The 111,560-nt window shown below is 71.5% G+C and carries 103 protein-coding genes, 2 tRNA genes and 1 pseudogene (2 of these 106 cut by a window edge); 37 read left to right on the forward strand and 69 right to left on the reverse strand.

The window, feature by feature from the left end; translation table 11 throughout:
• The 13 genes from BLW43_RS05710 to BLW43_RS05775 form a co-directional block, all read right to left on the reverse strand.
• Positions 1–1,158: the 5' portion of an HlyD family efflux transporter periplasmic adaptor subunit gene (locus BLW43_RS05710; RefSeq protein ID WP_175478776.1), read on the reverse strand. Its footprint begins 75 nt before the window's first position; the window shows 1,158 of its 1,233 coding nt (coding positions 1–1,158); the start codon lies at positions 1,156–1,158; the stop codon falls past the left edge of the window.
• Positions 1,159–1,369: 211 nt separating this feature from the next.
• On the reverse strand, positions 1,370–1,750 hold the full coding sequence (locus BLW43_RS05720) for a rhodanese-like domain-containing protein (RefSeq protein ID WP_093250176.1): 381 nt from the start codon (positions 1,748–1,750) through the stop codon (positions 1,370–1,372).
• A 12-nt stretch (positions 1,751–1,762) separates the two neighbouring features.
• Positions 1,763–2,356 carry a rhodanese-like domain-containing protein gene (locus BLW43_RS05725; protein WP_093250180.1) on the reverse strand — a complete coding sequence of 198 codons (594 nt, stop codon included), beginning with the start codon at positions 2,354–2,356 and terminating at the stop codon, positions 1,763–1,765.
• Between the two features lie 14 nt (positions 2,357–2,370).
• Positions 2,371–2,799: a DsrE family protein gene (locus BLW43_RS05730; protein WP_093250182.1), complete on the reverse strand. Its 429-nt coding sequence runs from the start codon at positions 2,797–2,799 to the stop codon at positions 2,371–2,373.
• A gap of 77 nt (positions 2,800–2,876) precedes the next feature.
• Positions 2,877–3,296, reverse strand: a complete 420-nt coding sequence (locus tag BLW43_RS05735; RefSeq protein ID WP_093250185.1) for a hypothetical protein — start codon at positions 3,294–3,296, stop codon at positions 2,877–2,879.
• A gap of 56 nt (positions 3,297–3,352) precedes the next feature.
• Positions 3,353–4,354 carry an SLAC1 anion channel family protein gene (locus tag BLW43_RS05740; protein WP_093250188.1) on the reverse strand — a complete coding sequence of 334 codons (1,002 nt, stop codon included), beginning with the start codon at positions 4,352–4,354 and terminating at the stop codon, positions 3,353–3,355.
• Positions 4,355–4,366: 12 nt separating this feature from the next.
• On the reverse strand, positions 4,367–4,723 hold the full coding sequence (locus BLW43_RS05745; RefSeq protein WP_093250190.1) for a DUF5368 domain-containing protein: 357 nt from the start codon (positions 4,721–4,723) through the stop codon (positions 4,367–4,369).
• A gap of 12 nt (positions 4,724–4,735) precedes the next feature.
• On the reverse strand, positions 4,736–6,049 hold the full coding sequence (locus tag BLW43_RS05750; RefSeq protein ID WP_093250193.1) for an NAD(P)/FAD-dependent oxidoreductase: 1,314 nt from the start codon (positions 6,047–6,049) through the stop codon (positions 4,736–4,738).
• Positions 6,036–6,176: a cytochrome bd-I oxidase subunit CydX gene (gene cydX, locus BLW43_RS05755; protein WP_093250196.1), complete on the reverse strand. Its 141-nt coding sequence runs from the start codon at positions 6,174–6,176 to the stop codon at positions 6,036–6,038. Before cydX ends, BLW43_RS05750 begins: the two co-directional genes overlap by 14 nt.
• 15 nt (positions 6,177–6,191) lie before the next feature.
• A complete protein-coding gene (gene cydB / locus BLW43_RS05760; protein WP_093250198.1) occupies positions 6,192–7,358 on the reverse strand; it encodes a cytochrome d ubiquinol oxidase subunit II in 1,167 nt (388 codons plus the stop codon).
• Between the two features lie 5 nt (positions 7,359–7,363).
• Positions 7,364–8,962: a cytochrome ubiquinol oxidase subunit I gene (locus BLW43_RS05765; protein WP_093250201.1), complete on the reverse strand. Its 1,599-nt coding sequence runs from the start codon at positions 8,960–8,962 to the stop codon at positions 7,364–7,366.
• Between the two features lie 125 nt (positions 8,963–9,087).
• Positions 9,088–10,740 carry an amino acid ABC transporter ATP-binding/permease protein gene (locus BLW43_RS05770; RefSeq protein ID WP_093250204.1) on the reverse strand — a complete coding sequence of 551 codons (1,653 nt, stop codon included), beginning with the start codon at positions 10,738–10,740 and terminating at the stop codon, positions 9,088–9,090.
• Entirely contained in the window at positions 10,740–12,446 is a 1,707-nt protein-coding gene (locus BLW43_RS05775) for an ATP-binding cassette domain-containing protein (RefSeq protein ID WP_093251529.1), read from the reverse strand. Before BLW43_RS05775 ends, BLW43_RS05770 begins: the two co-directional genes overlap by 1 nt.
• A 172-nt stretch (positions 12,447–12,618) precedes the next feature.
• Here BLW43_RS05775 and BLW43_RS05780 point away from each other — a divergent pair, with 172 nt between their 5' ends.
• The gene (locus BLW43_RS05780; protein ID WP_093250206.1) at positions 12,619–13,092 is read left to right on the forward strand and encodes an RrF2 family transcriptional regulator; all 474 of its coding nucleotides are present in this window, start codon (positions 12,619–12,621) and stop codon (positions 13,090–13,092) included.
• A complete protein-coding gene (locus BLW43_RS05785) occupies positions 13,089–13,712 on the forward strand; it encodes a class I SAM-dependent DNA methyltransferase (protein WP_093250209.1) in 624 nt (207 codons plus the stop codon). The genes BLW43_RS05780 and BLW43_RS05785 overlap by 4 nt, the downstream gene beginning before the upstream one ends.
• A 7-nt stretch (positions 13,713–13,719) precedes the next feature.
• Here the strand turns inward: BLW43_RS05785 and BLW43_RS05790 are convergent, their stop codons facing one another.
• A complete protein-coding gene (locus BLW43_RS05790) occupies positions 13,720–14,601 on the reverse strand; it encodes an MBL fold metallo-hydrolase (RefSeq protein ID WP_093250212.1) in 882 nt (293 codons plus the stop codon).
• A 74-nt stretch (positions 14,602–14,675) separates the two neighbouring features.
• A complete protein-coding gene (locus BLW43_RS05795; RefSeq protein ID WP_093250215.1) occupies positions 14,676–15,314 on the reverse strand; it encodes a peroxiredoxin in 639 nt (212 codons plus the stop codon).
• Positions 15,315–15,413: 99 nt separating this feature from the next.
• Between BLW43_RS05795 and BLW43_RS05800 the strand changes: the two genes are divergently transcribed.
• Together BLW43_RS05800 and BLW43_RS24255 are read left to right on the forward strand one after the other, a co-directional pair.
• The gene (locus tag BLW43_RS05800) at positions 15,414–16,325 is read left to right on the forward strand and encodes a hydrogen peroxide-inducible genes activator (protein WP_093250224.1); all 912 of its coding nucleotides are present in this window, start codon (positions 15,414–15,416) and stop codon (positions 16,323–16,325) included.
• A gap of 1,195 nt (positions 16,326–17,520) precedes the next feature.
• Entirely contained in the window at positions 17,521–18,828 is a 1,308-nt protein-coding gene (locus BLW43_RS24255) for a 2-dehydropantoate 2-reductase (protein ID WP_093250227.1), read from the forward strand.
• 17 nt (positions 18,829–18,845) lie between these two features.
• On the opposite strand, the pseudogene BLW43_RS24655 reads toward BLW43_RS24255, so the two are convergent.
• The 5 genes and pseudogenes from BLW43_RS24655 to BLW43_RS05830 form a co-directional block, all read right to left on the reverse strand.
• Positions 18,846–20,177: pseudogene (locus tag BLW43_RS24655) on the reverse strand (mechanosensitive ion channel family protein); the annotation flags it as partial.
• 702 nt (positions 20,178–20,879) lie between these two features.
• Positions 20,880–24,380 carry a DNA polymerase III subunit alpha gene (gene dnaE, locus BLW43_RS05815; RefSeq protein WP_093250232.1) on the reverse strand — a complete coding sequence of 1,167 codons (3,501 nt, stop codon included), beginning with the start codon at positions 24,378–24,380 and terminating at the stop codon, positions 20,880–20,882.
• A 519-nt stretch (positions 24,381–24,899) separates the two neighbouring features.
• Positions 24,900–25,433 carry a GNAT family N-acetyltransferase gene (locus tag BLW43_RS05820; protein ID WP_245730940.1) on the reverse strand — a complete coding sequence of 178 codons (534 nt, stop codon included), beginning with the start codon at positions 25,431–25,433 and terminating at the stop codon, positions 24,900–24,902.
• A 58-nt stretch (positions 25,434–25,491) separates the two neighbouring features.
• Complete coding sequence (locus tag BLW43_RS05825; protein WP_093250235.1) at positions 25,492–25,848, reverse strand: nuclear transport factor 2 family protein; 357 nt, start codon at positions 25,846–25,848, stop codon at positions 25,492–25,494.
• Positions 25,849–25,909: 61 nt separating this feature from the next.
• Entirely contained in the window at positions 25,910–27,502 is a 1,593-nt protein-coding gene (locus tag BLW43_RS05830; protein WP_093250238.1) for a Y-family DNA polymerase, read from the reverse strand.
• A 330-nt stretch (positions 27,503–27,832) separates the two neighbouring features.
• Here BLW43_RS05830 and rpmE point away from each other — a divergent pair, with 330 nt between their 5' ends.
• Together rpmE and BLW43_RS05840 are read left to right on the forward strand one after the other, a co-directional pair.
• Positions 27,833–28,054, forward strand: coding sequence for a 50S ribosomal protein L31 (rpmE, locus tag BLW43_RS05835; protein WP_093250242.1), 222 nt, complete (start codon positions 27,833–27,835; stop codon positions 28,052–28,054).
• Between the two features lie 256 nt (positions 28,055–28,310).
• Complete coding sequence (locus tag BLW43_RS05840; RefSeq protein WP_245730964.1) at positions 28,311–29,063, forward strand: division plane positioning ATPase MipZ; 753 nt, start codon at positions 28,311–28,313, stop codon at positions 29,061–29,063.
• Positions 29,064–29,504: 441 nt separating this feature from the next.
• On the opposite strand, the gene BLW43_RS05845 is transcribed toward BLW43_RS05840, so the two are convergent.
• From BLW43_RS05845 to BLW43_RS05875, 7 genes are all read right to left on the reverse strand, one after another.
• Positions 29,505–31,844: a xanthine dehydrogenase family protein molybdopterin-binding subunit gene (locus tag BLW43_RS05845; RefSeq protein WP_093250249.1), complete on the reverse strand. Its 2,340-nt coding sequence runs from the start codon at positions 31,842–31,844 to the stop codon at positions 29,505–29,507.
• Between the two features lie 13 nt (positions 31,845–31,857).
• A complete protein-coding gene (locus tag BLW43_RS05850; RefSeq protein ID WP_093250252.1) occupies positions 31,858–32,310 on the reverse strand; it encodes a (2Fe-2S)-binding protein in 453 nt (150 codons plus the stop codon).
• Positions 32,311–32,446: 136 nt separating this feature from the next.
• Complete coding sequence (locus BLW43_RS05855; protein ID WP_093250255.1) at positions 32,447–33,400, reverse strand: DMT family transporter; 954 nt, start codon at positions 33,398–33,400, stop codon at positions 32,447–32,449.
• 236 nt (positions 33,401–33,636) lie between these two features.
• Positions 33,637–34,812, reverse strand: coding sequence for an ABC transporter permease (locus tag BLW43_RS05860; protein ID WP_093250257.1), 1,176 nt, complete (start codon positions 34,810–34,812; stop codon positions 33,637–33,639).
• Positions 34,809–35,819, reverse strand: a complete 1,011-nt coding sequence (locus BLW43_RS05865) for an ABC transporter permease (RefSeq protein ID WP_093251532.1) — start codon at positions 35,817–35,819, stop codon at positions 34,809–34,811. The genes BLW43_RS05860 and BLW43_RS05865 overlap by 4 nt, the downstream gene beginning before the upstream one ends.
• 227 nt (positions 35,820–36,046) lie before the next feature.
• Entirely contained in the window at positions 36,047–37,954 is a 1,908-nt protein-coding gene (locus BLW43_RS05870) for an ABC transporter substrate-binding protein (RefSeq protein ID WP_093251541.1), read from the reverse strand.
• On the reverse strand, positions 37,951–39,723 hold the full coding sequence (locus BLW43_RS05875; RefSeq protein ID WP_093250260.1) for an ABC transporter ATP-binding protein: 1,773 nt from the start codon (positions 39,721–39,723) through the stop codon (positions 37,951–37,953). The genes BLW43_RS05870 and BLW43_RS05875 overlap by 4 nt, the downstream gene beginning before the upstream one ends.
• Positions 39,724–39,887: 164 nt before the next feature.
• Here BLW43_RS05875 and kynU point away from each other — a divergent pair, with 164 nt between their 5' ends.
• Together kynU and BLW43_RS05885 are read left to right on the forward strand one after the other, a co-directional pair.
• Positions 39,888–41,126 (forward strand): kynureninase, encoded by a 1,239-nt coding sequence (gene kynU, locus BLW43_RS05880; protein ID WP_175478777.1) that lies wholly within the window; start codon positions 39,888–39,890, stop codon positions 41,124–41,126.
• Complete coding sequence (locus BLW43_RS05885) at positions 41,123–41,677, forward strand: dihydrofolate reductase family protein (protein WP_093250264.1); 555 nt, start codon at positions 41,123–41,125, stop codon at positions 41,675–41,677. Before kynU ends, BLW43_RS05885 begins: the two co-directional genes overlap by 4 nt.
• A gap of 5 nt (positions 41,678–41,682) precedes the next feature.
• Here BLW43_RS05885 and BLW43_RS05890 read toward each other — a convergent pair whose 3' ends face one another.
• The 7 genes from BLW43_RS05890 to BLW43_RS05920 form a co-directional block, all read right to left on the reverse strand.
• Complete coding sequence (locus BLW43_RS05890) at positions 41,683–42,072, reverse strand: VOC family protein (RefSeq protein WP_093250267.1); 390 nt, start codon at positions 42,070–42,072, stop codon at positions 41,683–41,685.
• Positions 42,069–42,839 (reverse strand): amino acid ABC transporter ATP-binding protein, encoded by a 771-nt coding sequence (locus tag BLW43_RS05895; RefSeq protein ID WP_093251546.1) that lies wholly within the window; start codon positions 42,837–42,839, stop codon positions 42,069–42,071. Before BLW43_RS05895 ends, BLW43_RS05890 begins: the two co-directional genes overlap by 4 nt.
• Before the next feature lie 4 nt (positions 42,840–42,843).
• A complete protein-coding gene (locus tag BLW43_RS05900) occupies positions 42,844–44,196 on the reverse strand; it encodes an amino acid ABC transporter permease (RefSeq protein ID WP_093250271.1) in 1,353 nt (450 codons plus the stop codon).
• Between the two features lie 3 nt (positions 44,197–44,199).
• On the reverse strand, positions 44,200–45,399 hold the full coding sequence (locus BLW43_RS05905) for an amino acid ABC transporter permease (RefSeq protein ID WP_093250274.1): 1,200 nt from the start codon (positions 45,397–45,399) through the stop codon (positions 44,200–44,202).
• A gap of 63 nt (positions 45,400–45,462) precedes the next feature.
• A complete protein-coding gene (locus tag BLW43_RS05910) occupies positions 45,463–46,503 on the reverse strand; it encodes an amino acid ABC transporter substrate-binding protein (RefSeq protein ID WP_093250279.1) in 1,041 nt (346 codons plus the stop codon).
• A 279-nt stretch (positions 46,504–46,782) separates the two neighbouring features.
• Positions 46,783–47,685, reverse strand: a complete 903-nt coding sequence (locus tag BLW43_RS05915) for a DUF2950 family protein (RefSeq protein WP_139283992.1) — start codon at positions 47,683–47,685, stop codon at positions 46,783–46,785.
• Positions 47,686–47,698: 13 nt separating this feature from the next.
• On the reverse strand, positions 47,699–49,030 hold the full coding sequence (locus BLW43_RS05920) for a DUF3300 domain-containing protein (protein ID WP_093250284.1): 1,332 nt from the start codon (positions 49,028–49,030) through the stop codon (positions 47,699–47,701).
• 177 nt (positions 49,031–49,207) lie between these two features.
• Between BLW43_RS05920 and BLW43_RS05925 the strand changes: the two genes are divergently transcribed.
• The 3 genes from BLW43_RS05925 (at position 49,208) to BLW43_RS05935 (ending at position 51,482) form a co-directional block, all read left to right on the forward strand.
• Complete coding sequence (locus BLW43_RS05925) at positions 49,208–49,798, forward strand: TetR/AcrR family transcriptional regulator (RefSeq protein ID WP_093251549.1); 591 nt, start codon at positions 49,208–49,210, stop codon at positions 49,796–49,798.
• 96 nt (positions 49,799–49,894) lie between these two features.
• Positions 49,895–50,995, forward strand: coding sequence for an alkene reductase (locus BLW43_RS05930; RefSeq protein WP_093250285.1), 1,101 nt, complete (start codon positions 49,895–49,897; stop codon positions 50,993–50,995).
• A 58-nt stretch (positions 50,996–51,053) separates the two neighbouring features.
• Positions 51,054–51,482 carry an OsmC family protein gene (locus BLW43_RS05935; RefSeq protein ID WP_093250286.1) on the forward strand — a complete coding sequence of 143 codons (429 nt, stop codon included), beginning with the start codon at positions 51,054–51,056 and terminating at the stop codon, positions 51,480–51,482.
• Between the two features lie 80 nt (positions 51,483–51,562).
• Here BLW43_RS05935 and BLW43_RS05940 read toward each other — a convergent pair.
• Together BLW43_RS05940 and BLW43_RS05945 are read right to left on the reverse strand one after the other, a co-directional pair.
• Positions 51,563–51,646, reverse strand: a tRNA-Leu gene (locus BLW43_RS05940).
• A gap of 153 nt (positions 51,647–51,799) precedes the next feature.
• Positions 51,800–52,552 (reverse strand): competence/damage-inducible protein A, encoded by a 753-nt coding sequence (locus tag BLW43_RS05945; protein WP_093250289.1) that lies wholly within the window; start codon positions 52,550–52,552, stop codon positions 51,800–51,802.
• 45 nt (positions 52,553–52,597) lie between these two features.
• Between BLW43_RS05945 and sfsA the strand changes: the two genes are divergently transcribed.
• The 3 genes from sfsA (at position 52,598) to radC (ending at position 54,964) form a co-directional block, all read left to right on the forward strand.
• Positions 52,598–53,302 carry a DNA/RNA nuclease SfsA gene (gene sfsA / locus BLW43_RS05950; RefSeq protein WP_093250292.1) on the forward strand — a complete coding sequence of 235 codons (705 nt, stop codon included), beginning with the start codon at positions 52,598–52,600 and terminating at the stop codon, positions 53,300–53,302.
• An 81-nt stretch (positions 53,303–53,383) separates the two neighbouring features.
• Positions 53,384–54,208, forward strand: coding sequence for a type I methionyl aminopeptidase (gene map / locus BLW43_RS05955; protein ID WP_093250294.1), 825 nt, complete (start codon positions 53,384–53,386; stop codon positions 54,206–54,208).
• A 6-nt stretch (positions 54,209–54,214) separates the two neighbouring features.
• Positions 54,215–54,964: a RadC family protein gene (gene radC, locus BLW43_RS05960; protein ID WP_093250297.1), complete on the forward strand. Its 750-nt coding sequence runs from the start codon at positions 54,215–54,217 to the stop codon at positions 54,962–54,964.
• Positions 54,965–54,980: 16 nt separating this feature from the next.
• Here radC and BLW43_RS05965 read toward each other — a convergent pair whose 3' ends face one another.
• Both BLW43_RS05965 and BLW43_RS05970 read right to left on the reverse strand, forming a co-directional pair.
• On the reverse strand, positions 54,981–56,393 hold the full coding sequence (locus BLW43_RS05965) for a sensor histidine kinase (RefSeq protein WP_093250300.1): 1,413 nt from the start codon (positions 56,391–56,393) through the stop codon (positions 54,981–54,983).
• The gene (locus BLW43_RS05970) at positions 56,390–56,746 is read right to left on the reverse strand and encodes a putative pterin-binding protein (RefSeq protein ID WP_093250302.1); all 357 of its coding nucleotides are present in this window, start codon (positions 56,744–56,746) and stop codon (positions 56,390–56,392) included. Before BLW43_RS05970 ends, BLW43_RS05965 begins: the two co-directional genes overlap by 4 nt.
• A 295-nt stretch (positions 56,747–57,041) precedes the next feature.
• Between BLW43_RS05970 and aat the strand changes: the two genes are divergently transcribed.
• Positions 57,042–57,698: a leucyl/phenylalanyl-tRNA--protein transferase gene (gene aat / locus BLW43_RS05975; RefSeq protein WP_281243475.1), complete on the forward strand. Its 657-nt coding sequence runs from the start codon at positions 57,042–57,044 to the stop codon at positions 57,696–57,698.
• Here the strand turns inward: aat and BLW43_RS05980 are convergent.
• Genes BLW43_RS05980 through BLW43_RS05995 form a run of 4 tightly spaced genes read right to left on the reverse strand, consistent with a single transcriptional unit; the run spans position 57,647 to position 59,657 of the window.
• A complete protein-coding gene (locus BLW43_RS05980) occupies positions 57,647–58,030 on the reverse strand; it encodes a DUF2155 domain-containing protein (protein WP_093250305.1) in 384 nt (127 codons plus the stop codon). The two genes, aat and BLW43_RS05980, sit on opposite strands and share 52 nt — an antisense overlap.
• The gene (locus tag BLW43_RS05985) at positions 58,027–58,818 is read right to left on the reverse strand and encodes a class I SAM-dependent methyltransferase (protein ID WP_093250307.1); all 792 of its coding nucleotides are present in this window, start codon (positions 58,816–58,818) and stop codon (positions 58,027–58,029) included. Before BLW43_RS05985 ends, BLW43_RS05980 begins: the two co-directional genes overlap by 4 nt.
• Positions 58,805–59,248: an outer membrane lipid asymmetry maintenance protein MlaD gene (mlaD, locus tag BLW43_RS05990; RefSeq protein ID WP_093250310.1), complete on the reverse strand. Its 444-nt coding sequence runs from the start codon at positions 59,246–59,248 to the stop codon at positions 58,805–58,807. The genes BLW43_RS05985 and mlaD overlap by 14 nt, the downstream gene beginning before the upstream one ends.
• A 28-nt stretch (positions 59,249–59,276) precedes the next feature.
• On the reverse strand, positions 59,277–59,657 hold the full coding sequence (locus tag BLW43_RS05995; protein WP_093250312.1) for an NADH:ubiquinone oxidoreductase subunit NDUFA12: 381 nt from the start codon (positions 59,655–59,657) through the stop codon (positions 59,277–59,279).
• A 180-nt stretch (positions 59,658–59,837) separates the two neighbouring features.
• Between BLW43_RS05995 and BLW43_RS06000 the strand changes: the two genes are divergently transcribed.
• The gene (locus BLW43_RS06000) at positions 59,838–61,079 is read left to right on the forward strand and encodes an OmpP1/FadL family transporter (protein ID WP_093250314.1); all 1,242 of its coding nucleotides are present in this window, start codon (positions 59,838–59,840) and stop codon (positions 61,077–61,079) included.
• Between the two features lie 19 nt (positions 61,080–61,098).
• Here BLW43_RS06000 and tgt read toward each other — a convergent pair whose 3' ends face one another.
• On the reverse strand, positions 61,099–62,229 hold the full coding sequence (gene tgt / locus BLW43_RS06005; protein ID WP_093250317.1) for a tRNA guanosine(34) transglycosylase Tgt: 1,131 nt from the start codon (positions 62,227–62,229) through the stop codon (positions 61,099–61,101).
• A 145-nt stretch (positions 62,230–62,374) separates the two neighbouring features.
• On the opposite strand from tgt, the gene BLW43_RS06010 reads away from it, so the two are divergent.
• From BLW43_RS06010 to tpiA, 4 genes are all read left to right on the forward strand, one after another.
• Positions 62,375–62,731 carry an SUF system Fe-S cluster assembly protein gene (locus tag BLW43_RS06010; protein ID WP_093250319.1) on the forward strand — a complete coding sequence of 119 codons (357 nt, stop codon included), beginning with the start codon at positions 62,375–62,377 and terminating at the stop codon, positions 62,729–62,731.
• A gap of 12 nt (positions 62,732–62,743) precedes the next feature.
• Positions 62,744–63,094, forward strand: coding sequence for a HesB/IscA family protein (locus tag BLW43_RS06015; protein WP_093250330.1), 351 nt, complete (start codon positions 62,744–62,746; stop codon positions 63,092–63,094).
• Between the two features lie 25 nt (positions 63,095–63,119).
• Positions 63,120–63,431, forward strand: a complete 312-nt coding sequence (locus BLW43_RS06020; protein ID WP_245730942.1) for a TfoX/Sxy family protein — start codon at positions 63,120–63,122, stop codon at positions 63,429–63,431.
• A gap of 72 nt (positions 63,432–63,503) precedes the next feature.
• Complete coding sequence (gene tpiA, locus BLW43_RS06025; protein WP_093250332.1) at positions 63,504–64,247, forward strand: triose-phosphate isomerase; 744 nt, start codon at positions 63,504–63,506, stop codon at positions 64,245–64,247.
• 165 nt (positions 64,248–64,412) lie between these two features.
• Here the strand turns inward: tpiA and BLW43_RS23395 are convergent, their stop codons facing one another.
• The 9 genes from BLW43_RS23395 to BLW43_RS06070 form a co-directional block, all read right to left on the reverse strand.
• On the reverse strand, positions 64,413–65,120 hold the full coding sequence (locus BLW43_RS23395) for a hypothetical protein (RefSeq protein WP_175478779.1): 708 nt from the start codon (positions 65,118–65,120) through the stop codon (positions 64,413–64,415).
• 68 nt (positions 65,121–65,188) lie between these two features.
• Complete coding sequence (locus BLW43_RS06035; protein ID WP_093250336.1) at positions 65,189–66,088, reverse strand: DMT family transporter; 900 nt, start codon at positions 66,086–66,088, stop codon at positions 65,189–65,191.
• A gap of 106 nt (positions 66,089–66,194) precedes the next feature.
• Positions 66,195–67,274 carry a WD40/YVTN/BNR-like repeat-containing protein gene (locus BLW43_RS06040; RefSeq protein WP_093250339.1) on the reverse strand — a complete coding sequence of 360 codons (1,080 nt, stop codon included), beginning with the start codon at positions 67,272–67,274 and terminating at the stop codon, positions 66,195–66,197.
• 198 nt (positions 67,275–67,472) lie between these two features.
• On the reverse strand, positions 67,473–69,596 hold the full coding sequence (gene pnp / locus BLW43_RS06045; protein ID WP_093250341.1) for a polyribonucleotide nucleotidyltransferase: 2,124 nt from the start codon (positions 69,594–69,596) through the stop codon (positions 67,473–67,475).
• Between the two features lie 226 nt (positions 69,597–69,822).
• Positions 69,823–70,092 carry a 30S ribosomal protein S15 gene (gene rpsO, locus BLW43_RS06050; RefSeq protein WP_093250344.1) on the reverse strand — a complete coding sequence of 90 codons (270 nt, stop codon included), beginning with the start codon at positions 70,090–70,092 and terminating at the stop codon, positions 69,823–69,825.
• A 16-nt stretch (positions 70,093–70,108) separates the two neighbouring features.
• Positions 70,109–71,008 (reverse strand): tRNA pseudouridine(55) synthase TruB, encoded by a 900-nt coding sequence (gene truB, locus BLW43_RS06055; protein ID WP_093250346.1) that lies wholly within the window; start codon positions 71,006–71,008, stop codon positions 70,109–70,111.
• Between the two features lie 187 nt (positions 71,009–71,195).
• A complete protein-coding gene (ggpS, locus tag BLW43_RS06060; protein ID WP_093250349.1) occupies positions 71,196–72,698 on the reverse strand; it encodes a glucosylglycerol-phosphate synthase in 1,503 nt (500 codons plus the stop codon).
• On the reverse strand, positions 72,688–73,488 hold the full coding sequence (locus BLW43_RS06065; RefSeq protein WP_093250351.1) for an HAD family hydrolase: 801 nt from the start codon (positions 73,486–73,488) through the stop codon (positions 72,688–72,690). Before BLW43_RS06065 ends, ggpS begins: the two co-directional genes overlap by 11 nt.
• Positions 73,485–74,591: an NAD(P)H-dependent glycerol-3-phosphate dehydrogenase gene (locus BLW43_RS06070; RefSeq protein WP_093250354.1), complete on the reverse strand. Its 1,107-nt coding sequence runs from the start codon at positions 74,589–74,591 to the stop codon at positions 73,485–73,487. Before BLW43_RS06070 ends, BLW43_RS06065 begins: the two co-directional genes overlap by 4 nt.
• Before the next feature lie 365 nt (positions 74,592–74,956).
• Between BLW43_RS06070 and BLW43_RS06075 the strand changes: the two genes are divergently transcribed.
• The 4 genes from BLW43_RS06075 to BLW43_RS06090 all read left to right on the forward strand — a co-directional run bounded on the left by BLW43_RS06075 (position 74,957) and on the right by BLW43_RS06090 (position 79,456).
• On the forward strand, positions 74,957–75,940 hold the full coding sequence (locus BLW43_RS06075; RefSeq protein ID WP_093250356.1) for an ABC transporter substrate-binding protein: 984 nt from the start codon (positions 74,957–74,959) through the stop codon (positions 75,938–75,940).
• An 8-nt stretch (positions 75,941–75,948) separates the two neighbouring features.
• Positions 75,949–77,652 (forward strand): ABC transporter permease, encoded by a 1,704-nt coding sequence (locus tag BLW43_RS06080; protein WP_093250358.1) that lies wholly within the window; start codon positions 75,949–75,951, stop codon positions 77,650–77,652.
• 149 nt (positions 77,653–77,801) lie between these two features.
• Complete coding sequence (locus tag BLW43_RS06085; protein ID WP_093250364.1) at positions 77,802–78,317, forward strand: methanogen output domain 1-containing protein; 516 nt, start codon at positions 77,802–77,804, stop codon at positions 78,315–78,317.
• Positions 78,314–79,456: a sensor histidine kinase gene (locus tag BLW43_RS06090; protein ID WP_093250367.1), complete on the forward strand. Its 1,143-nt coding sequence runs from the start codon at positions 78,314–78,316 to the stop codon at positions 79,454–79,456. The genes BLW43_RS06085 and BLW43_RS06090 overlap by 4 nt, the downstream gene beginning before the upstream one ends.
• An 8-nt stretch (positions 79,457–79,464) precedes the next feature.
• Here the strand turns inward: BLW43_RS06090 and BLW43_RS06095 are convergent, their stop codons facing one another.
• The gene (locus BLW43_RS06095) at positions 79,465–81,087 is read right to left on the reverse strand and encodes a cisplatin damage response ATP-dependent DNA ligase (protein WP_093250371.1); all 1,623 of its coding nucleotides are present in this window, start codon (positions 81,085–81,087) and stop codon (positions 79,465–79,467) included.
• Positions 81,088–81,166: 79 nt separating this feature from the next.
• Between BLW43_RS06095 and rlmJ the strand changes: the two genes are divergently transcribed.
• The 10 genes from rlmJ (at position 81,167) to BLW43_RS06145 (ending at position 89,853) form a co-directional block, all read left to right on the forward strand.
• The gene (gene rlmJ / locus BLW43_RS06100) at positions 81,167–81,979 is read left to right on the forward strand and encodes a 23S rRNA (adenine(2030)-N(6))-methyltransferase RlmJ (RefSeq protein ID WP_093250376.1); all 813 of its coding nucleotides are present in this window, start codon (positions 81,167–81,169) and stop codon (positions 81,977–81,979) included.
• 75 nt (positions 81,980–82,054) lie between these two features.
• Positions 82,055–82,408, forward strand: coding sequence for a DNA-directed RNA polymerase subunit omega (rpoZ, locus tag BLW43_RS06105; protein WP_093250377.1), 354 nt, complete (start codon positions 82,055–82,057; stop codon positions 82,406–82,408).
• Between the two features lie 418 nt (positions 82,409–82,826).
• On the forward strand, positions 82,827–84,992 hold the full coding sequence (locus BLW43_RS06110; RefSeq protein ID WP_093250378.1) for a RelA/SpoT family protein: 2,166 nt from the start codon (positions 82,827–82,829) through the stop codon (positions 84,990–84,992).
• A gap of 39 nt (positions 84,993–85,031) precedes the next feature.
• Positions 85,032–85,625: a DUF2062 domain-containing protein gene (locus BLW43_RS06115; protein ID WP_281243476.1), complete on the forward strand. Its 594-nt coding sequence runs from the start codon at positions 85,032–85,034 to the stop codon at positions 85,623–85,625.
• Positions 85,626–85,650: 25 nt separating this feature from the next.
• On the forward strand, positions 85,651–86,457 hold the full coding sequence (locus BLW43_RS06120; protein ID WP_093250383.1) for a pyridoxine 5'-phosphate synthase: 807 nt from the start codon (positions 85,651–85,653) through the stop codon (positions 86,455–86,457).
• 58 nt (positions 86,458–86,515) lie between these two features.
• Complete coding sequence (gene acpS, locus BLW43_RS06125; protein WP_093250389.1) at positions 86,516–86,908, forward strand: holo-ACP synthase; 393 nt, start codon at positions 86,516–86,518, stop codon at positions 86,906–86,908.
• A gap of 131 nt (positions 86,909–87,039) precedes the next feature.
• The gene (gene lepB, locus BLW43_RS06130) at positions 87,040–87,822 is read left to right on the forward strand and encodes a signal peptidase I (RefSeq protein WP_093251556.1); all 783 of its coding nucleotides are present in this window, start codon (positions 87,040–87,042) and stop codon (positions 87,820–87,822) included.
• A 19-nt stretch (positions 87,823–87,841) separates the two neighbouring features.
• Entirely contained in the window at positions 87,842–88,573 is a 732-nt protein-coding gene (rnc, locus tag BLW43_RS06135) for a ribonuclease III (RefSeq protein ID WP_093250391.1), read from the forward strand.
• Complete coding sequence (era, locus tag BLW43_RS06140; protein WP_093250395.1) at positions 88,566–89,519, forward strand: GTPase Era; 954 nt, start codon at positions 88,566–88,568, stop codon at positions 89,517–89,519. Before rnc ends, era begins: the two co-directional genes overlap by 8 nt.
• Before the next feature lie 4 nt (positions 89,520–89,523).
• Positions 89,524–89,853 carry a DUF1491 family protein gene (locus BLW43_RS06145; RefSeq protein WP_093250398.1) on the forward strand — a complete coding sequence of 110 codons (330 nt, stop codon included), beginning with the start codon at positions 89,524–89,526 and terminating at the stop codon, positions 89,851–89,853.
• Positions 89,854–90,248: 395 nt separating this feature from the next.
• Here the strand turns inward: BLW43_RS06145 and BLW43_RS06150 are convergent, their stop codons facing one another.
• The 5 genes from BLW43_RS06150 to BLW43_RS06170 form a co-directional block, all read right to left on the reverse strand.
• The gene (locus BLW43_RS06150; protein ID WP_093250399.1) at positions 90,249–91,136 is read right to left on the reverse strand and encodes an NAD(P)-dependent oxidoreductase; all 888 of its coding nucleotides are present in this window, start codon (positions 91,134–91,136) and stop codon (positions 90,249–90,251) included.
• A complete protein-coding gene (locus BLW43_RS06155; RefSeq protein WP_093250400.1) occupies positions 91,133–92,047 on the reverse strand; it encodes a carbohydrate ABC transporter permease in 915 nt (304 codons plus the stop codon). Before BLW43_RS06155 ends, BLW43_RS06150 begins: the two co-directional genes overlap by 4 nt.
• Positions 92,040–93,002, reverse strand: a complete 963-nt coding sequence (locus BLW43_RS06160; RefSeq protein WP_093250408.1) for a carbohydrate ABC transporter permease — start codon at positions 93,000–93,002, stop codon at positions 92,040–92,042. The genes BLW43_RS06155 and BLW43_RS06160 overlap by 8 nt, the downstream gene beginning before the upstream one ends.
• Before the next feature lie 70 nt (positions 93,003–93,072).
• Entirely contained in the window at positions 93,073–94,401 is a 1,329-nt protein-coding gene (locus tag BLW43_RS06165; protein ID WP_093250413.1) for an ABC transporter substrate-binding protein, read from the reverse strand.
• A gap of 75 nt (positions 94,402–94,476) precedes the next feature.
• The gene (locus BLW43_RS06170; protein WP_093250420.1) at positions 94,477–95,553 is read right to left on the reverse strand and encodes an ABC transporter ATP-binding protein; all 1,077 of its coding nucleotides are present in this window, start codon (positions 95,551–95,553) and stop codon (positions 94,477–94,479) included.
• Between the two features lie 224 nt (positions 95,554–95,777).
• On the opposite strand from BLW43_RS06170, the gene BLW43_RS06175 reads away from it, so the two are divergent.
• Positions 95,778–96,611 carry a bifunctional allantoicase/(S)-ureidoglycine aminohydrolase gene (locus BLW43_RS06175; protein ID WP_093250425.1) on the forward strand — a complete coding sequence of 278 codons (834 nt, stop codon included), beginning with the start codon at positions 95,778–95,780 and terminating at the stop codon, positions 96,609–96,611.
• A 110-nt stretch (positions 96,612–96,721) separates the two neighbouring features.
• Complete coding sequence (locus BLW43_RS06180; protein ID WP_093250427.1) at positions 96,722–97,201, forward strand: hypothetical protein; 480 nt, start codon at positions 96,722–96,724, stop codon at positions 97,199–97,201.
• Positions 97,202–97,230: 29 nt separating this feature from the next.
• Here the strand turns inward: BLW43_RS06180 and BLW43_RS06185 are convergent.
• The 11 genes from BLW43_RS06185 to glpD form a co-directional block, all read right to left on the reverse strand.
• A tRNA-Phe gene (locus BLW43_RS06185) sits at positions 97,231–97,306 on the reverse strand.
• 96 nt (positions 97,307–97,402) lie between these two features.
• Positions 97,403–98,548 (reverse strand): iron-containing alcohol dehydrogenase, encoded by a 1,146-nt coding sequence (locus BLW43_RS06190; RefSeq protein ID WP_093250429.1) that lies wholly within the window; start codon positions 98,546–98,548, stop codon positions 97,403–97,405.
• Positions 98,545–100,029 (reverse strand): glycerol kinase GlpK, encoded by a 1,485-nt coding sequence (glpK, locus tag BLW43_RS06195; RefSeq protein WP_093250432.1) that lies wholly within the window; start codon positions 100,027–100,029, stop codon positions 98,545–98,547. Before glpK ends, BLW43_RS06190 begins: the two co-directional genes overlap by 4 nt.
• A gap of 315 nt (positions 100,030–100,344) precedes the next feature.
• On the reverse strand, positions 100,345–102,720 hold the full coding sequence (locus BLW43_RS06200; RefSeq protein WP_093250435.1) for a hypothetical protein: 2,376 nt from the start codon (positions 102,718–102,720) through the stop codon (positions 100,345–100,347).
• Positions 102,721–103,002: 282 nt separating this feature from the next.
• Positions 103,003–104,715, reverse strand: a complete 1,713-nt coding sequence (locus BLW43_RS06205; protein WP_093250438.1) for an ABC transporter substrate-binding protein — start codon at positions 104,713–104,715, stop codon at positions 103,003–103,005.
• 61 nt (positions 104,716–104,776) lie between these two features.
• Complete coding sequence (locus tag BLW43_RS06210) at positions 104,777–105,202, reverse strand: DUF2160 domain-containing protein (protein WP_245730943.1); 426 nt, start codon at positions 105,200–105,202, stop codon at positions 104,777–104,779.
• Positions 105,202–106,002: a carbohydrate ABC transporter permease gene (locus BLW43_RS06215; protein WP_093250440.1), complete on the reverse strand. Its 801-nt coding sequence runs from the start codon at positions 106,000–106,002 to the stop codon at positions 105,202–105,204. The genes BLW43_RS06210 and BLW43_RS06215 overlap by 1 nt, the downstream gene beginning before the upstream one ends.
• A gap of 3 nt (positions 106,003–106,005) precedes the next feature.
• The gene (locus BLW43_RS06220; protein ID WP_093250443.1) at positions 106,006–106,881 is read right to left on the reverse strand and encodes a carbohydrate ABC transporter permease; all 876 of its coding nucleotides are present in this window, start codon (positions 106,879–106,881) and stop codon (positions 106,006–106,008) included.
• The gene (locus tag BLW43_RS06225; RefSeq protein WP_093250448.1) at positions 106,881–107,960 is read right to left on the reverse strand and encodes an ABC transporter ATP-binding protein; all 1,080 of its coding nucleotides are present in this window, start codon (positions 107,958–107,960) and stop codon (positions 106,881–106,883) included. The genes BLW43_RS06220 and BLW43_RS06225 overlap by 1 nt, the downstream gene beginning before the upstream one ends.
• Before the next feature lie 3 nt (positions 107,961–107,963).
• Positions 107,964–109,064, reverse strand: a complete 1,101-nt coding sequence (locus BLW43_RS06230) for an ABC transporter ATP-binding protein (RefSeq protein WP_093250452.1) — start codon at positions 109,062–109,064, stop codon at positions 107,964–107,966.
• 85 nt (positions 109,065–109,149) lie between these two features.
• Positions 109,150–110,673, reverse strand: coding sequence for a glycerol-3-phosphate dehydrogenase (gene glpD / locus BLW43_RS06235; protein ID WP_245730944.1), 1,524 nt, complete (start codon positions 110,671–110,673; stop codon positions 109,150–109,152).
• Between the two features lie 200 nt (positions 110,674–110,873).
• On the opposite strand from glpD, the gene BLW43_RS06240 reads away from it, so the two are divergent.
• On the forward strand, positions 110,874–111,560 hold the 5' portion of the coding sequence (locus tag BLW43_RS06240) for a DeoR/GlpR family DNA-binding transcription regulator (protein WP_093251561.1). It continues 99 nt past the right edge of the window; only the first 687 of its 786 coding nucleotides appear in the window; its start codon is at positions 110,874–110,876; its stop codon lies off the right edge, out of view.

Here is a 111,560-nt window from a genome sequence, read left to right on the forward strand (position 1 = left end):
GCCAGTGGACTCGGCGTCGAGCGCGACCAGGACGCGGATCACCCTTGCGTCGGAGTTGGCCGCCGCGTCGTCGGAGATCAGCCCCTGGCGCCCCACGGTGAGGCCGATGCTCTCGACCCGGCCGCGCAGGGACCGAGCGAGCGCGCCGGCGGCGAACTCCACCGGCTGGCCGACGGCGACGGCGCCGATGCGGTCCTGCCAGACCTCGACCTCGGCCATCATCGCGCTGGTGTCGCCCATCTCCATGACGCCCTCGGCCGGCGGGCGCTGGCCGGGCGTCGCGTGGATGTCGAGGATCACGCCGTCGATCGGCGCCCGCACCTCGGAACGGCCCAGATCGAGGCGCGCGCGCGCGAGCTCCGCCTCGGCGGCGAAGACATTGCGAGCCGCCACGACGACGTCGGGCTGGTCGTCGAGCGCGCCCGACCCATAGCGCGCCAGCGTCGCCTCGGCCCGCGTCACGGCCAGCGTCGCGTCCTCCGCCGCCGTGCGGGCCGCATCGAGCACCGCGCCGGTGGCGACGCCGCGCGCGGCGAGGTTCTCGGTCCTCGCCAGTTCGGTCCGCGCCTCGCGGGCGGCGGCGCGCGCCTGGTCGAGGGCCGCCTCGGCCTCCGCGCGGCTCGCGGCCACGGCGCTGCGGGTCTGGCCGAGACTGGCCTGCGCCACGGCGAGCGCGGCGTCGGCGGTGAGGACCGCCGCCTCCAGCGCCTGGCGGTTGTCGAGCAGGGCGACGACCTGGCCGCGGGCGGCGCCGTCGCCGATCGAGACCATGATCTCCGCCACGCGCGCGTCGCCGGCGCCGTAGGGCGCGGCCACGATGGCGACGTCGCCGCGCGGCATGAGGCGCGCCAGACCCACGACGTCGGTGGGCAGCAGCGTCTCGGCGAGCGCCCGCGGCATCTCGATATCGGGGGGCAGCGCGATGGGGTTCGGCGATCCGCCGCCCGGCTGCAGTCCGGTCAGCGCATAGAATTTCTGCAGCCCGGGCGGCTGGTAGTACAAGCCGATCACCGCGCCCGTGAACATGAACGGCGGAATGAGCAGTACAAGCAGGTAACGCCAACGAAACCAGCCGCGCCGACGCGGCGGCGCGGCCGCGTCCGCCTCCTCCGCGGGCCGGAGGTCGATCGGCAGGTCGGCGTCGTCGCGATCCGGCATGGCCGTCATCGCGCCCGACCGGACGACGGTGCGACCGGCGGCGCCGAGGCGGCGCCGGTCGCGATCCCGAACACGATCCCGTCCACGGGGCCGAGCCCGGCGCCGATCGCGACGCCCGCCCAGGCGCCGACCCCTGCCCCGATCCCGGCCCCGATCCCGGCGACCCGCGAACGGGCGGAGCCGGGGCCGGTCCGGGGCGCCGGGCGGCCCGTCACTTCGCCGCGGACCGGCGCGGGGCGCCGGTCGCTGGATCGATGGACAGATAAGGCAGGCCGGCGGCCTTCCACGCCGCGAAGCCGCCCTCGAGATGGGCGGTCCGCGTCCACCCCGCCGCCGCGCAGGCCTCCGCCACGCGCCGCGACCGCACGCCCGAGCCGCAGTGGAACACGATGCGCTTGTCGGTCTGGGTCGGCAGGTTGCTGGGCTTGAACTGCGCCATGGGGGCGAGAAGCGCCCCCTCGATGTGCTCGAAACCGTATTCCTGCGGCGTGCGCACGTCGATGACCACCACCTCCGCCTGCTCGAACGCCTGCGACAGCTCCTGCGCCGTCCAGTGCTCCAGCACGCCGGTCGGCGTCTGCTCGATCTTCATGTCGGCCTCCGATCACTTGCTCCGAACGAACATCTTCTCGCGGTCGAGGGCATAGCCCCAGGGCAGGCCCGAGTTCTTCCAGCCGTCGACGTTGCGGACCGGGTTGTCCGGCGACGCCTTCGAGGTTGCGCCCTCGAACCCGTCCACCACGACATGGACCGCCGCCAGACCGAGCCCTTCGAGCGCGGCGGCCGAGGGCGCGCCGCGCTCCCCGCCCGAACGGCACATGAGGATGACGGGCGCCGCGCGGTCAAGCCCGCGGGCCGCGAGCGCCGCGAGAACGGCCTCGGCGAAGGACGGATTGCGATCCATCGCGAACACCGGCTTGCTCGCGTGCCACCGCGTCGGGTCCGACAGAAGGAACGGGATGTTCACGTCCACCAGCGGCGCGAAGCCGGTGAACATGATCTCGACGGGGTCGCGCACGTCCACAAAGAGCACCGCGTCGCCAAGGTCGCGCTTCATGGCGGCGGCCTCCGTCGCGGTGAGGTAGAGGCCCCAACTGGTCTGCCGGGCCGGGTCGGTCGGCGCGTCGGCCGCGAGGGCCGGCGCCGCCGCCGCGAGCAGGGAGAGCGCGAGCGCGCAGGTTCTGAGCATTGGCCGCATGGTCTCCCCTCCCTTCAGAACGACCAGACGCGGGCGTCGTCGTCCATCATGGCCTTGGCCATCGCGGGCGGCGCCGCGACGCCGACGCCCTCGATCAGCACGTCAGGCTGCGCTCGGAGGCCGGGGAGATAGATCGCGCAGACCTCGACCGTCGCGCCCTTCTGCATGATCGCGCGCAGCAGGCCCTGGGGGCTCATGTCGCGCGGCGGCTGCGGCGCGGTGGCGGTCTCGGGCGCGTCGCGCAGCGCAAGGTCGCCGCCCGGACCGCAGAGCAGCACATGCGCCTGCGCGCCCTGCTGGACGGCCTGCATCGTCAGCACCATCGCCATGAGCTGGGTCTGGGGCTCGGGCGCGGTCACGACCGTCACGAGCCGGTCGTCGTCGGCATGGGCGGCGCCGGCCATCGCGGCGGCGGCGAGGAGGGGGAGCAGGAACTTTTTCATCGAGCTGGTCCTTTTCGATGTGAACGGTGGATTGCGAGGTTCAGGGGCGCCCCGCCGGTCGGGACGCCCAGTCGGCGTCAGCCGGCGGCGAGGGTGACGAGGGACTTGAACTGTTCGGGGCTGAGCAGCGCGCGCCACTTGTCGGCGCATCCCGATCGCATGAGCAGCAACCGGGTCTCGGCCGCGCCGATGCGGGCGGCCAGCGCCTCCCGCTCGGCCTGCGGCGCGCCTGTCAGGATCGCCTCCCGGAGCGTCACGCGCAGGGCGACCGTCTCGTCCTCGAAGGCCATGCGTTTCGCGGGCATGGCGGCGAGGTGCGACCGCACTTCAGCCCTCTGGGCCGCGTCGAGATCGAGCGCGTCCATGTTGGCGACGAGAACCGGCGTCAGCGCGACGATCGGGGCCGACAGCCCGAGCGACTGCGGCTTGCGGGGCCCTTCGGCGGCGCCGGCGAAGGCGGCGAGCGACAGGGCGGCGGCGAGGACGAGGGATCTCATGGTCGGTTCCTTTCGGGTCGGTGGTTGTCGCATCGGGGAGGCGCCCGGCGGCGACGTCATTCAGGGACGCAGATGCCGCGGGTGGCGATTGCATAGAGGGTGCGTGCGAGCAGGAAGGCGACGATGGCGGCCAGCAGCGCCAGCAGCCCCGCGCCGATCAGGCGATGCGCTTCGGACTGGGCGGCGCCGGCATGGGCGAAGCTGGCGATGGAGAGCGCGGCGACCGGGAAGGACAGCGCCCACCACGACAGCGCGAAGGGAATGCCCCGGAAGCGACCGACCTGCATCAGCACGATCAGCGCGAAGACGTAGCCGAGGCTCAGCAGGATGTGGCCGAAGGCGCCCGGCTCGCCCGCCAGCCGCAGCCAGGCGACATAGGCGACGGCGGGCGGCGCGATCAGGATGGTCAGCGTCGGCGCCAGCTTGCCGGGCATCGGCTCATGGAACATCAGCCGGTTGACCACCAGCGTGAGCAGCACGACCCAGAACATGAGCCCCGCCGAGAAGAACAGCCATGACAGCTCGACATGGCCGAGCGGGACGCCGGCGATGGGGACGATCACGTTGCCCACGGCCGGGATGAACCAGGCGGGCGACAGATGCGGGGTCTGGAACGGGCGATGCCCGATCCAGGCGCCGATCACGGCCAGCGCGAGCGCACCCTGCGCGGCGACGCCGAGCATCCACACCCAGTCGGCCACGCCGGGGGCGACGGGCAGCAGCGCGGTGGCCAGCAGCAGGGTCGAGATGGAGATCGCCGGGAAAAAGGCGATCCGCACCGGATGCGCCCATTCGGCCGCCATGGCCGCCGGGTGGCGCAGCGCCTTAGCGAGATAGCCGAGCAAGATCAGCGCAAACGACCCGACGGCGGCGGCGAGGACGACCTCGAAGGCCTGATGGCCCAGGCCGTAGGCCTTCGATGCGGCGTGCACGGCCAGCGCCAGGCCCATCAGGCCCATGACGATGGCGAAGAAGGTGACGGGGAAGTGCTCCAGCCGGCCATGGGACAGGGGCGCGGGTCCGGGGCCAGGTCTGGGCGCGGCGGCGATGTCGGCCATGGCGCGATGCTCCTATTCTTCGGCGGCGGGTCGCCGCACCAGCGACTGGGCGGTGTAGACGAGCACGGCGGCGCCCACGGCCCCGGCCGCGGCGACGCCCATCAGCACGATGACGTCCACCGGCCCCCCGACGTCGCGCAGGCCGGAATGGGTGATGCGCCAGACGAAGCCCACCGCCGCCGCCGCGCCGAAGGGCATCGCGAGCTGCGCCAGCAGGAACTTGCGCCACGACACGCGGCGGTCGCGGATCAGCACGTAGAGGTAGAGCAGGGTGACGACCGCGGCGGCGCCGGCCATGCCCCAGAACAGGGCCGGGCCGAACATCTCCTCCCAGACCGCGATCACCATGCCGAGGGTCAGATCCTTCATGGCGGGCTCCTCTCAGGCGTCGCCGCGCAGCATGGCGAGGTAGGTCGGCTTCAGCGCCAGCTCCTTGATCAGCCAGCTGATCCACAGCTCCTCCAGCGGCGCGATGACGCCGGGGAACGAGGGCGCGAGATTGTTGGCGTAGTCGAACTCCACCAGCATCGCGCGGCCGACGCGGGTGATGAGCGGACAGGAGGTGTAGCCGTCATAGCGCGCGGTTCCCTCGCGGCCCTGAAGCGCGGCGACGAGGTGATCGACCATCACCGGAACCTGCCACTTCACGCTGGCCGCGGTCTTGCCCTTGGGCACGCCGGCGACGTCGCCCACGGCGAAAACCTCCGGATAACGGCGGTGGCGCAGGCTGTGCGGGTCGACCTCGACCCAGCCCTGATCGGTCCAGCGGTCGGCCCAGCTCAGGCCCGACTCGCGCACGGGCCGCGGCGCGCGCTGGGGCGGGATGACATGGAGGTAGTCGTAGCCGATCTCGACGTCGCCTTCGGGCGTCGCGAAAGTGGCGATGCGGCGGCCCGGCTCGATCGCCTTCAGGACGTGATCGTGGACGGCGCCGATGCGGCGCGTCTCGAACAGCATCCGCACCTTCTCCGAGACGATCGGCACGGAGAACAGCGCCTTGTTGTTCGCGGCGTAGAGGATCTCGCGCCGCGCGCCGGCGGCCCCGCGGCTGGCGATGTCGTCCACCAGAAAGCAGTGCTTGAGCGGCGCGCCGGCGCATTTCATCTCGGTCGCGGGCCGTGTGAAGACGGCGAGCCCGCCCTTCTCGGCGTAGGCCGAGACGGCGGCCCAGGTGCGCGCGGCGTCCTGCGGCCCGCCATAGAGCGCGCCGAGGCCGTTTGTCCCGATCATGTCGCGCGAGAAGCCCTCGATGGCGTCGTCGTCCAGCGCCAGGCCCAGCGCCACGATCAGGAAATCATAGCCGAGCGCGCGGCCGGCGTCGGTAGTCACTCGCCGCGCCTCCGGGTCGATGGCGGCGACGGCCTCCTCGACCAGCGTCACGCCGGCGGGAAGCCACTCGCGCGTGCGGCTGAGCACGTAGCCCTCGGGCTTCAGCCCCGTCGCCACCAGCGACAGACCGGGCTGGTAGAGGTGCTCGCGGCGCGGGTCCACCAGCGTGATCGCGGCGCCTTCCACCCGGCGGGCGAGTTGGTTGGCGGCGGTGATCCCCGCCGCGCCGGCGCCAAGGATCAGGATGCGGGCGCTGGTCCCGACCGGCTGCGCCTCAAGGGGCGCGGCGGCGGCGGCGGCGAGCGCGGCGGCGGCGAGGCCGAGGAAGCGGCGGCGCGCGGCGGGGGCGGCGTCAGCTTCGGTCATCACGCGGCTCTCCGGATTCGAACGCCGCGGCCATCGCGTCGTCCTCGCGCATCTCCAGCCACATGGCGTTGACGACGGCGAACATCGCGGCGAGCGGCAGGCCGAGGGCCCAGGCGAAATACCACATCGTGACAGTCCTTTTTCAGTAGAGCGCGTGGCCGTTGTCGACGACGTCGCGTTCCGTGACCTTTCCCCACAGCACCCGGTAGACCCAGGCGGTGTAGAGCAGGATCAGCGGCAGGAAGATCGCCGTGGAGACCAGCATCACGAACAGCGTCAGGTGCGAGGACGAGCTGTCCCAGACCGTCAGCGACGAGCGCGGGTCGATCGAGGACGGCAGGATAAAGGGAAACATGGTCAGCCCCACCGAGGCGATCACCCCGAGAATGGCCATCTTGGAGGCCAGCAGCGTCGTCACCTCCCGACCGGCGCGAAGGCCCCTGAAGGTCAGCAGCGCGCCGGCGACGCCCATGGCGGGCGCGACCGCGATCCACGGCCGCTCGGCGTAGGCGACGAGCCACGATGCGCCGCGCGCGACTTCGGAATGCAGCGGGTTTGACGGGCCGTCGGTCACGACCGCGCCGACCAGCCGGTAGCCGTCGATCCCGATGGCGAGCCACAGCCCGGCAAGCAGGTAGCCGCCCACGGCGACAAGCGCGGCGGTCGAGCCGTAGGCCCGCGCCCGGTCGCGCACCGCGCCGTCCTCCAGTTTCAGCGTGAGCCAGGCCGCGCCGTGCATGGTCAGCAGCGCGAGCGACACGGCGCCCGCCAGCAGCGAGAACGGGTCGAGCAGCGCGAGAAGCTTCCACAGCGCGCCGCCCTCGTAGATCGAATGCAGGTCGTCGGTCAGGCGGAACGGCGCGCCCTGCATCACGTTGCCGACCGCGACGCCGAACAGCAGCGCGGGGGCCGCGCCGGAGACGAACAGCGCCCAGTCCCAGCGCGCCCGCCACGCGGCGCCCTCGCGCTTGGAGCGGTACTTGAAGGCCACGGGGCGCACGATCAGCGCCGCCAGCACCAGGAACATCGCGAGGTAGAAGCCCGAGAAACTGACGGCGTAGAGCGGCGGCCAGGCGGCGAAGATCGCGCCGCCGCCGAGGATGAACCACACCTGGTTGCCCTCCCACACCGGGCCGACGGTGTTGATGACGACGCGGCGCTCCACGTCCGAGCCGGCGACGAAGGGCAGCAGCGCGCCCACGCCCATGTCGAAGCCGTCGGTCAGCGCGAAGCCGATCAGCAGCACCCCCAGCAGCACCCACCAGATCAGGCGCAGAAGCTCGTAGGACATCAGTTCATGCAGGATCATGGCCGTCACTCCGCGGGAGTTGCGATGGCGGAAGGCGCGAGGCGGTCGCGGCGCGCGGCCCGCCAGCTTTCGGTCTCGGCGACGTCGAGGTAGGGGCCCTTGCGGATGAACTTCAGCATCAGCGCCATCTCGATGACGAACAGCACGGTGTAGAAGGCGACGAAGCCGGCCAGCGTCAGCGCAAGCTCTGTGACCGACAGGTGGCTGACGGACATCGCGGTGGGCAGCACGCCGTCCACGGTCCAGGGCTGGCGGCCGAACTCGGCGACGAACCATCCCATCTCGGCCGCGATCCAGGGCGCCGGGATCATCGCCACAGCCAGCCAGAGCGCCGGTCGCGGGAACCGCATCCCGCAGAACGAGGCCCGCCAGAAGAAGTAGGCCATGGTCGCGATGAACGCGAAGCCCAGCGCCACCATCACCCGGAACGCCCAGAACAGCGGCCAGACGGTGGGCACGGTGTCGCCGGCGGCCAGCGCGATCTGCGCCTCGGTCGCGTCGCGCGGGTCGTCGACGTATTTCTTCAGCAGGAAGGCGAAACCGAGATCGCCGGCGTGGGCGTCGAAGGTCGCGCGCGTCTCGGCCGGCGTCGCCTCGCGCAGCGCGCGCACGTCCATCAGCGCGTCATAGGCGACGAGGCCCGAGCGGATGCGGTCCCCGGCCTGCGCCACCAGCTCAGCTATGCCGGGGATCTGGGTGTCGAGCGAGCGGGTGCCGATCAGCCCCATGGCGAAGGGGATGTGCACCGCATAGTGCGTCTCGCGCGCCGCCTGATCGGGGAAGCCGAAGACGGTGAACGGGGCCGGGGCGGGCTCGGTCTCCCACATCGCCTCGATTGCGGCGAGCTTCATCTTCTGGCTGTGGGTCGCCGAGTAGCCCGACTCGTCGCCGAGCACGACGACCGACAGCGCTGAGGCCAGCCCGAAGGACGCCGCCACCGCGATGGAGCGCCGCGCGAGGTCCACATGGCGGTTCTGCAGCAGATACCAGGCCGAGACGCCCAGCACGAACACCGCCGCCGTGACGTAGCCGGCCGAGACGGTGTGCACGAACTTGGCCTGCGCGACCTCGTTGAACATCACCTCGAAGAACGAGGTCATCTCCATGCGCATGGTCATCGGGTTGAACTCGGCGCCGACCGGGTTCTGCATCCAGCCGTTGGCGATGAGGATCCACAGCGCGGAGAAGTTCGAGCCGATGGCGACCAGCCAGGCGACGACGAGATGCTGGACCTTCGACAGCTTGTCCCAGCCGAAGAAGAACAGGCCGACGAAAGTCGCCTCGAGGAAGAAGGCCATCAGCCCTTCGATGGCGAGCGGCGCGCCGAAGATGTCGCCGACGTAGTGGCTGTAGTAGCTCCAGTTCATGCCGAACTGGAACTCCATGGTGATGCCGGTGGCGACGCCCAGCACGAAGTTGATGCCGAACAGCGTGCCCCAGAACTTGGTCATCTGGCGCCAGATCGGGCGGCCCGTCATGACATAGACGGTCTCCATGATCGCGACGATGATCGACAGACCGAGCGTCAGCGGCACGAACAGGAAGTGATACATGGCGGTCATGGCGAACTGCAGCCGTGACAGCTCGACGATCCCGATCTCCATACGAAAACCTCCCAGCGCAGAGGGCGAGCCGAAAGGCGCCCCGCAGATACGCATTCAGGCTTAGGGGGTCCGCCGGGCCCTCGCGTTGATCCGGATCAAAAACATGTATTCGGAATGAATGATTTTTAGAGCGGCAGAATCCGGTCCGCCCAAGCGACCTCGGCCTGCCGATGCGCCGCGATCATGAAGGCGGCGTCCGGCAGGGCCGCGCGCAGCCCCGCCAGCACCTTGGCCGCCGTCGCCGCCTCAAGCCCCTCCGTCGGTTCGTCCAGCAGCATCGCCGCCGGGCGGCGCAGCAGGGCGCGCGCCAGCGCGAGACGACGGTGCTCGCCGCCCGAGAGGCCGGCCCCGCGGTCGCCCAGCGCGAGATCGAGACCGCCGCGCAGCGCGACAGCGGGCCAGAGCGCAACGGTCTCCAGCGCGTCGCGCAGCGTCGCGTCGTCGGCCCGCGGCGCGGCGAGGCGCAGGGCCTCGCGCACAGTCCCGCGCATCAGCGCCGGCCGCTGCGGAACCATGGCGACGGTCGCGCGCAGCGAAGGTTCGGGCCATGCGGCGAGGTCGCGGCCGAAAAGTCGGACGGCGCCGGCGTCCGGCGCCAGCATCCCGGCGCAGAGCGCGAGCACGGTGCTCTTGCCGCCGCCGCTCGGCGCCGTCAGCGCGAGCGTCTCGCCCGGCGCGAGGCGCAACGAGAGGCCCGCAAGCACGGGCGCCGCCGCGCCGGGGCGGGAGAAGCGCACCCTGTCCAGCGCCAGCGCGGCGGCGCCGGCGACGCGCCCTGGCGCCGCGGCGGGCGAGGCGGGCGCAGTCCCGCCGCCGAGTTCCGGCGCGACGCGGCCCGCGGCGTCCGCGATGCGGCCGTAGTCGGCGACGGCGCGACGGAGCGGGGCGAGGGTCTCGGCCAGCGCCAGCGCGACGAAGGGGCCTAGCGCCGCGCGGGCGGGATCGAGCGTTCCCGACGCCACCGCCGCCAGCCCCAGCGCCAGCGCGCCGCAGGCCGCCGCCAGCGTCAGCGCGTCGAGCGCGAGGCCCGCGCGCCGCTCGATCCGGTCGAGCCGCGCGCGGTCGGTCCGGCGCCGGCGGTCGGCGTCAAGCGCATGGGCGATCTGCGCCGGGAGCCGCCCCGCCGCCGCGAGCTGCTCCCGCGCCCTGACGAGCCCGACGACGCGCGCGCGCAGCGCCTGCAGCGCGCGCTCGGCGCGGCGCGCGGGGGCGCGGGCGGCCTGCGCCCCGATGAGCAGCGCCGCCCCGCCGCCGGCCAGATGCAGGCCGGCGACCCAGAGACCGATCGCCGGGCCCGCGAGCCAGCCGAGCGCCAGCCCGGCGGCGACCTGCGTCGCCGCGCCCGCCGCCACGGGCAGGATCAGCCGCAGCGGCGCGCCGTCGAGCGCGTCGACGTCCGCCGTCAGCCGGTTGAGCGCCTGCGCCCCGCGCAGCCGCTCCAGCTTGGCGAAGGGGGCCGCCGCGAGGCGCGCCAGCAGCCGCACGCGCAGGGCCGTCAGCGCGCGCAGCGTCGCGTCATGGGTCAGCAGCCGTTCGCCGTAGCGCGCCGCCGCGCGGCCCAGCGCGAGGAAGCGCACCGCCGCCGACGGGCGGAACACGTCGAACATCGCGCCGGCGCCCGCCAGCCCCGCCGCGCCTGCGGCGACGATGAACCAGCCCGACAGGCCCAGCAGCGCCGCGCCCATCGCCGCGACGCAGACCGCCAGCGCCGCGCCGCGCAGGAAGGCGGCGCGCTCGGCGCGCAGGATGGCGCGGAACACGGCGAGGATCGCGCGCATCAGCGCCCCGCCGCCGCGATGACGCGGTCCATGCGCGCGGCGAGCGCGGCGTCGTGGGTGGCGACGATCAGCGTCGCGCCGGTCGCGGCCAGCGCCAGAAGCCCCTCCGCCACGGTCGCCGCCGTCGCGGCGTCGAGGTCGGCGGTCGGCTCGTCGGCGAGGAGCACGTCCGGCCGGGCGTGCAGCGCGCGGGCGAGCAGGATGCGCCGCGCCTCGCCGCCAGACAGGCCAGCGCCGCTCTCGCCGAGCCGCGCCAGCAGGCCCCGCGGCAGGGTCGCGACCACGCCCGCCGCACCCGCCGCCGCCAGCGCGGGCGCGAGCGCCGCCGCGTCGGCTTCGGCGTTCGTCCCCAACCTGCCGTCGGTCAGGATGCGGCGCAGGCTCTCGTCGGCGAAGGCGGGCGTCTGGGGCGCGAAGGCGAGGCGCGCGCGCCAGGCGTCGGCGCACGCGTCATCCAGCGCGCGGCCCGCGACCTCGATCGCGCCGGCGTCCGGCCGGTCAAGGCCCGCGACGAGCCTCAGCAGCGTGGTCTTGCCGGAACCGGAAGGCCCGACGAGGGCGACGCGCTCGCCCGGCGCGATGTCGCCGTCGGGCCAGCGGATCGAGCCGCGCCGGAGCCCGCGCCAGCGGATCGCAGCCGGGCCGTCGAGGGGCGCGGCGGCGGCGCCGGCGCCGAGCAGAGGGCGCGACGTCCCGTTCTCCAGCGCCGCGAGCTCCGCCGCGACGGCCTCGGCGGCGGCGCGGTCGTGCCAGGCGGCGGCGAGATCGCGCAGGGGCTGGAAGAACTCCGGCGCCAGCAGCAGAAGCCAGATCGCCGCGAAGGGCGTCACGCCGCCCGACCAGCCGCCCCAGCCGATCACGCCCAGCACGCTGAAGCCGCACCAGACCGCCACCATCGCCACGCCGATCGCCGCGAAGAGCTCAAGCACCGTGGAGGAGAGGAACGCCACCGCCAGCACCGCCATCGTGCGCGCGCGCAGCGCCTCCGCGGCCCTAGCGAAATCGGCGCCGGCCCGGTCCTGCGCATCCAGAAGCCGCAGGTCCGGCAGGGCGGACAGCCTGTCCACCAGCAGGTCGTTGAGCGCGCCGACCTCGACCATCTGCCGCCGGCTCGCCTCCCTCGCCGCGATGCCGACCAGCGCCATGAACACCGGGATCAGCGGGCCGGCCACCAGCAGCACCAGCGCCACGGCCCAGGACTGGCTGAGCGCGAGCGCAAGGATCGCCGGCGGCAGGACCATGGCGCGCGCCCGCGCCGGCCCGTAGCGCGTGAGCCACGGAGCCAGCAGGTCGAGCTTCTCACCGGCCAGCGCCGCAAGCGCCCCGGGACCGGCGGACCCGTTGGCGGAGCCCCGGCCCGCGCGCTCGACCAGACCTGCGCGCAGCGACCCGACCAGCCCTTCGGCGGCGCGGAACGCGCGGGCCTGTCCCGCCGAGGCGAGCCCGGCGCGCGCCAGCCCCAGCGCCGCGAAGGCGCAAAGGGCGATCCAGGGCGCGGCGGCGCCGTTCCAGAGAGAGCCCGTCGGAGCGTCGGAGAGCGCGCCGGAGAGCGCCCATGCGAGCGCCCATGCGAGCGCAGCCGCCTGCGCCGGCCACAGCAGCCCGGCCGCGACGCCCAGCGCGGCGGCCCGGCGCAGCGGCCTGCGCGCCGGCTCCGCAAGCGCGTCGAGCGTCCCGCGCGCAAGGGCGCCGTGATCGCAAGCCATTTCTCGCGAGGTTTCGACCGCTGGGATCACCGACATCGTTCGAGCCTGTTCCTGTCTCCACGCTCTCTCGCCGGTTCGTCGGGTCGCGCCCTTGACGCAGGTCAATTCCACATCTTCCGTACAAGATTAAATGTCGTCCGCGGCGCGGAGGCGCCCCGAGGAGGGAGCGCCCATGCGGCTCACCATGCGAAGCAATCTCGCGATGCGCACGCTCATGCAGTGCGCGGTGAACGTCGACCGGACGGTGCAGGCGCGGGACGTCGCGTCGGCCTGCAACGCCTCGGTCAACCATGTCGCGCAGGTGGTGAGCAGGCTTGCGGAGGCGGGGCTGCTCGCCACAGCCCGCGGGCGCGGCGGCGGCCTCCGCCTCGCCCGCCCCGCGCGGGAAATCTCGGTCGGGGCCGTGCTGAGACGCTTCGAGGCCGATGTCCCCTTCGCGGAATGCATGGCGGCGACGGGCAACACCTGCCCCCTGCCCGCGGCCTGCCGCCTGCGCGGCGCGCTGTCTCGGGCGCTGGAGGCGTTCTACTGCGAACTCGACCGGCTGACCCTGGCGGATCTGGTGGACGACAACGCCGCGCTCGCAGCCCTGCTCGCCCTGCCGCAGCGCGACGCGCCCGGCTGCGCCGCGGGGACGGCGACGTGAGCGCGGCGTTCTGGGACCGTCTCGCAAGGCGCTACGCCGCGCGCCCGGTGCGCGACGCCGCCGCCTACGCCCGCACGCTTGAGCGGACGGCCGCCTGGCTCTCGCCCTCGGACGCCGTGGTGGAGTTCGGCTGCGGCACGGGGACCACCGCGCTGGCGCTGGCCGGCGCTGCGGCGCGCATCGACGCCACGGATTTCTCCGCAGGCATGATCGCCATCGCGCGGGAGAAGGCCGAAGTCGAGGGCGCAGCGACCGTCGCCTTCACGCAGGCCGACCTGTTCGACGCCGGCGCCGTCCCCGGCCCCTACGACGCGGCGCTCGCCTTCAACTTCCTGCAGCTCATGCCCGACCTGCCCGGCGCGCTGGCGGCGATCTCGCATCGGCTGAAGCCGGGAGGCCTGCTGATCTCCAAGACGGTCTGCATCGGCGAGCCGGGATGGCGGCTGGCGCGGGTCGCGGTGCGCGGGCTGAAGGCGTTCGGCGTCGCCCCGCCGCTCCAGTTCCACCAGATCGCCACGCTGGACCGCGCCGTGGAGGACGCGGGCTTCGCGATACTCGAGCGCGGCGTCTTCCCCGAGCGCCCGCCCGCGCGCTTTCTCGTCGCGCGCAAGGCGGGCTGAGGCCGCGTCAGTCCTCGCCGCGCGGCGCGAAGCGGTCGAGCGGGATCTTCAGGTAGCGATGGCCGTCGGCTTCAGCCTCGGGCGGGCGCCCGCCGCGGATGTTCACCTGCAGCGCCGCGAGCATCAGCTTCGGCAGCGGCAGGGTCGCGTCCCGCGCGTCGCGCGTGGCGATGAAGGCGGCGCGGTCGAAGCCGTCGCGCAGATGAATGTTGGCGGCCTTCTGCTCGGCCACCGTGCTCTCGCACCGGGCCTCGCGGCCTTTCGGCGCGTAGTCGTGGCCGACGAAGACGCGCGTCGCGTCCGGCAGCGCCAGGATGCGCGTGATCGAGGCGTGCAGGTCGGACGAGGAGCCGCCGGGGAAGTCGGCGCGCGACGTGCCGCTGTCGGGCATCATCAGCGTGTCGTGGACGAAGGCCGCGTCGCCGGCGACACAGGTGACCGAGGCGAGGGTGTGGCCGGGAGAGAACATCACGCTGACGGGGATCTCGCCCACCATGAAAGTCTCGCCGTCGGCGAGCAGCCTGTCCCACTGGCGGCCGTCGCCGGGCAGGTCGGGCAGGTTGTACAGCCCCTTCCAAAGCGCCTGCACCTTGACGACATGCTCGCCGATGGCGCGCGGGGCGCCCAGCCGCTCGGCCAGCCACGGCGCGGCGGAGAAGTGGTCGGCGTGGGGATGGGTGTCGAGGATCCAGGCGACGTCGATCCCGGTCTCGCGGACGTAGGCGAGGATCGCCTGAGCGTTCGCGGCGGCGATGGCGGCGGCGCGGGGGTCGAAGTCGAGCACCGGGTCGACGATCGCGCCCTTCATGGTGTTCGGGCAGTGAAACACATACTGCCAGCTGCCGGTCGGGCGGTCCCAGAAGCTCTTCACGACGGGTTTGGGCTGCATGGCGAGGCGTCCTTGAGGGGCTGATCGGGGGCGGGCCGCGCCAGGGGGCGCGACCCGATGACGACTGCGGGCCGTCAGAGCGCGCGGCGGGCGAAGTACCAGTCGGTCACGTCGTAGGGCTCGCCCATCCGGGCCTCCGCCGCCTCGGCGGTGGCGGGCGGCGGCACGATCACCATTTCGCCGGGCTTCCAGCCCTCGGGCGTCGCCACCTTGTGCGCGTCGGAGGTCTGAAGCGCCTCCAGCAGGCGCAGGAATTCGTCCACCGAGCGGCCGTTGGACATGGGATAGTAGGCCATGGCGCGGAGCACGCCCTCGGGGTCGATGACGAAGGTGGCCCGCACCGCCGCCGTGTCGGAGGCGCCGGGCTGGATCATGCCGTAGGCCGAGGCGACCGCCATCGACAGGTCGGCGATAATAGGGAAAGGGATGTGGACCGAGAACTTCTCCTCGATGTTCCGCATCCACGCGATGTGGGCGTAATGGCTGTCGATCGACAGACCGAGCAGTTCGCAGTTGAGCGCCGCGAACCTGTCGGCCCGCTCGGCGAAGGCGATGAACTCGGTGGTGCAGGTCGGCGTGAAGTCGGCCGGGTGCGAGAACAGCACCAGCCACTTGCCGCGATAGTCGGCCAGCGTGCGGCGGCCGTGGGTGGTGGGGGCGTCGAAATCCGGCGCCGGCTCGTTCAGGCGCGGCAGTGCGGGAGCGTCGGTCATGGCGGTGATCCTTTGTTGCTTCGCAGTCATGGCTACCAGCGCCACTCAATCGAGAGAAACGAATTGAATCTACGAGTGTGATCGCCTATCTCGATTGCCATGCGCACGCCCGTCACCCTTCGACAGCTGGAGTTCCTCGTCGCGCTCGACGACTCGCGCCATTTCGGCCGTGCGGCGGAGGCTATCCATGTCACGCAGTCGACGCTCAGCGCCGGGCTGAAGGAACTTGAGACGACGCTCGGCGCGACGCTGGCGGAGCGCGACCGCCGCCATGTGGCGATGACGCCGCTGGGCGCGGCGCTGGCCGTCCGCGCCCGCTCGATCCTTCGCGACGTGGAGGGGCTCGTCGAGCAGGCCGCGACCGAAAGCGACCCTCTGGCCGGCATGCTGCGGCTCGGCGCGGCGTCGACCATCGGGCCCTATGTGTTTCCTGCGCTTGTCGGCGGCCTCGGCGCGCGGTTTCCACGGCTGAGGCTTCGCCTGCAGGAGGGGCTCAGCGACGATCTGCGCGCCGGCCTGCGCGACGGCGGCCTCGACGCGGCGATCGTCGCGCTGCCCTACGACATGGGCGACGCCGAGACGCGCGCCCTCATCGACGACGGCTATCTGCTGGCCTGCCCAAAGGACCACCCGCTCGCCAACCGCGACGAGATCGACGGCGGGGATCTGACGGACCGTCCGCTGCTGCTGCTGGAGCGGGGCCATTGCCTGCAGCGCCACGCGCTTTCGGCCTTCGGCGACGAGGCGCTGCGACAGGATGCGGCCTATGAGGCGACCAGCCTGCCGACGCTGGCGGCGATGGTCGCGGCGCGGGCCGGAGTCACGCTGCTGCCGGAGATCGCCGTGCGCGCCGGCGTGGCGGAGGGCCATGACCTGGCGCTGATCCCGATCCGCGGCGCCCATCCCAGGCGCATCGCGCTCGCCTGGCGGCGCGGCGCGGCGCGATCGGCTGCATTCGAGGCGCTCGCGTCGGCCTGCGCGGAGATCCTTCGAGCGGGACAGAGGCCATGAAGGCGCCGCGCGGCCCGCGGTGAACGCCATGGCGTCGCCGGCTTTTGCGCGGCGCGCGATCAGGGCGACGGCCATCGCGCCGGGCGCGCGGTCTCCCCTCTCCGCCGGGTCCGCGCCGAGGTCGGCTGTCCCGGCTCCATCGGCGGCGATCAGGGCGGCGGGTCAGCATCCGGCGATCACCGCCTGCGCCCGCCGCTGTGCCCGGCTCCTGGGCCGGCCCTGCCGGCCGCGTCGGCGCGACGCTCGACTTCTCCCGGCCCGCAGAAGCCCCCGCGACGCGCCCATCCCGGCCCGCCCGGCGCGTGCACGCGGACATCGGTCAGCGCGCAGCGGCGCATCCCGCCGTTCCTGAACCCGGCGCATGGGCATGCCGATCCAGACGCCAGGCCGCCGCCTGCGCCGGATTTCCTTCGCTTCGCCGACCCTTCCACCGCAGAGAACCTGCTCTCTGGCGCCGGCTTCCGGCAGATCCGGTCGCAGACGGTGGAATGCGCGTTCGAGTTCGATGAGCCGGAAGGACTCCGGGAGATTTTCTCGCAGGCGACGGTGCGGGCGAAGATGCTGATCGCGGCGCAGCCGACCAGGAACCGTGAGGCGATCCGTCGCGCCATGGCGGACGCCGTCCTCGGCGCCTCCGCCGACGGCGCAAGATTCCGCGTCTCTGCACCGGCGGCGCTCATGTCCGCCCGCGCTGGACGGGAATTCGCAGCAGTAGGCCCCGGTTTCGAGGCGACAGACCGGAGGCCGTCGCCTTCTCAGGCTCTCGGCGCGCCGCCCCGTTCGATGGGGATGGGCTGCGCAAGAATTCGTCGACGGGCCTCGGCCCATGGCTGACCCCGAGCGATCGCGACGCAGCGCATGGGCGTCATCGAGACGCCATCAGCCGCCAGCCAGACCAAGGGCAGGTCGCCGTCCGCCCCCCCCCACCACGCATCCCGGCGCGCATCCCGGCGAAGACCTCCTCGATCCGCGACGGTCCGGGAGCGGTCGCCACCGGTCACGATCCGGGGCATGGTGAAGCCCCTGCCCGTGTCCTGCGGGATCAGGGGCGCCCGCGCAGCTGTTCAGGTCGTCGACGATGCGGAGCGGGCGATCGCTCCTGGAGGGGCCCGGAACCCGCGGGACTGGACGGGCGCCCCTCCGCAACCCGAACCGGAGCAGCGCTTCAACAGACCGGGGAGGGAGACTTCGAGAGATGGGCGGACTTCGGATACTGGTCCTCGGCGCCGGCGGCGTGGGCGGCTACTTCGGCGGGCGCCTCGCGCAGGCCGGCGTCGACGTGACGTTCCTGGTGCGCGAGCGCCGGCTGCGGCGGCTCAACGCCGAAGGACTGCGCATCAGGAGCCCCTTCGGCGACGCCGCCATCGCGGTGAAGGCGGTCGCCGCCGCTGAAGACGGGGGCCGCTTTGACGCGGTGCTGCTGGCCTGCAAGGCCTATGATCTGGAGGACGCCATCTCCACCGTCGCGCCCGCGGTCTCCGACGGATGCGCCGTGCTTCCCCTGTTGAACGGCGTCGCGCATATCGACCGTCTGAACGCGGCCTTCGGCGCCGGGCGCGTGCTCGGCGGCCTCGCGAAGATTCAGGCGACGCTGACCGAGGACGGCGTGGTGGAGCACTTCAACGACTGGCGCTTCCTGACCTTCGGCGAGCAGGACGGGCGCATGACCGGCCGCGTCGCGGCGCTGGAGGCCGCCTTCGCCCAGGCCCCCGGCTGCGTCGCTGAGGCGGTTCCGGACGTGATGCGCCGGCTTTGGGAGAAGCTCGTCCACGTCGCCACCTCGGCCGGCATGACCTGCCTGATGCGGGCCAATGTCGGGGAGATCGTGCGCACCGCGGACGGCGCGGCCCTGCTGCGGCGGCTGCTGGAAGCCAACGCCGAGATCGCAGCGCGGCTCGGCCACGCCCCCAGCCCGGCGTTCATGGAGACCTACCGCGCCACGTTCTCCGACCCGTCATCCGGCTACTCCACCTCGATGCTGCGCGACATCGAGCGCGGCGCGCCGACCGAGGGCGACCACATCCTCGGCTTCATGCTGGACAGCGCGCGGTCGGTCGGCGTCTCGGAGCCGATCCTCGAACTGGCCTGCGCCCATGTGCAAGGCCTACGCCCGGCGACGCGATGCCGGCAGGCTCCCGACGCGCGCCCCCGGAGCGTCGGTCGGGGCGTCGTCACGCGGAGGCTGACGGCGCGGCCCGCCCTTCCCCGCCGCCCCTCTCCACCGGACGGTCCGCAGGCCGGCGCAGTCGAAGGCGCCGCGCGTCCCCAGCCGCCGCGACGCTGTCGACTCCGAAGCCCGCGGCCGGCGCCGGGCCGGGCCGGCGACGCCGCCCCGCTCGTGCAGGCCCAGCGCTCGTGCCCAGCGCTCGTGCCCAGCGCTCAGGCCCCGCTTTCCCGCGGCATACCCATCGAGGCGCCGCCGGGGTCGTCGGCGGCGAGCGTGAGCTGGGGCTGGAACAGCTCCACGCCCTTCTCGGCCAGCGTCTTCTGGAGCGCGGCGTAGGCCATCCGGCGGATGATGAACTGCTGGCCGGGGCGCGAGGTGAACTTGCAGCCGATCTCGAAGGCGCTGCCCAGGATCGCCACGGCGCCCTGCGACTTCAGCGGCTCGAGGAACTTGCCCTGAAGCTCCGGGTGATCGAGAAGCTGCTCGCCGACCTTCTTTACCAGCTTGCGGACCATCTCCACGTCCACGTCGCTCGGCACCATGAAGCTGAACTTCACCTTCACCCAGTCGCGGCTGTGGTTCTGGATGGTGCCCATCTCGCTGAACGGGATGGTGAAGACCGGGCCGCGATGGTGGCGCAGGCGCACCGAGCGCAGGGAGATGCGCTCCACGACGCCCTTGCCCGATTTCGCCTCGACATATTCGCCGACGCGGAAGGCGTCCTCGTAGAGATAGAACAGTCCGCTGATGACGTCGCTGACGAGCTTCTGCGCGCCGAAGCCGATCGCGAGGCCCAGCACGCCGGCGGAGGCGAGCAGCGGCGCGATGTCGAGCCCCATCGCCGACAGCGCGCTCATCGCGGTCAGCACCGCGACGAGGCCCAGCGCGAAGCCGCGCACCACGGGCAGGATGGTGCCCATCCGGGAGGACTGCGCCTGGTTCTCCTCGTCGACGATGGCGCCCGGCGCGGCGGCCGGTCCGGGGTCGAGCGCGGCGGAGAGCGCCCGCCAGAGCGCGAGGCCGACGACGAGGATCGCGCCGGCCTCCACGAGCGCCGGCGCGAAGCGCGCCACGCCTGACGGCGCGGGCGGCGCCAGCGGATCGACGCCCCAGATGCGCAGCACGGCCACGGCGGCGACGACGACCACAATGCCCTCCGCCAGAGCGAAGCCGCCGCGCAGCAGGCCGCTCCGGCGGCGGGAGTCGGCCTCGGCGTCCGCCTCCCGCCGCCAGAGCGACAGGCCGGCGACGGCCAGCGGCGCCAGCATCATGATGACGACGGTCGGCCCGCCGCCCCCTACCTGCGCGGGGCCGAGCAGCCCCAGCGCGCCGAGCGACTTCAGTCCGACGTCGAGCGCGACGACGCCGACATAGACCGCCCACCAGTTCCGGGCGGCGAAGGAGGGCGCGGCGGCGTCGCGGGCGATCAGCGCAGCGACGGGCCGGCGGACCGCCGAGAAGAACCACGCCGCCAGCGCGCCTGACAGCAGCAGCAGCGCGACGACGAGCAGCGCGGCCGACCCCGGCGGGCTCGCCGCGCCGACGACGACCGCGCGCAGGATCGTCAGCGCCAGCATGCCCGCGAGCGCGATGCGCGCGGCGCGCAGGACGGAGGCCGCCTCGGCCGCGCCAAAGCCCATCAGCCGCCGCGAGGGCGCCGAGGGCGCGGCCAGCGCCTCAACCATCAGCAGCTTGACGCGATATCCGACGATGGCGAGGAACGCGGCGGCGGCGATCGCGCGCACCGAGGCGTCGCCGGGCAGGATCGCGCGCCCGACGGCGAAGCCGACGCCCGCGAACGCCGCCAGCGCCAGAGCGGACCGCAGGAGATGCGGCAGCGCCGCGCGCAGCCGGGCGCGGAACGGCGAAAGCCCGCCCGAGTCCGGCGCGACGGGGCCGCCTCCCCCGGAGCTAGCGACGAGCGCGCCGACTGCCCGCTCGACCGCATGGCCTGCGGCGAGCCCGATCAGCAGCGCGATGAGGCCGAAGAGGGCGGGATGCGCGCCGAACCATGCGAGGATGGAGGCGAGCGCCTCGGGAGCAGCCGCCGCCGCCTTTGCAAGCGCGCCCTCAACCACGGCCAGGGTCGTCTCGGCGGGCTGCGCGCCGCCCAGGGACGCGCCCAGCTCCGCGCCATCCGCCGCGCCCGGCGGCGCAGCGGAAGCGAGCGACGCCTCCGGGAAGGCCTCGCGCAACCGCGCCAGCGTCTCCGCATCGACGTCCCTGGGCAGGACGATCCTGATCTCGCCGTCGGCCAACGCCCACTCCCCCGTTTCGAACGCCGCAAGAGCGTTTTCCGAGCCGACTGGATCAGTCAGCGACGAGAAAACTGCGACAGAATAATTGCGTAGAGCGGCAGACCTGACGCAGTCAGGTCGAACGCCGCTCTAGAGGTCTTCGACCATCAGCACGCCGTCAATCGCCTTGATGGCGCCGCGGATCGCCGGCGTCACGGCCCAGGCGTCCGGCAGACGCACCGCGATCTCGGCGCCGAGCGCTGGATCGGCGACGACGATCTCCACCGGGCCGCCCCTGCGCCCCGCGACGCCCCCCGCGCCGGCGCCTGCGCCGCGCTCCGCCCGCACCGGCTCCAGGCGCGCGCGCAGCGGCGCCAGCGCGGTCTGGTCGGACAGGTGGACGCGCAGGCCGGCGGCCGCGGCGTCGGCGATGACGGTCTCGACCGCGGCCACGGCCTTGCAGAGCAACTTCAGCTGGTCGCCGCCGGGCTCGGCCTCGACCGTCATCACCACGCGGCAGCCCGGCTCCAGCAGGTCGCGATGGGCGGCGAGCACGTCGGAGAACACCGTCGCCTCATACATGCCCGTGGGGTCGGACAGCGCCACGAAGGCGAAGCGCGCGCCGCGGGCGGACTTCTTCTCCTGCCGCTTCATCACCACGCCGGCGATGCGCCCCACGGCTACGCCGCTGCGCGAGGCGAGCGCCGCAAGCTCTCGGTAGAAGTGGATCTTCTTGCGCCGCAGCGCCTGCGCCACATCGTCCAGCGGGTGGCCGGAGAGGTAGAAGCCCACCGCCGTGAACTCCTCCGCCAGCCGGTCGCCGGCGTCCCAGTCCGGCCCGTCGGAGAGCCTTGGCGCCGGCAGTTCCGCCACGCCGCCGAACAGCGAAACCTGGTTCGAGGCCGCCTCCTCCTGCGCCGCCGCGGAATAGGCGAGAAGCTGGTCGACGGCGGCGAGCATGCGGCGGCGGTTGCGGTCGAGCGCGTCGAAGGCGCCGGCGCGGGCGATCATCTCCAGCGCCCGCTTGCCGATCCGGCGCAGGTCGACCCGGCGCGCGAGGTCGAACACGTCGACGAAGCGCCCCGCCTGCGCCCGCTCCGTCGCGATCAGCCGCATCGCCTCCGGCCCGACGCCCTTGAGCCCGCCAAGCGCATAGACGATGGCGCCGTCGCTCACCGTGAAGCCGGCCTCGGAGCGGTTGACGCAGGGCGCGAGCGTCGCGATGCCCATGGCGTCGGCCTCGCGCTTGTAGACCGCGAGCTTGTCGGTGAGGTGGATGTCGCAGTTCATCACCGCGGCCATGAACTCGACCGGGTGGTTGGCCTTGAGCCACGCCGTCTGGTAGCTGACCACGGCGTAGGCGGCGGCGTGGGACTTGTTGAAGCCGTAGTTGGCGAACTTGTCGAGCAAGTTCCAGACTTCCAGCGCCTTGGCGCCGTCCACCCCGTTCTCCGCAGCGCCCTCCAGGAACTTCGGCCGCTCGGCGTCCATCGCCTCCTGGATCTTCTTGCCCATGGCGCGGCGCAGAAGGTCGGCGCCGCCGAGGCTGTAACCCGCCATCTTGCGGGCGATCTCCATCACCTGCTCCTGATAAACGATGATGCCCTGGGTCTCGTCGAGGATCGGGTCGATGAGGGGGTGGATGCCGGCGCGCGGCTCGCGCCCGTTCTTGACGTTGCAGTACTTGGGAATGTTCTCCATCGGACCGGGGCGGTAGAGCGCCACCAGCGCCACGATGTCCTCGATGCAGGTCGGGCGGAGCTGGCGCAGGGCGTCGCGCATGCCCGCGCTCTCCACCTGGAACACGGCGACGGTGTCGGCCCGCGCATAGAGTTCGTACGTTTTGGGGTCGTCCAGCGGAATGGCCGAGATATCAACGCTCACGCCGCGTTTCTTCAGCAGGTCGAGCGCGTTCTGGATCACTGTCAGGGTCTTCAGCCCCAGGAAGTCGAACTTCACGAGCCCCGCCTGCTCGACCCATTTCATGTTGAACTGGGTGGCGGGCGTCTCGGCGCGGGCGTCTCGGTAGAGCGGGCAGAGCTCGACCAGCGGCCGGTCGCCGATCACGACGCCGGCGGCGTGGGTGGAGGCGTTGCGCAGCAGGCCCTCGACCTTCTCGGCGATGTCGAGGAGTTCGGCGACGACCGGCTCCTCCTTCGCGGCCTCCTGCAGGCGCGGCTCCTCGGCGCGGGCGCGCTTGACGGAGACGGGCTTCACGCCCTCCACCGGGATCATCTTCGACAGGCGGTCGACCTGGCCGTAGGGCAGCTGCAGCACGCGGCCGACGTCGCGCACGGCGGCCTTGGAGAGCATGGCGCCGAAGGTGATGATCTGCGCCACGCGGTCGGCGCCGTAGCGGCGCTGGACATAGGCGATCACCTCCTCGCGGCGGTCCATGCAGAAGTCGATGTCGAAGTCGGGCATCGACACGCGGTCGGGGTTGAGGAACCGCTCGAACAGCAGGCCGTAGCGCAGGGGGTCGAGATCGGTGATGGTCAGCGCCCAGGCGACGAGCGAGCCGGCGCCCGAGCCGCGGCCCGGCCCAACGGGAATATCCTGCGCCTTCGACCACTTGATGAAGTCGGCGACGATGAGGAAGTAGCCGGGAAAGCCCATCCCCTCGATGACGCCGAGCTCGTAGTCGAGCCGGTCCTCGTAGATCTTCCGTTCGGCGGCGGGGGGGACGACCCGCAGGCGCTCGGCCAGGCCTTCGCGGGCCTGGCGGCGCAACTCCTCCACCTCGTCGTCGGCGAAGCGGGGCAGGATCGGCGCGCAGGTGCGCGGGCGGAAGGCGCAGCGGCGGGCGATCTCGACGGTGTTCGCGCAGGCCTCCGGCAGGTCGGCGAAGCGCTCGACCATGGCGGAGGCGGGCTTGAACCAGTGCTCGGGCGTGAGCCGGGGGCGGTTCTCCTGCGTGACGTAGCTGCCCGAGCCGACGCAGAGGAAGGCGTCATGGGCCGCATACATCGCGGCGTCGGGGAAATGCGCGTCGTTGGAGGCGACGAGCGGCAGGTCGCGGGCGTAGGCGGTCTCGACGAAGAAGGGCTCGGTCTCCTCCTCGGCGGGCGTGCGCAGCGTCTCGCCCTCGCCGTGGCGCTGCAGCTCGACGTAGAGCCGGTCTGGGAAGAGCGCCTCCAGCCGGTCGAGCAGGGCGAGCGCGGCGTCGCGGCGGCCGGCGCGGGCGAGACGGCCGAGCGGGCCGTCGGGGCCTCCCGTCAGCAGAATCAGCCCGTCGGCGCAGGCCGCGAGCGTCTCCGGCCCGACGGCGCGGCGGCCGTCGACGCCGGTCAGATAGGCGTGCGAGCTCAGCGCCATGAGGTTACGGTAGCCGGCTTCGTCCTGCGCATAGAGCGCGATTTCGGCAGGCTCGGGCGCGCGGTCGCCAGGCCGGTCTGCCTCGGCGTAGGCGAGCGCAAGCGAGAGGCCGATGATCGGCTGGACGCCGGCCTTCGCGGCTGTCTCGGAGAACTCCAGCGCACCGAAGAGGTTGTTGGCGTCGGCGACGGCGACGGCGGGGCAGCCTGCGGCCTCGCAGAGCTTCGGCAGCGCCTTGAGGCCGATCGCCCCCTCCCCCAGCGAATAGACCGAGCGCACCCGCAGGTGGACGAAGCTCGGCGCGGCGGCGGAAGGCGGCTGGGGGGCGGCGGGCATGCGGGCGACTCCGGCGGGACGCGGCGAGACTAGCGCGGACCGCGCCGCCGCGCCCAGCCCGGATCGGCCGCAATCGCGCGGCCGGACGCCCCGCAGAGGCGCGAGGCGGACAGGCCGACGGACAGGCCGGCGGCGCGGGCCTGCTGAGGCGGCCGGTCCAGAAGGCCGGCGCTTGGGGTCGATGGAGGTCGCCGGCGGAGCGCGTCGGCGGAGGGGGCTGACGGGCGTCGATGTGGGGAGCGCCTGGCGGGGGGGGAGGGGGGCAGGCCGGTGGCGGAGGCAGGCTGGGTCTCGCCCGCGGGCAACCGCCGGTTGAGAGCGGTCGGCGCGAAGGTCGGCGCGGGCGGGCGGGCGGGCGGTCGCGGTCCTGCGCCTCGGCGGGCGGGGCTGGCTGCGGGCCGAGGCCTACGCCTATGGCTCAGGCCTGAGGCTTGCGCCTGCGGCTCAGGCCCGAGGCTTGCGCCCGAGGCCGAGAGCTGCGGCGGGCGCATGGGTCGATCCGATTCGCCGCGGCCGGCGTCAGAGCATGAGCTTCATGCCGACATGGCTCGGCTCGAAGCCTAGGCGGGCGTAGAAGCGCTGCGCGTCGGTCCGCGATCTGTCGGTGGCGAGCTGGACCATGGCGCAGCCGCGGGCGCGGGCGATCTCCACGGCCCGGCGCACCATGGCGGCGCCGACGCCGCGGGAGCGCCAGGGCGCGGCCACCCGCACGCCCTCGATCACCGCGCGCGAGGCGCCGCGGCGCGAGAGCGTCGGGACCACCCCGAGTTGCAGGCAACCCACCACGGCGCCGTCGATCGCCGCGACCATGAGCCGCTCGCCGGGGTCGGCCGCGATGGCGGCGAAGGCGGCGGCGTAGCCGGGATCGCCCGGCGCTTCGCGCGCGGCGCCGAGCGGGTCGTCGGCGAGCATCGCGACGATGGCCTCCACATCCCCGGCTTCGGCGTCGCGCATCGCGAAGCCGGTCGGCTCGGCGACAGGGGACGCGGCGGGGCGCCGGTCCGGAGCGGCGGGCCCGGAAAGGATGTGGGGAGCGGCGGCGGCGTCGGTCATGCGGGCGGGTCCATCCTGCGGCGACCGGCCGGCTTGGGGCGGCCGGCGTGGGGCGACGTCATTCGGTCACGTAGAAGAAGCGCTCCTCCACGATGCGGCCGTCGCGCACGGTGTAGAGGCCGATTTCGTCCATCTGCATCCGGGCGGCGCCCTTCGGGGTGACGTCCATCCAGAACTTTACGGCGAACTGGTCGCCGTTGGGCCAGGGCCCCTCCACCGTCACGCCGTGGATCTCGTGGTTTTCATGCCACCAGCGCGCCTTCGCCAGCAGCGCCTCGCGCCCCTCCGCGCGCGCCATAGGGCCGCTCATCGCCTCGACGCTGACGACGTCATCCGCCCAGAACGCCTGCGCGTCGGCGTCCCGCCCTTCGGCGCAGGCGGCGGTGAAGGCCCGCGCGATTTCATGAATTGTCATGACGCCCTCCGATGTTCCTGATTTGATCTTATCTGGTTCGAGCGTCGCCGCAATCGATTCGTCAGCCGAACAGGCCCTCGACGCGCCAGATCGGCCCGCCCGGCGCGGCGGGCGCGCAGAACAGCCACAGGCGCAGGCCGTCCTCCGTCTCGACGCGCCAGTAGTCGCGCGGGCCGTCGCGCCAGGCGGGGTCGTCGAGCCACCATTCCGGGGCGATGCGTTCGGGGCCGATCGCGACGGCGAGGCGATGGGCGCGGCGTCGCCAGCGCAGGGAGACTGGCCGGCCGCTCCGCCGCGTGGCCTCGCCGGGCTCCGGGCGCAGCAGGGCGATGGGCCGCAGGCCGGGCGGCGCCGGCCAGTCGCCGGCATGCGGCGCGGCGAAGGCGGCGGAGGCGGTCGTGAAGGCGCGCGCGGGAATGTGGCTCTCGGCCGGCAGCGGGCGGGTCAGGCGGTCGAAGCCGAGCCGGTTTCCGAGCCGCCCCAGCAGCGCGGCGAAGGCGGCGTCCTCCCCCCTCTCCACAGCGTCGCGCGCCTGCGGCGCGGCGAGAGGCCCGCGGTGCTGCGTCGCCGAGAGCGGCTCCACGACCGTCGCCTCCAGCCGCAGCGCGTCGACGCCGAAGCCAGCGTCCGCCTCGCCCAGCGGCCGGGCGAAGAGCGCCGCGATCGCCCCGGCCTCCCGCGAGGGGCGCGCGAGGCCGACGTCGAGGCTGACGTCGGCTCCGTCCACCCGCCGCAGCGCCAGCCGCAGCCGCCGCGCGCCCATGCCACGTTCGGCGAGGCGCTCGCAGAGCCGGGCGAGCAGGCGGTCGAGCCCGGCGGCGACGTCCTCCACCCGCCCCACCGGCTCCGGAAGGCGCAGCCGCACGGCGTAGCCGGGGCCCTGCGGCGCGGCGCGGACGGGCTCGGGCTCGGCGCCGAAGGCCTGGTCGAGCCGCCGCGCCACGTCGAGCCCCGCGCGCCGGGCCAGCGCGCCGCGCGGCAGGCGGGCGAGCTCGTCGACGCGGCGCAGCCCCAGCCGCCCCAGCGCCGCCAGCGCCTCGGGCTCCAGCCGCAGCGCCGCCAGCGGCAGCGCCGCCAGCGCCTCCCGCGCCCCGCCGCGCGGCGCGACGACGGGCGCCTGAGACGCGGCGAAGCGCGCCAGCGCCCAGGCCGCGCCGCGCGCGTCGGCGACGGCGGCGCACGCGGTCAGCCCCCGCTCCGCGAGCCGCGAGACGATGTCGGCCAGCATCGGCCCCTCCCCCCCGAAAAGATGCGCGCAGCCGGTGACGTCGAGCGCCAGCCCGTCGACGCCGTCCTCGCCCACCCAGGGCGAATAGCGGACAGCCCAGCGCGCCAGCGCGCGCAGGAACCCCGCCTCGGCCGGCGGATCGGCGGGGACGGCGCGCAGGTCGGGGCGGATGGCGCGGGCGTCAGTCAGCCCCATGCCGGCGCGCAGGCCGGACGCCTCGGCGAGCGGGCAGAGGCTCGCCAGCCGCAGCGCCCCCTTCGCAGGCGCGACCACCGTGAAGGGGGCGCCCCCGGCGTCGCCGCCCAGCCGCCGCAGCGCGCGCTCCGCCGCCAGCCGCGGCAACCACACCGACGCGACCCGGCGCGGGGCGGCGGGCCCATGGGTTCGGGCGGGCGCAGTGGCGGCGAGCGGGGCGGAATCGGGCATGACGCCTCCGATGTTCGCCTCATGTTCTAGCGGAGATGAACCGCTGCGCCAGCACCTGCAGCCCGAGGCGACGCTCGTTCAACCAGTTCCGACAGCAAGGCCCCTCGACCGACGGACCGGGGCGACCGCAGCGCCGACCGAAGCCCCCTGCGGGGTCGCGGGTCCGCCCTTGCGCCGCGCCGAACCGCGCCCCCTCGCGGCGCTTGCTTCGGGGCGCGCCCTCCTGTAACAGCCCCCCTCGACATGGCTGCGCGCGGCCTGCGACGCGGTGGCGGCGCAGCTGCGCGGATATTCGGCTTTAGGCGCAGGCGCCGGCCCGGGAGCATCGCGATGAAAAAAGACATCCACCCCGACTATCATGTGATCAACGTGAAGATGACGGACGGCACGAGCGTGCAGATGCGCTCGACCTACAAGAACGAGGGCGACACGCTGACGCTCGACATCGACCCCTCGGTGCACCCGGCCTGGACCGGCGGCGGCCAGCGGCTGATGGACACCGGCGGCCGCGTCTCGAAGTTCAAGAAGAAGTTCGAAGGCTTCGGCTTCTGATCTCCGGGCGCATGAGCGCCCGGACGACTTCCATGCCGACGGTCGGACACCCCGTCGCGGCGCGCGCCCATGAGCGGCGAGCGCGTGCCCTTCTTCGCACCCGACGGTCGGCGCCGTGACCGCTTCGGACGGATCCGCCGGCTTCGCGCCCGGATCAGCGCCCGGCGCCGAGGCCGACGCGCCCCGCGGCTCGGCGCGCGCCCATGTCGTCGTGCTCGGCAACGAGAAGGGCGGCTCGGGCAAGTCCACCACCGCCATGCACCTGTTCGTCGCGCTGGCGCGGGCGGGCAAGCGCGTCGGCGCGATGGACCTCGACCTGCGCCAGCAGTCCTTCTTCCGCTACCTCGAGAATCGCCGCGCCTACGCCGAGCGCAGCGGCGCTGCGCTGATCATGCCCGAGCAGGCGCGGGTGACGCCCTCCGACCTGCCCCTGCGCGCGGAGGCCGACGAGGCCGACCGCGCGGCCCTGCGCGCCGCGCTCGACGGGCTGAGGGCGCGCTGCGACTTCGTCGTGATCGACTGCCCCGGCTCCTTCACGACCTTCAGCCAGGAGGCGCACGCCGCCGCCGACACGCTGATCACGCCGCTCAACGACAGCCTGATCGACTTCGACCTTCTGGCGCGGGTGGACCCCGCGACGGGGCGCATCAAGGGGCCGTCGATCTATTCCGAGATGGTGTGGCGCGGCCGCCAGATCCGCGCGCAGGCCGGGCTGAAGCCGATCGACTGGATCGTGATGCGCAACCGCATCGCCACGCTCGACGCGCGCAACAAGCGCACCGTGGGGCGGATGCTGAAGGAGCTGTCCAGGCGCATCGGCTTCCGCGTCGCGCCGGGCTTCTCGGAGCGCGTGATCTTCCGCGAGCTGTTCCTGTCGGGGCTGACGCTGCTCGACCTGCGCGGCGGCGCCGAGGGCCAGCCGCTCAGCATGAGCCACATCGCAGCAAGGCAGGAGGTGCGGGAGCTGATCCGCAACCTCGAACTTCCCGGCGTCTCGCCGGAGGTGTGACGGCGCGCGCCGGCGCCGCCCTCCGACGCGCGATCCCGCCCGGCGACGATCGCGCCGCCGGCCCGCCCGATCGCGGCGCGTGACCGGAAAACGCTCTCCCCGTCGGCCGGCGCGAACGGCTCAGCGTCGGCGGGGCGGGGGGCGGGACGGCGCGAAATCCTCGCTGACGACGCGCACGACGTCCTCGAATACGACGCGGCGCGGACCATGGCGTGGCGGGCGGCGCGTCGCGCAGGGCGTCACGCCATGGTCCGCGAGCGCGCCGCGCAGCCCCGCGGCGGGTCTCGCCACAGCCGGCGATCAGTCCGCGGGTCGCCTGCGTCAGCGCCATGACGCGCTGCGCCACGTCGAGGAACGTCCCCGGCGCGCGGAAGGGTCGTCCGCGCAGGGCGTGGGCCGGAGGCGTCGAAGGCGGGGGCGCGTCGCCGCGCCCCCGACCGCTCAGACGTCGATGTACTCGCCGATGGGCAGGCTGCGGAACCGCTTGCCCGTGGCGGCGAAGATCGCGTTGCAGATGGCCGGCGGGACGGGCGGGACGCCGGGTTCGCCGACCCCCGTGGCCTTCACGCTGAACGGGTGGTCGACGATGTGGGTCGTCACCTTCTCGGGGAAGTTGGTCGCCCGCACCATCTGGTAGTCGTTGAAGTTCGACTGCTCCGCCGCCCCGTCCCGGTAGGTGACGGCGCTGTGCAGCGTCGCCGTCATGCCCATGACGGCGGCGCCCTCCATCTGGCTGCGGATGCGCTCTGGGTTGGCGGCGAAGCCGCAGTCCACGGCCATGTGGACCTCCGGCACGCGGACCTGCCCGCCGTCGATCTTCACCCGCACCGCCGCCGCGACGTAGGAGACGAAGCTGCGGTGGACCGCGAGGCCCAGCCCCTCGCCCTCCGGCGTCTCTGAACCCCAGCCGATGGCGTCGGCCGCAACGTTGAGGACATGCTTCAGCCGGCCTGCGTCGATCGGGAAGCCGTCATAGGGTTCGCCGTAGTTCCACAGGTCGTCGGGCATCCCTTCGGCCTTCGGGTCGATCACCCGGTCGGGGCCGATCAGCTCCAGCAGCACCGCGCGGTGGTCGCGGCCGAGCTCGGTCGCGAGTTCATGCGTGAAGCTCTGGATGGCGAAGGCGTGGGGCACGTTGGAGACGGCGCGCCACCAGCCGATGCGGGCGTGGGCCGGGGGCACGGCGGATTCGCAGCGCAGCGCCGGCGTGGCGAAAGGTGTGTCGACCAGCCCCATCCCCAGCTCGATGGGCAGCGCGGCCTCGGGGTTGGGCGCGAAGGTCGAGAGGATCGTCGGCGCGACGGAGCGGTGCAGCCAGCCCGTCACCCTGCCCTCGCCGTCGACCGCCGCCTCCAGCCGCTCCACGGAAGTCGTGTGGAGGTAGTCGTGGCGGATGTCATCCTCGCGCGTCCACTGCACCAGCACGGGCGCGCCGACGCGCTGGCTGAGCAGCGCCGCCTCGGTGACGAAATCGCCCTTGGACTTGCGGCCGAAGCCGCCGCCCAGCAGCGTGACGTGCAGCGTCACCTGGTCGATCTCCATGCCCAGCGCCTTGGCGACGTCCTTGCGGGCGTCGTAGGGGCTCTGGGACGGCGCCCAGATCTCGGCGCGGTCGGCGCGCACGTCGGCCACGGCCGCGGGCGGCTCCATCGAGGCGTGCGCCATGTGGGCCTGGTGGTAGGTCGCCGAGACGACGCGCGCCGCGGCCGCCTTCGCCGCCGGCCAGTCGCCCCTGTCGCGGACGATTGCGGCGTCCCGAGCGGCCATCTCCTCCATCATGGCGCGGTAGGCGCCGCTGTCGTAGCCGCCATGGGGGCCGGCCTCCCACGCGATCTCGAGCAGGTCGCGGGCGTCCAGCGCCGCCCATGTGCTGCTCGCGATCACCGCGACGCCGCCGAGCGGGCCGAAACCGGCCGGCAGGGCGCCGCCCTCCAGCGTCTCGACGCGCTCGACGCCGGGCGCGGCCAGCGCCGCTTCGGCGTTCAGCGAGGCGACCTTGCCGCCGGCCACCGGCGGCCGGGCGATGACGGCGTATTTCATGCCGGGCAGGCGGATGTCGGCGCCGTAGACCGCCGAGCCGTCGGTGATGCCGCGCAGGTCGGCGATGCGCACGACCTCGCGGCCAATGTAGCGGAACTCCGACTCGTCCTTGAAGCTGAGCGCCTCGCGGGCGGGCACGGGCCGGGCCAACGCCGCCTCGGCAAGATCGCCGAAGCCGAGCGTCTGCCCGCCCATGGCCTCGCGCACCTCGTGGACGCCCACGCTCACCGCGCCGGCGCCGACGCCCCAGCGCTCGGCGGCGGCCTCGGCGAGCATCAGGCGCAGCGAGGCGCCCATCTCGCGCATGGTCTGGATGTGGTGGCGCATCGAGCGCGAGCCGTCGGTGTTCTGGTTGCCGTAGCGCGGCTCGTCGCCGGGGGCCTGGACGATGCGCACCCGCTCCCAGTCCGCGCCCATCTCGTCGGCGAGCACCATGGGCAGCGAGGTCTTGACGCCGGTGCCCATCTCGGAACGGTGCGCGACGATGGTCACGGTCCCGTCAGGATCGATGGTCACGAACACCAGCGGGTCGGAGACGAGCCCGTTCGGCATGTCGGAGCCGCCGGTCTTCCACGGCTCGAAAGCGTGGGCCGGCGCGGCGAGCGCGGCGAGGCCGACGCCCGCGCCGGCGAGGAACATGCGCCGGTCGAGCTTGGCGATGGCGAGCGGCCGCAGCGGCCCCGTCGCGTCGATCCCCGCGGCGGCGTCGAGGACGCCGGCTTCCTTCAGATGGCTGAGCATGGCGCGTCCTCCTTCAGCTGCCGGTCGCGGCGAGACGGACGGCGGCGACGATGCGCTCGTAGCAGCCGCAACGGCAGATGTTGCCGTCCATCGCCGAGGCGATCTCCTCGTCGGTGGGGTTGGGGTTCTCCTCCAGCAGGCTCGCCGCCTGCATGATCTGCCCGGCCTGGCAGAAGCCGCATTGCGGCACGCTCAGTTCCCGCCACGCCGCCTGAACCGGGTGGTCGCCCTGCGGGTGCAGCCCCTCGATGGTGGTGACGGTCGCGCCCTCGACGTCGCCGAGGCGCAGCATGCAACTGCGCTCCGCACGACCGTCGACATGCACGGTGCAGGCGCCGCAGAGGCCGACGCCGCACCCATATTTGGAGCCTGTGAGCCCGAGCGTATCGCGCAGCGCCCAGAGCAGCGGCGTGGCTTCCGGCGCGTCGATCTCGCGCGCCTCACCGTTCACGGTAATTCTCGCCATCGGCGGGTTCTCCCTGTCTGGCTCGCGCCGGACCCACTTAGCGGCCGCCGGCGCCGGCATGAACTTGTTTCGAGGGTGAACCAGCGGGAGTTCGTGTCAATGAGTCGCCCCCCCGGGGGGCGGGCCGCGCGCGGCGTTACTGCGCGCTCGGCATCGAACCGGCGCGCTTGGCGCGGCTGCGGTCAATGGCGAGCTGGCGCTCGCGGCGGATGATGTACAGGCCCGCGCCGATCACGATGGACGCGCCCGCCAGCACCTGCGCGCCCGGAACCTCGGCGAACAGCACGAAGCCCAGGATCAGCCCGTAGAGCATCGACGAGTACTCGAACGGCGCCAGCGTCGAGGCGTCCGCGTTGCGGTAGCCCTCGGTCATCATGATCTGGGCCACGCCCCCCAGCAGCCCGGCCGCGACCAGCAGCGTCGCGGTCCACGCGTCGAGCGTCGCCCAGCCGAAGGGGATTGTGAAAAGCGAGCCGACCGTGCAGCTCACCGAGAACCAGAACACGATGGAGAGCGTCGTCTCGGTCTGGGTCAGCCGTCGGATATGGACGGTCGCCAGCGCGACGAACACCGCGCCGAGCAGCGCCACCCAGGCGCCCAGCGCCTCGCTGTCGGAAACGTCGCCGCTGGCCAGCACCGTCAGCCGCGGCCAGAGCATCACCATCACGCCCGCCAGCCCCACCCCAACCGCAGTCCAGCGATAGGCGCGCACCTGCTCGCCCAGCATGAGCGCGGCGAGCCCGGTGGCCAGCAGCGGCGCCGCGTAGTTGATGGCGATGGTCTCCGGCAGCGGCAGCAGGCCCAGCGCGGTGAAACCGCAGGCCATCGCCGCCATGCCCACCAAGCCGCGGTTCACATGGGCGAAGGCGTCGTTGACGCGGAACACCTCGGCGAACCGCCCCAGCCAGAGCGCATAGAGGATGATGGGCGGGATGGCGAAGAAGCTGCGGAAGAACACCGCCTGCCCCGGCGGCGCATACTCGCGCGCGGCCTTGATGCAGGCCGACATCAGCGTGAACAGCAGCACCGACATCAGCTTGAGCGCGATGCCGCGCGCGGGGTTCGAGACGATCTGGACCGGGGTCGGCATGGGGAAGCCTGCGACGGAGGACGCCGCCGCAGCTAAGCAGGTGGGCGGGCGCCGCGACAAGGGCGAATGCTGGCGGGGCCTCGCGCGTGCGTCGCCCGTTCAGGGGCTGCGCCTCGTTCCCCCCCTTTGCCCGGGCGACCCGCGCGGGCCAGAGGTCGAGCGAAGCGCCTCCGGGCCAGACCGCGACATCCGCGCGGACCCGCCGGCGACAGTCTCGCCCCGCTCCCGCCCGTCGCTCACGAATACGGGTCGAGCGCGTCGCGCAGGCCGTCGCCGAGGAAGCTGAACGCCAGCACCACCATCATCACCGGCAGCAGCGGCATCAGCAGCCACGGGTAGATCTCAACCACTGTGAGGTCGAGCGCGTCGTTCAGCATCAGCCCCCAGCTCACCGCCGGCGGGCGCAGGCCGAGGCCGAGAAACGAGAGCGCCGTCTCGCCGAGGATCATCCCGGGTATCGCGAGCGTGGCGGACGCCACCAGATGCGACATGAAGTTGGGGATCATGTGGACGCCGATGATGCGCGCGGGCGAGGCGCCCATCAGCTCCGCCGCGCGCACATAGTCCTCCGTGCGCAGGGCGAGGAACTTCGAGCGCACGGCGCGCGCCAGCCCCGGCCAGTCAAGGACGCCCAGGATGATCGAGATCATGAAGAACACCGACACCGGCGACCAGTTGGCGGGTATCGCAGCCGACAGCGCCAGCCAGATCGGCAGCTCCGGCAGGGAGCGCACGATCTCGATGAGCCGGCTCACGGCGGCGTCGGTCCAGCCACGGAAATAGCCCGCCACGCCGCCCAGCAGCAGCCCGATCGCAAAGCTCACCACGACGCCGATCAGCCCCACGGTCAGCGAGAGCTGGGCGCCGTAGAGGATGCGGCTGTGCACGTCGCGCCCCAGCCTGTCGGCGCCGAGCAGGAACATCTCCGTTCCCTCCGGCGGGCACATCACGCGCCAGTTCGTCTCCACCAGCCCGAGCAGAACATGCGGCGTCCCGCAGCGCGCGAAGAAGCGCGCCGGGTGCGGGGTGCTCGTGTCCGGCGTCGAGACGATCTGGAACGTGTCGGTGTCGAAGCTCTCGGTCGTCGCATAGACGAAGGGGCCGATGAACGCGCCCTCGTGGAAGAAGCGCAGCGTCTGCGGCGGCGCATAGATGCGGTCGGCGTTGCGCAGGTCGGCGGGATAGGGGGCGAAGAAGCCGACGAAGGGCAGCGCAAGGTAGATCGTCAGCAGGAACAGCCCCGACAGCGCCGCGAGCCGGTGGCGCAGGAAGCGCCGCCAGATCAGCACCCAGGTCGGCGCGTCGAGGTCGGCGCGGTCGAGCGCGCGCAGGTCGCCCTCGGGATCGTCCGGCTCCGACGAGACGAAATGCGCGTCGGGGTCCACCGCCCCGGTCCGTGACGGCGGGATCATTTGGCGAGCCTGATGCGCGGGTCCGCCACCGCGAGCAGCAGGTCGGAGACCAGCATCCCCACCAGCGTCAGCGCCGAGACGAAGAGCAGGATGAAGCCCGAGAGGAAGATGTCCTGCGACTTCAGCGCCGCCAGCAGCGTCGGGCCGATGGTCGGCAGGCTCATCACCACCGAGATCAGCACCGAGCCGGAGACGAGCTGCGGCAGCAGGTTGCCGATGTCGGCGATGAAGGGGTTCAGCGCCATGCGCAGCGGGTAGCGGATGACCGTTCCCGCCGGCGACACGCCCTTCGCGCGCGCCGTCACGACATAGGGCTTGCCCAGCTCGTCCAGCAGGTTCGCGCGCAGCCGCCGCGACATCGCCGCCATGCCGGCCGTGCCGATCACCACCACCGGCGCCAGCATGTGCAGCAGGATGGAGCCGAACTTCTCGAAGCTCATCGGGGCGCCGATGTATTCCGGCGCCATGCCGCCTCCGATCGGCAGCCCGACCGCCTCGTTACCGTAATACATCAACAGCAGCGCCAGCAGGAAGTTCGGCGTCGCAAGCCCGATATAGCCGATCAGGGCGGCGAGGTAGTCGATCCAGGTGTTCGCCTTCACCGCCGAGATCGCGCCGAGCGGGATCGCGGTGACGTAGATGAACAGCACCACCGCAAGGTTGAGCCCGATAGTGAAGGCCATCCCCTCGCCCACCACGTCCGCCACCGGCCGGTCGAGTTCGAGGCTGTGGCCGAAATCGCCCTGCAGCAGGCCCGAGAAGCCGTCCGGCCCCGGCCAGACGCCGATCCAGATCGCGAACTGCTCCGCCAGCGGCCGGTCGAGCGCATACTGCTTCATCAGGAATTCCGCCCGCGCGACGCCGGAGGCCTGCCCGGTCGCGCGCAGCTCGTTGATCTGGTTGCTGAGGAAATCCCCCGGCGGCAGGTTGATGATGACGAAGACGAGCGCCGCGACGACCACGAGCGTCCCGATCATCGTGGCGCAGCGCCCCAGGACGTAGCGCATGAGGCCCGGGCTCGATCGCCACAGCAGGGCGAGCCCGCCGAAGAACGGCAGGTAGGCCCAGAGCGGCGCGTCGCCCGGCGCCGCGATGGCCGCCACACCCAGCGCGACGGCCAGCAGTCCGGCGACGCCGGCGATCCGGGAGCGCCGGCGCAATCGCCGGCTCGCCTCGCCGGCCCGCGGCTCGCGCGCGTCTTCGGGGCCGGCCCGCCCTGCGCCGAGGCCGCCGGTCATGGCTGCGCGCCGGGTTCCGCGAAGAAGACCTCGTCGATGCGATGGACGCCGAAATGCGCGCCCGGCTCCCATGCATAGACCGCCTTCGCAGGAAAGTTCCGCAGCCGCGCATTCACCGCGACGGGCTGCGGCGCGCTGGCGACGACGCCGATGGCGAACACCTCGTCGGCGTGGATCGACAGGATTTCCCGCCAAGCCGCCGCGCGGCCCTCAAGGCTCGGCGCGCCGGCCCATGCGTCGCGCAGCGCCAGCAGCCGCTCCGCGGCCGGCATGTCGACGGGTTCCCCCGCCGCGCCGCGCGTCTGGTAGTGCTGGCCCCATTTCGGCCAGGTGAAGACCGCCTGATCCACGGGCGTCGCCTCGTCGGGCGCAGAATCGGCTATGATGACGCCGAGGTTCCACCCGAACCAGACCGGCATCATCGCCTCGCCCGCATAGGCCTTGTTGCGCAGGATGTCGCGGTCCAGCGAGCGGTAGATCAGCTTCACGCCAAGCTCGCGCCACATGTCCGCGATCAGTTCGAGCGCGTCGATCTCCTCGCGCCGCTCGCCCGCGGTCTCGGCGACCACCTCCAGCGGTCGGCCGTCGGGCAGCAGGCGCACGCCGTCTCCGCCGCGCGCCAGACCCATCGCGTCGAGCAGCGCGTTGGCGGCGACTGGGTCGTGGGACGCCCATGCCGCGGCCTGCGCGGCGTCATAGAACGGGCTCTGCGGCAGCGCCGCCATCGCCGCCGGCCGCGCAAGGCCGAAGAACAGCGTCTTGTTGATCGCGGCGCGGTCGACGCCAAGGCTGAGGGCGCGGCGAAAGCGCCTGTCGCGCAGCACCTCGCGCCAGACCGGGTCGTTGTAGTTGAGGTTGGGATAGAGCGCGATGTCGGCCGCGTAGCCCGATGTCCAGAGGCGCGTGACGTAGCCGCCCTTGGCCTCGCCCTTCTTCAGCACCGGCGCGTCGGACAGCGCGAGGCCGCGCGCCTGCAGATCGCTCTCCCCCCGATTGGTCTTGGCCGGAATGAGGCCGCCCGCCGCAACCGTCATGTCGATCGCGTCGACATAGGGAAGCTGCCGGCCGTTCCGGTCGACCCTGTGATAGTAGGGGTTGCGCGCCAGAACGTAGCGCTGACCGTTCCGCGGCGTGGTGTTCACCCATGGCTGCAGCGTCGGAAGCTCGGGGTCGTCGAAGCTGTAGAGATCGTCCACCGCGTTGTGCAGGGCCGCCCATCCGCGTGCGCCGGCCGCCTCCACCAGCGCCTGAAGCTCCGCCGGCGCCGCATAGCGCTCATGATACCGCTTCATGTAATGCGCCGGGCGGTAGATGAAGGGTGGTCGCGCGGCGGCGAGCGCCGACAGGAAGCTCGCATTGGGCGCGGACCATTCGTAGCGCACGGTCGTCTCGTCGATCGCGGTGAAGCGCGGCGGCGCGCCGTCGACCAGCATCAGCGCCGGAGGACCGGCGGGAAACAATTCGGCGTTGTTCGCCACATCCTCCCACCAGTAGCGGAAATCCTCCGCCGTGAAGGGAGCGCCGTCGGACCATCGATGGCCCGCGCGCAGGTGGAAGGTGAAGACGCGCCCATCCTCCACCGTCACCTCGCGCAACAGGTCGGGGCGGATCGCATAGGCGTCGTCGTAGCCCACGAGCCGCGCATAGCCGTAGACCACCGCCATGCGCACGTCCCGCGCCTGCCCGATCAGCGTGCGGATGACGCCGCCGTGGACGCCCGGCTCACGGCCGCGAGCGGCGAGATCGACCACCAGCGGCTCGCTCGGCGCCCGCTCGGAGACCGGCGGCAGCGCGCCCGCCGCCACGCGCGGCGCGAGCGAGGGCGTCTCGACAAGGTCGAGCGCAAGCGCCTGGGGCGTCGCCTGAAGCACGGCCGCCAGAAGGACGAACAACAATGGTCTCATGCCGCGCATCTCACGAAATGGTCGGGACGGATCTCGGTCAGGGGCGGCGCCGCGTCGCCGCGGTAGCCGTATGGGTCCGGCCAGCTCTCGGGCTCGCCCGCCCCCAGCGCGACGAGGCGCAGGTCGAGCCGGCGATGCGGCTCCGGCGAGGCCGCCAGCAGCGCGCGGGTGTAGGGGTGCTCCGGCGCGCCGAACAGGCGGTCGACGGGCGCCTCCTCGACGACGCGCCCGCGCCGCATCACCGCCACACGGTCGGCGAGCGCGGCGACCACGGCGAGGTCGTGGGAGATGAACAGCATCGACAGGCCGAGATCGGCCCGCACCTCGCGCAGCAGGTCGAGCACCTGCGCCTGAACCGACACGTCGAGCGCCGAGGTCGGCTCGTCGCAGACGAGCAACTCCGGCTCCAGCGCGAGCGCCCTTGCGATGGCGATGCGCTGGCGCTGGCCGCCGGAGAAGGCGTGCGGATAGCGCGCCAGATGCTCCGCCGGCAGGCCGACGCGCCGCATCAGCGCCGCCGCCCGCGCCTTCTGCGACGCCGCGTCGCCCACCCCGTGCACCCGCAGCGGCTCGGTGAGGATGTCGCGCACCGGCATCCGCGGCGAGAGCGCCGCGAACGGGTCCTGGAACACCATCTGAGCGCGACGGCGGAACGCCTTGAGCCCGCTCGCATCCAGCGCCCCCACGTCGATGTCGGAGCCGTCGCGGCCGCGGAAGCGGATCTCGCCGCCGGGGTCGGGCGCCTCGGCGCGCAGGACCAGCCGCGCGACGGTCGACTTGCCCGAGCCGCTCTCGCCGACCACCGCCAGAACCCCGCCACGCAGGATGCGGAAATTCACGTCGGCGGCCGCATGCACCGGCGCGGCCCGGCGCCCGAGCCCGAGATTGCGGCCCGGATAGGTCTTGGAGAGCCGCCGCACGGTGAGGATCGGGTCGTCCCGCCGCGCCGCGCAGGGCGCCACGTCGCCGACCACCGGCGCCGCGGCGAGCAGCCGGCGCGTGTAGGCGTGGCCGGGCGCGCCCAGCACGGTCTCGGCCGAGCCGCTCTCCATCAGCCGCCCCTGACGCAGCACCGCCACGCTGTCCGCGACATTGGCGACGACGCCGAGATCATGGGTGATCAGCATCACCGACATGCCGGTTTCGCCCTGCAGCCGGCGGATCAGGTCGAGCACGGTGGCCTGGGTCGTGACGTCGAGCGCCGTCGTCGGCTCGTCGGCGATCATCAGCGACGGGCGGCAGACCATGGCCATGGCGATCATCGCGCGCTGGCGCAGGCCCCCCGAGAGTTCGAACGGATAGGCCGCGAAGGCGCGCTCCGGGTCGGGGAAGCCGACCTCCGCGAAGGTCTCCAGACAGCGCGCCTCGCCCTCCGCCCGGCTGCAGGGCGCATGGAGAAACAGCCCCTCCAGCACCTGAGCGCCGACGGTGTGCAGCGGCGACAGAGCGCTCATCGGCTCCTGGAAGATCATCGCGACACGGTCGCCGCGCACCTGCTGCATGGCCCGCTCGGAACAGGAGAGCAGGTCGACTTCGCCCTCCGCGTCGCGCAGCACCGCCCGCCCCGCCGTCACGCGCGCGCCCCGCGGCAGGACGCCGAGCAGCGCGCGGCCCGTCAGGGTCTTGCCCGACCCGCTCTCGCCCACGACGGCGAGCGTCTCGCCGGGCCGGATGGCGAAGGAGACGTCTTCGACGACATGCCGCGCCGCCTTCGATGGACCGAAGGCGATGGCGAGGCCTTCGACGGATAGCAGCGGCGCAGACGGCATGGCTCTCACGCTGGGGAGTCTTCCGAACGGGGCCACCCTAACGCGGTAAACTCCGTGAGCAACTGAAAGTCGCCGCCCCCCGCCGCGAAAAGATCGCCGACGCTTGCCGGCCCGAAGCGCCGGCGCTAGGCCTCGACCGTCATCGCGCGACCGAGGGCCTGAACATGGACGAAAGCGCGCGCGCCGCCGCCGCGGCGATGGACGCGGCCGATCCGCTCGCCGACCGACGGGCGCTGTTCCGGCTGCCGGAGGACGTTGTCTATCTCGACGGCAATTCGCTCGGCGCGCTGCCCCTCGCTGCGGAGCGGCGGATCGCGGAAGCGGTGTCGGGCGAATGGGGCGAAAGCCTGATCCGGAGCTGGAACGCGCATGGCTGGCTTGACCTGCCGGCGCGGACGGGGGACCGCATCGCGCGTCTCATCGGCGCGGCGCCCGGTTCGACCCTGTGCTGCGACAGCACCTCCATCAACATCTTCAAGCTTCTGGCGGCAGCCCTTGCGATGCGGCCCGGTCGCGACGTCATCCTCTCGGAGCGTGGCAACTTTCCGACCGACCTGCATGTGGCCGAGGGGCTGCTCGGCCTGATCGGTCGCGGCCGGTTGCATCTCGTGGCGCGCGCAGACATCGCCGGCGCGCTCGGCCCCGAGGTCGCGGTCGCGATGCTGACGCAGGTCGACTACCGCTCCGGATGCAGGCTCGACCTCGACGAGACCACCCGCGCGGTTCACGACGCGGGCGCCGTGATGCTGTGGGATCTCGCCCATTCCGCCGGCGCTTTCAGGGTGGACCTCGCCACGAGCCGCGCCGAGTTCGCCGTCGGCTGCGGCTACAAGTACCTCAACGGCGGCCCCGGCGCGCCGGCCTTCGCCTATGTCCGGCCCGACCTCGCAGACGACGTGGCGCCCGCGCTCTCGGGCTGGATGGGCCACGCCGCGCCCTTCGACTTCGAACCCGGCTACCGCCCCGCACCGGGCGTCGACCGGCTGCGCGTCGGCACGCCGCCGATTCTCTCGATGACCGCGCTGCACGCCGCGCTGGAGGCATTCGAGGGCGTCGACATGGCGCAGGTGGAGGCCAAGGGCCGCGCGCTGGTCGACTTCTTCATCGCCGAGGTGGAGCGGCTGGCGCCGCCGGGCGCGCTCAGCCTCGTCTCGCCTCGCGACGGCGCGCGGCGCGGCCCGCAGGCGGCCTTTGCGACGCCGAACGGCTACGCCGTGATGCAAACGCTGATCGCGGACGGCGTGATCGGGGATTTCCGCGCGCCCGACATCCTGCGCTTCGGGTTCGCGCCGCTCTACACCCGGTTCGTGGACGCCGCGCAGGCCGCGGCGCTGCTCGCCGACATCCTCGCCACGGGGCGATGGGATCGGCCCGGGAACCATGTTCGCGCGGCGGTGACGTGAGCGCGGCCCGCTTCACCCTCGTCGTCTGCGCCACCGCGGACGGCTTCATCGCCCGCGCCCCCGGCCACTCCCCCGCGGAGTGGGCCAGCCCGGAGGAGCAGGCCGTCTTTCTCGCCGCCGTCGACGCCGCCGACTGGGCGGTGATGGGCCGCGGCACGCACGAAGCGGCCCCGCGGCCCGACCGCCGGCGCATCGTGCTGAGCGGCTCCGCCTCGCACCCGGAATGGCGCGCGCCCGGCCAGTTCTGGCTCGACCCGACGGGCCGCGCGCCGTCCGACCTGCCCGGCCTTGTCGGCGGCGTCCGGCCGCTGCGCGAGGGCCTGATCCTCGGCGGGACGCGGGCGCATGACTGGTTTCACGCCCATCGCGCCGTCGACGCGGTGGAGTTGACCGTCGAGCCGGTGAGCTTCGGCGCCGGGCTCCCCGTCTTCTCCGACCAGCGCGCGCGCGAGGCTGTCGAGGCCTTCCTCGAGAAGGGCTACAGGGTGCGGGCGGAGCGCAGGCTCAACAGCGGGGGCACGCGCCTCGTGAGCCTCGGCCCTCGGGGCTGAGGCGCTCAGGTCTTGAACAGCGCGTCCCATCGCGGATCGCGGAACTCCTGGATCTCCAGCCGATAGCCGTCGGGGTCGCGGAAGAAGGCGGCGTACACCGCGCCGTCCATCATCGGCCCCGGCGGCCCGTCGAAGACGACGCCCCGCGCCTTCAGCCGCTCATAGGCCTCGTCCACGTCGACGACGAAGGTCACCATCACGCCGTCCGTGCCGCGCGGCCGGTTCGGCAGGTCGCAGACGCCGAGATAGGCCCCGGCGTTGACCCGGAAGATCACGACGCGGCCCTGGTCGATCACCGGTTCAAGGCCCACCACGTCGCGATAGAAGCCGGCGGCGCGGGCGAGGTCGTCGGTGTAGAGGAAGGTGAGCAGCTGCCCCTTCGGCGCCGCGGTCACAGGATCTGGCTCAGGAAGGCGCGCGTGCGGTCATAGCGCGGGTTGGAGAAGAAAATCTCCGGCGCCGCCTGCTCCACGATCTCGCCCTGGTCCATGAACACCACCCGGTCGGCCACCTGCCGCGCAAAGCCCATCTCATGGGTCACGCAGAGCATGGTCATGCCCTCCTCGGCGAGCTCCACCATGACGTCGAGCACCTCCTTGATCATCTCGGGGTCGAGCGCCGAGGTCGGCTCGTCGAACAGCATGATGCTGGGGCGCAGGCACAGCGCGCGGGCGATGGCGACGCGCTGCTGCTGCCCGCCCGAGAGCTGGAGCGGATACTTGCGCGCCTGCTCGGGGATGCGCACCCGCTCCAGACGGGTCATCGCCAGCGCCTCCGCCTCGCGCCGCGGCATCTTCCTCGCGAACATCGGCGCCAGCGCGCAGTTCTCCAGCACGGTGAGGTGCGGAAACAGGTTGAACTGCTGGAACACCATCCCGACTTCGCCGCGCACCGCGTTCACGCTGCCCTTGTCGCCGCGCAGCGTCACGCCGTTCACGATGATGTCGCCTTCCTCGTGCCGCTCGAGGTGGTTGACGCAGCGGATCAGCGTCGACTTGCCGGAGCCGGAGGGGCCGCAGATCACGATGCGCTCGCCCTTGCGCACCGTGAGGTCGATGTCCTTCAGCGCATGGAAGTCGCCGAACCACTTGTTCAGGCCCGCGATCTCTATCACGCGGGCGGGCTTCGCGCCGCCGGCGGCGGCCTGCTCCGGTCCGGTCATCGCGTCATCCACGATCGCGGCCCTGCGCCAGCTTCTTTTCCAGTCCGATGCTGTAGCTCGACATCGCGAAGCAGAACACGAAGTAGATCATCGCCACCACGAAGAAGGGTTCGATGAACAGGCCCAGCCATTTCGTGTCCTCCCCCACGGCGCGGGCCATGCTCATCAGGTCGAATAACCCGATGATGGAGACGAGCGTCGTGTCCTTGAAGAGCCCGATGAAGTTGCCGACGATGGCGGGGATCATGATGCGCAGCGCCTGCGGCATCACGATCAGCTGGGTCGAGCGCCAGTAGCCGAGGCCGAGCGAGGAGGCCGCCTCGTACTGCCCGCGCGGGATCGCCTGCAGCCCGCCGCGGATCACCTCCGCCATGTAGGCCGCCGCGAAGAAGCACACGGCGACGATGGCGCGCAGCAGCTGGTTGACGTCGGTCCCCTCCGGCATGAACAGCGGCATCATCGTGTTGAACATGAAGAGGATCGTGATCAACGGCACCGAGCGGAACAGCTCGATGAACGCCGTCGACAGCATCGAGATCACCGGCATGTCCGACCGCCGCCCGAGCGCGAGCAGGATGCCGGCGGGCAGGCTGAAGGTGATGCCGATGCCCGAGATCACCAGCGTCAGGAACAGGCCGCCCCAGAGCCGCGTGCCGACCTCCTCCAGTCGCCACGCCAGCGTCAGCGCGAGCGCGGCGACATAGAGCAGCGCCGCGGCGATGCGCAGGATGCGCCGCTGGTCGGCGTCGGCGGCGTCCTCGGCGCCCAGCGCGGCGAGCAGCGTCTGGCCGATGGGCCGCCCCGCGAACTGCTCGCTCAGCGCCGTCGCCCAGACCCAGACGAAGCCCCAGATCCCTGCGGCGACGAAGACGCGCCAGAGCAGCCCCATCTCGCCGCCGTGGAACCAGTAGCTCGCGAGGAACGGGAACAGCAGCACCGCGGACACGCCGATGTTCACCTTCGAGACGACCCTCGGCATGAACAGCGGCGCGATCCAGAGCAGGAGGGTGAGGAACCCAAGGTTCACGCGCCACACGAGCTCCTTGGGATAGAGGCCGTAGATCATGTTCGGCAGCCACTCCGCCACACCCGGCCAGCAGGCGCCGGCGCGGCCGACGGCGTCGAGGCACTCGCGGCGGCTCTCCGCGCTCCACACCGCGCCGAACACCGCCCAGTCGAGGACCGCCCCGACGACGACGAACAGGATGTAGCCGCCCAGCAGCGTCATCAGCGCGTTGGGGACGTCGCTGAACAGGTTGCGCCGCATCCAGGCGACGGGGCCCGACGCGGCGGCGGGCGCCGGCCGCGCGGGCTTCGGCTGGAAGATCAGCGCGGTCTCGGCGTGAGTCTCGGCCATGCCTCAGCGCTCCTTGAGCTGGACGGAGCGGTTGTAGACGTTCATCACCAGCGAGACGAACAGGCTCACCGTGCAGTAGAACGCCATCGTCATCGCCACGATCGGGATGGCGCGGCCCGACTGGTTCAGCGAAGTGTTCATCCAGACGCTGACGAGATCGGGAAATCCGATCGCGATTGCCAGCGACGAGTTCTTCGTGACGTTGAGATATTGCGAGATCAGCGGCGGAATGATCACCCGCAGCGCCTGCGGAAGGATGATGAGCCGCATGGTCCAGTCGTTCGGCAGGTTGAGCGCGCCCGCCGCCTCGCGCTGCCCGCGGGAGACGGACTGGACGCCGGAGCGCACGATCTCCGCGATGAAGCAGGATGTGTAGACCGAGAGCGCCACGATCAGCGCGCAGAAGGCCGGCGGCACGCTCACGCCGCCGTCGTAGTTGAAGCCCTTGAGCGCGGGAATGTTCCAGCCGAGCGGCTGACCGAGCGCGAGATGCGCGGCCAGCGGCGGGAGGACGACCAGCGCGAGGCCGACCCGGACCGCCGGAAACAGCCGCCCAGTCGCCTCGCGCCGCCGCTTCGCCCAGACCTGCAGCGCGATGGCGCCGCCCAGCGCGACGACGAAGACGGCGAGCACCGCGTCGAAGGCGGGTTCGGGGACCGGCGAGGGCATGTAGAAGCCGCGGTTGTTGAGCGCGAAGGCGCCGAACTCGACGCTGTCGCGCGGCCGCGGCAGCAGGTTGAAGACGCCGAAGAACCACGCGATGATCTGCAGCAGCAGCGGCGTGTTGCGCAGGAACTCGACGTAAGCGCGCGCCAGCGTCGCGACGATCCAGTTGCCCGAAAGCCGCGCCAGCCCAACGATAAGTCCGAGAACGGTGGCGAAGAGGATCGACACCACCGCCACCAGCAGCGTGTTGAGCACGCCGACCTGGAACACCCGCCAGTAGCTGTCGCCCTCGCGGAACTCGATCAGCGTGAAGCCGATGCCGAAGCCCGCCGTCACCGGCAGGAAGTCGAACCCGGCGGACATGCTGCGCGCGGCCATGTTGGCCAGCGTGTTGTCCACCAGCCACCAGAACAGCGCCACCACGGCGGCCAGCGTCAGCGCCTGGAAGGTGATCGAACGGGTCTTCTCGTCGCTGAGCAGCGCGCCGGGTCTGAAGCCCCCGCGCCGAGCGTCGTCGTCCTGCCTCGCGAACGCCATGCGTCCCTCGTCGTTGCCGCCGGGAAAGCGGCCCGACCCCGCACGGGGTCGGACCGCGGGAGATCAGCGGAACGGCGGCGGGTACATGATCCCGCCCTGGGTCCAAAGCGCGTTCAGCGTGCCGGCGCGCGGAATGCCGATCGGCGTGTTCTCGCCGACATGGCGCTCGTAGGCCTCGCCGTAGTTGCCGACGGCCTTGAGCACGCTCACCATGAAGTCGGCCGGCAGGCCCATGCCCTCGCCGATGTTGCCCTCGACGCCCAGAAGGCGCGCGACGCCCGGACCCGGCGGGTTCGCCGCCATCTCCTCGACGTTGGCCTGGGTCACGCCGAACTCTTCGGCCTCCAGCATGCCGTAGCCGACCCAGCGCACGATGTTGGCCCAGGCGTCGTCGCCCTGACGCACCACCGGGCCCAGCGGCTCCTTCGAGACGGTCTGCGGCAGGATCACATGGGCGGTCGGGTCGGGGAAGGCCGAGCGGCGCGCCGCAAGGCCCGACTTGTCATTGGTGTAGGCGTCGCAGCCGCCGCCGAGATAGGTCTCGACCAGCACGTTGACGTTCTCGTTGGTGACCGGCGTCATCTCCATGCCGTTGGCGCGGAAATAGTCGGCGAGGTTCAGCTCGGTGGTGGTGCCGGTCAGCACGCAGATCGTGGCACCGTCGAGCTCCAGCGCCGAGGTGATGCCGCTGTCCACCGGCACCAGGAAGCCCTGACCGTCGTAGAAGTTGACGAAGGTGAAATCGAGGCCGAGCTGGGTGTCGCGCACCGCCGTCCACGTCGTCGTGCGGGCGAGCATGTCGGACTCGCCGTTGGCGAGGGAGGTGAAGCGCACCGCCGAGGTCACGGACTGGTACTCAACCTTGTCGGGGTCGCCCCAGATAGCGGCCGAGACCGCTCGGCAAACGTCCACGTCGAGGCCCGACCAAGTTCCATCCGCGTCCAGCGCGTAGAAACCCGGCGTCGGAAGGCCGACCTGACAGTTCAGATGTCCCCGCTCCTTCACGGACTCCAGCGTGCTCTGCGCCATGGCGGCGCCGGGGGTCAGGCTTACGCCCAGGGTGACGGCCCCGACGGCCCCCAGAATGGCTAGGCTTTGTCGCATCGTGTTGCGCCCTCTCTGTTGCTGCGCGGCGTCTTGCGCGCCGCACGACCGGTAGTCGGCGTCCGAGCGTTGACGAGATGCGCCGGAGGGGCGACAGAATTGTATCGAAACATGTCGGCGGCGGACCGAAAACGCCCTGAACTGGCGCCAATTGCCTAGAATGCAGGCGCCCGCGGGAGGCGCCGTGGCGCCGATCTCCTCACACAACGGCGAATCAGTCAGCCGCCCAGCTGCGCCCACGGCCGCGCCGGCGCCCTCGCCGCGCCCGTTCCGCTCCGGTCAGTCGAGCGGCGTCCAGCCCGGCCCAGGGTCGAACAGCTCCAGGGCCCCGGCGACCGCCAGCGTGTCCTCGCCCAGGTCGCGCTCATGGATGACGCCGTTCTCGCCGACAATGAAGGTCATCACGCCGGTCTCGCCATAGGCGGCCGGATAGGCGATCAGCGCGTGCCCGGCGAGCATCCGGCCGTTGATCTCGTAGGCCATCGCCCCGCCCGGCGCCGAAGGCCCCTGCCCGCGCAGCACATGATAGACGTAGCCGAGATAGGCCTCCGGCGGCGAGACCTCCTCGCCGAACGAGAAGCCCTCCGCCGCCGCCCGCGCCACCAGATCGCCCACCGGGCTTGACGGCGCGCCGGCGGCGTCGGGCCAGTAAAGACCGTCGCGCGCGCCCTCGGAGCTGATGACGTGGGCGGCGAAGGCCATCACGCCGTCGCCGTCCCAGTCCGTGCGGCGATACTCCGCCTGCACGTCGACATAGGCGCGCAGCAGCGCGATCACGTCGAGCTCGTTGCGGCCGATGCGCCGCAGCGTGACCGTCTCGCGCCCCGCCTCGGCGTCGAACGCCCATGCGCCGTCGCCGACGGCGACGATGGGAAACGGGAACGGCCAGAGGCCCCGGCCGAGATAGAGGATGCGTCCCGCGCCGTCCTCGGTCGGGCCGACGCGGCTGAGCGCCGACCAGGCCTCCAGCAGCGCCGCCCGGTTGTCGGCGTCGCGACCGGCGTCACCGGTGAAGAGAAGGTCTTCCGACTCCTGGCCGAAGATTCCGAGCAGCGCGGCGCGGTCGTCCGCCTCCAGCGCGGCGCGAAACGCGACCACGGCGTCGGCGGGGGCCGGATACCGGGCGGGGGCCGACAGCGCCGCGGCGCCGACCAGGCATAGGGCGAGGGCCAGTCTCAACATCGCGCGCTCCTTCCTATCTGCTCTTGCCGAAACGGCCGCCGCCGCTGGCGCCGCCGCGCGCCTTGGCCGCCTTGGCCTGACGGCCGCCCCCGCCGGGCCGCAGGGCGCCGCCGCGTGCGCCGCCGCCGGCGCTGATCTTGGGCCGCGGGCGCTGCGCCGCGCCCTCCCTGCCGCCGCCGGCGCGCGCCACGGCGGCGCGCGTCCCGCCCCCCTGCGCGCCGCGCTCGGCGCGCGCGGCCCCGGCCCGCTCCCCCAGCGCGCCGCCGGCGCCCTCGCCCGCACGGTCGCGCAGCCCGGCGCCGCCTGCGCCCGGTCCCGCGGCCGGGCCGTCGCTGCGCGCCGCGATCTTGGCGCGCGCAGCGGCGCGATCACCGCCGCCCGCCGCTGGACGCGCGCCCCCGACCCGGTCCCGCGCCGGACCGGCCGCCGCAGCGCCGCGCCGGTCCGGGCGGCCATCCGCGTCATCGCGTATCGCCGAGAAGGACGGCCCGCGGTCGATGTCGATGTTGACGTCGCCGCCGGCGTTGATGCCCGGCCGACCCGGACGCGGATAGAAGTCGCCGCCGTCCCAGTCCACCCGCGGCGGCCCGCGCCAGTAATCGTCCCAGTCGTCGTCGTCGTCGAAGAGTTCGTTGATCAGCATGCCCGCGCCGAAGGCGACCACGCCCGTCGCGACCAGTTCGCCGCTGGAGTAGCCCTCGTCGTCAGGGTCCGCGACGACGACGGGCGCGGCGGCGGCCTGGGTGTAGACGGTGTCGGCGTTGTAGGCGGGCACATAAACGACCTCGGGGTCCGCGGGCGCGATGGCGAAGGTCCCCTCGGTCTCGGTGACCGTCTGCGCGGGATTGCTCTCGAGATTGCCGACCGCCGCCGCCCTGCCCCGCTGACGCTGCACGGCGTCCATCACCGCGTCGGTCTGCGCGAGCACCGCCTCGCCAAGCGCCTCGGTCGCGTCGAGGTCCGCGGCCATGCGGGCGATCACGGTCGGAAAGCCCGCCGCGAGCACCGCGACGCTCGGGTCCCACCCCTCGCCCTGCGCGGCGTCGGCGCGGGCGTCGTCGGCGAGCTCCGCGTTGTCGGCCGACCAGCGATCCGCCTTGACCACGTCGAGCGGATAGGTCGCGGCGACGAGCACCTGCGCGAGCAGCGCGTCGGGGTAGAGAGCGACGGGCGCGACGAGGGCGTCGAGCGTCTCCTCGTCGGCCAGAGGTGCGACGGTCCCCGCCTCCGCCCCCGCCTCGGCGGCTGCGGCGTCGTCCTGGGCGCGGGAGACGCCCGGCGAGGCGACGACCGCCGCAAGGCCCAGAAGCAGCGCCCCGGTCGCTGCGATGGTGGACGTTCTCATCCCGGTTCCTCCCCCGTTCCAAGGCGCGGCGCGGCCCCTGCTGAAGGCGCGGCGCGGCGGCCCGGCCTCGCAAAACTACGCGTGCGGACGGCGGCTGTCGCGGTCGATGAGGTCGCGCCGTCGGCCGGCCGGGCCGCGGGGTTGAATTTCGGGACCGAACATTCCAATTCATGCCGCATGACGCCGACCATCCGCACCTGCTCTTCCGGCCAGCCCGGCAGGCCCCGCGCCTTCGACGAGGACGCCGCCATCGCCGCGGCGCTCGCTCTGTTCTGGCGGCGCGGCTACGAGGCGACCTCGCTCGAGGCGCTGACCGCCGCGATGGGGCTGAGCCGGTCGAGCTTCTACTGCTGCTTCGGCTCCAAGCGCGGCGCGCTGACAGCCGCGCTTGACGCCTATGCGCGCGACTCTCTCGCGAGGCTCGCCGAGGTCGCCGGGACCGCCAGCGCGCCGCGCGAGGCCGCGCTTGCGATGCTCGACGCGCTCACGCGGCGGGGGGACGGCGCACAGGGCTGCCTGATGCTCAACTGCGCCACGGAGCTTGCGCCGCACGATCCCGAGATCGCCGAGCTGACGCAGGCGCATATCCTGAAGATCGCGGGCCTGATCGAGACGCAGCTCGCGCAGACCGGGGCGCCCGACCCGCGCGCGACGGCGCTGGCGCTCACGGCGCTGGCGAGCGGAGTGATTCTCATGCGCAAGGCCGGCGTTCCAGACGAGGCGGTGCAGGCCGCCCTCGCGAGTGCCGCGCCGCTGATCCCCGGCTGAACGGCCGGAGAGAGATCGCTCCCGCGGAACCGTCATGCAGGTTTACGGACCGATCAATCCCGAAACTGCGACCCGAAACGACACAGGATCACGACGATGACCACGCCAAAGCTCTTCACCCCGCTCGCTTTGGGCGAGCTCTCCCTTCCCAACCGCGTCGTGATGGCGCCGCTGACACGCAACCGCGCCCTGCCCGACGGCGACGTCCCGCACGACATGAACGCTGAATACTACGCCCAGCGCGCCTCGGCGGGCCTCATCATCTCCGAGGCGAGCCAGATCTCTCCCGGGGGAAAGGGCTACGCCTGGACGCCGGGGATCCACTCCGAAGCGCAGGTCTCGGGCTGGCGCAAGGTGACGGACGCAGTGCACGCCGCCGGCGGGCGCATCGTCATCCAGCTCTGGCATGTCGGGCGCAACAGTCACGTCTCGCTGCAGCCCGACGGCCGGCGGCCGGTCGCGCCCTCCGCCATCGCCGCCGACGCGCGCAGCTATGACGGCAAGAGCTTCGTGGCGACGAGCGAACCGCGCGCGCTGGAGCTTTCCGAGATTCCCCGCGTCGTCGACGACTACCGACGCGCCGCGCAGAACGCGATGGACGCGGGCTTCGACGGGGTCGAGCTGCACGCCGCCAACGGCTACCTGATCGACCAGTTCCTGCGCGACGGCTCCAGCCGCCGCGACGACGCCTATGGCGGCTCGATCGAGAACCGCGCCCGTCTGCTCGCCGAGACGCTTGGCGCGATCACGGAGGTCTGGCCGGCGGGCCGCGTGGGGGTGCGCTTCAGCCCCTTCTCCAGCGCCAACGATGTCAGCGACAGCGAACCGATGGCGACTTTCGGCCACGCGATCGACCGGGCCTCGGACCTCGGCCTCGCCTACCTTCACATGGTCGAGGGCCAGTTGGGCGAGAGCCGCGACGCGAAGGCGCTGGACGATGTCGCTGCGCTGCGGGCCCGCTTCAAGGGCGGCTATATCGCCAACAACCGCTACGACCGCGCGCTTGCGATCGAGGCCGTGGGCGCCGGCAAGGCCGACGCGGTGGCCTTCGGGCGACCCTTCATCGCCAACCCGGACCTGCCCGAGCGTCTGCTGCGCGATGCAGCCCTGAACGATCCCGACGATGCGACGTTCTACGGTGGAGGGGCCGAGGGCTACCTCGACTACCCGTTCCTCGGGGACCGCGCAGCCGCGTGACCCGCGGAGCTGGGGCGCTTCCGCCGCCCCCTGATCAAGGCAAGGAAAGGACATCCAGATGAAACGCACCGCATCCGCCGTCTGGTCCGGCGACCTGCCGAAGGGCGCCGGCGCGATCTCCACGCCCTCCGGCGTGCTGAAGGACGCGAACTACTCCTTCAAGACGCGCTTCGAGGAGGGCGTGACGGGGACCAACCCCGAGGAGCTGATCGCCGCCGCCCATGCCGGCTGCTTCTCGATGGCGCTGAGCCATGCGCTGTCGCAGGCCGGCCATACTCCCGAGAAGATCACCACCGTCGCCACGCTGACGCTGGAGCAGGTTCCGGGCGGATTCTCGATCCCCGCCATCCACCTCAAGACCGACGCCCATGTTCCGGGCGTGAGCCAGGCGAATTTCGACCGCATCGCAAAGGACGCGAAGGAGGGCTGCCCGGTCTCCCGGGTGCTGAACGCCGAGATCACGCTCGAGGCCAAGCTCACGGCGTGAGCAGCCCCCAGGCCGCGCCCCGCCCCGCGCAGGATCCGCCGGGCGCGGGGTCGCGCCATGGTCGCTCCGCCTCGGGCGGCTGGTGCGGACGGTGGGACTCGAACCCACACTCCCGGAGGATGCGGATTTTAAGTCCGCTGCGTCTACCGTTCCGCCACGTCCGCGCCGCCGGTGTCATGCCACGGGCGCGGGCGCGCTGTCACGGCGGGACGTTGCGCGGCGGGCCCGGCGATCCGGCCCGGCCGGCCTTGAGCCGGGCCAGCGCCGCGGCGAATGCTTCGGGCCGACGCCATTGGCGACCGGCGCGACGCACCAGGTCAGGCCGGCGGCGTCTCGGCCGCGCCGGTGCAGCCGAGGGAGGCCAGCATGGCGCGCAGCGCCTCCGCCGCGCGCTCAAGCGCGACGCGGTCCGACGATCGTGCGACCAGCGTCGAACCAAGGCCGCCGCGGTGGAACGGATAGCTGCCGAAGCCCACGTCGGGGTGCGCCGCCGCCAGCGCCGTCAGCGGTCCGGCGAGCTCGCCCTCCGGCATCGCCGCGCGAAAACTCCACGCCAGCACCGGCGCGCCGCCGTCTATCGTCGGCAAAAGCCCTTCCAGCATCGCCGCGAAGATCGCCGGCACGCCGGCCATCACATGCACGTTGCCGAGTGTGAAGCCTGGCGCCTGGCTCAGCGGATTGAGGATCAGCGCGGCGCCGTCAGGGATGCGCGCCATGCGCAGCCGCGCCGCGTTCAGCGCGCCGGGATCGGCGTAGTAGGCTTCGAGGATGGCGCGGGCGTCCTCCCGCACCGCCAGCCGCGCGCCGAAGGCCTGCGCGACGCCGTCAGCGGTCATGTCGTCATGGGTCGGCCCGATGCCGCCGGAGGTGAACAGGTGGTCGACCTCGGCGCGCAGCGCGTTCACATGGCGCGCGATGGTCGGCGCGTCGTCGCCGATCACGCGGATCTCGCGCAGGTCCACGCCCATCTCGGTGAGCTTCACCGAAAGGTGATGCGCATTCGCCTCGCGCGTGCGGCCCGAGAGCACCTCGTCGCCGATCACCAGCATCGCCGCCGTGGGGTTGGCCATCGTCGCTCTCCTTGCGTCTGAGGATGGCTGGGGATAGGCGGCGTGATGGAGTTCGCCAAGCCCCTCGTGCGCGGTCGCCTGATCCGCCGCTACAACCGCTTCCTCGCGAACGTCGCGCTCGACTCCGGCGGCGAGGTCGTGGCGCACTGCCCCAATCCCGGTTCGATGATGGGCCTCAACACGCCGGGCCTGCCCGTCTGGCTGGAGCCCAACGACGACCCACGGCGCAAGCTGCGCTACGGCTGGCGGCTGTGCGAACTGCCGGGCGGGCATTGGGCCGGGATCGACACGGCGACGCCCAACCGCGCCGCCGGGGAGGCGCTGCGCGCCGGGCTCATCCCGGAGTTCGCGGCCTATCGCGGCGTGCGCGCCGAAGTGACATATGGCGACCGCAGCCGGGTGGACTTCCTGCTGACCGAGCCCGGCCTGCCCGACGCGTGGGTTGAGGTGAAGAACGTCCATCTGCGCCGCGAGGGCGATCTCGCGGAGTTTCCCGACAGCGTGACCCTGCGCGGCGCGAAGCACCTGCGCGAACTGGCGGCGATGAAGGCGCAGGGCGCGCGGGCGGCGATGCTCTACGTCATCCAGCGCGACGACTGCGCCCGCCTCGCCATGGCCGCCGATCTGGACCCCGGCTACGCCGCCGCCTTCCGCGCCGCCCGCGCCGCAGGGGTGGAGGCGATCGCCTGGGTCTGCGCGATCTCGCCCGAGGGCGTGCGCCTCGACCATCCGGCGCCCGTGATGGAATGACGCCCCAAGGGCTTCAAACGGTCGCAGCGCCTTGAACCGTGCGCGGCTATCCGCGACATTGCGGCGCGACCAGTGAAAGGAATGAGGGACGTGGAGCGCAGCGCCGGGCCAGACCGCACGCCTGAGGGCATTCGCCTGCATGTGGAGAGCGACTTCGAGGGGATGCGCGCAGCCGGAAGGCTCGCAGCCGAGACGCTCGACATGATCGCCGCCCATGTCGCGCCCGGCGTGACGACCGGAGAGCTGGACGACGTCATCGACGCCCACATCGTCGCCGGCGGCGCCGTGCCGGCCACCAAGGGGTATCGCGGCTACACGAAGTCGAGCTGCATCTCGATCAACCATGTCGTGTGCCACGGCATTCCGGGCGACAAGGCGCTGCGCGACGGCGACATCCTCAACATCGATGTGACCGTCATCGTGGACGGCTGGTTCGGCGACAGCTCGCGGATGTATGTCGCCGGCCGGCCCAACCGCCGCGCCGAGCGCCTGATCGACGTCACCCATGAATCGCTGATGCGCGGCATCGCCGCCGTGAAGCCCGGCGGCGCGTTCGGCGACATCGGCGCCGCGATCCAGGCCTACGCGGAGAGCGAACGCTGCTCGATCGTGCGCGACTTCTGCGGCCATGGCCTCGGCCGGGTGTTCCACGACGCGCCGAACGTTCTGCACTACGGTCGCGCGGGCTCCGGCCCGACGCTGCGGCCGGGGATGTTCTTCACCATCGAGCCGATGGTGAACCTCGGCCGGCCCGAGACCAAGATCCTCGCCGACGGCTGGACGGCGGTGACGCGCGACAAGTCGCTCTCCGCGCAGTTCGAGCATACCGTCGGCGTGACGGAGGACGGCGTCGAGGTCTTCACCCTCTCGCCAGCCGACCGCTTCCACCCGACCTGGGCGCGCTGAGCGCCCATGGCGCCCAGGTCAAGGCCAGCGTCGCTCAGCGAGGCGCCCGGCCTGTTCGCCGGCGGGCCTGACGCCGACGCCGCCGCGCCCGACCATCTCGGCCACCGCGACCGGCTGAAAAGCCGCTTCATGGCGGACTTCGGCGCGTCGATGCAGGACTACGAGCTGCTGGAGCTGGTGCTGTTCTCCGCCATCCCGCGCCGCGACGTGAAGCCGCTCGCCAAGCGGCTGCTGCGGGAGTTCGGCGACTTCGCCCATGTCGTCTCCGCCGCGCCGGAACGGCTGCGCGCCGTGCCGGAAGCCAGCGAGTCGGTGGTGCGCGCGCTCAAGATCGTCGAGAGCGCGGCGCACCGGCTGGCGCGCGGGCGCGTCATCGGGCGGGAGGCGCTCAGCTCATGGTCGGCGCTGGTCGACTACTGCAAGACCAGCATGGGCCACCGCGCCGTCGAGGAGTTCCGGATCCTGTTTCTCGACCGCAAGAACGTGCTGATCGCCGACGAGGCGCAGGCGCGCGGCACGGTCGACCATGTGCCGGTCTATGTCCGCGAGGTGGTGAAGCGGGCGCTGGAGCTCGACGCCTCCGCCCTGATCCTCGTCCACAACCACCCCTCGGGCGACCCGACGCCTAGCCAGGCCGACATCGACATGACCCGCGCGATCAAGGCAGGGCTCGGCGCCGTGCGCATCGCGCTCCACGACCATCTGGTGATAGGGAAGGACCGCGAAGCGAGCTTCCACGCACTCGGGCTGCTCTGAGACCCTCGCTCTGCGCTCAGGCGGCCGCGCTCGGCGTGGCGACCCGATCTTCCGCTCCCGCGGCGGCGACCGCGGCGGGAGAGCCTGCCGGCGCATGTATCCAGAACAGCGCCCCGCCGCCCGCGGCCGACGTCGCGCCCATCCTGCCGCCCAGGCGCGCCACGAGGCCCTGAGCCAGCGCCAGCCCGAGACCGACCCCTCCCTGCCGCCGCCCCGGTGAAGCGTCGCCCACGATGAACTCCCCGAACAGGGCATGGATGTCGGTTCCCGAGAGGCCCACGCCGCTGTCCTCCACGACCGCCCGCAGGCGCAGACCGCCGCCTGCGCGGCCGTCACAGGAGAGCCGCAGCGTCACGCCGCCCGTGGCGGTGAACTTCACGGCGTTGTCCATCAGTTCCCGCAGCGCCTTGCCCAGCGCGTCGGCGTCGATGCGGAGCATCGCCTGCGGGTCGGGCTGGCACGCCGTCTGCAGGCGCAGGCCCTTGGCTTCCGCAGCCTCGAAGAACGGCGCTGCGACTTCCTCCGCAAGCGCACCGAGCGTGATGTCGACTTCCTGAAGCGCATAGGTTCCGCTGCATATCTGGACGAAGTCGAGCATCGCCTCGATCCGGCGGAGCAGGAGCGCGCCGGACGACTGTATGCCCTTCACCAGCGCCTGCTGGCGCGCCGAGACGGGGTCACGCGAGAGCAGCGCGGATAGGCCGAGGATGCCGTTCAGCGGCGTGCGCAGCTCGTGGCTTACGGTCGCGAGGAAATCACTGCGCGCGCGCAACCCGGCGCCGGCCTCGCGCCGCAGCGTCAACTCCCGCTGCAGCGCGCGCTGCGCCATGATCAGTTCGAACGCCAGATGGCCCAGAAGCGCCAGCAGCGCGACGGCGATGGCGATCTCGCTCACCGTCTGGCGCACGCGCAGCTCGGCCATCTCGTCGGTGAGCATCTCGTAGCGGCCGTTGGCCATCTGCTCGATCCACACGGCGCGGATGCGGGCGGCCATGGCCACCGCCTCGTCGCTCAGCGCGCGCAGCGCGTTTGCGTCCGACGCGGCGGCCTCGGCGAGCCCGGCCTCGATGCGCGCCATCGTGGCGCGGGTGTCGGCGCCCACGGCCTCGTCGAGCCTTCCGAGGCCGTTCGCGAAATTCAGCAGCAGATCGACCCTGCTCCAGAGGATCTCAAGGCGCTGCGACGCCATGTCGAGAGACGCAAGGTCCGCGCGCACGTCGTCCAGCGACAGCGCAAGGCGCTGGGCCTCGAACAGGGTTTCGCTCAGGTGCCACGAACTCGACGCTATGGTGTAGGCCACCTGCCCCTGCATCCGCTGTGCGCCGGCGCGATGCGCCGCGAGGGCGGCGACCACCGCCGCCGCCGCCACCAGCGACAGCGCCGCCCTGACGACCGGCCGACGCAGGCTGCAAAAGGGAAAGCCCTTCATCTGACGACGATTTCGCGGAGCTGCCAGATCATCCGCTCGTTGTGGGCGCCGATCTGCGCCTCCGCCTCGGTCTGCGGATAGATGATCCAGAGCGGGCCCTTGTCGCGGATGGCCATCCTCTCACCCGCGCGCTCCATCGCCACGATCACGCCGAGCCCGGCGTCCGAAGCAGGGATGCGAACGCGGTAGTCGTTCAGCGCGACCGCATCCAGCCACGCGCCCCTCGCGCCCGCTGCCTCGAGCACGGAGGCCAGCGTCGGGCCGGCGAGGCGCTGCGGTCCCTCGGTCCAGATCGTGTAGGTGACGATTTCGCGCCAGTCCAGCGCCCGGAGACCGGCCGCATCGAAGCGCACGTCCGATCCGGCCCCACGGTCGACAAGCCCGCTGAGGGTGAGCAGAGTCTCCTCCGCGCCGGCTCGCGCCCCGCCCCCGCACAGGCATGCCGCCGCGGATGCGCCGAGCAGGACGCGACGTCTCGACAGTGGTGCGGCGGAGGACATGGCGCACTCCCATTCACCAGGGGCGATCACGCTGACTCAACTTGGTTAGCAGAGTATTAAGACATTCGCGACCGGCTGGCGACGCGGCGACGAGGAGGCTTTACACCCCTTCCGTGGGCCAGCATTCTCCGGGCCGAAGGAGCGCGCCTTGCCCAAGGACGAACAGTCGCTGGAGCTATCGCCGACGCTGATCCTCCGCGCCTATGCGGCGGGCGTCTTCCCGATGGCGGACGGCGCCGAGACCGACGGCGTGTTCTGGGTCGATCCGCGCCAGCGCGGCGTCTTTCCGCTTGATGCGTTCCATGTGCCGCGGCGGCTGGCGCGGCGCATCCGCGCCGGCGGCTTCGAGGTCACGGTGGACCGGGACTTCGACGCCGTAATCGACGCCTGCGCGGACCGCGACGAGACCTGGATCAACGGCGACATCCGCCGTCTCTACCTTGCGCTGCACCGCATGGGCTACGCCCACTCGGTCGAGGTGCGGATGGACGGCGCGCTCGCCGGCGGCCTCTACGGCGTGCGCATGGGGGCGGCGTTCTTCGGCGAGAGCATGTTTCACCGCCGCACCGACGCCTCCAAGATCGCGCTGGTCTATCTGGTCGCGCGGCTGAGGGTCGGCGGCTTCCGGCTGCTGGACAGCCAGTTCACCACCGATCACCTCGCCCGTTTCGGCGCCACGAGCGTGCCGCGCGAACGCTATCACGGGATGCTGGACCTCGCCTTGCGCGAAGTCGGAGACTTCGATGCGCTGCCTCAGGGCGCCACGCCGGATGAGGTTCTGCAGGCGAGCACCCAGACGTCGTAGCGCGGGTGGTCCAGCGCCGAGAGCGCCGGGCTCGCCGCCATCATCCAGCCGACGAAAACAGGCGCGTCGGGGGTCTTCAAGTCGGTGATCTCGAGATGCGCGGAGGCGTCGTCGCCGGCTCCGACACAGGCGTGCACGACGATGGACAGGCGCGCATAGCGCACCGGGGCGTTCAGGACCGCCTCGAAATCGTTCGTGAGGCCGGAGAACTTGTCCAGCCCCCGCAGCAGCGCACCGCTCGCGCGCGGCCCGGAAACCGGCTGCTGAGCGGCGAGGGGCGCGCAGAGCGCCGCCGCGAGGGCGGCGGCGACGGCGAGGGACGCCGCTTTCACGACGCGGCCGCCAGCGTGGCGCGCAGCCGAAGGCGGACGTAATCGACGGTCCAGCGTCCGGCGTCGTCTCGCAGCGCCGGCGCCGACAGCGCCGCGGCGCGGGCCGCGACGGCGGCGCGGCGCTCGGGCGGCGCAAGCGCCAGCGCAGGCGCCGCCAGCGTCGCGAACCACGCCTCGACGCCGGCGGCGACCGGCGTGGGGCGGGGAAACAGCTCGATCTCATCGACCCTGAAGCCCTGCGCCTCGAGCAGCGCGCCGTAGGTCCGCGCGGTTGGAAAGAACCATATCTCCGAGAGATCCGTCGTCACGCCCGCCTCCGCGGCAAGCGCCGCGATCAGCGCGACGCGGAGAGCCGCCACGTTGCCATGGCCGCCGAACTCCGCGACGAAGCGGCCGCCCGGCCGCAGCGCCGCGGCGACGCCGGCGGCGACCGCCTCCGGAGGGCGCATCCAGTGCAGGGCCGCGTTGGAGAACACCGCGTCGAAGCCGCCGTCGCCGCCGATCGCCTCGCCCAGCCCTTCGCCGCGCCCGAGCCGGGCGTCGAGCCCAGCGGCCCGCGCGACGGCGACCATGCCCGGCGACGCGTCCACGCCGACGACGGTCGCGCCCGCCTCGGCGATGCGACGGGTCAGAGCGCCGTCGCCGCAGCCGAGATCGAGAATGTGCTCGCCCGGCGCCGGCGCCAGCGACGCCAGCAGCGGCGCGCCGAGGTCGGAGACGAAGCGCGCGTCGCGGGCGTATCGGGCGGCGTCCCACACGTCCGGCGCGGCGGCGCTACTCCGAGCCACCGGTGATCGCGCGGCCGACGAGATCCATGATGCTCACGGAGCCCTGCGTGAAGGTGATCGCGTCCCCGGCGACGAGCATCGTCTCCGACCCGCCCGGCTGGATGGAGACATGGGCGCCGCCGAGAAGACCGTCGCTCGCGACGCTGGCCGAGCTGTCGTCCGGCAGCGCCACGCTGTCGGACACGCTGAGCCTGACCAGCGCCTGATAGGTCCGGGGATCGAGCTCCAGCGCCCGGACCGAGCCCACCTTCACGCCGGCGATGCGCACGTCGCCGCCCACGGTGACGCCTTCGGCCTTCCGGAACGTCGCCGTCAGCTCGTAGGAGCTGCCGCCGCCCGCCTCGGCATGCTGCGCGGCATACCAGATGAAACCCGCCGCCACGGCCAGCACGGCGGCGCCGACCGCCGTCTCAGCGAAACCGCTCGCCATCAGCCTTCTCCCGAGTCCGTCGCCTGCGTCACTCCGGCGACCACGCCTCGTAGTCGCCGCCGGCCTTCGGCCGCCGCGCCGCGCTCAGCACCGAGCCCGGAGGCGCATAGGCCGCCGCGGTCCCGGTGAGGTTCGGCGCATGGGGCTTCTCCCACGGCTTCATCAGCAGGGGCGCTTCGGTAGGCGGGGCGTCATAGGTGTGGTGCAGCCAGCCGTGCCAGTCGGGCGACACCCGGCTCGCCTCCGATTCGCCGTTGAACAGCACCCAGCGGCGCTTTCCGTCGCGACTGCGATAGAACACGTTGCCGGCCTCGTCCTCGCCGACGCGCTCACCATGGCGGCGCGTGTCAAGCAAGGTGCCGACCGTGCTGCCGTTCCACCATGTGAAGATCCGGTTGATCACGCTCATCGCCGCTCCTCCAGCGCGCATGCGCCGCTCCCGCCAGCGCGCGGACTATGGCGCGCGCGCCCGGCGTCGTCCAGCCTTGGACCCGGCGGCCCCCCAGCCGAATGGTCGCGGCCGGTCTTGATTAACGCGCTGAAATCGGAAACCGTCCAGAACAAGTAACAAGTGGCGGGAGATCAATGAATGACGCGACATTGCGTTTCAAATGCTGCCGTAGCGTTAACCTTTTTCTTTGCGGCAGGAGACGCGTATGCGGGCGCATTCCAGTTGCGCGAGGGCTCGGCGACGGCGCTGGGGGCGGCGCTGGCGGGACGCACGGCCAACGACGCGGACGTGAGCCTCGCGATCCAGAACCCCGCCTCCCTGCGCGGGGTGGCGGAGTTCGAGGCGTCGGCGGGTCTCAGCTTTCTCTACGCGCAGGGCGATGCGAACACCTCGGCCTCCCTGCCCGGCTTCGTCTCGTCAGACACGCCGAACGAGAGCGCCTTCGTTCCGTCCTTCACGCTCGGCTACAGGGTGTCGCCGACCGTCGTGCTCGGGCTCGCCGTGGACGCCCCCTTCGGCCTTGCGACCGAGTACGAAGCCAACTTCGTCGGCGCGTTCGACGGCGTCCGGTCGGAGCTGACCACCATCACCGTCACCCCGATGGCGTCGTGGGACGTCACGCCGGCCCTGACCATCGGCGGCGGCGTGATGCTGCAGTACGCCGACGCCGAGTTGCAGAGCTCCAACGGCGCCAGCGTGCAGAACATCTCCGGCGACGGCTTCGACGTCGGCTTCACGCTGGGCGTCATCGCCGAACCCATCTCCGGCACCAGGCTCGGCCTCAGCGCGCAGACCGGCTTCAGCCACAAGCTGGAGGGCGAGTTCTCCGGCAACTTCACCGTCCCCGGCCCGAGCGGGCCCTTCACGGGCTATGCCGGCGCCCCTGGCGAGGCCGCGTTCGACCTCCCCCCGATCGTGAGCGCGGGCGTCATCCAGTCCATCACGCCGACCTTCCGCGTCATGGGCGAGGTGGAGTGGACCGGCTGGAGCGCTTTCGACGACATCACGATCTCGTCGCCCGGCCTGCCCGACATCGTGGATCCGCAGAGGTACGACGACAGCTTCATGTTCTCCGTCGGCGCGGAGTACGACGTGAACGACGCGCTGACGGTGCGCGGCGGATGGGCCTATGACCAGACGCCGACGAACGACCGGTTCCGCACGACGCGCACCCCGGACGGCGACAAGATGTGGTTCGCCGCCGGCGCCTCCTACCAGATAAGCGAGAGCATCGGCGTCGACCTCGCCTACATCTACCTGCTCGTGGACGACACGACCGTCACCCTGCGCAACGGCCCCCCCGGCGTCGCCGGGTCGCGGGTGGACTACAGCAACGCCGACGTGCACCTGTTCTCGGCCAACCTGCGCTACGCGTTCTGACCTCATCCGGGGGCGCGGATCAGAGCGGGTCGAGGTCTCCCCCGGCCCGCCGCCTCTCGAAACCCTGCGCGAAGGCGTCGAGCCTTTCTTCCGCGATCGCATCGCGCAGGCCCTGCATGAGTTCCTGATAGTAATGCAGGTTGTGCCAGGTCATCAGCATCGAGCTGATGATCTCGCCGGCCTTGAAGACGTGGTGCAGATAGGCGCGGGAATAGCTGCGGCAGCACGGGCAGGGGCAGTCCGGGTCGAGCGGGCGCGGGTCGTCGGCGTGACGGGCGTTCTTGATGTTGACCGCGCCGCGCCGGGTCAGCGCCTGCCCGGTGCGGCCCGAGCGGCTCGGCAGCACGCAGTCGAACATGTCGACGCCGCGCCGCACCGCGCCCACGATGTCGTCCGGCTTGCCGACGCCCATCAGATAGCGCGGGCGGTCGGCGGGCAGCATCTGCGGCGCATGGTCCAGCACGCCGAACATCGCGTCCTGCCCCTCGCCCACCGCCAGCCCGCCGATGGCGTAGCCGTCAAAGCCGATCGCCGTCAGCGCCTCGGCGCTCTCGGCGCGCAGATCCTGCTCCAGACCGCCCTGCTGGATGCCGAAGAGCGCGTGGCCGGGCCGGTCGCCGAACGCATCGCGCGAGCGCGCCGCCCAGCGCATCGAGAGCCGCATGCTGTCGGCCACCCGCTCGCGCGGCGCCGGCAGGGCGGGGCACTCGTCGAAGCACATCACGATGTCGGACCCCAGAAGCCGCTGGATCTCCATGCTGCTCTCGGGGCTCAGCATGTGCTTCGAGCCGTCGACATGGGAGCGGAAGGTCACGCCCTCCTCGGTCAGCTTGCGAAGATCGGCGAGGCTCATGACCTGGAAGCCGCCCGAATCGGTGAGGATCGGCCCGTCCCAGTTCATGAAGCGGTGCAGCCCGCCGAGCCGCGCCACTCGCTCCGCGCCGGGGCGCAGCATCAGGTGATAGGTGTTGCCGAGCAGGATGTCGGCCCCGGTCTCGCGCACGTTCTCCGGCAGCATCGCCTTCACCGTGGCGGCGGTGCCCACCGGCATGAAGGCCGGCGTGCGGATAGCGCCGCGCGGCGTGACGAGCGCGCCGGTCCGCGCGCGCCCGTCGGTCGCGCTTACGCTGAAACTCACGCCGGACGCCATCGCCTTTCCCCCTCGCTCGCCGCCCGCATAGTCGAGCGGCGGCGCCGCGCCTAGCCCGGACGCGCCGGCGCCGCCGCTGCGCCCCGGTGGACTGACGCCCGCGCCCGCCTTATATCTGACTCGAACAGTCGGAGAGGAGCCCCGCATGGATGGACAGACAGAGCCCGGCGCGCCGCTGATCGCCCCCTCCGACGTCGATCACCCGCTGCACGACGCGGTGGTGGATGCGTTGCGGACAGTTCACGACCCGGAAATCCCGGTCAACATCTACGACCTCGGCCTGATCTACCGCGTCGGCATCGACGGCGAGAACAATGTCGAGGTGCTGATGACCCTCACCGCACCCGGCTGCCCGGTCGCCGGCGAGATGCCCGGCTGGGTGGCGGACGCGATCGAGCCGCTCGCCGGGGTCAAGACCGTCAATGTCGAGCTGGTGTGGGAGCCGCCCTGGGGCATGGACCGCCTCAGCGACGAAGCCCGCCTCGAACTCGGTTTCATGTGAGGAGCGCAGACGATGTTCGCCATCCCCGGCAAGAACCCCGTCACTCTCACTCCCGCCGCCGTGAAGCGGATCAGGGGGCTGATGGAGGGTGGCGCGGTGAAGGGCCTCAAGCTCGGCGTCAAGAAGGGCGGCTGCGCCGGCATGGAATACACCATGGAGCACGCCACCGAGATCGGCGCCCATGACGCGGTGGTGGAGGTCGACGGCGCGCGCGTGCTGATCGCGCCGATGGCGCAGATGTTCCTGATCGGCACCGAGATCGACTACAGGACGTCGCTGCTGGAAAGCGGCTTCGTGTTCAGCAACCCCAACGTCGTCGAAAGCTGCGGCTGCGGCGAATCGATCAAGTTCGCCGAGCAGTGACGCCGCCCCCGCGCGGCCGCCGCGCGTGAGCGAGGACGTTGCGCTGGCGCTCGACCTCTTCGGGCCGCTGGGCGCGGTGCGCACGCGGCGCATGTTCGGGGCGCTCGGCGTGTATCGGGACGACGCCATGTTCGCGCTGATCCATCGCGGCGTCGTCCACGTCAGGGCGCGGGAGGCGCTGGCGCGGCGGTTCGAGGCCGCAGGCGCGAAGCCGTTCACCTATGAGCGCGACGGAAGGACGGTGGCGCTCGGCTACTGGTCCCTGCCCGAAAGCGCGCTGGACGACCCCGACGAGGCGCTCGACTGGGCGCGCGAGGCGCTGGCGCAGGCGCGCTGAACCCGCGCGGCTGGCCATCGGCCGCGCGCCGTGGCAAGCCTTGGCCGCCACACCTCCCGAGGAGACCCCCCCATGGCCCGACGCAAGCTGATCGCCGGCAACTGGAAGATGAACGGGCTGCGCGCCGCCGTCGCCGAACTCGACGACGTGCTGGACGACGCCGCCGGCGCCGCCTGCGACCTCATGCTCTGCCCGCCCGCGACGCTGGTGCCGGTCTTCGCCAGCCGCGCCGCCGGCTCGCCGCTCGTGATCGGCGGGCAGGACTGCCACGCCAGGGCGACCGGCGCGCACACCGGGGACATCGCCGCCGAGATGCTCGCGGACGCCGGCGCCAAGGCCGTCATCGTCGGCCATTCCGAGCGCCGCGCCGACCATGGCGAGAACGACGCGCTGGTGCGCGAGAAGGCGGAAGCCGCGTGGCGCGCCAGGCTGACGGCGGTCATCTGCGTGGGAGAGACCGAGGCCGAGCGCGACGCGGGGCGCGCGCTCGAAGTCGTGGCGCGCAGCCTCGCCGGCTCGACGCCCGACACCGCCACTGCGGAGACGACAGTGATCGCCTATGAGCCGGTCTGGGCCATCGGCTCCGGCAGAACGCCGACGCTCGACGAGATCGCCGAGATGCACGCCCATATCCGCGCCGCCCTGCGCGAGCATCTGGGCGAGATCCAGGGCATCGGCGTGCGCGTGCTCTATGGCGGCTCGGTCAAGCCCGACAACGCCGCCGAGATCCTTGCCGTCAGGGGCGTCGACGGAGCCCTTGTCGGCGGCGCAAGCCTGAAGGCGAGGGACTTTCTCGCCATCGCCGGAGCGGTCTGACCCGCCGCCTTGCCCCCTCACGCGCCGTTAGGGGCTTCGACGCGAAGCTGAGCGGCGCGGTTCGTGTCGCAGCACGGACAGGTCTGCGCCGGCGGATCACCGGCCAAGCGCATCCGAGGCGGCCGCTTGGCCGCCCCCCTTGTCGAAACGCGGGGCGAAGCCGCGTCAGAGCAGTGCCTTGGCCTGCGAAACCCAGTCGTCGCGCAGCGGACGGCCCTTGAACGCCGTGAGGTTCTCATCGACCCAGGCGAGGTTCCGGGGCGACATTGCGGCGATCTGGTCGAGGCGGTAGATGCCCATGTCGTTGAGCATCGCCTCGAGCTTCGGCCCGACACCCTTGATCTGCTTCAGGTCGTCGACCTCCTCCGGCGCGGAGGCGAACAGCGTCGCGGGCGCGACGCTCGCCGCCGCCGTCTCGACCGCGTCGGCGGCAGCCTCGGCGGCCGTCTCCACCGCGTCGGTGGTGGCGTCGAAGGCCGTCTCCGCCGCGTCGGCGGTCGCCTCGGCGGCGGCTTCGAACGTCTCGGCCGTCTGCTCGGCGGTCTCGATGGCGGGCTCGATCGCCCTTGCGTCCGTCGTCGTGGCGGCGTGCATCCCGGCGCGGGCTGACTGCTTCACGTCCTGTGCGACATGCTCGATGACCTCGGCGGCCTCGCGCACCTGGGACGCCGCGACTTCGGTGGCGCGCTCCACCGTCTCGGCGCTCTCGCGCGCGCTGGCGCGCGTCATCTGCGCCACAACGTCGGATGGGCGGAAGAACTGGGCGCCGGGCATCATCGCCTCGAACCGCCACGGCACGCCGAACAGCGGCGCGGTCGGAAACAGGCTGATCCAGTACTGGAGCGGGTTCTCGTTGCGCTTGGGCGCGAGCATGGCGTGCCTCCGTCTATCGTTTGCCGGAGTAGATAACACCGGCCATTGTGCAACGCAACATAAGTCGCTCAGCGCGACGGACGCGCCGACGCCGCCCGCTCCCGCCAGAACGTGAACAGCCCCGCCCCCACGACGAGCGCGGCCCCGACGACCACCAGCGCGTCCATGCTCTCGCCGAAGACGCCGACGCCGATGGCCGAGGCGAAGACGAGTTGCAGATAGGCGAAGGGCTGCACTGCGCTCGCCTCCGCGCTGTCGAGAGCGTTGATCAGCAGGTAGTGGCCGGCCATGCCGGTGACGCAGAGCGCCCCCATCCACGCCCAGTCCCAGCCCTGCATCGGCGTCCAGAAGAACGGGCCGATCAGCGTCATCGTCACGGCGCCGGCGACGCCGGTGTAGAAGAAGCTGATGGTCCCTCCCTCGACGCGGTTCGCATAGCGGGTGGCGAGGTGGTAGCCGGCGAACATCGCGGTCGCCAGCAGCGCCACCAGCGCGCCGGGGTCGAACATCGAGGCGCCGGGACGCAGGATGATCAGCACGCCGAGAAAGCCCACGCACACCGCCGTCCAGCGCCGCCACCCGACCTTCTCCCCCAGCACAGGGCCGGAAAGCGCGGTCACGATCAGCGTGTAGCCCGCGAAGATCGCATGGCTCTGCACCAGCCCGATCATGGCGAAGCCGGAGATCATCACGACGATCTCCAGCGCCAGCAGGGCGCCGCGGAAGCTCTGCAGCATCGGCAGGCTCGTCCGCGCCGCCTTGCGCAGCCCGCCGGCCTTGCGCGCGGAGATCGCGGCGACGAACACCGCGAAGAACCAGTAGCGCACCATCGTGACGAACACCGGCGAGTAGTGCGTCGCCAGATGCTTGGAGATGCCGTCCTGCACCGCGAACACCAGCATCGCACAGACCATGAGCTGGATGCCGCGGCGGTTGGCGGCGGCGTCGGGGGCGGCGGCGAGGGTCATGGCGCTATCCCAAGGGTCGGCCGCGGCGGCGGCGCGCACTCCTCTGGGTCGCACGCGCGCGGGCGGATGGACAAGCGCCGGAGGAACATGCCCGCCTTGCGCGGCGTCAGGGCGCCAGAAGCGTCTCCACCGAGAGAATGGTCGGCAGATGCTGCGCGACGCAGGTCCAGCGGTCGCCCTCGTCCGCGCTGGCCCACAGCGCGCCGGAGTTGAAGCCGAGATAGACGCCCGCGGGATCGAGCGCATCGACGGCCATCGCCCGCCTCAGCGGCGCGGCGTAGAAATGGCGCTGCGGCAGCCCCTCGCGCAGCGCCACCCAGCTCGCCCCGGCGTCGCGCGTGCGCCATACCGCGCAGGCGCCGTCCTGCATGAAGCGCCCCGCCTGATCGCCGTTCAGCGGCGCCAGCCAGGCGGTGTCGGGGTCGCGCGGATGCGCGGCGACAGGAAAGCCGAAGCCCGACGGCAGGCCCGCCTCGATGCTCTCCCAGCGCGCGCCGCCATCGTCGCTGCGATACATGCCGCAATGGTTCTGCTGGTAGAAGCGCAGCCCCGGCCCGGCCGCGCGCGCCAGCGCATGCACGCAGTAGCCCGTCTCCGCCCCCTGCTGCTCGGGGCTCATGTAGTCGTTGCGCACGCCGACGTTGCGCGCCGTCCAGGTCTCGCCGGCGTCGGCGCTATGAAAGACGCCGACCGCCGAGGCGCCGACCCAGATCTCGGCGCCCTCGGCATGGATCGCGTGCAGGATCAGCCCGGCGCCGCCGCCGAACCAGCCCGGCCGCGTCGGGTGCTTCTGGAGGCCGTCGAGATGCGTCCAGCTCTCGCCGCCGTCGCGGCTGACGAACAGCGCCGCCGGCGAGACCCCGGCATAGAGCGCGCCCTCCGCCGCGAACAGCGACCAGATCGCGCCCACAGGCTCCGCGGCGCCCTCCTCGAAGGCCGGCGTCCCGCCGCAGCGCGCCCAGCTTGCGCCGAGATCGTCGGAGCGCCACACCCCGGCCCCGAGCCACCGGTCGCCGCCGCCGGCGTAGAGCGCCGCGCCGCCCGGCGCCGACGCGTCGGCGACGACATGCCGGATCGGCCAGCAGTCGCAGAACGGGCCGCGGATGTCCCATATCCGCCGCGCGGCGTCGCTCTCGAGGACGAAGGCGCCCTTGGTCGTGCCGATCAACGCCAACACCCGCGCCATGCCGCCCTCCCCCGACGCCTTAGCGGCTAACATAGCAGACCGCCATGGCGCCAGGAACGCGCCGCATCGCGCGACGCATCGTGGCCCGGCCCAGCCGGGCCGCTGCAAGCCCGGCGCAGGCGCACGCCGCAAAAGCGAACGCCCGGCCCCCTGAGGGACCGGGCGCTTCGCCGGCTCGCTTGCGGCAGGCTCAGGCGATCACGCCTCCGCCGCCTCGCCCTGCTTGATCTCCTCGCCGGTGGCCTGGTCGACCACCTTCATGGAGAGCTTGGTCTTGCCGCGGTCGTCGAAGCCCATGAGCTTGACCTTCACCTCCTGGCCCTCCTTGACGAGGTCCTTCGGGTTCACGCCGCGGTCGCTCGACATCTGGGAGACGTGCACCAGCCCGTCCCGCTTGCCGAAGAAGTTCACGAAGGCGCCGAACTCCATGATCTTCACCACCTTGCCGGTGTAGATCTTGCCGATCTCGGGCTCGGCGGCGATGGACATGATGAGATCCCGCGCCTTGTCGATGGCCTTCTGGTCGTTCGAGGCGATCTTGATCGTGCCGTCGTCGGAGATGTCGACCTTGGCGCCGGACTCCTCGACGATGGAGCGGATCACCTTGCCGCCGGTGCCGATCACTTCGCGGATCTTGTCGGCCTTGATCGAGATCGTCTCGATGCGCGGGGCGTGGGCGCCCAGCTCGCGGCGGCCCTCCTTAAGCGCCTTCGACATCTCGCCAAGGATGTGCAGGCGGCCGTCCTTCGCCTGGGCGAGCGCCTGCTTCATGATCGCGGGCGTGATGCCCGCCACCTTGATGTCCATCTGCAGCGAGGTGACGCCGCCCTCTGTGCCGGCGACCTTGAAATCCATGTCGCCGAGATGGTCCTCGTCGCCGAGGATGTCCGTGAGCACCGCGAAGCGGCCGTCGTCCTCAAGGATCAGGCCCATCGCCACGCCCGCCACCGGCGCCTTCAGCGGCACGCCCGCGTCCATCATCGACAGCGACGCGCCGCAGACCGTGGCCATCGACGACGAGCCGTTGGACTCGGTGATCTCCGACACGATGCGGATGGTGTAGGGGAAATCCGTCGCCGCCGGCAGAACCGCCTGCAGCGCGCGCCACGCCAGCTTGCCATGGCCGATCTCGCGACGGCCGGGGCCGCCCATCCGACCAGCTTCGCCAACGGAGTAGGGCGGGAAGTTGTAGTGGAGCATGAAGCGCTCCTTGAAGGTGCCCTCCAGCGCGTCGATGAACTGCTCGTCGTCGCCGGTGCCGAGCGTCGTGATCACCAGCGCCTGCGTCTCACCGCGGGTGAACAGCGCCGAGCCGTGGGTGCGCGGCAGCAGCGAGGCTTCCGCCTCGATGCGCCGCACCGTCCTGAGGTCGCGCCCGTCGATGCGTCGGCCCTCGTCGAGGATGGCCCCGCGCACGATGCGGCTCTCGGCCTCCTTGAACGCCGAGGAGACGGCGTTGCTGTCCGCCTTCTCCTCGTCGGTGAGGCCGGTCTCAAGCGCGGCCTTGGCGGCGGAAAGCTTGGCGACGCGCTCCACCTTGTCCGTGGTCGCGAAGGCGTCCTTCAGCATCGCGCCGGCGACGTCCTGCACGCGGGCGATCAGCGCCGCGTCGTCCTTGGGCTGGAAGTCGAACGGCTCCTTGGCGGCGCGCTCGGCGAGGTCGACGATCATCTCGATCACCGGCTGCATCTGGTCGTGGCCGAAGGTGACGGCGCCGAGCATGTCGTCCTCGGAGAGCTCGAAAGCCTCCGACTCGACCATCATCACCGCGTCCTTGGTGCCGGCGACTACGAGGTTGAGCTTGCTGTCGGGCAGGTCGGCGATCTTCGGGTTAAGCACGAAGGCGCCGTTGATCAGGCCGACGCGCGCGCCGCCGATCGGGCCCATGAAGGGCACGCCGGAGATGCAGAGCGCGGCGGAGGCGGCGACCATGCCGACCACGTCGGGGTCGTTCTCGAGGTCATGGCTCAGGACGGTCAGGATCACCTGCGTCTCGTGCTTGAAGCCGGAGACGAACAGCGGGCGGATCGGCCGGTCGATGAGGCGCGAAGTCAGCGTCTCCTTCTCGGTCGGCCGCGCCTCGCGCTTGAAGAAGCCGCCCGGGATCTTGCCGGCGGCGTAGTACTTTTCCTGGTAGTGGACACTCAGCGGAAAGAAATCGACGCCGGCCTTCGGCTTCTTCTCGAAGACGACGGTGGCGAGCACGCTGGTCTCGCCATAGGTGGCGACCACGGCGCCGTCGGCCTGCCGGGCGATCTTGCCCGTCTCTAGGGTCAGCGTCTCGCCGCCCCACTGGATTTCCTTGCGGACGATATCGAACATTCGGTTTCCTTCATGTGCGGCGACCGCCCCGTTGGACGGCCCCGCTCGCGTCGCGCGTTCCCCGCGCGGGCTCCCTCGCTGTTTCATCAGCCATGCCGCGCCGTCTGGAGCCTGGGACGGGCGACGCGGACGTGTTCTCCTCGGCTTCGCGCGGCACGCGGCGCAGGGCTGGAGAGCGGCCCCGTCAAAGCGCGAAGCGCGCCCGGGGGCGCGCTTCGAAACAGTTCTAGCGGCGGATGCCGAGGCGCGTGATGAGGTCGCGGTAGCGCGCCTCGTCCTTGCGCTTGACGTAGTCGAGCAGCTTGCGTCGGGTGGCGACCATGGTCAGCAGGCCGCGGCGCGAGTGCACGTCCTTCTTGTGGGTCTTGAAGTGCTCGGTCAGGTTCGTGATCCGCTCGGTGAGGATCGCGACCTGCACTTCCGGCGACCCGGTGTCGCCCTCCTTGCGGGCGAATTCCTTGACGACTTCGACCTTGCGGTCGGCTGCGATCGACATCGGGAGCCTCCTCTGCTCAGGGGTTGAACACCCGTCGCGGAGTGAAGACGCCGCCCGACCAGGAACCGAGCGCCACGGGCGCGCCCTCATGGGCCGCCCAGGCTTCGTCTCCGTCGGAGAGGTCTCCTCCCGCCACCGACACGGCGCGCCCCTGTCTGAGGGACGCCGCGTCGGGCGCTGGGACGGCCAGGGCCGGGATGTCGGCCAGCCCGGTCGCCACCGGCGCCAAGTGCGCTTCAATCGCGTCGCTATGGCGTATTTCGTCGAGCTTGGCAAACGGGATCGCGTCGCGCTCATGGAACGGCCCCGACCACACCCGCCTGAGCGCGACGACATGGCCGAGACAGCCGAGCGTCTCGCCGAGGTCGCGGGCGACGGAGCGCACATAGCCGCCCTTGCCGCAGGTCATCTCCAGCACGGCGTGGTCGGCGTCGGGCCGCGCTACCAGCGCCAGCCGCGCCACATGCAGCGCCCGCGCCCCGAGTTCGACCTCCTCGCCGGCCCGCGCCAGCGCATAGGCCCGCCGCCCGTCAACCTTCACCGCCGAATAGGCGGGCGGGGTCTGAAGGATGTCGCCGGTGAAGGTCGGCAGCGCGGCCTCGATCTCGGCGTCGGAGGGGCGGGCGTGGCTCAGCGCCGTCACCTCGCCCTCCGCGTCGTCGGTCGCGGTCGCCTGCCCCAGCCGCACGGTGAAGCGATAGGCCTTGAGCGCGCCCTCGATGGCCGAGACGGTCTTGGTCGCCTCGCCGAAGGCGATCGCGAGCACGCCCGTCGCCAGCGGGTCGAGCGTGCCGGCGTGGCCGGCCTTGACCGCCTGCGCCGCCCAGCGCGCCTTGGCCACCGCCTGCGCGCTGCTCACCCCCAACGGCTTGTCGAGCACCAGCCAGCCGTCGACTCTCCTGCCTTTTCGCGCCATTCGACATCTCCGAGGCGCCGCCGGCGCATGGCCCCGGTGCGCGAGGCCCCGAGAGGCCCGGGCGGGATCGGGCGCGGCGCGGAAGATTCCGGCGCCGCGCGCGTGTTCCGGCGCTTCTGCACAACCCCGCGCTCCGCGGCAACACCCTGCGGCGGCGCGGCGGGGGGTCCGCTCCGCCGCGCCGCCTTCAGGCCGCGTCGCCGACTGCATTCGGCGCGATGGCCTCGAAGGTCCGGCGCTGCTCGGCCATCCAGGCCCTGATGTCGTAACGCCGCACGCGCTCCCGCAGCACCTTCATGCGCTCGCGGCGCTCGTTCTCGGGCATGTCGAGGGCGTGGTCGATGGCGGCGTCCATGGAGCGGTTGGAGAACGGGTTGGTCATGACCGCAGCCGCCAGCGGCACCGCCGCCCCGGCGAACTCCGACAGCACCAGCGTCCCGTCGCCGTCGAGCCGCGCCGCCACGTATTCCTGCGCGACGAGGTTGAGACCGTCGCAGAGCGGCGTGATCCAGCACACCGCCGCCGCCTGATGATAGGCGACCAGCCGCTTGAAGGCGATCGCGCGGGAGATGAGCGTGACCGGCTGCCAGTTCATCCGCCCGAAGCGGCCGTTGATGCGCCCCGTCACCTCCTCGATTGTCCGCTGCACCTCCTCGTAGACGGCCATGTTGCGGTTGGCGGGCACGGAGACGAGCATCAGCCGAACCTGGCCGACCAGGTCGGGCCGCCGCTCCAGCAACCGCTCGAAGGTCAGAAGCTGCTCGATGTTGCCCTTGGTGTAGTCGGTGCGCGAGACCGAGAGAATGAGCTTCACGTCGCCCAGCTCCTCGCGGATCTCCGCAAGCTGCGCGGTGGTCTCGTCGTCGCGGGCGATCTTGCCGACATAGTCGACGTCGACGCCGACGGGCCAGGAGCTGAGCGACACGTCGCGCCCCCTGTGGGAGAGCTTCGTGGGCGTGTTCACCTCTGAAAGCGCCATCCCGGTCGGCGAGAAGTCATCGCGGGTCTCGACTTCCTCGGTGATCGCGGCGCCGGTCAGCGCATGGGCGGCGTGGGCGAAGTTCGCCGCATAGCGGGGGATGTGGAAGCCGACCGAGTCGCAAGCCAGAAGGCTCTCGACGATCTCCTGTCGCCACGGCAGCACCGAGAACATGTCGGCCGACGGGAACGGCGTGTGGTGGAAGAAGGCGATGCGGCATTCCGGCTTGATCTTGCGCAGATAGCCGGGCGCGAGCCACAGGTTGTAGTCGTGGAACCACACGACGCCCCCCGGCGCCACCTCGCGCGCGGCGGCTTCGGCGAAGGCCCAGTTCACTTCGCGGAACGTCGGCCAGTCGACGGGGTCGTAGTTGTAGCGCTCCTTGAAGGAGTGGAGGATCGGCCAGATCGCCTCCTTGGAGGTGACGTGGTAGAAGCTCCTCACCTGCTGCGAGGTGAGCGCCAGCCGCGAGACGTTGTAGCTGCCGTAGCTGTCCTCGATGTGGACGACCTTCTCGAAGCGCTCGCGCTCCTCCTCGTCGTCCACCTGCTCCCAGGCGACCCAGGCGCCTTCGCCGTCGCGGCCCATGAAGCTCTTGAGCGTCGGCACGATGCCGTTGGGGCTCTTGTTCTCGCGCAGCACGGGCTGTCCGTCGACCATGACCTGCTCGTAGGGCTGGCGATGATAGACGACGACGAGATCAGACGGCATGGGCGTCTCCTCCTTGATCATGATTGGCGGCGGCGGTCGCGGGAAAATCCGCGAAGCGGAGCCGCGCCAGAGCCTCGGCGACGCCGGCGGCGCCGACGCCCTCGGCGAAATGGACGTGGTCGAGACCGTTCAGCCGCTCAAGCAAGGCGGGCTCCGAGCCGCCGACGGCGACCGCGGGAACGCCTATCGCCAGCATCGACAGGTCGTTGAGCGTGTCTCCGGCGGCGAGCACCCGGTCCCGCGGCAGGTTCAGCCAGTCCGCGAGCCGCACCAGCGACGGGCCCTTGCTGACGCCCTTCGGCAGAACGTCGAAGTACCTGTCGGCGGAGATCAGCCAGTCATGGCCGAGACCCTCGACGATCCGCTGCGCCGCGCCGTCATAGGCGTCGGGGAAGAAATCGTAGCTGACGCGGTGGCGGAAGGGCGTCGGCTGCAGCTTCAGGCCCGCCGCGCCGTCCAGCTTCTCGCGGACGACGGCGCCGGCGTCGCCCCAGGCGCCGGCGATCTCGGTCTCCAGCTCCGCGATGGGGCGGACGCGGCGATCCACGACCTGCGCGATGGTCGTCCCGACATCGCCGACGACGTATTCCGGCCACGGCACGAAGCCGTCGCCGCAGAGCTCCTCGATGAACTCGGGGTCGCGCCCCGTGACGAAGATCAGTCCGAGCCGCCCGCGCCGCGCCTCGATCGCGTCGTAGAGCGCGCGGCGGTGGTCGTCAGTCCCGCCGAGGAAGGTGCCGTCGAGATCCGTCGCGAGGGCGCACTCCCACCCGTGCCGGGCGCCGCTCATGACGCCGCCGGGTGCGCGATGGCGAGGTCGAGCGCCCGCGGCTCGCCCTCCAGCGGTCTCGTCCACAGCCTGTGGAACGCCTCCCTGAACGCCTCGCCGTCGTGGACGACGCTGCGCACCGCCTCGCAGATCGGCATCTCGACGCCGCGCGCGCGGGCGAGCTCCGTCACCGAGACGGCGTTGCGCACGCCCTCGACCAGAGCGCCGCTGTCGGCCTTCTCGCCGCGCCCAAGCCGCAGGCCATAGGCGAAGTTGCGCGACTTGGCGTCGGAGGCGGTAAGGCTGAGGTCGCCCATGCCCGAAAGCCCCGTCACCGTCTCGCGCCGCCCGCCCAGCGCGTGCGCGAGGCTCTTGATCTCGTCGAGGCCCCGCGTGATCAGCGCCGCGCGGGCGTTGTGTCCGAAGCCGGCGCCCTCGGCCATGCCGGTCGCGATGGCGATGACGTTCTTCACCGCGCCGCCGATCTCCACGCCCATCAGGTCGTCGGAGACGTAGCAGCGGAAGGTCGGCGTGCTCATCGACAGCGCGAGGCGCGCGGCGATGGAGGTCTCGGGCGTCTCGTCGCCGGCGCAGCTCGACGCGATCACCACCGCTGTCGGCAGGTCGCGCGCCACCTCGTCCGCGAAGCTGGGGCCGGAGAGAGCGGCGATGCGGAAGCCCGGCGCGGCCTGCGCCGCCACCTCGCTCATCAGCAGCCCGCTGCCCTGCTCGACGCCCTTGGCCGCCAAGGCGATCGGCGCGCCGGGCGCGAGATGCGGGGCCAGCGAGGCGACCGTCTCCCGCAGCGCATGGGAGGGAACGACCACCAGCGCGGCCTGGGCGCCGGCCAGCGCCTCGCGCAGGTCCGCGGTGGCGCGGATCTGCGGCGGCAGCGCCGCGTCGCCGAGATAGCGCGCGTTGCGGTGGGTCGCGTTGATCTCGGCGGCGAGCTCCGGCCGCCGCGCCCACAGCGTCACGGACCGCCCCGCGCGCGCCGCCACCGCCGCCAGCGCCGCGCCCCAGGCGCCCGCTCCGATGACCGCTATGCGGCCGTAACCGCCTGCCAATTCGGCCGTGGGCGATGGTCGCTGATGGGCGTGTGCGGAGAGGTCGATGACATCCATGGAGGCTCCTGTGCGTCGCGAAGTTGCGTTGGCCGCAGACCAACGCGCGCCGCGCAAAGTCGTTGCGCAGCAACCCTTCATGCGTCCAAATGTAGCGAGGCCCGCCGGTTAAATCAACCGCGTCGCCGCGGCGCAAAAAACCAACCTCACGAGACTCGCATCAGTCACTATTATATAGTATAGTAATGATAGTGAGCTTGTACTATCAGTAGTCACATACAATACTATATTTTACTGGCGGGCAAGGCATGTGGGAAAATCACTGGCCCGCCGATGATGCGGCGCAAAACTTCGCCCTGGAACGAAACTGTCACAACCCTCTGTTAACCAGTCGCATGAATACCCCAGCCATCAGCAGGTCCGCCATGAAATCGCTCGTCTCAGCCCTCGTCGGCGCCGCGGCGCTCGCCGCCTTTCCCGGTCTCGCCGAAGCGGCGTCGGGCAAGCTGGTGCTCTACACCTCGCAGCCGAACGAGGACGCGCAGCAGACCGTCGACGCCTTCATCGCGGCGCACCCCGACGTCGAGGTGGAATGGGTGCGCGACGGCACGACCAAGATCATGGCGAAGCTCCGCGCGGAGTTCGAGGCCGGCGCCCCGCAGCCCGACGTTCTGCTCATCGCCGACACCGTCACGATGGAGAGCCTCGAAGCCGAGGGCCGGCTCATGCCGCACCCCGACGCGGACGTTTCCGCCTATGCGCCGGGGCTGATGGACCCGGAGGGCCACTACTTCTCGACGAAGCTCATCACCACCGGCATCGCCTACAACACCGCCGCGCCGATGCAGCCGACCTCCTACGCCGACCTTGCCAACGCCGAGGCCGCCGGGGCCTTCATGATGCCTTCCCCGCTCACCTCCGGCGCGGCGACGATCCACATGGTCGCGCTGACCGGCCAGCCCGACATCGGCTGGAAGTTCTACGAGACGCTGGCCGACAACGGCGCGGTCGCCTCCGGCGGCAATGGCGGGGTGCTGCGCGCCATCGCCGGCGGCGAGAAGCTCTACGGCTTCCTCGTGGACTTCCTCGCGATCCGCGAGGCCGCCAAGGGCGCGCCGGTGGGCTTCGTGTTCCCGACCGAGGGCGTATCGGCGGTGACCGAGCCGGTCGCGATCCTCTCAACCGCGCAGAACCCCGAAGCGGCGAAGGCTTTCGTCGATTTCCTCATCTCGCCTGCGGGCCAGCAGCTCGCCGCCGACATGGGCTATCTGCCGGCGCATCCCGCGATCACGCCGCCGGAGGGTTTTCCGCCCCTGAGCGAGATCAAGCTGCTCGACTTCGACCCGGCCAAGGCGCTCGCCGAGGACGAGGACAACAAGAAGCGCTTCATCGACATGTTCGGCGGCTGAGGCGCCGATTGGCGCCGTCCACCGGCGGGCGCGGCGCCGAGACGCTCGCGCTGGCCCTTCTGACGGGCGGGGTCGTGCTGCTCTGTGGTTTGCCGCTGGCGCTGGTGGCGCAGGTGGGTCTCACGGCGGACGGTGCGTTCTCGCTCGCGCCGCTGACCGAGGCGATCGGCAGCCGCAGCGTGCAGCGGGCGCTGTGGAACAGCATCGACAGCGCCGCCGTCTCGGCGGCGCTCAGCCTCGTGGTCGGCGCGGCGCTCGCCGTCGCGGTCGGGTTGACGGACCTGAGGCGCAAGGGGCCGCTGACCTTTCTCATCCTGCTGCCGATGATGATCCCGCCGCATGTCACGGCGATAGCGTGGATTCAGGCGCTCGGCCCCGGCAGCGCGGCGCTCGGGGCGCTGGGGCTGGCGCCGCCGATAGGCTCGACGCATCCGCTCTATTCGCGCGAGGGGGTCATCGCCCTGCTGGCGGCGCAGCACGCGCCGCTGTGCTTCCTCGTGCTGCGCGCGAGCCTGCGGGCGCTGCCGCGCGATCTGTCTGAGGCCGCGCGCGTCAGCGGCGCGGGGCCGTGGCGGATGCTGCGCACCGTCGTCGGGCCGTTGACGGCGCCCGCGCTGATCGCCGCCTTCGCGCTGGCCTTCGTCTCGGCGCTGGGCAATTTCGGCATCCCGGCGCTGCTGGGCGCGCCGGCGCGCTACACCACCCTGCCCGTCCTGATCTGGCGGCGCCTCGCGAGCTTCGGCCCCTCCGCGCTCGCCGACATGGCGGTTCTGGCGACGCTGGTGGCCGCTGCGGCGGCGCTGGCGGTCGCGGCGCAGATGGCCTTGCAGCGACGCGCCGCGGCGCCCCTGATCGGGCCGCCGCAACCGGCGCTCGCGCTGCGGCTGGGGCCCTGGCGCGGGCCGCTCGAGGCCGGGGTCTGGGCGCTGCTGGCGGCGCTGCTGGGCCTGCCGATGGCGTCGCTGGTCGCGACCGCGCTGGTCCCGACCTATGGCGTGCCGCTCAGCGCGGAGACCGTCACGCTGGCGAATTTCCACGAGGTGCTCGTCGCGCAGACGGTCACGCTGCGCGCCTTCGCCAACTCCACCCTCGCGGCGGGCGCGGCGGCGGCGAGCACCGCCGTCATCGCCATCGGACTGGCGCATTTCCTGGCGCGACGGCGCGGCGCGGCGCGGCGCGCGGCCGGCGCGGCGGCGATGGCGGCGGAGCTGGCCTACGCCGTGCCGGGCGTGGTGATCTCGGTCGCGTTCATCCTCGCCTTCATCCGCCCGGTGCTCGGCGTGTCGCTTTACGGCTCGCTCACGCTGATCGGGCTGGCCTATGTCGCGGCCTTCCTGGCGGTCGCGCTGAAGCCGGCCGCGGCGGCGGCGGCGGCGCAGGATCCGGCGCTGGACGACGCGGCCCGGGTGAGCGGGGCGGGGTTTCTCATGCGCATGGCGCGCATCCACGCGCCGCTCGCCCTGCCCGCCGCGATGTCCGGCGCGGTCCTTGTGTTCCTCACCGCCTATAACGAGATAACCGTTTCGGCGCTGCTGTGGTCGCAGGGTTCGGAGACGATCGGCACGACCATCTTCAACTACGAGGACGGCGGCTACACGACGCTGGCCGCCGCGATGGCGGCCGTTACGGTGGCGTTGACGGCGGCGCTGATGCTGGCGCTCGACCGGCTGAGCCGCGGTCTGCCGGAGGGCGCCGCGCCCTGGCGGGCCTGACCGCGCATCGCCCTGCCTGCGTGCACAGGAACCGGTCGCCGCCGGGCGCGTGCATCTTGGGCGCACACGCGGTATGGGTTGGTACGTCCCGAAACTTTGCGACCTGGGCGGGTGGCGCGCGTCCTTTGCAATCGACCACCGGAGCAACCATGGAGAACACGCATTTCGACGATTTCGCGATAGCGCTCGATCGCGACAGCTTTCTGCGCGACCTGCTGCGAGACCTGTCAGGCGCGCTGAGCCGCATCGTGGGCGACGAGGAGGCCGCCGGCTACATCAGCCTCGTCGGCGCGGCGATGGGACGACGGCTTCTCGCGCGGTATCGTGACGCCGCCGGACGAAAAGCGTTCACGCCGGACGAGGTCGCCCGGATCCTCGTCGACCTGAAGGCGCGCATCGACGGCGGCTTCCGCATCGCGGAGGTGAGCGAGGATCAGATCGTCCTGACGAACTCGGCCTGTCCCTTCGCCGGCCAGGTCGCGGGGCGCCCGGTTCTGTGCATGATGACGTCGAACGTGTTCGGCTACATCACCGCGCAGTCGCTGGGCTATGCGCGCGTCGAGATCCGCGAGGCGTTCGCGCGCGGCGACGACCGGTGCCATGTCGTGATCCACCTCAAGCCGAGGCCCGGCCCCGGCCGCGCCTATGTCTCCGAGGAGCAATGAGCGCTGGCAAGACGCCGTCGGGTGTCGACGTCGAAGCGCTGCCCGATCCGCTCCTGCTCGTGCGACGCGCCGACGTCTGCGTGATCGGGGCCAATCGGGCGGCGCGGGTGATGATCGGATTGGAGAGGGCGGACCTGATCGGCCGACCGATCTCGACGCTGCTGGACGAGTCGCCCGAGGAGCTGCGCGAGTATCTCGCGCTCTGCGCCGGGTCGATGCAGCCGATGCTGGGCGCGCTGAAGCTGCGCGGCGCCGCGCGGGCGAGACGGGTGTTCGGCGCGGCGGTCGCCGGCGCGGGGGAGCCGGTCGTGGCGCTGGAGTTCGACGCGGAGCGCAGGTCGCGCTCCGACTTCATCGAGCTCACCAGCAAGATCGACGCGCTGCACGAAGAAGTGGGCCGTCGGCGCGCCATCGAGGCCGCCCTGACGGAAGCGCTCGAGCACGCCCGCGAATCGGACCGGCTGAAGGAGGAGTTCCTCCGAATTCTCAGCCACGAGGTGCGCACGCCGCTCAACGGCGTGCTGGGCGGCGTCGCGCTCCTGCTGCACCGCATCGACGACGCGCGTCTCGCGGCGATCGCGCACGAGGTCCGAAAATCCGCCGATGCGCTGCTTTCGCTGTTCGGAGACATGCTCGATCTGGCGAGAGCCAGGGCGGGCGGGCTGGAGCCGCAGCTTGCGGCGACGGAGATCTGCGGCGTCGTCAGGGATGCGGTTTCGGTCGTCGCACTGTCGGCGCGCGAGAAGGGTCTGGCGCTCGAGGTCGTGACGCCGCCGACGGCGCTCACGATGCGGACCGACGAGCGACTGCTGCGCCAGATCCTGCTCAACCTGCTCTCCAACGCCCTGAAATTCACGCCGGCCGGCCGCGTCTCCCTTCGCCTTGAGCCGATCGGGCCGCCCCGGGCCGTGCGCATCGAGGTCGAGGACGACGGGCCCGGCGTGCCGGACGCCATCGCCGGGAAGATATTCGAGCCGTTCTTCCAGGGCTCGACGGGCGAGACGCGCGGCTACCGGGGCGTCGGCCTCGGGCTGGCCATCGCCAGCGCCTTCGCCGAGCAGCTCGGCGGCGCGCTGCGCCTTGCGCCGAGGCGCGGGCGCGGGGCGATCTTCGAACTGGCGCTGCCGTCGCGACCCTGACGGGCGACTCAGGGCGCCAGCCGCTCCAGCGCCTCGAGTCGGTCGGCCTCGGCGGCCGGCTTGTCCCACCGGATGCGCCTGATGCGCGGGAAGCGCATCGCGACGCCGGACTTGTGGCGGGTGGAGCGCTGCACGGCGTCGAAGGCGACCTCCAGCACCAGCGTCCGGGCGACGGCCCGGACAGGGCCGTAGCGATCCACCGTGTTGTCGCGCACGAACTTGTCGAGGCGCTTCAGCTCCTCGTCCGTGAAGCCCGAATAGGCTTTGCCGACGGGCGTCAGCTCCGGCCCCTCGGCCCCGTCGCGCCAGGCGCCGAAGGTGTAGTCGCTGTAGAAGCTCGACCGCCTGCCGTGGCCGCGCTGGGCGTACATCAGCACGCAGTCCGCCGTCAGCGGCGCGCGCTTCCACTTGAACCACGACCCCATCGGCCGGCCGCCGACATAGGCGGCGTCGCGGCGCTTGAGCATCAGCCCCTCCTGCGCGGCGTCGCGCGCGCCGGCCCGCAGCGCGGCGAGCGCCTCCCAACAGTCGAAGGGCACCAGCGGCGAGACGTCCAGCGCCGGCGAGAACGCCTCCAGCCGCGCGCGGCGCTCGGCCAGCGGCAGCGGACGAAGGTCGTCCCGCCCGTCATGGAGCAGGTCGTAGGCGCGGATGAAGGCGGGCCGCTCGGCGATCTGCCTGGCCGTGACCGTCTTGCGGTTCAGGCGCTGCTGGAGTTCGGAGAAGGGCGCGGCCTCCCCGTCGGCGCGGCGGACCAGCAGTTCGCCATCGACGCAGCCGCGCCAGTCGATCGCCTCCAGCACGTCGGGGAACGCCGCGCCGAAATCCTCCCCGGTGCGCGAATGGAGCGCGCGGCCGGACGGCCCCGACACCGCCTGCACGCGCACCCCGTCCCACTTCCATTCGGCGAGGAAATCGGCGGGGTCGAGCCTGGCATCCAGCCGCGCCAGCGTCTCGGCGTCGGTCTCGCGATTCTCGCGCGTCTCAGCGGCGGCGTAGAGGAAGGCCTCGACCGGGTGGGCGAGCATCATCGGGCGGAAGGCGCGGTCGCGGTCCATCTCGGGCGGCGGCCCTCCGTCGAGCCAACGGAAAAGGTCTTCGTAGGGCGCGCTCAGGCCCGGCCATACCTCCTCGATGGCGGCGAGGTCGCGGCCGCTCATCTCCGCCAGCGCGGTCTTGGCGAGGCGTCCGGAGACGCCCACGCGCAGCCCGCCGGTGCAGAGTTTCACCAGCGCGAACCGCTCCGACGGACCCATCGCGTCCAGCAGCCGCGCCACGACGCCCGCCCGGCCAGCCCGCGGCGTCTCCCGCAGGGCGGCGATCACGGCGTCGAGCGCCGGGCCCGCGCCATCGTCACGATCCGCCGGCCAGATCAGCGAGACCGTCTCGGCGAGATCGCCCACATAGTCGTAGCTGAGGCGAAAGAGCACCGGGTCCACCCGCTCCTCGGCCAGCGTGCGGAACACCGAGGCCGTCATGTGCGGCAGCGAAAGGCCGCCGGCGAGCGCCGCAAGCGCCCAGCCGCGGCGCGGGTCGGGCTCGGCGCGGAAGTGCTCGACCAGCAGGGCGAGCTTGGCGCTGCGGCCCGGTGTGTGGACGAGCGCTTCCAGAAGGCGTGCGAATGGCGTCATGATGCTATAATAAGCCGTTCGTGCGAGAACGGGAGGCGTCGCAGACGCCGCCGCACGGCCACAAGCGACGAGGTGTCGGGTGCTCTCCTACCAGCACGCCTATCACGCCGGCGGACCGGCGGACGTGCACAAGCACGCCGCGCTCGCGGCGCTGCTGACGCTGCTCACGGCCAAGGAGCGGCCCGTCAGCTACCTCGAAAGCCACGCGGGGCGGGGCTGTTACGACCTCTCCGACGGCGCCGCGCTCAAGACCGGCGAGGCGCTGCGCGGCGTGGCCATGACGGCGCGCGCCGAGCACCCCTACTGGAAGGCGATAGACGCGGTGCGCGCCGAGGCGGGAGAGGCGAGCTATCCCGGCTCGCCGAAACTCGCCGAGGCGCTGCTGCGCCCCCAGGACCGCATGACGCTGATGGAGCTCCACCCGGTCGAACACATGGCGCTGTCGCATGTGATGGGCGGCGGCAGGTCAGGCGGGCCGACGGTCGCCGTTCACCGCCGCAACGGGCATGAGGGGTTGCGCGCGCTCACGCCGCCGCAGCCGCTGCGCGGTCTGGCGCTGATCGACCCGAGCTACGAGGTCAAGACCGAGTACGACGAGACCGCGGCGCTGGCGCTGGAGGTCTGGGCGCGATGGCCGCAGGGGGTGATCGTCGTCTGGTATCCGATCCTGCCCGAAGGTCGGCACGCCGCGCTGATCGGGCCGGTGATGGCGGTGGCGCAGGAGGCCGCCATGGTGGACGAGGTGCGGTTCCGCAGTCCGCCGGCGCGCGGGATGCAGGGTTCCGGCCTGCTGATCCTCAATCCGCCCTTCGGCGCGCAGGAGGCGCTGGCGGACCTGCGCGAGATGTGCGTGCGCGTCTTTGCGCCCGTCTACGCCGGCGCGCCGGGCTGAGCGGCCCCGCCCTTGCCGAACGCGCCGCGCCGCGGTATCAGGCGCGCTTGACCCTGCACAACCGGAGCTCTGGCCATGGCCCGCGTCACCGTCGAGGATTGCGTCGACAAGCTGCCGAACCGCTTCGACCTCGTGCTGCTCGCCGCCCACCGGGCGCGCGAGCTCTCGTCCGGCTCCCATGAACTCGTCGACCGCGACAACGACAAGAACCCCGTCGTCGCCCTGCGCGAGATCGCGGACGAGCAGATCCCCGTGGAGGACCTGCGCGAGCACGCCATCGAGGCGCTTCAGCGCCAGATCGAGGTCGACGAGCCGGAAGAGGACCGCATGGCCGCCATGATGAGCGCGCCGCAGCCGGACCGCCCCGCCGACGACCTCTCCGAGGAGCAGCTGCTGCGCGCCCTTCTCGCCGAGCAGGGCGGGCGCTGAGCCGCGCGCCCCGGCCCGAGGCCGGGGTTTCCCGCGAAAGACGTCTGCGGGCCGGCGGCTGATCGTCCGAGGACGAGCGACCCATCCTCCAAGCGGCTGGCGCCTGCGGCGCGGCAGGCGCGGCGACGGCCGGTTCCGGCGCCAGATCGGCTGCGCCGCCGCCGCGCCCTTCCTGAGCATTCATCCGACCTCCGGCTGCTGCCGGCGATGCGCCGCATGGCGAACAGGCGGCGCGACGACGCCCGCCGCGGTCGAAATCGCCGTCGACCGTCCCGCTTCAAAGTCCCGCTTCAAAGTCCCGCTTCACAGGCCGGCGCCACAGGCCGTCGCGGCGGGCTGACTGGCCCCCTTCTTGCCAAGCGGGCGGCGGAGGGATTGAATCATCGGGCGACCGCGAGGGCCGCCCGGGGAAACGCGCTTGATCCGCCAGTTCGAACTTGTCGAGAAGGTCCGCGCCTACAATCCCGGCGCCGACGAAGCGCTGCTCAACCGCGCCTACGTCTTCGGCGCGAAGGCCCACGCGACCCAGACGAGGGCCTCCGGAGAGCCCTACTTCGGCCATCCGCTGGAAGTCGCGGCGATCCTGACGGACCTGAAGCTGGACGACGCCTCCATCGTGACCGCGTTGCTGCACGACACGATCGAGGACACCGAGGTGACGCAGGACGAGATCGCGCGGCTCTTCGGCGAGGAGATCGCGACGCTGGTCGACGGCGTTACGAAGCTGACGCGGCTGGAGCTCTCCAGCAAGGAGGCCGCGCAGGCGGAGAATTTCCGCAAGCTGTTTCTCGCCACGGCCCGCGACGTGAGGGTGCTGCTGGTCAAGCTGGCGGACCGCCTGCACAACATGCGCACCCTCGGGCACCTGCGCGACGACAAGCGCGAGCGCATCGCCCGCGAGACCATGGACATCTTCGCCCCGCTGGCCGGCCGGATGGGCATGCAGAAGATGCGCGAGGAGCTTGAGGATCTCGCCTTCGACGTGCTGAACCCCGAGGCGCGCACCTCGATCATGCGGCGCTTCCTCAAGCTGCGGAAGGAGACCGGCGACGTCATCCCCGAGATCAGCCGCAGCATCGAGGAGGCGCTCTACGAGGCGCATGTTCCAGCCGTGGTGCTTGGCCGCGAGAAGCGCCCCTATTCGATCTGGCGCAAGATGGAGGAGAAGGGCGTCGGCTTCTCGCAGCTCTCCGACATCTACGCCTTCCGCGTCGTGACCGAGGGCGTGGAGGACTGCTACCGCGCGCTCGGCGCCGTCCACCGGCGCTGGCGCGTCGTGCCGGGGCGCATCAAGGACTACATCTCGGGGCCGAAATCCAACGGCTACCGCTCCCTGCACACCACCGTTTCCGGCCCAAACGCCATGCGCGTGGAGGTGCAGCTGCGCACCCGCGAGATGGACGAGGTGGCGGAGACCGGCGTCGCGGCGCACTGGGCCTATCGCGAGGGCGTGCGCTCCCAGAACCGCTTCGCGGTGGACCCGTTCACCTGGCTGCGCGACATCGCCGAGCGCATCCAGAAGGGCGAGAGCCCGCAGGACTTCATCGAGCACGTCAAGCTCGACATGTTCCACGATCAGGTCTTCTGCTTCACGCCGAAGGGCGACGTGATCCCCCTGCCCCGCGGCGCCACGCCGATCGACTTCGCCTATGCGATCCACTCCCGCGTCGGCGACAGCTGCGTTGGCGCCAAGATCGACGGGCGCCGCGCGCCGCTCTGGACGCGGCTGCGCAACGGCCAGCAGGTCGAGGTGATCCGCGCCGAGGCGCAGCGCCCCTCGCCGGTGTGGATGGACATGGCGGTGACGGGCCGGGCGCGCTCGGCGATCAAGCGCGCGCTGCGCGAGGACGCGCGCGAGGAGAACATCCGCTTCGGCCGCGAGATCGTCCGGCAGGCTTTCGAGCGCCGCTCACGGCCGCTGACCGACAAGGGGCTGGAGGCGGCCGCGCGAAAACTGGGGCGGGAGAAGGTCGACGATCTGCTCGAAGGCGTCGGCGCGGGCGAGGTGTCGGCGCGCAAGGTGCTCGAGGCGATCTATCCGCCGCAGGAGGGCGAGACGGCCGAGCCGCGGCTGGAGCCGGACGCCCCGACCGTGCGCGGCGTGCGCAAGGGCGTCGCCACGCGCTTCGGCGCCTGCTGCAAGCCCATTCCGGGCGACCGGATCGTGGGGATACAGGACGGGGCCGGCGTCGTCGTGCACGCCATCGACTGCCCGACGCTGGAGCGCCACGAGGAGGAGCTTTCCCGCTGGCTCGACCTGCGCTGGGACGAGGAGGCCGCGCTCGCCGCGACCCATTCCGCCCGCATCGCGCTGACGCTCGCCAACGAGCCGGGCGCGCTGGCGCGCATATGCGCCCTGATCGCCGAGCAGCGCGCCAACATCGACTTTCTCGCCACGGCCGAGCGCACGCCCGATTTTTTCCGAATGTTGCTCGACGTGGAGGTGAGAGACGTTAAACATCTCTCGGGTATTCTCACGGCGCTGGAGGCGCAGCCGATGATCAGCGTCGCCATGCGGGCGCGCGCGGGAAGCGAGCAGGCTGGCGCCGGCGGCGAGATGGACATCGCCGCCCTGGTTGATTAGGCCCGGACGAGGGGTCGCGAAAGACGGAGTTGCTTCCGGGTGTTCAAGCGGCGTGTCGAACTCAGCTGGCTAGGAAAGCTGCGGGCGGCGTTCGCTCCCGTCAAAGGGTGGCGACGGGGCTTTGCATATGCCGGCCGACGCATGCAGCGGCTGCCCGACACGCCCCATCGCATCGCGCTCGGCTTCGCATGCGGGGTGATGGCCTCCTTCACGCCGTTCTTCACGCTGCATTTCGTGGTTGCAGCCCTGCTGGCGCTTGCGGTGCGGGCGAATGTCCTTGCCTCGGCGATAGGAACCTTCGTGGGCAACCCGCTGACGTTTCCGTTCATCGCATGGACGTCGATCACGGTAGGGGACGCGCTGATGGGCGTCGGCGTTCATCCCGACACGTTCAACTTCGCCGACGTGTTCACCGACGTCGGCACGTTTCTCGATCAGGTTTTCGTGCCCTATCTCGTCGGCGGGTGCGCGCCGGGCGCCCTCGCCGCGCTGGCGGCCTATCTCATCGTCCGGCCGGTCGTCGCCGCCTATCAGGGCCGCCGGCGCGCCTTGCGCATGGCCGCGGCCAGCGCCAAGGTCGCGGCGCATCTGGCGCACATCAAACGCGGCAAGGTCGTCGACGCGACCGACTGACCGCGCAAGTCGGGAGGACGACGCGATGACGGGCGAAGCGAAGGGGCGCACGCAGCCGCTGGGCAGGCTGCGTCTGGGCGTGAACATCGACCATGTCGCGACGATCAGGAACGCGCGCGGCGGCAGGCATCCCGAGCCGCTGCGCGCGGCCAAGGCGGCGGCGGCGGCCGGCGCCGACGGGATCACCGCGCATCTGCGCGAAGACCGCCGCCACATCACCGACGCAGACATCGAGGCGCTGACCGAGACGCTCCGCGGCCTCGACCTCCCGCTCAACTTCGAGATGGCGGCGACCGAGGAGATGCAGGCGATCGCGCTGCGCCATCGCCCCCACGCCGTCTGCATCGTGCCGGAGCGCCGCGAGGAGCGTACGACGGAAGGCGGACTGGAGGTGGCGCGCGAGGAGAACCGGCTGGCCCATTTCATCGCGCCGCTGCGCGAAGCCGGCTGCCGAGTCTCGATCTTCATCGCGGCGGACGAGCGGCAGATCGAGGCCGCGGCGCGAATCGGCGCGCCGGTCATCGAGTTGCACACCGGCGCCTATTGCGAGCGCGACCATGACGGCGACCTCGCCGGCCGCGACGCGGAGCTGGAGCGGCTGCGCCGCTGCGCCGCCTTCGCGCACGGGCTGGGCCTGGAGGTCCACGCCGGGCACGGGCTGACCTACGAGACCGCCGGCCCCGTCGCGGCCTTCCCGGAGGTGATGGAGCTCAACATCGGGCACTTCCTCGTCGGCGAGGCGATCTTCTCCGGGCTCGACAGCGCCATCCGGCGGATGCGCGACGTCATGGACCGGGCGCGGCGCGAGGCGTTCGGCGAGGGCGCGGCGTGACGCCGAAGGCGCTCGCCGCCGTCGTCGCCTTTCGCGTCGCCGCCCGGACGGCGGCGCCGTGATCATCGGGATCGGGACCGATCTGGCGGACATCCGCCGGATCGAGAAGACGCTGGAGCGCTTCGGAGACCGCTTCGTGCAGCGCGTGTTCACCCCCGTCGAGCAGGCGCGCAGCGACCGCAGGGCCGACCGCACGGCGAGCTACGCGCGGCGGTGGGCGGCGAAGGAGGCGTGCTCCAAGGCCCTTGGCACCGGCCTGCGGATGGGCGTCGCCTGGCGCGAGATGGGCGTGATAAACCTCTCCAGCGGCCAGCCCACCATCGCGCTTTCCGGCGGCGCGGCGCAGCGCCTCGCCGCCATGGCTCCGGCTGGCCTCACGCCGCGCATCCATGTCACGATGACGGACGACCCGCCCTATGCGCAGGCGTTCGTGGTGATCGAGGCGATCTGACGGGCGGCGGCCCGAAGGGCGCTCAGGTTGACAGGCCGTGATGCGCGCGCAACAAGCCGGGCGCAGGCCCGGCTGAGCACGGCTCGGCTTTGACGCAGGAAACAATCGGTATGCGGGGCGACGGTCGCGGCATGGCTACTGGGAAGGTGAAGAAGAAGGAGGGGTTCCTCGAACTTCTGAAGACCATCGTCTATGCGCTGCTGATCGCAGGCGTCTTTCGAACCATCCTGTTTCAACCATTCTGGATTCCTTCCGGCTCCATGAAGTCGACGCTGCTGATCGGTGATTATCTGTTCATTTCCAAATACGCCTATGGATACTCAGCGGCGTCATGCCCGACCGTGTTCGGCGTGAACCTGTGTCCTTTCATTTCCGGACGGGTGCTTGCCGACGAGCCGGACCGCGGGGATGTCATCGTCTTCAAGCACCCGCGGACCGAGGAGGACTACATCAAGCGCCTGATCGGCTTGCCCGGAGACCGGATCCAGATGCGCAGCGGCGTGCTGCGGATCAACGGCGAGGCGGTCGGGATGGAGCGCGACGGGGTGTTCCTCGACGACAGCGCGGGCTTCTGCAGCGACCGCCGCACCGTGGACGGCGAGACCGTCTGCGCGCTGGAGCGGTGGCGGGAGACGTTGCCGGGGGGCGTGGCGCACACGATCCTCAACACGGCGGACGGGATGGCGTTCGACGACACGCCCGAGTTCGTGGTGCCCGAGGAGCATTATTTCTTCATGGGCGACAACCGCGACAACTCGCGCGACAGTCGCGAGCCCCGCGCCTCGGGCGGCGTCGGTTTCGTGCCTTTCGAGAACCTGATCGGGCGCGCCGAGGTCATCGCCGTCTCCGCCGACGGGCCGTTCTGGCGGGTGTGGGACTGGCGCTTCGGGCGCAGCTTCAGCGCAATCGACTGACCGCCATGGCGGGGACGCAATGAGCGGACGCGGCCCGGGCGCGGCGCAGGAACGCCTCGCCGGCGAGCGCGCGGCGCTGTTCGAGCGACTGGGCCGCAAGGTGGACGCCGGGCTGATCGACGCGGCGCTGACGCACCCCTCGGCCGCGAGCCGGGCGCGGCCGGACTATCAGCGGCTTGAGTTCCTCGGCGACCGCGTGCTCGGGCTGGTGATCGCCGAGGCGCTGATGGCGCGCTATCCGCAGGAGGCCGAGGGCAAGCTCGCGCCGCGGCTCAACGCGCTGGTGCGGGCGGAGGCCTGCGCGCAGGCCGCGGCCTCCATCGATCTCGGCGCGCATCTGCGGCTCGACCGCGGCGAGGCCCGCGCCGGGGGCCGGAAACGGACGCGCTCGCTCGGCGACGCGATGGAGGCGGTGATCGCGGCCGTCTATCTCGACGCCGGCTTCGAGGCGGCGCGCGCGGTGGTGCTGAAGCTGTGGGCGCCGCTGATCGCCACGCAGGGCGCCGAGGCGCCGACCGAGCCCAAGAGCGCGCTGCAGGAGTGGGCGGAGGCCCGCGGCCTGCCGCTGCCGGCCTACACGCTGCTCTCCCGCAGCGGCCCCGACCACGCGCTGCGCTTCGAGATCGAGGCGAGCGTCGAGACGGAACAGGGCCCGCGCTCTGCGCGGGCGGAGGCGAGCTCCAAGCGCGCCGCGGAGAAAGCCGCCGCCGCGGCTCTGGTCGCGCGGCTCAGGGGAGACGGGAATGGCTGAGAAGACGGCGGACGAGACGGCCGCAGAGGAGCCGGCGGGGGCGGCGCCGCGCTGCGGCTTCGCCGCGCTGATCGGCGAGCCTAACGCCGGCAAGTCCACGCTCCTGAACCGCATGGTGGGACAGAAGATCTCCATCGTCACCCACAAGGTGCAGACGACGCGCGCCCGCGTGCGCGGCGTCGCCATCGAGGGCGCGGCGCAGATCGTGTTCGTGGACACGCCGGGCCTGTTCCGCCCGCGTCGCCGGCTCGACCGCGCGATGGTCGCCGCGGCCTGGGCCGGCGCCGACGACGCCGACGTGGTGTGCCTGATGATCGAGGCCCATCGCGGCCTGACCGAGGGCGTCGAGGCCATTCTCGCGACGCTCGACGCGCATGCCGGGGACCGCCCGGTGGCGCTGGTGATCAACAAGATCGACCGGATGCGGCGCGACGCGCTGCTGGCGCTGACAGCGGAGATGAACGCGCGCCGCGCCTTCGCCGCCACCTTCCTGATCTCCGCCGAGAACGGCGACGGCGTGGACGACCTGCGCCGCTGGCTCGCCGGCGCCATGCCCGAGGGGCCGTGGCTCTACCCCGAGGACCAGATCGCCGACGCGCCGATGCGCGTCATCGCCGCCGAGATCACCCGCGAGAAGCTGACGCTGCGCCTGCATGAGGAGCTGCCCTACCAGCTCACCGTCGAGACGGAGACCTGGGAGGAGCGCGAGGACGGCTCGGCGCGCATCGAACAGGTCGTCTATGTCGGGCGCGAGGGCCACAAGGGCATCGCGCTGGGCAGGAAGGGCGAGACGATCAAGGCGATCGGCTCGGCCGCCCGCGCCGACATCGCCGAGGCGCTGGGGCGGCCGGTGCACCTGTTCCTGACGGTGAAGGTGCGGCCCGACTGGGAGCGCGAGCGCGACCGCTACAGCGCCATGGGGCTCGATTTTCCCGAGGGAAACTAGGCGCTTGGCGGGCGTCACCACGGCGTTCTGGGTCTCCGCCTACCGGATGCGGCTGGAGGCGGCGGGGATCGGCGTCTATCTGACGAAGCGCGGCGACCCCGACGCCGGCGCCGTGCTGGTGAAGATCGCGCGGCCCGACGGCTCGGCGACGCTCTGGGGACGGGCCTATGGCGAGGACGGCCGGCGGGTCTGGGCCGCGCTCGCCGAGGGGCCCGAGCGGGAGGTGGACGACGCGGCGACGCGACAGGCGCGTGTCGACCCCGACCTGTGGCTCATCGAACTGGAGGACCGCGACGGCCGGACGCTGTTGGACGAGCCGGGGCTGTCGGAGTAAGGCGCCCGCTGTTTCCATTTCGGAAACTTCTTTTGGGCCTGTGGAGCCGGCGGCGCGTAGGCGCCGGCGATGACTCTGTCATCGGCGGCGTGGCGACAAGCGAGGACAGCCTTGTGCGCCGCGCTGGCGAAAGTGCTCGCCGCCGCCGCGACGCCTTCGTGAAACTCTCAATGTTCTGCTGGTCTTGCGGGTGATTTCGGAAGAGGACTCGCCGTTTCTGCAAAGGTGCGTTTCGGGGCGGTTCTGACGCTTTCCGGCGCTGCTGCGGGCCGCCCTCACCCCGGCCCTCTCCCGCCGGGCGGGAGAGGGGGCGATATCGGCGCCGACGGCGCAGCAATCGGCTCTGTAGCGCGAGGTGCGGCGGGCTGGGCGCGGCGGGCCGGGCTTTTGGACGCTCAGGCGCCGGGCTTGCGGACCGGGCGGGCGCCGAGGGCTTCATAGAAGCGCACGCCCTGGCTGTCGTCTCGCCTGCCGAAGCCGGCGCCGGAAGCCCCGAGGAACACCTGGAGCGCGGCGGCGGAGACCACTGCGGGGAAGCGGCTGGCGCGGGCGGCGTCCATCACGATGCCGAGGTCCTTCACGAAGATGTCCACGGCGCTGGTGACGTCCTCGCCTTCCGTCATCATGCGCGGGCCGCGGTTGGCGATCATCCACGAGCCGCCGGCGGAGACGTTCAGGACCGAGAGCACCTGGGCGGGGTCGAGCCCGAGATGGGCGCCGAAGCTCATCACCTCCGCGGCGACGGCGAGGTTGCAGCCGGCGGCGAGCTGGTGGACCATCTTCATGGTGGAGCCGGCGCCGGGCGCGTCGCCCAGTCGCCAGACATTGCCGCCCATCGCCTCCAGCAGGGGCTGCGCGGCGCTCCAAGCGGCGTCCGAGCCGGCGGCCATCATCGTCAGCGCGCCGGCCTCCGCCCCCACCGCCCCGCCCGAAACGGGGCAGTCGAGATAGGCGAGGCCGAGCGCCTCGGCGGCGGCCCCGATCCGCTGCGCGTCCGCCGGGGGCACGGTGACGCCGGAAATCACCAGCGCGCCCTTCGGCAGCGCGGGCCCGGCCTCGGCCATCACGGCGTCGAGCTGCGCGGCGTCGACCACCATCACCACCAGCGCCTCGGCGTCGGCGCAGGCCTCGGCGACGGACCCCGCGCGCGCGCCGCCCTGCCCCTCCAGCCAGTCCAGCGCCTGCGCGGCGACATCGAAGCCCGTGACGCGATGCTGCGACTTCAGCAGGTTGCCGGCCATGCCCCGGCCCATGGCGCCGAGGCCGACGAACGCGACGTTCATTCCTTCACCGCGCCGGTCATGGCGGCGACGTAATGCTCGACGAAGAAGGCGTAGAGGATGACCAGCGGCAGCGAGCCGATCAGCGCGCCGGCCATGATCGAGCCCCAGCGGAAGATGTCGCCGTCGGTGAAGTTGGTCACGATGGCGACCGGGACGGTCTTGTTGGAGGCGTCGGAGATGAACACCAGCGCGTAGATGAACTCGTTCCAGCACAGCGTGAAGCAGAAGATGAAGGACGAGATCAGGCCGGGGATGGCGAGCGGCAGGATGATCTTTATCAGGATCTGCCAGCGCGTCGCGCCGTCGATCAGCGCACATTCCTCAAGCTCGTAGGGAATGGTCTTGAAGTAGCCCATCAGGAGCCAGGTCGAGAACGGGATCAGGATGGTCGGGTAGGTCAGGATCAGCGCGAAGGGCGTGTCGAACAGGCCGTACTGCACGATGATCATCGCCAGCGGGATGAACAGGATCGACGGCGGCACGAGATAGGCGAGGAAGATCAGCCCGCCGACCCACTGCGCCCCGCGATAGCGGATGCGCACGATGGCGTAGGCGGCGCCGATGCTCGCGATCAGCGACAGGAAGGTGGCGCCGACCGACACCATCATCGTGTTCCAGAGCCAGACGGGATAGTCGGTCTCGAACAGCAGCGTGGTGATGTGCTTGAGGGTCGGGTTCCACGTCCAGAGCGGGAAGGTTCCGTCGAGGTCGATCAGCTCGCCGTCCGGCTTCACCGCCGTCAGGCCCATCCAGTAGAACGGGAACAGCAGCACGACCATGATGACGCCGAGCGGCAGCCAGAGATTGACCAGCCGGCGGCCCCGCGTCTCGAGATAGTCCATGCCCTCGGTCGCGTCAGCCTGTTCGACGGTCACGGCCATGCGGCTCGTCGAGGTGCGGGCGTCAGTCATCGGAGCCTCCGCTCTGCCATTTGCGGCGCTGCAGGCCGAACCACGAGAACATGATCGCGGCGAGCAGGAAGGGGATCATCGCGGTGGCGATCGCCGCGCCCTCGCCGAGATTGCCGCCGAGGATGGCGCGCTGGTAGCTCAGCGTCGCCATCAGATGCGTGGCGTTGAACGGGCCGCCGCGCGTCAGCACCCAGATGAGCTGGAAGTCGGTGAAGGTGAACAGCACCGAGAAGGTCATCACCACGGCGATGATGGGCGTCAGCAGCGGGTAGGTGATGAAGCGGAACAACTGCCAGCGGGTCGCCCCGTCGATGGTCGCGGCCTCGTAGAGCGAGCCCGGCACTGTCTGGAGCCCCGCCAGCAGCGTGATGGCGATGAACGGCACGCCGCGCCAGATGTTGGCGAAGATCACGCTCGCCCGCGCCATCGTGCTGTCGCCGAGCCAGTTGATCTGGTGGTCGATCAGCCCCAGCCCCTGGAGCATCCAGGTGATGATCGAGAACTGCGTGTCGAAGATCCACCAGAACGCCACCGCCGAGAGCACCGTGGGCACGATGAACGGGATCAGCACCACCGCGCGGATGATCGCCTTGAACCGCATGTGCCGGTTCAGCAGCAGCGCGAGGTAGAGGCCGATGGCGAATTTCAGCACGCTGGCGACGGTGGTGTAGAGCAGCGTGTTGAACACGCTCAGCCAGAACACGTCGTCGCCCCAGAGCCAGGCGTAGTTCTCGAAGCCGATGAATTCGCCGGGGCGGCCGATGCGGCTGTCGGTGAAGGAGAGCCAGACGCCGAGGCCCAGCGGGTAGGCCAGGAACAGGATCAGGAAGCCCGCCGCCGGCAGCATGAACCAAAGCCCGAGCCAGTTGCGATTGGTCTGCAGCCGGGTCCAGGCGCTCGCCCCGCCGGCCTTGGCGGCGGCGGAGCGCGTGGGGCTGAGCGGCACGTCTGCCATGGGCGGCGCTTCCTCTGCGGCGGCCCCGGCGGCTGCCGCCGGGGCGTCGGTCTGCGTGGCGCGGAAGGCGTCAGCGGTAGATGCGCTGGGCCTGCCGCTCGGCGACGCGCATCGCGTCCTGCGGGGTCGAGCGGCCGGAGCAGGCGTTGGCGATCATGCTGAGCACCACGAAGTCGGCCAGCGCCGAGGCTGCCTTTTCGCCCACCGAGCCGAGGCCGCCCGCCGTCAGCGTGCGATAGGCCGCGGGCTTGGCCGGGGCGAATTTCGGATCGGCGGTCCAGACGGCGAAATCCTCGCCGGCCGCATAGGCGTGGCTGAGATAGGCCCGCGCGCCGTTCAGCCACGGCCCGTAGTTCTCAGCCTCCATCATGAACTGCATGAAGGCCTTCACCGCATTGGGATACTTCGTGTAGGTCATCCCCATCAGCGGGTAGCAGATGTGGAACTCGGTGGGTTTGCCGACCGGCCCGACCGGCCAGTAGGCGTGGTTGATGTCCTCGGCCATCGCGGCCATCTTCTCGTCGCCCTCGGCGGCTGCGTTCTGCGCGGCGGCGTAGATAGAGACGCCGTTGTTGGTGAGGAACACCTCCTCGGCCAGGAACGCCTTGTTGTTGAAGCTGTCGTTCCAGGACGCGGTGCCGGGGATCCAGACGTCGTAGAGGTTCTTGGCGTAGACCAGCGCCGCCTCGGTCTCGGGCGAGTTGATGATCACGTTGTCGTCGGCGTCGACCAGGTTGCCGCCATGGCTCCACAGGCACCAGTGGACCCAGGCGTTGCCGTCGCCGGAGGCGAAGCCGAGCGCCATGCCGGCGGGCTTGCCGATGCGGTTCAGGGCGCGGTTGAGCTCAAGGAAGCCCTCGGTGTCGCCCGGCATCTCCGAGAAACCGGCCTCCGCGATGGCGGACTGGCGGTAGTTGATGAGGTTGGCGTTGTAGGCCACCGGCAGGGCGATCCATTGGTCGCCGGACTTGCCGTAGACCTCTGCGGACGGCGCCCAGCCGCCATACTTGTTGCCGATGTAGTCGGCGACGTCGGTGACGTCGATGCAGCGGTCGCTGAACAGGTGCGGCAGCGAGTAGAGGCCCCAGAACATGTCCGGCCCCGAGCCGACATTGGCGGCGACCGAGGCCTTGGGCTGCACGTCGTCCATGCCCTCGCTCAGCACCTCCACCGGCACGCCGGTGGCGGCGGTGAAGGCGGCGACGAGCGCCATGAAGCTGTCCTCCTCGGACTGGATGAAGCGCCGCCAGCGCAGCAGCTGGAGCGTGGCGCCCTCCTCCGGCGCGTGCAGCATGGAAGTCTGCGCCCAGGCCTTCGCCCAGCCGGTAAGCGACGTGGCCATGGCGAGCGCGCCGGTTGCGGCGGTGCTGCGCAGGAGCGAGCGGCGTGTCAGGTTCATCGGTAGTCCTCCCCTTTCGTTGCGCCGGAGGTTCGCTCCGGTCTGGTCGTCTCCGTCCGTGAGGCCCGCGACGCGTCAGGCGCGCAGGCTGAGCCCGGTGGCGGCGTCGAAGAGATGGGCGTGCGCGAGGTCGGGCGAGAGGCGGATGGTCTCGCCCGGCTTCAGCGCCACGCGCTCGCGGAAGACCGCGGTGATCTCGTCCTGGCCGTGCCGGGCGGAAACCTGCACCTCGGCGCCGGTCGGCTCGGTCACGACGACCTGCGCGGCGAAGCCATGGGCGTCTCCGGTCAGCGTCAGGTGTTCGGGCCGCACCCCCATCACGACCGGCCGTCCGTCCTCCAGCCCCGGCGTCTCGGGCGCGGCGACGGTCTCGCCATGGTCGGTGACGACAGTCATGCCGGCGCCGTTGCGCTTCGCCACGCCAGTCAGGAAGTTCATCGCCGGCGAGCCGATGAAGCCCGCGACGAACACGTTGCGCGGGTTGTCGTAGAGCTCCAGCGGCGCGCCGATCTGCTCGACATGGCCGCCCTGCATGACCACGATCTTGTCGGCCATGGTCATGGCCTCGATCTGGTCGTGGGTGACGTAGATCGTGGTGCCGCCGACGCGCTGGTGCAGCGCCTTGATCTCGGTGCGCATCTGCACCCGCAGCTTCGCGTCGAGGTTCGACAGCGGCTCGTCGAACAGGAACACCTGCGGGTCGCGGACGATGGCGCGGCCCATCGCGACGCGCTGGCGCTGGCCGCCGGAAAGCTGGCGCGGGAAGCGCGCAAGCAGCGGCGTGAGGCCGAGGATCGCGGCGGCCTCGGTCACGCGGCGGTCGGTCTCCTCCTGCGGCGCCTTCCGCAGCCGCATCGAGAAGGCCATGTTCTCGAACACCGTCATGTGCGGGTAGAGCGCGTAGTTCTGGAACACCATGGCGATGTCGCGCTCCTTCGGCGGCGCCATGTTGACCATGCGCTCGCCGATCCAGAGCTCGCCGGAGGTGATCGACTCCAGCCCCGAGATCATGCGCAGCAGCGTGGACTTGCCGCAGCCCGACGGGCCGACCAGCACCACGAACTCGCCGTCCTCGATGTCGATGGAGACGCCATGGATCACCTCGGACTGACCGAAGGATTTCCGGACGTCCCGGACGACGACTGACGCCATGCGCTTGACCCTCCCCAGGGCGGTTTCCTTCACGCGCCGGTTGGTCCGGCGTCGCACGGTCGAGCATTCCGCCCCGGGGACGCGCAGTCAAGCACTTGTTAAATCGATTTAACGAACGCGCCTCACGCTGTGGGGCCGGGCGGAGCCCGGCGCTTGCGTCCGCGCGTCGCCAGGCGCATCACCGCGGCGCGCGCCATGCGCCAGATCATGGGAGAGAGACAAGGATGCCGACGACCTACGCCTCGCCCCCCGGCGGCCTGCCGTCGCAGACGACCCTGCTGAGTGATCGGGCGGTCTTCACCGAAGCGTATGCGGTGCTGCCCAAAGGCGTGCTGCGCGACATCGTAACGAGCCGCCTGCCCGGCTGGCGTGGGACGCGGGCGTGGATCATCGCGCGACCCATGAGCGGCTTTGCGGAGACCTTCGCGCAGTATGTCGTCGAGGTCGCGCCGGGCGGCGGCTTCGACGGGCCGGGCTCTCCCGAGCCCGACCCGGCCGGCCAGGCGGCGCTGTTCGTCACCGCCGGCTCGGCGGCGCTGACCATCGGCGGCGAGCGCCATGCGCTGGGGCCCGGCGGCTTCGCCTACGTCCCGCCCGCGACGGACTGGACGCTGCTGGCGGAGGACGACGGCCCCTGCGTGTTCCACTGGGTCCGCAAGGCCTGGACGCCGGCGCCGGGGCTGGGCGCGCCCTGCGCGTTCGTGGCGCAGGAGGCGGAGATCGCGCCCGACCCCATGCCCGGCACGGACGGGGCCTGGGCGACGACGCGGTTCATGGACCCCGACGACTTGCGGCACGACATGCACATGACCATCGTCTCGATGCGCCCCGGCGCCGCGATCCCGTTCTGCGAGACGCATGTGATGGAGCACGGGCTCTATGTGCTGGAGGGCAAGGCGGTCTATCGGCTCAACCGCGACTGGGTGGAGGTCGAGGCGGGGGACTTCATGTGGCTGCGCGCCTTCTGCCCGCAGGCGGCCTATGCCGGCGGCCCCGGCCCGTTCCGCTACCTGCTCTACAAGGACGTGAACCGGCACCCCGCGCTGCAGATCGGTTGACGGACGCGGCGAACGTCTCGCTTGATCGGCGCCGTCGATGCGCCCACCCTCTGCGCGAGAGCGGATCGGAACCCGTCCCACCGCCGCGCGCCGCATTGGGAGATACGCCGATGGCCTGCACCTACATGCTTGAGCCGAAAGGCCACGAGAAGAAGGGCAAGCCCTGCGGGCGGCCGGAGTCGAAGGATGGCCTGTGCATCCTGCACCAGCCTGCGCCGACGACCGTCGCGGTGACGCCTGTCACCTATAGCTGGTCTCCGAAGCGCGAGGACGGCACGACGACGGTCAACCAGAAGTTCCAGGACGCCTGCGACGAGGTTTCGGAGCAGATCCAGAAGTACTGCGACAACGGCCCCGCGACCGGCGGACAGACCTTCACCGGAAAGACCGGCGCCAAGAACGACACCTTCCAGCTGCTGCACCAGACGCAACCGCGCACGAACCACACCTTCTTCTACAACTGGCAGGGCGCGGTGATGCACGTCTACGCCGCCGGAAAGCACACCGGCACGACGAACACGAAGTATGCGCTGACATGGTTCGACGGCTCGTCGGCGACGATCGACCTCAAGAAGAGCACCATCGTCTGAAGTGCGCGCCTCGCGCGCATCGGACTTGATGGTGCCCGGGGGCGGATTCGAACCACCGACACGCGGATTTTCAATCCGCTGCTCTACCAACTGAGCTACCCGGGCGACTGCCTCAGCAGTGGCGGCGGGAGTAGCATCGGCGCGCGGGGGCGTCCAGACCCCAACACGCCGAATGCGCCGACAAAATCGCGCAGGCCGCGGTCAGGGGCGGCAGGCGACGAGCGCAGCCTCCAGCGCCGCCCTCTCCAGCGGCACGGGGGCGCCCTTCATCGACGAGGAAAGCGCGGCGGCCTTCGCCACGTCGGCCTCCGCGCCGGCGATGTCGATGCGGGGCAGGCCCTCGGCGTCGGCGAAGGCGGCGAGCGTCTCCCACCCCTGCGCAGGATCGCCGCCGAGCGTCGCCGCGATCCAGCCGCGGACCTCGCGGCAGCGCGGGGCGATGGGGTGATCGGCGGGCAGCGCGGCCTCGGTCGCGGCCAGCACCGGCCCGGCGAGGCGGCCGCAGATCGCGCCATGGGCCAGCGTCGTGCGCCCGCCGATCACGCCCGCCAGCCCGTGCACCGCGCCGAGCTTCGCGTTTGCGAGCGCGAGGCCGCCGCAGAGGCTGGTGAAGGCCATGTCGGCGCGGGCGCGGGCGCCGGCGGAACCGCCCTCCCCCGCCAGCAGCCGCGGCAGCGCCGCGAAGCCGCGCGGGATCGCGTCGCGGCAGAGCGCGTCGGTCAGCGGGTTGGCCATGCGCGACAGGTAGGGCTCGATCACCTGCACGACGGCGTCGAGCCCGGAGGCGAGCGCGACGGCGCGCGGCAGGCCGATGAGCAGGTCGGGGTCCACCAGCGCCAGCTTCGGCAGCAGGCGCGCGTCGCGCAGCGAGACCTTGCGGCCATGCTCGGGCGCGCCGAGCACCGCGTTGGCCGTGACCTCGGCGCCGGTCCCCGCGGTGGTGGGAACGGCGATCAGCGGCAAGGGCTCGCCGGCCAGCGGCAGGCCGCGGCCGACGACCTCGAGATGGTCGAGCGGGTCGCGCGCCTGCGCCAGCCCGGCGACCGCCTTGGCGAGATCGAGCGCCGCGCCGCCGCCGACGCCGATCACCAGATCCGCCCCGAAGCCGCGCGCCGCCGCGACGGCGGCCTCCGCGTCGGCCACGGTCGGCTCGCCCGCGCAGGCGTGCGCCAGCGCCGCCACGCCGCTGTCGGCGAGCCCCTCGACGAGCCACGCCGCCCGCGCCGGCGTCGCGCCGGTCACGACGAAAGCGCGGGCGCCCATCGTCGGCGCCGCCGCCAGCGCCTGCGCCGCGACGCCGGGCCCGAAGGCGATGCGCGTCGCCGTGGCGAAGCCGAACGGCGTCACGCCGAGAGCGTCCGGCGCACGGCGTCGCGCCAGCCGGCGTATTTCCGGTCCCGCCGCGCAGGGTCCATCGAGGGCGTGAAGCGGCGGTCGAGCGCCCACGCCTTCGAGAACTCCGCCTGCGCGGGATAGACGCCCGCCTTCATGCCGGCGAGCCAGGCCGCGCCGAGCGCGGTCGTCTCCAGCACCTTCGGGCGGTCGACGTCGGCGCCGAGCATGTCGGAGAGGAACTGCAGCGCCCAGTCGCTCGCGGTCATGCCGCCGTCCACCCGCAGCACGATGGTCTCGTCGGCGGGATAGTCGGCGTGCATCGCCTCCAGGAGGTCGCGGGTCTGGTAGCCGACGCTCTCCAGCGCCGCCTTGGAGATCTCGGCGGGGCCGGTCGCGCGGGTCAGGCCGTAGAGCGCGCCGCGGCACTCGCTGTCCCAGTAGGGGGCGCCGAGACCGGTGAAGGCGGGCACGAGATAGACCTTCTGGTTGGGGTCGGCCTGCTCGGCGAGCCCCTGCGTCTCGCGGGCTTCGCGGATGATCTTCAGCCCGTCGCGCAGCCACTGCACCACCGCGCCGGCGATGAAGATCGAGCCCTCCAGCGCATAGGTCGGCTTGCCGTCGAGCTGATAGGCGATGGTTGTCAGAAGGCGGTTCTTCGACGTCACCGGCGTGTCGCCGGTGTTCAGCACCGCGAAGCAGCCGGTGCCGTAGGTGCTCTTGACCATGCCGGGCTCGAAGCACGCCTGCCCCACGGTCGCCGCCTGCTGGTCGCCGGCGACGCCGAGGATGGGGATAGGCCGGCCGAAGAGGTCGGCGCGGCTGTCGCCGAAATGCGCGGCGCTGTCGCGCACCTCGGGCAGCATGGCCATCGGGATGTTCAGCAGCCGGCAGATGTCCTCGTCCCAGTAGCCGCGGCGGATGTCGTAGAGCAGCGTGCGCGCGGCGTTGGTGGCGTCGGTGACATGGGACGCGCCTTCCGTCAGCCGCCAGATGAGGTAGCTGTCCACCGTGCCGAACAGCAGCTCTCCCGCCTCGGCCCTCGCCCGCGCGCCCTCGACCTTGTCGAGCAGCCATGCGAGCTTCGTGCCCGAGAAGTAGGGGTCGAGCAGCAGGCCGGTGCGCTCGGTCACCATCGCCTCATGGCCCTCGGCACGCAGGCGGCGGCACATCTCGGAGGTGCGCCGATCCTGCCAGACGATGGCGTTGTGCACGGCGCGGCCGGTCGCCTTATCCCAGACCACCACCGTCTCGCGCTGGTTGGTGATGCCGATGGCGGCGATGTCGTCGGCGCGCACGCCGGCCCGCTCCATCGCCGCGCGGCAGGTTCCGGCGACGGTGGACCAGAGGTCGTCGGGGTCGTGCTCGACCCAGCCGCTGTCGGGGAAGTGCTGCGGGAACTCCTCCTGCGCGGTCGCGACCACCTGCATGTCCGGGCCGAACAGAATGGCGCGGCTGGAGGTCGTGCCCTGGTCGATGGCCAGGATATGGGTCATGGAGCGTCTCCCCTAGGATGCCGTCGTCCTCGCGCGGGCGCCGATCGCGGCCCCGGGCGCGGGGCCGGGCGCGCGGTGGCGGGAGCATCGCGCCGCCCTCCGCATGGCCCGGCGCGCGCAGTATAGCGGCGGCGTCGCCGGGCGCCATGAGGGCGGCGGCGGACCGGGAGCGGCGGCGGGCCGGGGCGCCCGGCGACGCTCCCCCCGCGCAGCGCGCCGTGTCCCCGCGCACGCGCCCCTCGCGTCCCACTGCGCCCACGCCGCCTCGCACGCGCGGCGCGCACCCCGGTCGACCAGGGCGCCGCGGGGAGCGTTTCAGGCGAGGGGAACGGGCCGGCGGTAGCGCAGTTCGTAGAGCCGCCGCAGCGCGCGCAGCATCAGCCATGCGCTGGACAGGCCGAAGAGCCCGGCGCTGAGCACGCTGTAGAGGATGCTGTCGAGCGCGCTGAAGCCCCATGCCTCCTCGGGCGCCGGCCTCGCGAGCCGGGCGCGCAGCACGTCGAGGTCCTTGAGGTCGGGGTCGATGTCCTGCATCGCAGCGGCGGTCGGGCCGATCCAGTCGGGCCCGAGGGCCGCCGCGGCGCGGCCGACCTGCATCACGGCCTGCCGGCGCGCGACGGCTGCGCCGTCATTGTCGGCCACCGCGAAATAGGCCTGCGGCGCGCCGTCCCACGCCGTCCGCAGCGCGCCCTTCACCCTGTCGAGCGCCTCCTCAGCCGAGAGATTCTCACCCGTGTCGAGCGCGCGCACGCGCTCGATGGGCGCGGCGACCGCCTGCGCGACGGTCCGCTCCATCATCTCGACGCGCGCATCGGTCCCGGCGGCGGCCTCGCGGTAGCCGAGCGCGTCCATCGCGACGAAGCAGAGCACGGCGAGGCCCACCGCGTTTGCGGCGAGGATGACCTGTCCGCGGCGCGGGTCTCCGGGCGGCCTCTCCTGCCGGTCCCGCCACGCCGAGTTGGAGACGTGGTCGTAGATCAGCGCCATCATGCAGGCGTGGAAGCCGCCGAGGACGGCGAACATGAGCGCCGCCCAGAACTGCCCCGCCACGCCGGCGTCGCCGAGCGAGACGTAGTCGTTGAACACCTGATGGAAGTCGAGCTCGCCGCCGTGGCTGCGGACGTGGGAGACATGCCCCCACATGCGGCTGAACATCAGGTAGGTCGCCATCGAGATCGCCGAGACGAACCAGGCGTTGATGAACAGGAAGACGTATTGCAGCGTCGGAAACACGTTGTCGGGGTCGAAGGCGTTGCGCCATGCGTTGCGCGCGGCGGCGGACTGGCGCGCGCTCCAGGTCAGGAAGCTGGACGGGCCGTAGTTCACGAGAATCCCCATCGCCCAGAGCGCCCCGGCGCCCATCGCGGAGGTGTTCGGGAACGGGTTCACGCCCGAGGCGTGGCCGATCGCGCCGATGGCGAACATCAGCGACGCCATGATGAGCAGCGCGCGGAGAAGGATGTCCGCCTGCGGCGCGCGGGCGCCGCGCTCGGCCTCGGCGCGGAAGATCAGCTCACGCAGGAGGTTGGCCACCGCGTTGTCGCGGCCCGGCGTCGTGTCGGCGCGCTCGGCGTAGAGCGCGAGCAGGGCGCAGACGTCCTCCACGGCCTCCACCGCGCGGTCGCCGAGCGCGCGCCAGCGCGCCTCGAGCGCCCGGCCGTCGGCGAGGATGGCCCCGTCGGCCACCGCAACGGGCGGCGCGCCCTCTGCGCCCCTCACGGTCATCGGGAGCGCGGCGCCCTGCTCTGCGTCCTCGACCTTCGCCTCGCGCGTTGGCCGCCGGGAGCCATGGCGCTCCGCGAGGTCGGCCAGATCCTCGATCAGCGCCGTGACCGCCGGCACGATCTCCAGCTCCAGCCGCTTGAACTCGTTGCGCACGGTCCATGACGGCCATTCCGGCGCCGCCCGGCCCCAGGCCTGGAACGCGAAGAGCTTCAGCACCGCCTGCTCGATGCGGTCGACGCCGGGCCCGTCGCCCAGCGCCTCGCGCATCGCGCCCAGCACAATGCGCAGGCGCTGCGCCTCGGCGCCGCCGACGCGGAGATCGCCCATGTCGTCGGGTTCGATGCGCACCTGGAGCAGCAGGTCGGTGAACTCGTGGAAATGCGCCGGCACGCCGATCATCCGGTGCGCCAGCTCGCGCATCCGCTTCTCGATGCGGCTGAGGATCGGCGAGCTGGGCATCAGCCCCACCAGCATCAGCGCGAAGAAGAGCGGCGCGGAGGCGCCGTCGAACTCCGCCAGCGCGCCGGAAGCCTCACCGCCCGGCGAGAGGAGCTGGAGCGCGGAGGCGCCGCCGAGGCTCAGCAGCGTGTAGCCCAGCAGCAGCAGGCCGGCGTAGAAGGCAAAGCCGCGGGCGAAGACGGCGCGGCTGCGGAGCTGGTCGGGCGCGAACATCTCCACCAGCCGGGCGCGCCGCTGGGCGACGCTGCCGACGTCGAGCGGCCGGTTGAGCTGCTCGCGCGCGAAGGCGAGGATCACGAACACGCCGAGCGCGTAGCCGAGCGTCCAGGCGCTGTCGATGCCGAGCAGTCTGGCGATGGTCGCCTGCGTCTCGACGACGTTTCGGGGCGTCGGGTCGCCGGCGAGCTGGGCCGACGCGGGCGAAGCCGCCAGAAGCGTGGCGGCCAAGAGCGCAGCCGCCGTGCGCGACCACCGCTCCGCTTCGACGAAGGCGGCGCGGCCTGTCATGGCGCGACCGCCTCGTTCAGGTGCAGGTCTGGATTTTCGGGTTGCAGGGGTTGTACTGCCCCGGCGCGACGTCCGCGGGCGGGACCACCACTCCCGAAACGACCACGAAAGCGAGGACCATCAGCGTGCGCATGACGTCATCTCCTCAGAATTGCGGCTAAAGGATGACGCAATTCGAGCGTGCAATCAAACGATTTTAACGATTTGCAGGGTCGGCTTGAAGCGCATCGGCCAGCCGTCGCAGGAGGCGCGCGGCCGGTCGAAACCGGCCGCGCGGAACGCTCAGTTGCTCTCGGACCAGCTCTTCACGAGCTCGTCATAGCCGATGGTCACCGGCGTCGGATCCTCGTTGTCGAGCTTCGGCTTCGGCGAGCCCGGCTGGCTCAGCCAGTATTCGGGATCACGCTCCTCGTTCAGCTTCGGGCCGATGTCGCCCTGCACGCCGGCGCGCTCGAGACGGCTCATCACCTGCTCCTGCGCGGCGCAGAGGGCGTCCAGCGCCTCCTGGGCCGTCTTGGCGCCCGAGGAGGCGTCGCCGATGTTCTGCCACCAGAGCTGGGCGAGCTTGGGGTAGTCCGGCACGTTGGTGCCCGTGGGCGACCAGCGCACGCGGGCCGGCGAGCGGTAGAACTCCACGAGGCCGCCGAGCTTCGGCGCGCGCTCGGTGAAGCTATCGTGCTCGATGGTGGACTCGCGGATGAAGGTCAGCCCGGTGTGGGACTTCTTCACGTCCACGGTCTTCGACACGGTGAACTGCGCGTAGAGCCATGCGGCCTTGGCGCGGTCGAGGGGCGTGGACTTCATCAGCGTCCAGGAGCCGGCGTCCTGGTAGCCGACCTTCATGCCGTCTTCCCAATAGGCGCCGTGCGGGCTGGGGGCCATGCGCCACTTGGGGTTGCCTGCCTCGTCCACGACCGGGATGCCGTCCTTGACCATGTCGGCGGTGAAGGCGGTGTACCAGAACATCTGCTGGGCGACCTGGCCCTGCGCCGGAACCGGGCCAGCCTCGGAGAACACCATGCCGGCCGCGGCGGGCGGGGCGTACTTCGTCAGCCAGTCGATGTACTTCTCGATCGCATAGACTGCAGCGGGCGAGTTGGTGGCGCCGCCGCGCGCGACGCAGGAGCCCGTGGGCTGCGAGTTCTCGTTGACGCGGATGCCCCATTCGTCGACCGGCAGGCCGTTCGGCTCGCCCTTGTCGCCCATGCCGGCCATCGACATCCACGCGTCGGTGAAGCGCCAGCCGAGCGAGGGATCCTTCTTGCCGTAGTCCATGTGGCCATAGACTTCGCCCTCGACGCCCATGTGGCTGAGGTCGCGCCCGGTGAAGAACTCCGCGATGTCCTCGTAGGCCGACCAGTTGTCGGGCACGCCGAGGTCGTAGCCATAGGCGGCGCGGAAGTCCTCCTGGTTCTTGGGGTCGTTGAACCAGTCGTAGCGGAACCAGTAGAGGTTCGCGAACTGCTGGGTCGGCAGCTGGTAGAGCTTGCCGTCCGGGCCGGTGGTGAAGCTGGCGCCCACGAAGTCCGCGACGTCGAGGCTCGGAAGCGTGACGTCGGCGCCCTCGCCGGCCATCCAGTCGGTCAGGTTGCGGACCTGCTGGTAGCGCCAGTGGGTGCCGATCAGGTCGCTGTCGTTCACATAGGCGTCATAGACGTTCTGGCCGGTCTGCATCTGCGTCTGCAGCTTCTCGACCACGTCGCCCTCGCCGATCAGGTCATGCGTGACCTGGATGCCGGTGATCTCGCTGAACGCGCGGGCCAGCACGTTGGCCTCGTACTCATGCGTCGCGATGGTCTCGGACACCACGTTGATCGACATGCCGGCGAAGGGCTTCGCGGCTTCGGCGAACCACTCCAGCTCCGCCTTCTGCTCGGCTTCGGACAGGGCGGAGGGCTGGAACTCGGGCAGCCACTTCGCGATGGCCTCCTCGTTGGCCCAGGCCCCGCCTGCGGTGAGCGCCAGAACGGCGGCGCCGCTCAAAAGTCTCGTCATTGATCGCCTCCCATAGCGTTGAAGTCTCCCCGGCCTTTCCGGACGGGGTTTTTCTCTTCCCTCAGACCCAGCGGAACACCGCCGCGGCGTAGAGAAGCGAAACCGATAGTCCGCCCCAGAGCGGCGCGCCGAACAGCGCCAGCCAGCCGAGGCAGATGAAAGCGGAGCCCAGGAGCGACAGGAACAGCCGGTCGCCGGGGGTCGTCTCGATGCGCAGCACGCCGACGCGCGGCGTCTCCGGCGCCACGGCGCCCCACACGATCATCGCGAGCAGCAGCGCCGCGATCACGCCGAAGAACAACGCCCCTGCCCCGGTCCACGCCATCCACGAGCCGGGGCTCAGGTTCTGGGTGAAGTCGGCGCCGGCCGTCGCCGCGCCCATGACCGCGCCCGCCTGCCCGCTCGCCGTCAGCGCGCCGAGCGCGAGCCCAAGCCCGACGCAGATCCACGAAGCGACGGCGGAGCCTTTCTGAACAGCGACAGCCATCACACCCTCCCCAGCGCAAAACCCTTGGCGATGTAGTTGCGCACGAAGAACACCACGAGCGCGCCGGGGATGATCGTCAGCACGCCGGCCGCCGCCAGCAGCCCCCAGTCGAGCCCGGAGGCGGAGACGGTGCGCGTCATCGTCGCCGCGATCGGCTTGGCGTCCACCGTGGTCAGCGTGCGGCTGAGCAGCAGCTCGACCCACGAGAACATGAAGCAGAAGAAGGCTGCCACGCCGATGCCGCTCGCGATCAGCGGCATGAAGATCTTCACGAAGAAGCGCGGCCATGAATAGCCGTCGATGTAGGCGGTCTCGTCGATCTCCTTCGGCACGCCGCGCATGAAGCCTTCGAGAATCCACACCGCCAGCGGCACGTTGAAGAGGCAGTGCGCCAGCGCCACCGCGATGTGGGTGTCGAACAACCCGACCGACGAGTAGAGCTGGAAGAAGGGCAGTGCGAAGACAGCCGGCGGCGCCATGCGGTTGGTCAGCAGCCAGAAGAACAGGTGCTTGTCGCCAAGGAAGCTGTAGCGGCTGAAGGCGTAGGCCGCCGGCAGGGCCACGGCCAGCGAAATAACCGTGTTCATGGCCACATAGAGGATCGAGTTCACATAACCCATGTACCAGGACGGGTCGGTGAAGATCGTGACGTAATTCTGCACCGTGAAGTTGCGCGGAAAGAAGGTGATGCCGCCGAGGATTTCCGAGTTCGGCTTGAAGCTCATGTTGAGCAGCCAGTAGATCGGCAGCATCAGGAACAGGATGTAGAGCGTGACGACGAGGAAGTTGCCGATCTTCATGGCTCAGGCCCCCTTCCCGGCTTTGTCGCTGTTGGTCATCACGGTGTAGAACACCCAAGAGAGCAGCAGGATCACGAGAAAATACATCAGCGAGAACGCCGCCGCTGGGCCGAGGTCGAACTGGCCGAGCGCCATCTTCACGAGGTCGATGGAAAGGAACGTCGTCGCCGTACCGGGGCCGCCGCCCGTCACGACGAAGGGTTCGGTGTAGATCATGAAGCTGTCCATGAAGCGCAGCAGCACCGCGATCAGCAGAACGCCCTTCATCTTCGGCAGTTCGATGTAGCGGAACACCTTCCATCGGCTGGCCTGATCGATGCGCGCGGCCTGGTAATAGGCCTGCGGGATCGACTGCAACCCGGCATAGGCGAGCAGCACCACCAGCGAGGTCCAGTGCCAGACGTCCATCACGACGACCGTGATCCACGCGTCGAGCGGGTTCTGGGTATAGTTGTAGTCGACGCCGAGATTGGCGAGCGTCCAGCCAAGCAGGCCGATGTCCACCCGCCCGAACACCTGCCAGATCGTGCCGACCACGTTCCACGGGATCAGCAGCGGCAGCGCCATCAGGACGAGGCAGACGGAGGCCCAGAACCCCTTCTTGGGCATGCAGAGCGCCACGGCGACGCCGAGCGGCACCTCGATGGCGAGGATCACGGCGGAGAACAGGAACTGCCGCCAGAGCGCGTCATGCATCCGCTCGGACTCGAGCACCTGCGTGAACCACTCCGTCCCGGCCCAGAAGAAGACATTGTTGCCGAACGTGTCCTGCACCGAATAGTTGACGACGGTCATCAGCGGCAGCACCGCCGAGAACGCGACGAGCGCCACGACGGGCAGCACCATGAACCAGGCGCGGTTGTTGCGCGTCTTCTCCATCACGCGGCCTCCCCTTCCACGAGCCAGCCGTCGGCGTAGACGTTGACAGCCTCGGGCGCGAAGCGGAGCCATTCGGCGTTCTCGGGAACGCTCTGGCCCTCCTGCGCGATGGCGTTGACCTCGACGCCGCCGATGGTGGCGCGCACGACGCGGTGGCGGCCGACGTCCTCGACGCGCGTCACGCTCACCGGCAGGCCGGGCCCGGTCTCGGCGACCGAGGCGAATTCCGGGCGGACGCCGATCTGCACCCTGCCCGAAAGCCTGCCGTAGCGCCGGGCGAGCGGCAGCGCGCAGCCCATGACATGCGCCATCGAGCCCTCCACCTCGGCGTCGAGCACGTTCATGCCCGGCGAGCCGATGAAGTAGCCGACGAAGGTGTGCGCCGGGCGCTCGAACAGTTCCGCCGGCGCGCCCACCTGCACCACCTCGCCATCGCTCATCACCACCACCTTGTCGGCGAAGGTCAGCGCCTCGGTCTGGTCATGGGTGACGTAGATCATCGTGTGGCCGAACTCGCGGTGCAGCGCCTTGAGCTGGGTGCGCAGCTCCCATTTCATGTGCGGGTCGATCACGGTCAGCGGCTCGTCGAACAGGATCGCCGAGACGTCCTCCCGCACCATGCCGCGGCCGAGCGAAATCTTCTGCTTGGCGTCGGCGGTCAGCCCCTGCGCGCGCTCGTCGAGGCGGTCTGCCAGCCCGATCATCTCGGCGACGGCCTTCACGCGGATGTCGACATATCTCGCGGCCGCGCGGCGGTTGCGCAGCGGGAAGGCGAGATTGTCGTAAACGGTCATGGTGTCGTAGACGACCGGGAACTGGAAGACCTGCGCGATGTTGCGCTTGGCCGTCGGGGCGCGCGTCACGTCCTGCTCGCCGAACAGCACGCGGCCCTCGCTGGGGATCAGCAGGCCGGAGATGATGTTGAGCAGGGTGGACTTGCCGCAGCCCGACGGGCCGAGCAGCGCATAGGCCGCGCCGTCCTCCCACACATGGCTCATCGGCTTGAGCTGGTAGTCGTCGCGGTTCGCCGGGCGGCCGCCGTAGCAATGGCCGAGATTGTCGAGGGTGATCTTCGCCATGGGTCAGGCCGCCGTCGCATAGGGGGCCGCGGCGGCGAGCGCGCCGCTCTCAGCGAAAAGATACAGGTGCCGCGGCTCGACGAAGACGCGCATCTCGGTGCCGAGCGGCGGTTCGTGCACGCCATGGGCCAGCGCCACCCAGCGGGCTGGCTCGCCGCCCGGCGGCCGCCAGTCGACATGCACGAAGCTCTCCGAACCGGTGATCTCGGTCACGGCGACATGGGCGTTGAAGGCCATGGCGTCGGTCTCGGGCCGCGTGATGTGAAGATGGTTGGGGCGGAAGCCGGCCATGTAGCGGCCGTCCGGCGCCGACGAGAGCGGCCCGGCGGGGAACGCGCCCGTCCCGAAGTCGAGGCTCTGGCCCGACTTTCTCACCGGCGCGAAGTTCATCGGCGGGTCGCTGAAGACGCGGGCGGTGGTGGCGTCCACCGGTGCGCGATAGACCTCCGGCGTCGGGCCGATCTGGGTCACGCGGCCCTCGTGCAGGCAGGCGGTGTTCCCGCCGAGCAGCAGCGCCTCGTGCGGCTCGGTGGTGGCGTAGACGAAGATCGCGCCGCTGTCGGCGAAGATGCGCGGCAGCTCCGCGCGCAACTCTTCGCGCAGCTTGTAGTCGAGGTTGGCGAGCGGCTCGTCGAGCAGCACCAGCGTCGCCTCCTTCACCAGCGCGCGCGCCAGCGCGCAGCGCTGCTGCTGGCCGCCGGAAAGCTCCAGCGGGCGCTTGCGCAGCTGCACCTCGTCGAGCCTGACCAGCCCCGCCGCCTGGCGCACGCGCCGGTCGATCTCTCCCGAGGCGAGGCCCTTGATGCGCAGCGGCGAGGCGATGTTGTCGTAGACCGTCGCCGCCGGATAGTTGATGAACTGCTGGTAGACCATCGCGACGTTGCGATCCTGCACGCGCAACCGCGTCACGTCGCGCCCGTCGAACAGGATGCGGCCTGCGTCGGGGCGGTCGAGCCCGGCCATCAGCCGCATCAGCGAAGTCTTGCCGGCGAGCGTCGGCCCGAGCAGCACGGTCATGCCGCCGCGCTCAAGCGTCAGGTCTGTCGGATGGATATGGGTCTCGGCGCCCGAGACCTTGGTCACGCCCTGCAGCGTCAGCGCCATGGACGTAGCCCCCCTTCTTGCTTTTGTTGTTGCTTGTGAGTTGGCTAGTCTAGGCCAGCCACGCAGCGCCCGTCATCCTGTGCCGTCATTCCGCGGCGGCGACGATCGCGGGGCCTGCCTCGCGCATCCAGTCGTCCAGCGCCGCGGCCTCCCGCTTCGTCAGGCGCAGGCCCATCTTGCTGCGCCGCCAGAGCACGTCGTCGGCGCGCCTCGCCCATTCGCGCTCCATCAGCCAGCGCACCTCCGCCTCGGTCAGGTTCCAGCCGAAATGGCGGCCGAGATCCTCGAACTTCAGCGCGTCGCCCAGAATCTTCGCCGCGTCCACGCCATAGGCGCGCACGAGGCGCAGCGCGAAGCGCGCGTCCACGAAGGGATGCGCCTTGCGCAGGTCGTCCGCAAGCCTCGCCACGCCGTCCACCGGGAAATCGCCGCCCGGCAGCGGCACGCCGGCGGTCCAGCCCGGCCCCATCTGCGGGAAATGCGGGCGGAGCTTCTCCAGCGCGGCCTCCGCGAGGCGGCGGTAGGTGGTGATCTTGCCGCCGAACACGTTGAGCGCGGGGGCGCCCTCCCCCGTCGCCTCGACGCGCAGGACGTAGTCGCGCGTCGCGGCGGTGGCGGACTTGGCGCCGTCGTCATAGAGCGGCCGCACGCCGGAGTAGCGCCACACGACGTCCTCCGCCGCGATCGGCTTCTCGAAGTACTCCGAGGCCGCCTTGCGGAGATAGTCGGCCTCCTCGTCGGTGCAGACCGCCGCGCCCGGCGCGTCGGTATGGTCGCGGTCGGTGGTCCCGATCAGCGTGAAGTCGGTCTCGTAGGGGATCGCGAACACGATCCGCCCGTCGGACTGCTGGAAGATGTAGGCGCGGTCGTGATCGAACAGCTTCTTCGTGACGATGTGGCTGCCGCGCACCAGCCTGATGCGGTCGGGCGTATTGAGGCGCAGCTTGCCGGAAAGGATGTCCTCCACCCACGGCCCGCCGGCGTTGACGACGCCCTTCGCGCGCAGTTCGCGGGTCTCGCCCGTCTCGGCGTCGCGCAGGGAGACGCGCCACACGGACCCGTCGCGCTCGGCCCCGACGACCATGGTGCGCGTCATCACCCTGACGCCGCGATCGGCCGCGTCGCGGGCGTTGAGCGCGACAAGCCGCGAATCCTCCACCCAGCAGTCGGAATACTCGAAGCCGCGCTCGAACATCGGCTTCAGCGGCTTGCCCGCGGCGTTCTCCCGCAGGTTGAGCGACTTCGTGGCGGGCAGGATCTTCCGGCCGCCGAGATGGTCGTAGATGAACAGGCCGAGCCGCAGAAGCCAGCGCGGGCGCAGGCCCGAATGGTGCGGCAGCACGAAACGCAGCGGCCAGGAGATGTGCGGCATCGCCCGCAGCAGCGTCTCGCGCTCCACCAGCGCCTCGCGCACCAGCCGGAACTCGTAGAACTCCAGATAGCGCAGCCCGCCGTGGAACAGCTTCGTGGAGGCCGACGAGGTGGCCTGCGCGAGATCGTCCTTCTCGCAGAGAGTGACCGTGAGCCCGCGCCCCGCGGCGTCGCGCGCGATGCCGCAGCCGTTCACGCCGCCGCCGATGACCAGAAGATCGATGATGTCGTTTCGCATGTCGGCATTCATACCGATTCTGAGCCCTAACGCAACATGAACGCGCATAGCGAAGCCTGAAAGCGAAGATCAGGCGCGCAAAAATGCGCGATTTCGCGGAATGTTCGCCAGCACCGCGTATCTTATGATCGAAAATCGCTTGTTTCGCGCATCCGGATGCCGATATTGTCATGGCGGGGAAGAAAGCGAACGGGCCGGCCATGACCACATCGTTCCGTCAGCAGGAGATCGTGGAGCTCGCGCGTCGGGCCCGCAGGGTGACGGTGGAGGAGCTGGCGGAGCGGTTCAACGTCACGCGCCAGACGATCCGGCGCGATCTCGCCGAACTGTGCGAGGCGCGGGTGCTGGCGCGCACCCATGGCGGCGCGATGCTGGCCTCGGGCGTGGCGAACGCCGGCTACGCCGACCGGGCCGCGACCGCCGGCGACAGCAAGACCGAGATCGCGCGGCTCTGCGCCGCGCACATCCCCGACGACTGTTCGCTGTTCATCAACATCGGCACGACCACCGAGGCCGTGGCGCGGGCGCTCTCGGGCCATCGCAACCTGCTGGTCATCACCAACAACCTCAACGTCGCCAACACGCTGGCGCAGAACCCGCACTGCGAGGTGATCGTCGCCGGCGGCGTGCTGCGGCGCTCGGACAACGGGCTCGTGGGCGAGGCGACGGTGGACTTCATCCGCCAGTTCAAGGTCGACCACGCGATCATCGGGGCCTCGGCGGTGGACGCGGACGGCGCGCTGCTCGACTACGATTTCCGCGAGGTCCGGGTGGCGCAGGCGATCATCTCCAACGCACGGCGCAGCTGCCTCGTGGCCGACGCCACCAAGTTCACCCGCACCGCGCCGGTCCGCATCGCGCGGCTGACCGACCTCGACGCGCTGTTC

Source organism: Rubrimonas cliftonensis (assembly GCF_900107585.1).
In the GTDB taxonomy this organism is placed as follows: Bacteria; Pseudomonadota; Alphaproteobacteria; order Rhodobacterales; family Rhodobacteraceae; genus Rubrimonas; species Rubrimonas cliftonensis.

What these genes read in the sequence shown, in the direction of transcription:
- BLW43_RS05720 (WP_093250176.1), bottom strand. Translation starts at nt 1,750, where the DNA reads ATGAAGATCGAGCAGACGCCGACCGGCGTGCTGGAGCACTGGACGGCG.
- BLW43_RS05725 (WP_093250180.1), bottom strand. Translation starts at nt 2,356, where the DNA reads ATGCGGCCAATGCTCAGAACCTGCGCGCTCGCGCTCTCCCTGCTCGCG.
- BLW43_RS05730 (WP_093250182.1), bottom strand. Translation starts at nt 2,799, where the DNA reads ATGAAAAAGTTCCTGCTCCCCCTCCTCGCCGCCGCCGCGATGGCCGGC.
- BLW43_RS05735 (WP_093250185.1), bottom strand. Translation starts at nt 3,296, where the DNA reads ATGAGATCCCTCGTCCTCGCCGCCGCCCTGTCGCTCGCCGCCTTCGCC.
- BLW43_RS05740 (WP_093250188.1), bottom strand. Translation starts at nt 4,354, where the DNA reads ATGGCCGACATCGCCGCCGCGCCCAGACCTGGCCCCGGACCCGCGCCC.
- BLW43_RS05745 (WP_093250190.1), bottom strand. Translation starts at nt 4,723, where the DNA reads ATGAAGGATCTGACCCTCGGCATGGTGATCGCGGTCTGGGAGGAGATG.
- BLW43_RS05750 (WP_093250193.1), bottom strand. Translation starts at nt 6,049, where the DNA reads ATGACCGAAGCTGACGCCGCCCCCGCCGCGCGCCGCCGCTTCCTCGGC.
- cydX (WP_093250196.1), bottom strand. Translation starts at nt 6,176, where the DNA reads ATGTGGTATTTCGCCTGGGCCCTCGGCCTGCCGCTCGCCGCGATGTTC.
- cydB (WP_093250198.1), bottom strand. Translation starts at nt 7,358, where the DNA reads ATGATCCTGCATGAACTGATGTCCTACGAGCTTCTGCGCCTGATCTGG.
- BLW43_RS05765 (WP_093250201.1), bottom strand. Translation starts at nt 8,962, where the DNA reads ATGGAGATCGGGATCGTCGAGCTGTCACGGCTGCAGTTCGCCATGACC.
- BLW43_RS05770 (WP_093250204.1), bottom strand. Translation starts at nt 10,740, where the DNA reads ATGCGCGCGATCCTCGCCGTGTTCCGCGCCATCCTGCGCGCCGAGCGC.
- BLW43_RS05775 (WP_093251529.1), bottom strand. Translation starts at nt 12,446, where the DNA reads ATGGCTTGCGATCACGGCGCCCTTGCGCGCGGGACGCTCGACGCGCTT.
- BLW43_RS05780 (WP_093250206.1), top strand. Translation starts at nt 12,619, where the DNA reads ATGCGGCTCACCATGCGAAGCAATCTCGCGATGCGCACGCTCATGCAG.
- BLW43_RS05790 (WP_093250212.1), bottom strand. Translation starts at nt 14,601, where the DNA reads ATGCAGCCCAAACCCGTCGTGAAGAGCTTCTGGGACCGCCCGACCGGC.
- BLW43_RS05795 (WP_093250215.1), bottom strand. Translation starts at nt 15,314, where the DNA reads ATGACCGACGCTCCCGCACTGCCGCGCCTGAACGAGCCGGCGCCGGAT.
- BLW43_RS05800 (WP_093250224.1), top strand. Translation starts at nt 15,414, where the DNA reads ATGCGCACGCCCGTCACCCTTCGACAGCTGGAGTTCCTCGTCGCGCTC.
- BLW43_RS24255 (WP_093250227.1), top strand. Translation starts at nt 17,521, where the DNA reads ATGGGCGGACTTCGGATACTGGTCCTCGGCGCCGGCGGCGTGGGCGGC.
- dnaE (WP_093250232.1), bottom strand. Translation starts at nt 24,380, where the DNA reads ATGCCCGCCGCCCCCCAGCCGCCTTCCGCCGCCGCGCCGAGCTTCGTC.
- BLW43_RS05820 (WP_245730940.1), bottom strand. Translation starts at nt 25,433, where the DNA reads ATGACCGACGCCGCCGCCGCTCCCCACATCCTTTCCGGGCCCGCCGCT.
- BLW43_RS05825 (WP_093250235.1), bottom strand. Translation starts at nt 25,848, where the DNA reads ATGACAATTCATGAAATCGCGCGGGCCTTCACCGCCGCCTGCGCCGAA.
- BLW43_RS05830 (WP_093250238.1), bottom strand. Translation starts at nt 27,502, where the DNA reads ATGCCCGATTCCGCCCCGCTCGCCGCCACTGCGCCCGCCCGAACCCAT.
- rpmE (WP_093250242.1), top strand. Translation starts at nt 27,833, where the DNA reads ATGAAAAAAGACATCCACCCCGACTATCATGTGATCAACGTGAAGATG.
- BLW43_RS05840 (WP_245730964.1), top strand. Translation starts at nt 28,311, where the DNA reads ATGCACCTGTTCGTCGCGCTGGCGCGGGCGGGCAAGCGCGTCGGCGCG.
- BLW43_RS05845 (WP_093250249.1), bottom strand. Translation starts at nt 31,844, where the DNA reads ATGCTCAGCCATCTGAAGGAAGCCGGCGTCCTCGACGCCGCCGCGGGG.
- BLW43_RS05850 (WP_093250252.1), bottom strand. Translation starts at nt 32,310, where the DNA reads ATGGCGAGAATTACCGTGAACGGTGAGGCGCGCGAGATCGACGCGCCG.
- BLW43_RS05855 (WP_093250255.1), bottom strand. Translation starts at nt 33,400, where the DNA reads ATGCCGACCCCGGTCCAGATCGTCTCGAACCCCGCGCGCGGCATCGCG.
- BLW43_RS05860 (WP_093250257.1), bottom strand. Translation starts at nt 34,812, where the DNA reads ATGATCCCGCCGTCACGGACCGGGGCGGTGGACCCCGACGCGCATTTC.
- BLW43_RS05865 (WP_093251532.1), bottom strand. Translation starts at nt 35,819, where the DNA reads ATGCGCTACGTCCTGGGGCGCTGCGCCACGATGATCGGGACGCTCGTG.
- BLW43_RS05870 (WP_093251541.1), bottom strand. Translation starts at nt 37,954, where the DNA reads ATGAGACCATTGTTGTTCGTCCTTCTGGCGGCCGTGCTTCAGGCGACG.
- BLW43_RS05875 (WP_093250260.1), bottom strand. Translation starts at nt 39,723, where the DNA reads ATGCCGTCTGCGCCGCTGCTATCCGTCGAAGGCCTCGCCATCGCCTTC.
- kynU (WP_175478777.1), top strand. Translation starts at nt 39,888, where the DNA reads ATGGACGAAAGCGCGCGCGCCGCCGCCGCGGCGATGGACGCGGCCGAT.
- BLW43_RS05895 (WP_093251546.1), bottom strand. Translation starts at nt 42,839, where the DNA reads ATGACCGGACCGGAGCAGGCCGCCGCCGGCGGCGCGAAGCCCGCCCGC.
- BLW43_RS05900 (WP_093250271.1), bottom strand. Translation starts at nt 44,196, where the DNA reads ATGGCCGAGACTCACGCCGAGACCGCGCTGATCTTCCAGCCGAAGCCC.
- BLW43_RS05905 (WP_093250274.1), bottom strand. Translation starts at nt 45,399, where the DNA reads ATGGCGTTCGCGAGGCAGGACGACGACGCTCGGCGCGGGGGCTTCAGA.
- BLW43_RS05910 (WP_093250279.1), bottom strand. Translation starts at nt 46,503, where the DNA reads ATGCGACAAAGCCTAGCCATTCTGGGGGCCGTCGGGGCCGTCACCCTG.
- BLW43_RS05915 (WP_139283992.1), bottom strand. Translation starts at nt 47,685, where the DNA reads ATGTTGAGACTGGCCCTCGCCCTATGCCTGGTCGGCGCCGCGGCGCTG.
- BLW43_RS05920 (WP_093250284.1), bottom strand. Translation starts at nt 49,030, where the DNA reads ATGAGAACGTCCACCATCGCAGCGACCGGGGCGCTGCTTCTGGGCCTT.
- BLW43_RS05925 (WP_093251549.1), top strand. Translation starts at nt 49,208, where the DNA reads ATGACGCCGACCATCCGCACCTGCTCTTCCGGCCAGCCCGGCAGGCCC.
- BLW43_RS05930 (WP_093250285.1), top strand. Translation starts at nt 49,895, where the DNA reads ATGACCACGCCAAAGCTCTTCACCCCGCTCGCTTTGGGCGAGCTCTCC.
- BLW43_RS05935 (WP_093250286.1), top strand. Translation starts at nt 51,054, where the DNA reads ATGAAACGCACCGCATCCGCCGTCTGGTCCGGCGACCTGCCGAAGGGC.
- BLW43_RS05945 (WP_093250289.1), bottom strand. Translation starts at nt 52,552, where the DNA reads ATGGCCAACCCCACGGCGGCGATGCTGGTGATCGGCGACGAGGTGCTC.
- sfsA (WP_093250292.1), top strand. Translation starts at nt 52,598, where the DNA reads ATGGAGTTCGCCAAGCCCCTCGTGCGCGGTCGCCTGATCCGCCGCTAC.
- map (WP_093250294.1), top strand. Translation starts at nt 53,384, where the DNA reads ATGAGGGACGTGGAGCGCAGCGCCGGGCCAGACCGCACGCCTGAGGGC.
- radC (WP_093250297.1), top strand. Translation starts at nt 54,215, where the DNA reads ATGGCGCCCAGGTCAAGGCCAGCGTCGCTCAGCGAGGCGCCCGGCCTG.
- BLW43_RS05965 (WP_093250300.1), bottom strand. Translation starts at nt 56,393, where the DNA reads ATGAAGGGCTTTCCCTTTTGCAGCCTGCGTCGGCCGGTCGTCAGGGCG.
- mlaD (WP_093250310.1), bottom strand. Translation starts at nt 59,248, where the DNA reads ATGGCGAGCGGTTTCGCTGAGACGGCGGTCGGCGCCGCCGTGCTGGCC.
- BLW43_RS05995 (WP_093250312.1), bottom strand. Translation starts at nt 59,657, where the DNA reads ATGAGCGTGATCAACCGGATCTTCACATGGTGGAACGGCAGCACGGTC.
- BLW43_RS06000 (WP_093250314.1), top strand. Translation starts at nt 59,838, where the DNA reads ATGACGCGACATTGCGTTTCAAATGCTGCCGTAGCGTTAACCTTTTTC.
- tgt (WP_093250317.1), bottom strand. Translation starts at nt 62,229, where the DNA reads ATGGCGTCCGGCGTGAGTTTCAGCGTAAGCGCGACCGACGGGCGCGCG.
- BLW43_RS06010 (WP_093250319.1), top strand. Translation starts at nt 62,375, where the DNA reads ATGGATGGACAGACAGAGCCCGGCGCGCCGCTGATCGCCCCCTCCGAC.
- BLW43_RS06015 (WP_093250330.1), top strand. Translation starts at nt 62,744, where the DNA reads ATGTTCGCCATCCCCGGCAAGAACCCCGTCACTCTCACTCCCGCCGCC.
- tpiA (WP_093250332.1), top strand. Translation starts at nt 63,504, where the DNA reads ATGGCCCGACGCAAGCTGATCGCCGGCAACTGGAAGATGAACGGGCTG.
- BLW43_RS23395 (WP_175478779.1), bottom strand. Translation starts at nt 65,120, where the DNA reads ATGCTCGCGCCCAAGCGCAACGAGAACCCGCTCCAGTACTGGATCAGC.
- BLW43_RS06035 (WP_093250336.1), bottom strand. Translation starts at nt 66,088, where the DNA reads ATGACCCTCGCCGCCGCCCCCGACGCCGCCGCCAACCGCCGCGGCATC.
- BLW43_RS06040 (WP_093250339.1), bottom strand. Translation starts at nt 67,274, where the DNA reads ATGGCGCGGGTGTTGGCGTTGATCGGCACGACCAAGGGCGCCTTCGTC.
- pnp (WP_093250341.1), bottom strand. Translation starts at nt 69,596, where the DNA reads ATGTTCGATATCGTCCGCAAGGAAATCCAGTGGGGCGGCGAGACGCTG.
- rpsO (WP_093250344.1), bottom strand. Translation starts at nt 70,092, where the DNA reads ATGTCGATCGCAGCCGACCGCAAGGTCGAAGTCGTCAAGGAATTCGCC.
- truB (WP_093250346.1), bottom strand. Translation starts at nt 71,008, where the DNA reads ATGGCGCGAAAAGGCAGGAGAGTCGACGGCTGGCTGGTGCTCGACAAG.
- ggpS (WP_093250349.1), bottom strand. Translation starts at nt 72,698, where the DNA reads ATGCCGTCTGATCTCGTCGTCGTCTATCATCGCCAGCCCTACGAGCAG.
- BLW43_RS06065 (WP_093250351.1), bottom strand. Translation starts at nt 73,488, where the DNA reads ATGAGCGGCGCCCGGCACGGGTGGGAGTGCGCCCTCGCGACGGATCTC.
- BLW43_RS06070 (WP_093250354.1), bottom strand. Translation starts at nt 74,591, where the DNA reads ATGGATGTCATCGACCTCTCCGCACACGCCCATCAGCGACCATCGCCC.
- BLW43_RS06075 (WP_093250356.1), top strand. Translation starts at nt 74,957, where the DNA reads ATGAAATCGCTCGTCTCAGCCCTCGTCGGCGCCGCGGCGCTCGCCGCC.
- BLW43_RS06085 (WP_093250364.1), top strand. Translation starts at nt 77,802, where the DNA reads ATGGAGAACACGCATTTCGACGATTTCGCGATAGCGCTCGATCGCGAC.
- BLW43_RS06090 (WP_093250367.1), top strand. Translation starts at nt 78,314, where the DNA reads ATGAGCGCTGGCAAGACGCCGTCGGGTGTCGACGTCGAAGCGCTGCCC.
- BLW43_RS06095 (WP_093250371.1), bottom strand. Translation starts at nt 81,087, where the DNA reads ATGACGCCATTCGCACGCCTTCTGGAAGCGCTCGTCCACACACCGGGC.
- rpoZ (WP_093250377.1), top strand. Translation starts at nt 82,055, where the DNA reads ATGGCCCGCGTCACCGTCGAGGATTGCGTCGACAAGCTGCCGAACCGC.
- BLW43_RS06120 (WP_093250383.1), top strand. Translation starts at nt 85,651, where the DNA reads ATGACGGGCGAAGCGAAGGGGCGCACGCAGCCGCTGGGCAGGCTGCGT.
- lepB (WP_093251556.1), top strand. Translation starts at nt 87,040, where the DNA reads ATGGCTACTGGGAAGGTGAAGAAGAAGGAGGGGTTCCTCGAACTTCTG.
- rnc (WP_093250391.1), top strand. Translation starts at nt 87,842, where the DNA reads ATGAGCGGACGCGGCCCGGGCGCGGCGCAGGAACGCCTCGCCGGCGAG.
- era (WP_093250395.1), top strand. Translation starts at nt 88,566, where the DNA reads ATGGCTGAGAAGACGGCGGACGAGACGGCCGCAGAGGAGCCGGCGGGG.
- BLW43_RS06150 (WP_093250399.1), bottom strand. Translation starts at nt 91,136, where the DNA reads ATGAACGTCGCGTTCGTCGGCCTCGGCGCCATGGGCCGGGGCATGGCC.
- BLW43_RS06155 (WP_093250400.1), bottom strand. Translation starts at nt 92,047, where the DNA reads ATGACTGACGCCCGCACCTCGACGAGCCGCATGGCCGTGACCGTCGAA.
- BLW43_RS06160 (WP_093250408.1), bottom strand. Translation starts at nt 93,002, where the DNA reads ATGGCAGACGTGCCGCTCAGCCCCACGCGCTCCGCCGCCGCCAAGGCC.
- BLW43_RS06165 (WP_093250413.1), bottom strand. Translation starts at nt 94,401, where the DNA reads ATGAACCTGACACGCCGCTCGCTCCTGCGCAGCACCGCCGCAACCGGC.
- BLW43_RS06170 (WP_093250420.1), bottom strand. Translation starts at nt 95,553, where the DNA reads ATGGCGTCAGTCGTCGTCCGGGACGTCCGGAAATCCTTCGGTCAGTCC.
- BLW43_RS06175 (WP_093250425.1), top strand. Translation starts at nt 95,778, where the DNA reads ATGCCGACGACCTACGCCTCGCCCCCCGGCGGCCTGCCGTCGCAGACG.
- BLW43_RS06180 (WP_093250427.1), top strand. Translation starts at nt 96,722, where the DNA reads ATGGCCTGCACCTACATGCTTGAGCCGAAAGGCCACGAGAAGAAGGGC.
- glpK (WP_093250432.1), bottom strand. Translation starts at nt 100,029, where the DNA reads ATGACCCATATCCTGGCCATCGACCAGGGCACGACCTCCAGCCGCGCC.
- BLW43_RS06200 (WP_093250435.1), bottom strand. Translation starts at nt 102,720, where the DNA reads ATGACAGGCCGCGCCGCCTTCGTCGAAGCGGAGCGGTGGTCGCGCACG.
- BLW43_RS06205 (WP_093250438.1), bottom strand. Translation starts at nt 104,715, where the DNA reads ATGACGAGACTTTTGAGCGGCGCCGCCGTTCTGGCGCTCACCGCAGGC.
- BLW43_RS06210 (WP_245730943.1), bottom strand. Translation starts at nt 105,202, where the DNA reads ATGGCTGTCGCTGTTCAGAAAGGCTCCGCCGTCGCTTCGTGGATCTGC.
- BLW43_RS06215 (WP_093250440.1), bottom strand. Translation starts at nt 106,002, where the DNA reads ATGAAGATCGGCAACTTCCTCGTCGTCACGCTCTACATCCTGTTCCTG.
- BLW43_RS06220 (WP_093250443.1), bottom strand. Translation starts at nt 106,881, where the DNA reads ATGGAGAAGACGCGCAACAACCGCGCCTGGTTCATGGTGCTGCCCGTC.
- BLW43_RS06225 (WP_093250448.1), bottom strand. Translation starts at nt 107,960, where the DNA reads ATGGCGAAGATCACCCTCGACAATCTCGGCCATTGCTACGGCGGCCGC.
- BLW43_RS06230 (WP_093250452.1), bottom strand. Translation starts at nt 109,064, where the DNA reads ATGGCGCTGACGCTGCAGGGCGTGACCAAGGTCTCGGGCGCCGAGACC.
- glpD (WP_245730944.1), bottom strand. Translation starts at nt 110,673, where the DNA reads ATGCGAAACGACATCATCGATCTTCTGGTCATCGGCGGCGGCGTGAAC.